This window comes from Marvinbryantia sp., from assembly GCF_047017445.1.
In the GTDB taxonomy this organism is placed as follows: Bacteria; Bacillota; Clostridia; order Lachnospirales; family Lachnospiraceae; genus Marvinbryantia.
In genome coordinates, this window is record NZ_JBKXTT010000002.1 from 172682 (window position 1) to 288024 (window position 115343).

The 115343-nt window shown below is 50.5% G+C and carries 90 protein-coding genes (2 of these 90 running past the window's edge); 13 read left to right on the plus strand and 77 right to left on the minus strand.

Annotated elements, in window-relative coordinates; all coding sequences use genetic code 11:
- From ACLU9Q_RS02795 to pgmB, 16 genes are all read right to left on the minus strand, one after another.
- Positions 1-748 carry the 5' portion of a carbohydrate ABC transporter permease gene (locus tag ACLU9Q_RS02795; RefSeq protein WP_296831643.1) on the minus strand. The gene continues 80 nt to the left of window position 1, outside the view, so the window shows 748 of its 828 coding nt (coding positions 1-748); the start codon lies at positions 746-748; its stop codon lies beyond the left edge, outside the window.
- A gap of 12 nt (positions 749-760) precedes the next feature.
- Positions 761-1348 (minus strand): carbohydrate ABC transporter permease, encoded by a 588-nt coding sequence (locus tag ACLU9Q_RS02800; protein WP_412624627.1) that lies wholly within the window; start codon positions 1346-1348, stop codon positions 761-763.
- A 434-nt stretch (positions 1349-1782) separates the two neighbouring features.
- Positions 1783-3141 (minus strand): ABC transporter substrate-binding protein, encoded by a 1359-nt coding sequence (locus ACLU9Q_RS02805; RefSeq protein ID WP_296831639.1) that lies wholly within the window; start codon positions 3139-3141, stop codon positions 1783-1785.
- Positions 3142-3401: 260 nt separating this feature from the next.
- Positions 3402-4397, minus strand: a complete 996-nt coding sequence (locus ACLU9Q_RS02810; protein WP_296831637.1) for a LacI family DNA-binding transcriptional regulator — start codon at positions 4395-4397, stop codon at positions 3402-3404.
- 193 nt (positions 4398-4590) lie between these two features.
- Positions 4591-6339 (minus strand): ABC transporter ATP-binding protein, encoded by a 1749-nt coding sequence (locus tag ACLU9Q_RS02815; RefSeq protein WP_296831635.1) that lies wholly within the window; start codon positions 6337-6339, stop codon positions 4591-4593.
- On the minus strand, positions 6332-8125 hold the full coding sequence (locus ACLU9Q_RS02820) for an ABC transporter ATP-binding protein (protein ID WP_296831633.1): 1794 nt from the start codon (positions 8123-8125) through the stop codon (positions 6332-6334). The genes ACLU9Q_RS02815 and ACLU9Q_RS02820 overlap by 8 nt, the downstream gene beginning before the upstream one ends.
- A gap of 106 nt (positions 8126-8231) precedes the next feature.
- Positions 8232-9182, minus strand: a complete 951-nt coding sequence (locus tag ACLU9Q_RS02825; RefSeq protein ID WP_296831632.1) for a helix-turn-helix domain-containing protein — start codon at positions 9180-9182, stop codon at positions 8232-8234.
- 19 nt (positions 9183-9201) lie between these two features.
- Positions 9202-10674: an ABC transporter ATP-binding protein gene (locus ACLU9Q_RS02830; RefSeq protein ID WP_296906027.1), complete on the minus strand. Its 1473-nt coding sequence runs from the start codon at positions 10672-10674 to the stop codon at positions 9202-9204.
- A 9-nt stretch (positions 10675-10683) separates the two neighbouring features.
- Positions 10684-11400: an energy-coupling factor transporter transmembrane component T gene (locus tag ACLU9Q_RS02835; protein ID WP_330592582.1), complete on the minus strand. Its 717-nt coding sequence runs from the start codon at positions 11398-11400 to the stop codon at positions 10684-10686.
- A gap of 11 nt (positions 11401-11411) precedes the next feature.
- Complete coding sequence (locus ACLU9Q_RS02840; RefSeq protein ID WP_412624628.1) at positions 11412-12020, minus strand: MptD family putative ECF transporter S component; 609 nt, start codon at positions 12018-12020, stop codon at positions 11412-11414.
- 146 nt (positions 12021-12166) lie between these two features.
- Positions 12167-13003 (minus strand): MBL fold metallo-hydrolase, encoded by an 837-nt coding sequence (locus ACLU9Q_RS02845; protein WP_331525158.1) that lies wholly within the window; start codon positions 13001-13003, stop codon positions 12167-12169.
- Positions 13004-13082: 79 nt separating this feature from the next.
- Positions 13083-13451, minus strand: coding sequence for a metal-dependent transcriptional regulator (locus ACLU9Q_RS02850; protein WP_302591938.1), 369 nt, complete (start codon positions 13449-13451; stop codon positions 13083-13085).
- On the minus strand, positions 13448-14140 hold the full coding sequence (locus ACLU9Q_RS02855; RefSeq protein WP_298513581.1) for a class I SAM-dependent methyltransferase: 693 nt from the start codon (positions 14138-14140) through the stop codon (positions 13448-13450). Before ACLU9Q_RS02855 ends, ACLU9Q_RS02850 begins: the two co-directional genes overlap by 4 nt.
- Positions 14141-14249: 109 nt before the next feature.
- Positions 14250-14507: a heavy-metal-associated domain-containing protein gene (locus tag ACLU9Q_RS02860; RefSeq protein WP_296831617.1), complete on the minus strand. Its 258-nt coding sequence runs from the start codon at positions 14505-14507 to the stop codon at positions 14250-14252.
- Positions 14508-14788: 281 nt separating this feature from the next.
- Positions 14789-17413, minus strand: a complete 2625-nt coding sequence (gene ppdK, locus ACLU9Q_RS02865; RefSeq protein WP_040783997.1) for a pyruvate, phosphate dikinase — start codon at positions 17411-17413, stop codon at positions 14789-14791.
- Between the two features lie 327 nt (positions 17414-17740).
- On the minus strand, positions 17741-18385 hold the full coding sequence (pgmB, locus tag ACLU9Q_RS02870; protein ID WP_412624629.1) for a beta-phosphoglucomutase: 645 nt from the start codon (positions 18383-18385) through the stop codon (positions 17741-17743).
- A 103-nt stretch (positions 18386-18488) separates the two neighbouring features.
- Here pgmB and ACLU9Q_RS02875 point away from each other — a divergent pair, with 103 nt between their 5' ends.
- Positions 18489-19508 carry a LacI family DNA-binding transcriptional regulator gene (locus tag ACLU9Q_RS02875; protein WP_412624630.1) on the plus strand — a complete coding sequence of 340 codons (1020 nt, stop codon included), beginning with the start codon at positions 18489-18491 and terminating at the stop codon, positions 19506-19508.
- Here ACLU9Q_RS02875 and ACLU9Q_RS02880 read toward each other — a convergent pair.
- The 14 genes from ACLU9Q_RS02880 to rbr all read right to left on the minus strand — a co-directional run bounded on the left by ACLU9Q_RS02880 (position 19471) and on the right by rbr (position 33856).
- Complete coding sequence (locus ACLU9Q_RS02880; RefSeq protein WP_412624631.1) at positions 19471-21663, minus strand: glycoside hydrolase family 65 protein; 2193 nt, start codon at positions 21661-21663, stop codon at positions 19471-19473. The two genes, ACLU9Q_RS02875 and ACLU9Q_RS02880, sit on opposite strands and share 38 nt — an antisense overlap.
- A 1-nt stretch (position 21664) precedes the next feature.
- Positions 21665-23980 carry a glycoside hydrolase family 65 protein gene (locus ACLU9Q_RS02885; RefSeq protein WP_412624632.1) on the minus strand — a complete coding sequence of 772 codons (2316 nt, stop codon included), beginning with the start codon at positions 23978-23980 and terminating at the stop codon, positions 21665-21667.
- A 28-nt stretch (positions 23981-24008) separates the two neighbouring features.
- Positions 24009-24887, minus strand: coding sequence for a carbohydrate ABC transporter permease (locus ACLU9Q_RS02890; RefSeq protein ID WP_296831607.1), 879 nt, complete (start codon positions 24885-24887; stop codon positions 24009-24011).
- A gap of 11 nt (positions 24888-24898) precedes the next feature.
- Positions 24899-25783 carry a carbohydrate ABC transporter permease gene (locus tag ACLU9Q_RS02895; RefSeq protein WP_296831605.1) on the minus strand — a complete coding sequence of 295 codons (885 nt, stop codon included), beginning with the start codon at positions 25781-25783 and terminating at the stop codon, positions 24899-24901.
- Positions 25784-25873: 90 nt separating this feature from the next.
- On the minus strand, positions 25874-27256 hold the full coding sequence (locus tag ACLU9Q_RS02900; RefSeq protein ID WP_296831603.1) for an ABC transporter substrate-binding protein: 1383 nt from the start codon (positions 27254-27256) through the stop codon (positions 25874-25876).
- 286 nt (positions 27257-27542) lie between these two features.
- On the minus strand, positions 27543-28772 hold the full coding sequence (locus ACLU9Q_RS02905) for an MFS transporter (RefSeq protein ID WP_302591935.1): 1230 nt from the start codon (positions 28770-28772) through the stop codon (positions 27543-27545).
- Between the two features lie 121 nt (positions 28773-28893).
- Positions 28894-30108 carry a tetratricopeptide repeat protein gene (locus tag ACLU9Q_RS02910; RefSeq protein WP_412624633.1) on the minus strand — a complete coding sequence of 405 codons (1215 nt, stop codon included), beginning with the start codon at positions 30106-30108 and terminating at the stop codon, positions 28894-28896.
- 85 nt (positions 30109-30193) lie between these two features.
- Entirely contained in the window at positions 30194-30886 is a 693-nt protein-coding gene (gene rplA / locus ACLU9Q_RS02915) for a 50S ribosomal protein L1 (protein ID WP_296831596.1), read from the minus strand.
- Between the two features lie 94 nt (positions 30887-30980).
- The gene (gene rplK, locus ACLU9Q_RS02920) at positions 30981-31406 is read right to left on the minus strand and encodes a 50S ribosomal protein L11 (protein ID WP_006862840.1); all 426 of its coding nucleotides are present in this window, start codon (positions 31404-31406) and stop codon (positions 30981-30983) included.
- 75 nt (positions 31407-31481) lie between these two features.
- A complete protein-coding gene (gene nusG / locus ACLU9Q_RS02925) occupies positions 31482-31997 on the minus strand; it encodes a transcription termination/antitermination protein NusG (RefSeq protein WP_412624634.1) in 516 nt (171 codons plus the stop codon).
- 15 nt (positions 31998-32012) lie between these two features.
- Positions 32013-32219 carry a preprotein translocase subunit SecE gene (gene secE, locus ACLU9Q_RS02930; RefSeq protein ID WP_296831591.1) on the minus strand — a complete coding sequence of 69 codons (207 nt, stop codon included), beginning with the start codon at positions 32217-32219 and terminating at the stop codon, positions 32013-32015.
- A gap of 30 nt (positions 32220-32249) precedes the next feature.
- On the minus strand, positions 32250-32399 hold the full coding sequence (rpmG, locus tag ACLU9Q_RS02935) for a 50S ribosomal protein L33 (protein ID WP_296831589.1): 150 nt from the start codon (positions 32397-32399) through the stop codon (positions 32250-32252).
- A gap of 164 nt (positions 32400-32563) precedes the next feature.
- Positions 32564-33295, minus strand: coding sequence for a tRNA threonylcarbamoyladenosine dehydratase (locus ACLU9Q_RS02940; protein WP_296831692.1), 732 nt, complete (start codon positions 33293-33295; stop codon positions 32564-32566).
- Positions 33296-33310: 15 nt separating this feature from the next.
- Positions 33311-33856 carry a rubrerythrin gene (gene rbr / locus ACLU9Q_RS02945; RefSeq protein WP_296831587.1) on the minus strand — a complete coding sequence of 182 codons (546 nt, stop codon included), beginning with the start codon at positions 33854-33856 and terminating at the stop codon, positions 33311-33313.
- A gap of 290 nt (positions 33857-34146) precedes the next feature.
- Between rbr and ACLU9Q_RS02950 the strand changes: the two genes are divergently transcribed.
- Positions 34147-35385 carry an IS110 family transposase gene (locus tag ACLU9Q_RS02950; protein WP_412624635.1) on the plus strand — a complete coding sequence of 413 codons (1239 nt, stop codon included), beginning with the start codon at positions 34147-34149 and terminating at the stop codon, positions 35383-35385.
- Positions 35375-35677: a hypothetical protein gene (locus tag ACLU9Q_RS02955; protein WP_296928017.1), complete on the plus strand. Its 303-nt coding sequence runs from the start codon at positions 35375-35377 to the stop codon at positions 35675-35677. Before ACLU9Q_RS02950 ends, ACLU9Q_RS02955 begins: the two co-directional genes overlap by 11 nt.
- Before the next feature lie 262 nt (positions 35678-35939).
- Here ACLU9Q_RS02955 and ACLU9Q_RS02960 read toward each other — a convergent pair whose 3' ends face one another.
- Complete coding sequence (locus ACLU9Q_RS02960; RefSeq protein WP_296835442.1) at positions 35940-37418, minus strand: putative ABC transporter permease; 1479 nt, start codon at positions 37416-37418, stop codon at positions 35940-35942.
- 133 nt (positions 37419-37551) lie between these two features.
- Entirely contained in the window at positions 37552-38382 is an 831-nt protein-coding gene (locus ACLU9Q_RS02965) for an AraC family transcriptional regulator (RefSeq protein ID WP_296835444.1), read from the minus strand.
- A gap of 266 nt (positions 38383-38648) precedes the next feature.
- On the opposite strand from ACLU9Q_RS02965, the gene ACLU9Q_RS02970 reads away from it, so the two are divergent.
- From ACLU9Q_RS02970 to ACLU9Q_RS02985, 4 genes are read left to right on the plus strand one after another with little or no spacing between them, the layout of a single operon-like run.
- Entirely contained in the window at positions 38649-41150 is a 2502-nt protein-coding gene (locus tag ACLU9Q_RS02970; RefSeq protein WP_296835445.1) for a TIM-barrel domain-containing protein, read from the plus strand.
- 14 nt (positions 41151-41164) lie between these two features.
- Positions 41165-42187: a TRAP transporter substrate-binding protein gene (locus tag ACLU9Q_RS02975; protein ID WP_296835447.1), complete on the plus strand. Its 1023-nt coding sequence runs from the start codon at positions 41165-41167 to the stop codon at positions 42185-42187.
- Positions 42188-42201: 14 nt separating this feature from the next.
- Positions 42202-42705 carry a TRAP transporter small permease gene (locus tag ACLU9Q_RS02980; protein WP_296835449.1) on the plus strand — a complete coding sequence of 168 codons (504 nt, stop codon included), beginning with the start codon at positions 42202-42204 and terminating at the stop codon, positions 42703-42705.
- Positions 42702-44003, plus strand: a complete 1302-nt coding sequence (locus ACLU9Q_RS02985; protein WP_296835451.1) for a TRAP transporter large permease — start codon at positions 42702-42704, stop codon at positions 44001-44003. The genes ACLU9Q_RS02980 and ACLU9Q_RS02985 overlap by 4 nt, the downstream gene beginning before the upstream one ends.
- Positions 44004-44135: 132 nt before the next feature.
- Here the strand turns inward: ACLU9Q_RS02985 and ACLU9Q_RS02990 are convergent, their stop codons facing one another.
- The 14 genes from ACLU9Q_RS02990 to ACLU9Q_RS03055 form a co-directional block, all read right to left on the minus strand.
- Positions 44136-45509, minus strand: a complete 1374-nt coding sequence (locus ACLU9Q_RS02990) for an MATE family efflux transporter (RefSeq protein WP_296835454.1) — start codon at positions 45507-45509, stop codon at positions 44136-44138.
- Positions 45510-45578: 69 nt separating this feature from the next.
- Positions 45579-46754, minus strand: coding sequence for a LacI family DNA-binding transcriptional regulator (locus ACLU9Q_RS02995; RefSeq protein WP_296835456.1), 1176 nt, complete (start codon positions 46752-46754; stop codon positions 45579-45581).
- Between the two features lie 20 nt (positions 46755-46774).
- Positions 46775-46918: a hypothetical protein gene (locus ACLU9Q_RS03000; protein WP_296835458.1), complete on the minus strand. Its 144-nt coding sequence runs from the start codon at positions 46916-46918 to the stop codon at positions 46775-46777.
- Positions 46919-47047: 129 nt separating this feature from the next.
- Entirely contained in the window at positions 47048-48235 is a 1188-nt protein-coding gene (locus ACLU9Q_RS03005) for a pseudouridine synthase (RefSeq protein ID WP_296835460.1), read from the minus strand.
- Between the two features lie 127 nt (positions 48236-48362).
- On the minus strand, positions 48363-49667 hold the full coding sequence (locus ACLU9Q_RS03010) for an O-acetylhomoserine aminocarboxypropyltransferase/cysteine synthase family protein (RefSeq protein ID WP_302592689.1): 1305 nt from the start codon (positions 49665-49667) through the stop codon (positions 48363-48365).
- A 163-nt stretch (positions 49668-49830) separates the two neighbouring features.
- Complete coding sequence (locus ACLU9Q_RS03015) at positions 49831-50805, minus strand: LysR family transcriptional regulator (protein WP_302592688.1); 975 nt, start codon at positions 50803-50805, stop codon at positions 49831-49833.
- A gap of 28 nt (positions 50806-50833) precedes the next feature.
- Positions 50834-52114: an ATP-binding protein gene (locus tag ACLU9Q_RS03020; RefSeq protein ID WP_302592687.1), complete on the minus strand. Its 1281-nt coding sequence runs from the start codon at positions 52112-52114 to the stop codon at positions 50834-50836.
- The gene (locus ACLU9Q_RS03025; protein WP_302592686.1) at positions 52111-52821 is read right to left on the minus strand and encodes a LytR/AlgR family response regulator transcription factor; all 711 of its coding nucleotides are present in this window, start codon (positions 52819-52821) and stop codon (positions 52111-52113) included. The genes ACLU9Q_RS03020 and ACLU9Q_RS03025 overlap by 4 nt, the downstream gene beginning before the upstream one ends.
- A gap of 2 nt (positions 52822-52823) precedes the next feature.
- Positions 52824-53414, minus strand: coding sequence for a GtrA family protein (locus ACLU9Q_RS03030; protein ID WP_302592685.1), 591 nt, complete (start codon positions 53412-53414; stop codon positions 52824-52826).
- Positions 53411-55861, minus strand: a complete 2451-nt coding sequence (locus tag ACLU9Q_RS03035) for a glycoside hydrolase family 2 TIM barrel-domain containing protein (protein WP_412624636.1) — start codon at positions 55859-55861, stop codon at positions 53411-53413. The genes ACLU9Q_RS03030 and ACLU9Q_RS03035 overlap by 4 nt, the downstream gene beginning before the upstream one ends.
- Positions 55858-56259, minus strand: coding sequence for a hypothetical protein (locus ACLU9Q_RS03040; protein ID WP_302592683.1), 402 nt, complete (start codon positions 56257-56259; stop codon positions 55858-55860). Before ACLU9Q_RS03040 ends, ACLU9Q_RS03035 begins: the two co-directional genes overlap by 4 nt.
- Positions 56259-59261 (minus strand): glycoside hydrolase family 3 protein, encoded by a 3003-nt coding sequence (locus ACLU9Q_RS03045; protein ID WP_302592682.1) that lies wholly within the window; start codon positions 59259-59261, stop codon positions 56259-56261. Before ACLU9Q_RS03045 ends, ACLU9Q_RS03040 begins: the two co-directional genes overlap by 1 nt.
- A gap of 318 nt (positions 59262-59579) precedes the next feature.
- Entirely contained in the window at positions 59580-60971 is a 1392-nt protein-coding gene (gene ltrA / locus ACLU9Q_RS03050; protein ID WP_412624637.1) for a group II intron reverse transcriptase/maturase, read from the minus strand.
- 493 nt (positions 60972-61464) lie between these two features.
- Positions 61465-62883 (minus strand): alanine/glycine:cation symporter family protein, encoded by a 1419-nt coding sequence (locus ACLU9Q_RS03055; RefSeq protein WP_412624638.1) that lies wholly within the window; start codon positions 62881-62883, stop codon positions 61465-61467.
- Between the two features lie 165 nt (positions 62884-63048).
- On the opposite strand from ACLU9Q_RS03055, the gene ACLU9Q_RS03060 reads away from it, so the two are divergent.
- Positions 63049-63651, plus strand: a complete 603-nt coding sequence (locus ACLU9Q_RS03060; protein WP_412624639.1) for a TetR/AcrR family transcriptional regulator — start codon at positions 63049-63051, stop codon at positions 63649-63651.
- Here ACLU9Q_RS03060 and ACLU9Q_RS03065 read toward each other — a convergent pair.
- The 21 genes from ACLU9Q_RS03065 to ACLU9Q_RS03165 all read right to left on the minus strand — a co-directional run bounded on the left by ACLU9Q_RS03065 (position 63648) and on the right by ACLU9Q_RS03165 (position 95244).
- Positions 63648-65195, minus strand: a complete 1548-nt coding sequence (locus ACLU9Q_RS03065) for an AMP-dependent synthetase/ligase (RefSeq protein ID WP_412624640.1) — start codon at positions 65193-65195, stop codon at positions 63648-63650. The genes ACLU9Q_RS03060 and ACLU9Q_RS03065 overlap by 4 nt on opposite strands.
- Positions 65196-65200: 5 nt before the next feature.
- Positions 65201-65437, minus strand: a complete 237-nt coding sequence (locus ACLU9Q_RS03070) for an acyl carrier protein (RefSeq protein WP_296831706.1) — start codon at positions 65435-65437, stop codon at positions 65201-65203.
- A gap of 85 nt (positions 65438-65522) precedes the next feature.
- A complete protein-coding gene (locus tag ACLU9Q_RS03075) occupies positions 65523-66908 on the minus strand; it encodes a condensation domain-containing protein (RefSeq protein ID WP_302592292.1) in 1386 nt (461 codons plus the stop codon).
- A 214-nt stretch (positions 66909-67122) separates the two neighbouring features.
- Positions 67123-68160, minus strand: coding sequence for an alpha/beta hydrolase (locus ACLU9Q_RS03080; protein ID WP_302592291.1), 1038 nt, complete (start codon positions 68158-68160; stop codon positions 67123-67125).
- Positions 68161-68277: 117 nt separating this feature from the next.
- Entirely contained in the window at positions 68278-70419 is a 2142-nt protein-coding gene (locus ACLU9Q_RS03085) for a glycoside hydrolase family 3 C-terminal domain-containing protein (RefSeq protein WP_302592289.1), read from the minus strand.
- A 48-nt stretch (positions 70420-70467) separates the two neighbouring features.
- Positions 70468-72801 (minus strand): alpha-xylosidase, encoded by a 2334-nt coding sequence (gene yicI, locus ACLU9Q_RS03090; protein ID WP_302592288.1) that lies wholly within the window; start codon positions 72799-72801, stop codon positions 70468-70470.
- Positions 72802-72970: 169 nt separating this feature from the next.
- Positions 72971-73939, minus strand: coding sequence for an Rpn family recombination-promoting nuclease/putative transposase (locus tag ACLU9Q_RS03095; protein WP_296831716.1), 969 nt, complete (start codon positions 73937-73939; stop codon positions 72971-72973).
- 284 nt (positions 73940-74223) lie between these two features.
- The gene (locus ACLU9Q_RS03100) at positions 74224-75864 is read right to left on the minus strand and encodes an extracellular solute-binding protein (RefSeq protein WP_296831718.1); all 1641 of its coding nucleotides are present in this window, start codon (positions 75862-75864) and stop codon (positions 74224-74226) included.
- A gap of 63 nt (positions 75865-75927) precedes the next feature.
- On the minus strand, positions 75928-76824 hold the full coding sequence (locus ACLU9Q_RS03105) for a carbohydrate ABC transporter permease (protein ID WP_296831720.1): 897 nt from the start codon (positions 76822-76824) through the stop codon (positions 75928-75930).
- A 15-nt stretch (positions 76825-76839) separates the two neighbouring features.
- Entirely contained in the window at positions 76840-77775 is a 936-nt protein-coding gene (locus ACLU9Q_RS03110) for an ABC transporter permease (RefSeq protein ID WP_296831723.1), read from the minus strand.
- A 213-nt stretch (positions 77776-77988) separates the two neighbouring features.
- On the minus strand, positions 77989-79527 hold the full coding sequence (locus ACLU9Q_RS03115) for a response regulator (protein ID WP_296831725.1): 1539 nt from the start codon (positions 79525-79527) through the stop codon (positions 77989-77991).
- Positions 79520-81322, minus strand: a complete 1803-nt coding sequence (locus tag ACLU9Q_RS03120; RefSeq protein ID WP_296831727.1) for a sensor histidine kinase — start codon at positions 81320-81322, stop codon at positions 79520-79522. Before ACLU9Q_RS03120 ends, ACLU9Q_RS03115 begins: the two co-directional genes overlap by 8 nt.
- 128 nt (positions 81323-81450) lie before the next feature.
- On the minus strand, positions 81451-82974 hold the full coding sequence (locus ACLU9Q_RS03125) for an alpha-L-fucosidase (protein ID WP_296831729.1): 1524 nt from the start codon (positions 82972-82974) through the stop codon (positions 81451-81453).
- 182 nt (positions 82975-83156) lie between these two features.
- A complete protein-coding gene (locus tag ACLU9Q_RS03130; protein WP_296831731.1) occupies positions 83157-84209 on the minus strand; it encodes a galactose ABC transporter substrate-binding protein in 1053 nt (350 codons plus the stop codon).
- 14 nt (positions 84210-84223) lie between these two features.
- Positions 84224-85192 carry a substrate-binding domain-containing protein gene (locus ACLU9Q_RS03135; protein ID WP_302226215.1) on the minus strand — a complete coding sequence of 323 codons (969 nt, stop codon included), beginning with the start codon at positions 85190-85192 and terminating at the stop codon, positions 84224-84226.
- Entirely contained in the window at positions 85182-87044 is a 1863-nt protein-coding gene (locus ACLU9Q_RS03140) for a sensor histidine kinase (protein ID WP_296907848.1), read from the minus strand. The genes ACLU9Q_RS03135 and ACLU9Q_RS03140 overlap by 11 nt, the downstream gene beginning before the upstream one ends.
- Positions 87041-88651, minus strand: coding sequence for a response regulator (locus ACLU9Q_RS03145; RefSeq protein WP_296831737.1), 1611 nt, complete (start codon positions 88649-88651; stop codon positions 87041-87043). The genes ACLU9Q_RS03140 and ACLU9Q_RS03145 overlap by 4 nt, the downstream gene beginning before the upstream one ends.
- Before the next feature lie 189 nt (positions 88652-88840).
- Positions 88841-90232, minus strand: coding sequence for a group II intron reverse transcriptase/maturase (ltrA, locus tag ACLU9Q_RS03150; RefSeq protein ID WP_412624637.1), 1392 nt, complete (start codon positions 90230-90232; stop codon positions 88841-88843).
- 490 nt (positions 90233-90722) lie between these two features.
- The gene (locus tag ACLU9Q_RS03155; protein WP_412624641.1) at positions 90723-92381 is read right to left on the minus strand and encodes an ABC transporter permease subunit; all 1659 of its coding nucleotides are present in this window, start codon (positions 92379-92381) and stop codon (positions 90723-90725) included.
- Between the two features lie 43 nt (positions 92382-92424).
- Positions 92425-93933 carry a sugar ABC transporter ATP-binding protein gene (locus ACLU9Q_RS03160; RefSeq protein ID WP_302592287.1) on the minus strand — a complete coding sequence of 503 codons (1509 nt, stop codon included), beginning with the start codon at positions 93931-93933 and terminating at the stop codon, positions 92425-92427.
- A gap of 102 nt (positions 93934-94035) precedes the next feature.
- Positions 94036-95244: a substrate-binding domain-containing protein gene (locus ACLU9Q_RS03165; RefSeq protein WP_412624675.1), complete on the minus strand. Its 1209-nt coding sequence runs from the start codon at positions 95242-95244 to the stop codon at positions 94036-94038.
- 286 nt (positions 95245-95530) lie between these two features.
- Between ACLU9Q_RS03165 and ACLU9Q_RS03170 the strand changes: the two genes are divergently transcribed.
- From ACLU9Q_RS03170 to ACLU9Q_RS03185, 4 genes are all read left to right on the plus strand, one after another.
- Entirely contained in the window at positions 95531-96220 is a 690-nt protein-coding gene (locus ACLU9Q_RS03170) for a response regulator transcription factor (RefSeq protein WP_302592285.1), read from the plus strand.
- Positions 96221-96373: 153 nt separating this feature from the next.
- On the plus strand, positions 96374-97300 hold the full coding sequence (locus ACLU9Q_RS03175; protein ID WP_302592284.1) for an ABC transporter ATP-binding protein: 927 nt from the start codon (positions 96374-96376) through the stop codon (positions 97298-97300).
- Positions 97294-98067, plus strand: coding sequence for an ABC transporter permease (locus tag ACLU9Q_RS03180; RefSeq protein WP_296831748.1), 774 nt, complete (start codon positions 97294-97296; stop codon positions 98065-98067). Before ACLU9Q_RS03175 ends, ACLU9Q_RS03180 begins: the two co-directional genes overlap by 7 nt.
- A gap of 40 nt (positions 98068-98107) precedes the next feature.
- The gene (locus tag ACLU9Q_RS03185; RefSeq protein ID WP_296907852.1) at positions 98108-99061 is read left to right on the plus strand and encodes an ATP-binding protein; all 954 of its coding nucleotides are present in this window, start codon (positions 98108-98110) and stop codon (positions 99059-99061) included.
- On the opposite strand, the gene ACLU9Q_RS03190 is transcribed toward ACLU9Q_RS03185, so the two are convergent.
- Complete coding sequence (locus ACLU9Q_RS03190) at positions 99012-100340, minus strand: DUF2974 domain-containing protein (RefSeq protein WP_296831753.1); 1329 nt, start codon at positions 100338-100340, stop codon at positions 99012-99014. The two genes, ACLU9Q_RS03185 and ACLU9Q_RS03190, sit on opposite strands and share 50 nt — an antisense overlap.
- A gap of 268 nt (positions 100341-100608) precedes the next feature.
- Here ACLU9Q_RS03190 and ACLU9Q_RS03195 point away from each other — a divergent pair, with 268 nt between their 5' ends.
- A complete protein-coding gene (locus tag ACLU9Q_RS03195; RefSeq protein ID WP_334295190.1) occupies positions 100609-101469 on the plus strand; it encodes a phosphoribosylaminoimidazolesuccinocarboxamide synthase in 861 nt (286 codons plus the stop codon).
- 236 nt (positions 101470-101705) lie between these two features.
- Here ACLU9Q_RS03195 and ACLU9Q_RS03200 read toward each other — a convergent pair whose 3' ends face one another.
- The 9 genes from ACLU9Q_RS03200 to ACLU9Q_RS03240 all read right to left on the minus strand — a co-directional run.
- Positions 101706-102359, minus strand: coding sequence for an HAD family hydrolase (locus ACLU9Q_RS03200; RefSeq protein WP_412624642.1), 654 nt, complete (start codon positions 102357-102359; stop codon positions 101706-101708).
- Between the two features lie 333 nt (positions 102360-102692).
- Positions 102693-104039: an AAA family ATPase gene (locus ACLU9Q_RS03205; protein WP_296831760.1), complete on the minus strand. Its 1347-nt coding sequence runs from the start codon at positions 104037-104039 to the stop codon at positions 102693-102695.
- Positions 104040-104185: 146 nt separating this feature from the next.
- The gene (locus tag ACLU9Q_RS03210) at positions 104186-106219 is read right to left on the minus strand and encodes a TIM-barrel domain-containing protein (protein WP_412624643.1); all 2034 of its coding nucleotides are present in this window, start codon (positions 106217-106219) and stop codon (positions 104186-104188) included.
- Positions 106220-106235: 16 nt separating this feature from the next.
- On the minus strand, positions 106236-107087 hold the full coding sequence (locus ACLU9Q_RS03215; protein WP_412624644.1) for a carbohydrate ABC transporter permease: 852 nt from the start codon (positions 107085-107087) through the stop codon (positions 106236-106238).
- Positions 107084-107977 carry a carbohydrate ABC transporter permease gene (locus ACLU9Q_RS03220; RefSeq protein ID WP_412624645.1) on the minus strand — a complete coding sequence of 298 codons (894 nt, stop codon included), beginning with the start codon at positions 107975-107977 and terminating at the stop codon, positions 107084-107086. Before ACLU9Q_RS03220 ends, ACLU9Q_RS03215 begins: the two co-directional genes overlap by 4 nt.
- Before the next feature lie 110 nt (positions 107978-108087).
- Positions 108088-109299 (minus strand): ABC transporter substrate-binding protein, encoded by a 1212-nt coding sequence (locus ACLU9Q_RS03225; RefSeq protein ID WP_412624646.1) that lies wholly within the window; start codon positions 109297-109299, stop codon positions 108088-108090.
- Positions 109300-109404: 105 nt separating this feature from the next.
- Entirely contained in the window at positions 109405-110928 is a 1524-nt protein-coding gene (locus tag ACLU9Q_RS03230) for a response regulator transcription factor (protein WP_412624647.1), read from the minus strand.
- Positions 110925-112838 carry a sensor histidine kinase gene (locus ACLU9Q_RS03235; RefSeq protein WP_412624648.1) on the minus strand — a complete coding sequence of 638 codons (1914 nt, stop codon included), beginning with the start codon at positions 112836-112838 and terminating at the stop codon, positions 110925-110927. The genes ACLU9Q_RS03230 and ACLU9Q_RS03235 overlap by 4 nt, the downstream gene beginning before the upstream one ends.
- A gap of 33 nt (positions 112839-112871) precedes the next feature.
- Positions 112872-115343, minus strand: the 3' portion of a protein-coding gene (locus ACLU9Q_RS03240) for an ATP-dependent RecD-like DNA helicase (protein WP_412624649.1). Its footprint extends 459 nt past the window's final position; only the last 2472 of its 2931 coding nucleotides appear in the window; the start codon falls outside the window, past its right edge; it ends in the stop codon at positions 112872-112874.

The following is a 115343-nucleotide window of genomic DNA, read 5'->3' on the forward strand; positions in this document are numbered from 1 at the left end:
CGATCAGGGTTGCCGCAGCCATCAGATAATTCCACTGAGCCGTATAGCTTCCGATAAATTCACGAAGCCCCAGCGCCAGCGTATAGTTAGCCTCCTTGTTAATATAAACCAGCGGATTCAGATAATCGTTCCACAGATAAAAGAATCCAAAAAGCCCTACCACTATTACCCCGGATTTTGCCAGGGGCAGATACACCAGGAAATATTCCTGCAGATATCCGGCTCCGTCAATTCTCGCAGACTCTCCCAGCTCTTTCGGCAGACTCTTGAAATACTGCCGCAAAAGAAAGATATCAAACACACCTCCACCCATAATATTTGGCACGATCAACGGCGCATAGCTGTGAGACAACCCCACATTGGACCAGCCGATGAAGGTGGGAATTAGAGTAACTGCCGGCGGCAGGATAATTCCGGTCAGCAGGATCATAAATACTGTGTCGCGGCCTACCCACTCCAGTCTCGCAAAGCTGTATGCACACATAGGCGCCACAAACACAATACCGATCATAGACAGGCCTACGATAATGATGGTGTTCGCATATTCCCGAAGCAGATGGATCCGCTCAAAGGGAACGATATAATTCTCCCACGCCAGCCTGCTGGGAATAAACTTCGGGACTACCGATAATACTTCCGTTGCCGGGCTCAATGAGGTTTTTACCATCCAGAAAATAGGAAAAATAAACACAAAAGCCAGAAGCGTCAGTAAAATGTACTCCACTGCCGTTACTTTCTCGTTTCTCATACATGTCCCTCCCTAATCTGAATAGTGAACCCATTTTTTTGAGCTTCCAAAAATAATGGCAACCACTGCAAAAATCACAATAAACAACAGCCAGGAAATGGCGCTTGCCTTTCCGAAGCGAAACGAACCAAATGCCTCTTTGTACAGATAATAAACTACAAAGTTCGACGCATTGCTTGGTCCTCCCTTTGTCATAATGTCCGCCTGGGTAAAAATCTGGAATCCCGAAATAATCGTATTGATCAGATTTACCAGAATCGTCGGCGTCAGCATAGGGATCGTTATTTTAAAGTGCGCCTGGAGTTTGGTTCCTCCATCCACCTTAAACGCTTCATAAAGCTCTCCCGGTATTTCCTGCAGACCTGCAAGATAGATCATCATGGTCATGCCGCTCCACCACATACTCATAACCGCCAGGGTAGGCAGTACCTGTGATGTACTGGTCAAAAACTTCTGCGCCGTTCCTCCCAGAGATTTGATGACCCAGTTTACCACGCCCATATCCGGGCTTAACAGCCATGCAAAGATGAAACACGACGCAATTACCGGAAAAACAGACGGAATATAAAATATCGTTCGAAACAGTGTTCGGAATTTCAATTTTTTTTACCATGGCCGATGCCAGTATATACGCCAGCACATTTGTAAAGATCACATATAAAATCACATAAATCACTGTGACTTTAAAAGAGTTATAGGTAAACGTATCCGCATTTGTCAGCAGATCCTGATAATTTTTTAACCCCACCCAGTGAGTCTCTCCAATGACCCGGTAGTCCGTGAAGCTGTAATAAAGGCTCATCAGCATCGGTCCGATCATGAAAATCAGATATTTCAGGATAATCGGGGCGGCAAACAGCATCCCCACGATCTGCTCTTTCTTTTTATATCTTCCGCGTTTTTTTATTTTCTTCGTAATAGCCATGACTCCCTTCTTTCTTTGCACGCTAATCATAAACAGAGTCTTTTGTCCGCGGCAGCGCGCATTTTACCCGCCGCCGCAGTACAAAGTTGCTTCTTAAACTCCCGACAGACTACTTAAAATAGTAGCCATCACAGTATGCATTGGCCGCCTCAGCAATTTCATTGATCGCTTCCTCTGCGGTTGCTTCGCCGTTGTAGGCCTTCTGAAGAGCCGGACCTACCAGATTGTTAATATCCGTAAAGTTCTTTACATTGAAGCTCGGAACCAAAACAGAATTTTCCAGGGTCGGTTTCAGAACTGCCGTCGTAAAGTTATCGGTATGCACTTCGTTGTCTGTCCAAAGTGCTACTTTTTCCTCATCTTCATAGTATTCCTTTAAAAGCGGCATCCAGCATCCCTTCGTGTACTGGGAAATTGCGCCTTCGGTGTTGCTCAGCCATTTAAAGAGCTGCCAGGTTGCATCCGGATCATTGTCTGTCTTATATGCCGTCAGCGCCATAAGACCGATGGTCGTGGGGTTTTCGCCTCTTCCGCTTGTGGGGAACGCTGCCATATCATACTGTCCCGGCTGTCCCTGCTCACAGAAAGTCAGCATAGACCATGCGCCATCCAGCATCATAGCAGTCTGCCCGGATAAAAGGGATACATCCATTGCCGGCATATTGGCAAACTGCAGCGGGCTCGGTGATACGTGATGTACATTAACCAGATCACTCATAAACTGCAGCGCTTCGATCGCTTCCGGAGAAGTCAGTCCGAAGGAACCATCCTCATTTATCCAGGAACCGCCGAAAGAATTCAAAACACCGTCAAACTGATAGTGCCAGGAGTCAAACATCAGACCATAGCGTGTGATGCTGGTCGGATCAAAATCCGCAGACTCCGCGGTATTGCCATTTGCATCTGTCGTCAGCTTCTTTGCCGCTTCGAGAACCTGATCCCAGGTCCAGGGATTTTCCGGATCTGCAGACGGGACTTCTACGCCAGCTTCCTCAAAAACACTCGGATTATAATACAAAATCAGCGGTTCACAGGAAAGAACGGTACCAAACGCTTTTCCTTCCTGATACTCCAGGAATGCATAATCTACATAATCTTCCTTCGTAACAGTCGGATCAGAGTCATTTTCCATCAACTCGTATAAATCCAGCAGAACGCCATCCTCTGCCCAGCCCGGGAGGTAGGACGGATCGATCCAGGAAATGTCGGGCGGATCGCCTGCTGCCAGCATCGTTGCAATCGCTGCATTATCTCCAGAATTAATGTGCTGCGCTTCCACCTTAATATTGGGATGCGCTGCTTCGAAGCCCGGAATTACTTCTTCCTCTATATTTTTCTTTTCCGTATCGGTTCCCCAGTAAACCAGTTTCAGTGTTGTTACTTCTCCGTCTTCCGCAAATGCGGTGGGCACCATTGACGATGCCATTGCTGCTGCCATCAGTACGCATACTAAACTTTTTTTCTTCATTCTTGTTCTCCTTTCATTTACATTTTCTCTTTGTAATACATTTCGAAACAGTTAATAGTTCTTGCTTAAATTATCCCCCGGCACCTCCTTTGATTTTTTATTTTAAAAGATTCCTGATTTAAAAAAATCTTTCAATTTCTTCCTTATTTTTCCTCTATTTCCATTTCGTGTGCGCTCACGGAAATGGTAAAATATAAATCGTGTGCGTACACGATAATATTAAAAAATAATCCCCCAAAATTTTGACAACAAAAACTTTTTCAGATAGATTCTCCCTGTATGATCCGGTATGCCAGAATACGGTTTACTCTTTTTTTATTCGGAGACTGCATCTGATCCAGCAGTTCTTCAAACAGGTTTTCTCCCAGCACATCCACATCATATTCCACCGAACAAAGTCTTGGAGAAATAAATTTCAGCATTTCTATATTATCATATCCCATAATGCCAAGCTGTCCCGGCACAGATATCCCATGCTTTTTGCAAATTTCCAGCACCTGTATCGCAAACATATCGTTGATACAAAGTACAGCTGTTTTATGAGGTCTGCATTCTTCTATAGATTTCAAAAGTTTCTCTTCGTTTACGCCTTCCAGAATAATCGGTTTATGCAGATCATACTTTTCCAGCCCCTGAATATACCCCTCCTGGCGTTCCTGAAGCGTATATACATTCATATGCTGCTGTTTTTTCTCTGTGATAGCCGCGTTGAGAAAGATAATTCTGCGGTACTCTTTCTTTATGATAAATTCCACCGCATGTTCCATCGCGTCTCTGGCATCAATGCCCACCAGCGAAAAATCGTCTGATATTTTATTGTAGATCGTTACTACCGGTATCTTCAGCTTTTTCAGATACTCTGCGTGTTTTTTCACTTCGCATACAGAAAAAAGGATAATACCGTCTACATGCCGTTCCTCCAGATACATTATTCCCTGTTTTTCCATTTCTGCATTGCCATGGGTCAGAATCAAATTGATGAAATATCCTTTTTCCTTCGCCGCTTTTTCAATAGCGTTGACCAGCTCTGCAAAATAATTGTTCTTTAAATCAAAGCATACGATCCCTATCGTATTGGTACGGCCCATTGCCAGGCTCTGGGCTATTTTATTTGGCTTATAATCTACCTCCTCTATCGTTTTTAAGATTTTCTGCTTTGTCTGCTCTTTAATGCCAGGACGATTATTGATCGCCCGGTCCACTGTACCCACAGACACCCCACACATTTCCGCGATTGTCTCTAATGTATACTTCATAATTCCCCACTTTTTACGTTTTCGTGTGCGCACACGTTTTATGTTTTAAGTATACCTGCCCTTATGGATTTTGTCAATCCTTTTTTCAACTAAAAAAAGCACCGCCGAAGCGATGCTCTTAAAACTAATTTCACTGCCAGGATAGTTAATGCCGCCTCCGTAATCTCTGGTAAGCCATTATGCAGGGATCCTCTTACTGTATCTGCCAGCCTTCTGTCTGCTCCCTGGCTCTTACGAAGTCAAGATATTTTCCTTCCTGCCCTATCAGCTCCCTATGCGTACCTTTCTGGACGATCTGTCCCTCATCCACCACCAGAATCTGGTCGGCATTTTCGATGGTCGCAAGCCTGTGGGCAATCGTAATCAGGGTTTTCCCCTTTGTCAGCTCAGAAATTGCCGCCTGAATCAAATGCTCATTTTCCGGATCAATGCTGGCCGTCGCCTCATCGAGTATGACGATCGGAGCGTTTTTCAAAATGGCACGGGCAATGGAAATGCGCTGTTTTTCTCCGCCGGAAAGCGTTCCTCCGCCCTCCCCGATGACAGTATCGTAACCATCCGGAAGCGCCATAATGAACTCATGGCAGCGTGCCTTTTCTGCCGCTTTGCGCATTTCCTCCTCTGTTGCTTCCGGCTTCCCGAAACATATATTGTTTCTTATGGTATCATGGAATAAATAAACGTTTTGGAATACCATGGAAATATTGGATAGCAGGCTATCACAGGTAAATTCACGTACATCGTGTCCGCCTACCGTAATCTTTCCGCCATTTACATCATAAAACCTTGCAAGCAAATTGCAGATCGTCGTCTTTCCGGAGCCGGAAGGGCCCACGATCGCAGCCGTACTTCCCTGCGGAATATGAAAAGAAACATCGGAAAGCACACTCCGTTTATCATAGCCGAAACTCACGTGGTCAAAGGTAATATCATATCTCTCCGGACAGATCTCCTTTGCATCCGTATCAATAAACTCCGCCTGCTTGATCGTATCCAGCTTATCCATCGCAGCTTCAATAAGCTGCATGGTATGGGCGCCGTTTTGTACCTGCTCCACCCGTGAAAACAAAGTAAAAGAAAAAATCGCCATCATCAGAAAAATCGGAAGCGTCATCTCCCCATGTATGCATAAGTACGCTGACATCAGCACAATTCCCACTGACGCAAGTTTGCAGGAAAGCTGATGCAGTCCATTGCACCATACATAATCAAGTTCTATTTTAATATTAATCCTGCGGTGTTCACGAAACGCATCCCTGATCCCCTGTACAGATACGCCCTCCTGTCCGTATGCCTTTACCACAGCAATGCCCCGGATAAATTCTATCACCGAAGTAATCAATGCATTCTGTGCCTTTTGATGTACGATAGAGTTTTTATGGCTGGACAGGCTCATCAGGTGCAGGAAAAATGCGGAAAGCGCCACGCCTGCCATTGCAATCAGCGCCGCCTGCCAGCAGAAAAGCAGCAGACACAGTATCATAGCTGCCACATGGACATACGCCCCGATAATCACATCGGTCATTTTCATGGCATACATCTCATATACAGAAAGATCTGTTGTAACTGCGCCGGCTATTTCCCCGGTATTGTTTTTGTCAAAAAAACCGAGGGAAACCCGTTTTAGAATATTTCCGATCTCAATTCTCTCCTGCGCCGTTTTTTCATAGGCAATACTTTCCTGATAAGTTGCACGCAGATAGGAAAACAGAAACCTGCCCGCAATGGAAACCACCATAAAAATCAATGCATAAAGCGCCATAACCGGCTTCATTTCTATTTCTCCCCGGCTGTCCTTTATCATCAGATCCAGAAAATATGCCGCTCCCATAACAGGCAATGCGGCAAACATGGTCTGCAAAAACGACCACAAAAATCCCATGTAGAGCCTTTTCTTATATTCTCCTGTCCACCTGATGATCCGCTTCACCGTCTTAAACATTGCGAATGTCCTCCCTTCCCGTTTGGTTCATATCACTATTTCCTGCTGACCAGCTCTTCGCACCGATATGCGCTTCCCACATCTGATGGTATAAATCACATTCCCGGAGCAGTTCATCATGTGTTCCGCACGCTTCCGGACGTCCGTTTTTCAATACAACGATGCAATCCGCATTCTTTATGGTAGAAAGCCTGTGTGCGATCACAAGAAGCGTTTTTCCCTTTGTCAGCCTTGCAATGGACTCCTGAAGCTGCGCCTCATTTTCCGGATCTGTAAATGCAGTGGCCTCGTCAAGTATGACGATCGGAGCATTTTTCAAAATAGCACGGGCGATGGCAATCCTCTGCCGTTCCCCTCCGGAAAGCTTTCCTCCCGCCTCCCCGGCAGGCGTATCCCATCCTTTCTCCAGTCTGCCGATAAATTCTTCACACCGGGCTGCTTTTGCCGCCGCAAACACTTCCTCATCAGAAGCATCCGGTTTTCCCAGACGAATATTCTCAAGCAGGGAGCAGTTAAACAGGAAATTATCCTGCGATACAAAACTCACGATACGGGCAAGCTGTGACAGCGGAATATTGCGAATGTTTGTTCCTCCTATCGTTATGTTCCCTCCCGTGACATCCCAGAATCTTGCGATCAGCTTTGCCACAGTGGATTTTCCGCCTCCCGACGGTCCCACCAGCGCAGTAAAGGTTCCCTGCGGCAGCTTCAGATCAACTCCGTGCAGAACATCGCCATCCTGTTCATTATAGGCAAAGTGCACCTGGTTTAAGGATATTTCGTAGTTTTTCAGAGAAACCTCTGTTTTTGCATCTGCAAGTTCCGGAATATCCAGCACTTCATTTACATCACGTATGGCATACTGGATAGACTTAAAGTCATTGACCGCATTGTTAAACCAGCTTACCGGTCCGATGATGCTCAATGATAGTATAATCGCTAACGTAATCTCTGCAGGGGTCATTTCTCCCGAAAGATACAGAAGAATACTCACCGGTAGTATGCCAAACAGTGTGGAGGGCAGAATGGCGGCACCCAGATTCATAAGCCCCCAGGTAGACCGAAACCAGTCCAGCGTAAAATTCTTAAAGCTCTCCACGGAATCTGCATACTTCTGATAAGAGCCGGTGGATTGGTTGAACGCCTTAATCACCTGGATACCTTCCGTGTATTCAATAATGACACTGTTCACATGGTTAGACGCTTTCATATATTCGTCATATTTGGAGCTGTAGTTTTTCATCATTATTCCGTATACCACAGCCCCGACCGGCACACATACCAAGGCAGCCAGCGCTATTTTTACGTTCATTACAAGCATATAGAGAAAAACGCAAACAGGAAGAAGAAGGTTGGAGATTCCTTCCGGGATCATATGTGCCAATGGCAGTTCGATGGTTTCCACCCGGTCCACGATGATGCTCTTCCATTCTCCCGCTGTTTTTGCAAGCGCACTTCCAAGCGGTATCCGCATCATTTTTTCCGACAGGGCAAGGCGGATATTCTCCAGAATATGATAAGCTGAAATGTGGGAGAACGATGTAGAGAGGGCATGGAAAATCTGTTTTGCCAGATACCCCGCCGCACTTAAGCCTATCCACGGCATGATTTTTGCCATCGCAGGCTCTCCCTCAAAGAAAATTAAAATAATACGGTAAACGCCTAAATAAGGCAAAAGACCTCCCGCAACGCTGCATATCGCAAACAGCACGGAAAAAATCATCTTCCACCGGCATTGTCCCGCAAAGGAAAACACCGTTTGAAAGGTTCCATTTTTATGTTCCATAGCATGACCTCCTGAAAAAATGAATGTGTCCCTGCCTCTCAGGGACACATCTATTTTACACGCAGGCAGCCTGCTTTGCCGCTCCGGTTAGTCTTATCTAATCCAATCAGTCGGAAGATTTTCTGTATTCGGTAGGCGTAACACCAAGCACGCTGCGGAAGGCAGACGCAAATTTTCCCGGATTACTGTAGCCAACCCTTTCTGCAACAGAAATCACGGAATCCTGCGTATTTTTCAGCATAACGGCTGCGGCATTCATGCGGTACTCCTTCATATATGCAGCTATAGAACATCCGTAAACCCCCTTAAAGCACTGCTTTAAGGAAGTCAAAGGGAAGGAAAACTGCTCCGATAATTCCTCAAGAGTATACCAATGCTCCAGATTCCCCGTCAGCAAAGCGGCAATATCCTTTACTTTATCCACTTGTGTTTTGTAGAAATATGGCCGTTCTTCTCCTCCTGCCGGTACATCCAGGGTCTCCAGAAACAGCAAAAGCTCCAAAACTTTTATCTTGAAATACGGCAGCCTTACGTGTTCCGGCAGATCATACAATTCCGAAAAGATATGGTTGATCTGCGCTCCCGCTCTCATAATAAAGTTATTGCCATCCGGAGAAAATTTGCTTCTCAGCTTTTTTATATCAACAGAAAACCCCTCCATCACATAAAGTAAGGAATCCTCTGCCTCCGCAATGTCAAAACCTATGGTCAGTCCATGATAATGATTCAGCGGAAAAAGAAATCTCGAAGAGTGCCGCTCTCTGGAATTTACCTGCATATCCCCGGATTCCACATAAATATACCGGTTTTTGTCCACACACCACTCAATCCGCCCCTCTCTGCAATGATCGATGCAGAACATTTCCGCATTCGGCTTAAAACCAGAATAGCACTCCTTCATATGAAAATCATTATAAATCAGACAACAGCCCCGAAAGACCTGATAAAATGTCATCAGCCCCTCACCGCTGTCATCCTTTACCCGAAAGACCGTACAGGTTTCATCTTCACAGATTTTCCTTACATTTCCCCCCATTTCCTGTTCTGTAAACTGCATCCGTTCCGCCTCCTCTCTGTCATTCCCTGTCATCCATCACAAAAAAATCTTTCATTTTTTGTATCCCGTTTTCATCAAGAGGGAAACAGGCCTGAACCTTCCCCTTTTCCAGATGCAGGATATAGTCACAGCACTCCATAATAAATTCCGGGTCATGGGTAACAATAAACACCGTTTTACCTTTCTCCGTTAATGCCCGGATGTTATCCGCAACCTGTTTCATATGCCAAAAATCAAGGCCGCTGGTAGGTTCATCGAATACAAGCAGCGGTCTGCCGGCCGCAAGGGCAGATGCGATTGCAACCCTCTGTTTCTGTCCCCCGGACAAGGACATCGGGTGCAGTTCCTTATATCCGTACAGATCAAGGTTCTTTAAAATTTCCCCGGCCTGCCCTTCATCCTCCTGTTCCATGGATAACAGCACTTCATCCAGAACGCTTTCTGTAAAAAGCTGATGGTTTACCTCCTGCATGACCTGATAGCAGACGGAAAGTCTCTTTTTTGCGCTATATCTGATCCCGTTTAGTTCAAGCACACTCCTGTCACCCTTAAGCAGTCCGCAGATACTTCTCATCAGGGTTGTTTTTCCCGCTCCGTTTTTACCGATCACAGCCGTTGCTTTGCCTGCAGGCAATTGAAGCTTCGGAATATCCAATACTGCTTTCGTGCTTTTATAGCTGTAATGCACATTTTCTAAAGTACAGTTTCTGCTCCCGCCCGGGTTTCCTTCTTTCGTCCGGGAAAGAAGCGCAAGGTCCGGAATGCGCAGTCCCCTTTCCGTATAAAAAGCAGCCGGCTGTTTAAAAAAATCCTCAGCCCTGTATTCTTCTGCTATCGTTCCGTTTTTCATGTAAAGGACTCTGTCCGCGATCCCCGCCATAAAATGCAGACGATGCTCTGCGATCACGATCGTTTTTTTCTGTTTTTTCCATTGCTTTATTACAGACTGCAGGCTCCTGATCCCCTCCATATCCAGGTTGGATGTGGGCTCATCCAGCACAATAATATCAGGACTCAGTGCACTGACGCTTCCGCAGGCAATTTTCTGTTTTTCTCCTCCGGAAAGCTCAAAAATGCTTCTGCCTGACAGTGGCTCAAGAGATAATTCCCTGACCGCCCGCCGGACACGCTCTCTCACCTCCTGCTCCGGCATTCCCAGGTTCTCACAGGCAAAAGCCAGCTCGCTGTCCGTGTCCACATTAAAGAACTGGCTGCGGGGATTTTGGAATACAGACCCCACCGCCCCTGCCATCTCATACAGCGGCGTATCCGAAACCGTATACTCCGAAACCGTAACCTTTCCTGACAGCTCTCCCTCATAATAATGCGGGATCAGTCCGTTGATCAGCCGTGTCAATGTGGTTTTTCCGCAGCCGGAACATCCACACAGCAGTACGGCTTCTCCCCTTGAAACAGTCAGAGTGACATCTTTCATTTCCCCGTCCGCCCGTTCTCCTGTATAGGAAAAGCAGACATTTTTCAGTTCTATCATATCCCTCTCCTATCCACAGACTTTGCTTAAAATCAAAGCAAAAAAACTTACTGCGCAAATCACAGCTGCCACGATGTCAAATTTTCCAAACCCGATCCGGCATATATTTGTGCGCCGCACCGGAGCGCCCAGACCTCTCGTCAGTGCCGCTGCCGACAGTTCCTCTCCTATTTTCACACAGGAAACCAAAAGAGGCACCATACGGTACTCCAGCATTTTCGCAGGTTTCCCGCCTCCAAAACGAATTCCGCGCATCCGCATCGCGTCACCGATCGCACTATATTCCTCCCCTACCGTAGGGAAAAAGCGAAACATGACCGACAGGGGAATCGCTATCTTCTGTGATATATGCATTCGCCCCATCGCTGCCATAAACTCACTGACCGTTGTTGTATTGACAAGATAAATCCCCATCGCGATCCCGGGCATAAACCGCGCAAAAACGCCGCAGCATGCAACCAGAATAAAGTTTAAAAAGCCCTGCACATTGGGAATCAAAAGCAATTCCCCCAGAAAAGCCGCCGTATAGATCAGTGTATACAGAAAGGCTGACTTCCATTTTCTTTCCAGCAGGAAGAGGATAAGCGGCATCGCTGTCAGCGCAGGTTTTACCACATTCATAATACCGCCGTTTCCTCCGCCGATCACAACAGATGTAATGGTCAAAATCAGCAGCAGCTTTGTTCTGGGATCTAAAACAGACTTTCTTTTCCTGCTTGATAACATAAATGCGCCCATTATGCGATACCAGCCCGGATAAAATGTTTTTTCAGCAGAGCCTTTCCAAGAAGCGCTCCTAAAACCCCTGAAATAAAGCACGCCGCCAGCAGAGGAAGCAGGCTCCAATCCGGTATGTAGCCCATGAGCGTATCCGCATATTCCTGTCCATAGCCGGAAACAAGCATAGAATAGTAATTATCCCTCGTCACCACAATCGGAATATAATTCCCAATAAGCCACATGGAAAAGACGCCATAACCCAAAATGCTTTTTTTCGCACTTTTATAATCTCCCGATCTCAAAATCAGATCAGCCAGAATACCTGCAACGGGGCCTGTAACAATTACCCAGACGCCCATTCCCATAAGCGCTACGACCAGAGCTATCAAAACAGACATGATCCATACCATGCCAAACTTTTTGACTTTTGTCAGGAACAGCATGAACGGGATTCCTCCTACCAGCGGAACAAGCACGGAAAGAAGCGGAATAAAGATGGGTATATACCCCAGCATTGCCACACCCATGCAAATGACAAACATAATGGCTGTAAAAATTCTGTCAAGCATAATGGCTGTAAAAATTCCAATCGTGATCAAATCTTTCGGCTGGATTTTTTGTTTCATAATCAGTCCTCCTTTTTGGTTAGCTTTTGCTAACTGCTCGTCAAAAATAAGCAGAGCCTGCACCCGCAAAACTCTGCATATTATGTTAGCATAGCAAGAAGTTCTTTTCTGCTCCAAAAAGTTAAATCAGCTCCGAACAGACATTTTTATTTTACAGGCAGCGCCTTTTCCAGCCTGACTGTCCGTGCTTTTTCCCTTGTATCGTCCGATTCATCATAAGCGTCATAGGGAGCTTTCGGGTCATGTGGCTTCTGCTTTCTGGATGCATTGCATACAAGATCTGTATGTGCAAACACAAAGTCCATATCGTCCGACCACCCCGTATGCCCGGTGATAACCATCGGATGCAGATTTCTTTTCTGCAGCAGTTCCTTCAGTGCGGCAAGCGATTTTACGGAAAGTCGGTTGTCCTCCGCCAGCGCATTCAGAAAACTGCGGCCGCCATCCGGCCCGAACCATATGGTATCCCCGGTAAAGAGATAGGCATCGTCTATCAGATAGACCATGTGTCCCCATGTGTGACCCGGCACCATGATGCATTCCACCCTGATCCCCCCGATATTAAACACCTGCCCGTCCTTTAACAGCACTTTATTGTTATCAATCTCCACATAAGGCAGCTTATACCATCCGCCGTAGACCTTTCGCCGCACCTCTTTCGTAAGGTAACGGTTCTCCACTTCCCCAATGTAAAGCGTGGCATCCCGGAACAACCCGTCGCTGTCCTGCTCCACCGCCCCGACATGGTCCGTATCCTGATGCGTGATTAAAATGTGCTGTATTTCTGCCGGCTCGACCCCGATCCACTCCATTTTCTCCCGCAGGCGCTCATAATTATAGCCCGCATCGATCATAATGGTAGTTCCATCCTTTGTGTAAAAGAAAATATTGGCGACAAATTCACGAATACATTTTACATGGCTGTCAATCGTTCCGGTGTTCAGCGGCTTGAAGATTTCCTTTCCGCGGAATTTGAATGCCATGACTTTTTCCTGTAATTTGGATGCTGATTTTGACATCTCTTTTCCTTATCCTTTCCTTCCTGATTTAATCTGCTGCCTTTTATATTTTCCCGGTATCTGCCAGCCGTTTGAGCGCCTCATAACTTTTCGGGCTGACAGCGTGTTCCATCTCGCAGGCATCCGCAGCCGCTGTCTTCTCATCCACGCCAAGCCCCGTAAGAAGCCGGCAAAAGGTATTGTGCCGCTCGTAAGTGTCCCTGGCGATCCGCTGCCCCTTTTCCGTCATATGGACTTTGTGTGTATCATCCATGAACACATACCCTTCTTTCGCCAGCGCTTTCAGCGCCACGGAAACGGTCGGCCGGGACACGCCAAGCTCCTCCGCAATATCCGAACCATGCACTGCTTTTCTTTGGGAAAGCATATAAATGGTTTTCAGGTAGTCCTCTACCGATTTTTTCTGTTTCAAAAAAGCACTCCTTTCCTGCACCGGAAAACCGCCATGCCCTCCACGGTCTTCACTTCCGCTTTCCGGTACATGGCCTTCAGCCGTTTTTCCAGACTGCGCGCCGTTTCATAGGGCGGCGTAAAGTACCCCTTGGGTGTATATATTTTTTCAATAAACCAATCGGTACGCTTATTTTCATCCTTTACATAAAAGCATCCGCAGAATATCCCGCCCGGCTTCAGGACGCGGAAAACCTCGCGGTAAGCCGCTCCCTTATCCGGGAAGGCATGGAAGCCGTTCAGGGACAACACAAGTTCAAAACTGCCGTCAGGGAAGGGCAGCTTCCCCACATCCCCCTGTATAAAACGGACATTCTTAAGCCCTCTCTTCTCTGCCTGCCGCTTTGCCCGTTCCATCATGTCCGGGGAGTAATCCAGGCAAGTGATGTCTGCACCCGGCAGCGCCTCGTACACCGGCATGGTCAGCACGCCCGTCCCTACCGGTACCTCCAGCATTCTGCCGCTAAAATCCTTCGGGATGCCTGACAAAGCCAGATCCAGATAGCGGGTGTTTTTCCTCTTATCCATATTCCATACCAATTTGCAGACTGCCTTTCCGGGCAGTGTGGAACAGGTAATCATCCCATCGTAGAATGTCGCTTCGCCTCCAAGGTCTTTATAAGCGTTCTTGATTGCTTCATGTCGATCCATTTCCTTATCCTCTCATTTCTTTATGCTGATCTGCAGCAGTTTCCGGCCTTCCATACCATTGTAAGGAACGGTATCAAGGATGTCCCGAAACACCTCCGTCTGCATTACGTCACCCCCTGAATGCAGAGAACAGCCCCTTTTTCTCATAAGGCTCACTGCTTACCGATACGACATCATACCCCGCATTTGCCACCACATTTTTCAGTTCCTGCTCCGGGATGTCTTTCTCCGCAAGGATGACCGTCTGCTTCTTCGTATGTGAACTTGTCACCTTTTTTACCTGGAATGCCTTCCTCACAGCCTCGTTGATATGCGTCTCGCACATCCCGCAGGCCATCCCTTCTATGCCAACCGTAATCTTTACCATAAAAACACCTTCCTTTCGCTGTTCTAATTTAGTTAGCAAAAGCTAACTTTTGGTTTTATCAATGCGGCCGCTTCCTGTTAGCAGCCGCTAACTTTTTTCAAGTATACCTCTTATATCCAGCTTTTGTCAATAGGGCAGTGTTATAGAACAAGCCCATTCAGCCTAAAATTTTTACCGGTCAAAAAAAGACCCCATACTGTGTTTCCACAGTACAAGGTCTATTTCCTGGGCAAATTTTTTAGCCTATATTGTTTTGCCGGTTGACAAATAGATTTAAACTCCTACTTATTTGCAATCGCTGCCTGTGCTGCTGCCAGTCTTGCGATCGGCACGCGGAACGGTGAGCAGGATACATAGTCCAGACCGATCTTGTGGCAGAATTCAACAGAGGACGGGTCGCCGCCATGCTCGCCGCAGATACCGATATGCAGGTTGGGGTTGACCGGCTTGCCGAGGTTGATTGCCATTTCCATCAGCTTGCCGACGCCATTCTGGTCGAGCTTTGTGAACGGGTCATTCTCAAAGATTTTTCTCTCGTAGTAAGCTTCAAGGAATTTGCCTGCGTCATCACGTGAGAAACCGAAGGTCATCTGCGTGAGGTCGTTTGTACCGAAGCAGAAGAAATCTGCGTCCTTCGCGATGGCATCCGCTGTCAGAGCCGCACGCGGAATCTCGATCATCGTACCGACAAGGTATTTCAGGTCGCTTCCTGCCGCCGCGATTTCTGCATCCGCAGTTTCCACAACGGTTTTCTTTGCAAATTTCAGCTCCTTGTCATCACCGATAAGCGGAATCATGATTTCCGGGCAGATATTCCAGTCCGGATGCGCTTTCTTCACATTGATAGCCGCGCGGATTACCGCTTTCGTCTGCATCTTGGCAATTTCCGGATACGTAACCGCCAGACGTACTCCGCGATGTCCCATCATCGGGTTAAACTCGTGGAGAGAATCAATGATCTGATGGATCTGCTCTACCGTCTTGCCCTGGCTGTCCGCCAGCTTCTGGATATCCTCGTCTGTCTGCGGAACAAACTCATGCAGAGGCGGATCCAGGAAACGGATGGTAACCGGGTTGCCCTCCATCGCCTCGTAAAGCTTTTCAAAATCGCTCTGCTGTACCGGAAGAAGCTTCTCCAGCGCCGCTTCTCTCTCTTCCGTGGTATCTGCGCAGATCATTTCACGGAAAGCGTCGATCCGATCGCCCTCAAAGAACATATGCTCTGTGCGGCAGAGACCGATGCCCTCTGCGCCAAGCTCTCTCGCCTTCTTTGCATCGCTCGGCGTATCCGCATTCGTTCTTACCTGCAGCTTTCTGTATTTATCCGCCCAGCCCATGATTCTGCCGAATTCACCGGCGATCGTTGCATCCACCGTCGGGATAACGCCGTCGTAAATATTTCCGGTGGAACCATCAATGGAGAGCCAGTCTCCCTCATGATATTCCTTGCCGGCAAGCGTAAACTTCTTATTTTCCTCATCCATTGCAATCTCGGAGCAGCCGGATACACAGCAGGTACCCATACCGCGGGCAACTACCGCCGCATGGCTTGTCATACCGCCGCGGACTGTCAGAATACCCTGCGCCGCTTTCATACCCTCGATATCCTCCGGCGAAGTCTCCAGACGCACCAGAACCACCTTCTTGCCCTTAGCGTGCCAGCTCTTTGCATCCTCCGCCGAGAATACGATCTGTCCGCAGGCTGCTCCCGGTGATGCCGCCAGCGCTCTTGCCGCCGGTGTCGCGCGCACGAGGGATGCTCTGTCAAACTGCGGATGAAGCAGCGTATCAAGGTTGCGCGGGTCAATCATCGCTACCGCCTCTTCCTCGGTTCTCATGCCCTCATCCACCAGGTCGCAGGCAATCTTCAGCGCCGCCTGCGCGGTTCTCTTACCATTTCTGGTCTGCAGCATATACAGCTTGCCGTGCTCAACGGTGAACTCCATATCCTGCATATCTCTGTAATGCTTCTCCAGAATACTGCAAACCTCTTTAAACTGCTGAAATGCCTCCGGGAACTTGTCCGCCATCTCGGAAATATGCATCGGGGTACGCACGCCGGCAACCACGTCCTCGCCCTGCGCATTCGTAAGGAACTCGCCGAACAGACCGTTCTCGCCGGTAGCCGGGTCACGCGTAAATGCAACGCCCGTACCGCAGTCGTCGCCCATGTTTCCGAAAGCCATCGACTGTACGTTTACCGCAGTTCCCCAGGAGTACGGGATATCATTGTCGCGGCGGTAAACATTGGCACGCGGGTTGTCCCAGGAACGGAATACCGCTTTGATAGCCTCCATAAGCTGCTCCTTCGGGTCGTCCGGGAAATCTTTTCCGATTTTTCCTTTATATTCCGCCTTGAACTGGTTTGCCAGCTCCTTCAGGTCGTCCGCCGACAGCTCAACGTCCTGCGTAACGCCTCTGTCCAGCTTCATTTTGTCAATCAGCTCTTCAAAATATTTCTTGCCGACCTCCATAACAACGTCGGAGAACATCTGGATAAATCTTCTGTAGCAGTCCCATGCCCAGCGCGGATTACCGGACTTTTCAGCAAGCACATTTACTACCGTCTCATTCAGTCCGAGATTCAGGATCGTGTCCATCATACCCGGCATGGATGCTCTTGCGCCGGAGCGAACAGATACCAGCAGCGGATTCTCGCTGTCGCCGAATTTCTTTCCGGTAATCTCTTCCATCTTTCCAATATACTCGTTGATCTGTGCCTGAATTTCGTCATTAATCGTCTGTCCGTCTTCATAGTACTGCGTACACGCTTCTGTCGTGATCGTGAATCCCTGCGGTACCGGAAGACCGAGGCCTGTCATCTCTGCCAGATTCGCACCTTTTCCCCCAAGAAGCTCGCGCATATTCGCGTTACCTTCGCTGAATAAGTAAACCCATTTTGCCATTATGTAGTTCCTCCTGTTTTGTATTTTGGCGGCGGTTCTCTCCAAAACAGCCGCACAGCTTCCGGCAGATGTGGCTCTCTGCCAGAGCTTCTTTTGCGCAATAAAACTGTATTCTTTACCTTGCGCGCAAAAAACACCGGGTAAATAACCGGTGTGACGCGATACCTCGTTATATCGCACACAATTATTGTAACATATCTGAAAATGTAGTCAAGGGAATCTGTATTAATTAAAAATTTAACGATATTAGCTTATCTGCCAGTGTGTTTTTCGTTCATACCCATTCCCTGTTTCAGAATAAAAGTGTGCTGTGCCATCACTCTTCGTTTACAGTATCTCATCCCAGTTCTCCACCGATGACAGATCCCTCGCCTCAAAGTCTCCGCCCAGCTGCCCAAACAGGGGACCCACTGCCAGGGTTTTCATTCCTCCGTTTCTTGCCGCCTGTATTCCGGCTGCCGAGTCTTCCACTACAAGACAATCCTCCGGCGCCAGTCCCAGCTTCTCTGCCGCCACCAGAAAAACCTCCGGGTCCGGCTTGGATCTGGTGATGTCCAGACCGCAGCTTATTTTATCCAGAAGCGGCATCAGTTCGATCCGTTCCAATATCTCCGGCGCATTTTTGCTGGCAGAGCCTACTGCCGTTAAGACTCCCCGCTCCCGCAGCATTTCCAGCGCTTCTTTCGCTCCCGGCAGCACATCCTCCAGAGACAGCGACTGCAGAGATTTTTTATAATAATCGTTCTTCTTTTCAGCCAGAGCCTTTTTTTCTTTATCCGTATATTCCTTCGTCCCCTTCTCCAGCACAATTTCCAGAGACGCCATCCGGCTGACGCCGCGCTGCCGCTCGTTGTCTTTTCTGCCAAAATCCATAATTCCCAGTTCATTCGCCAGACGCTTCCACGCCTGATAATGAAGCTCGTCCGTGGAAACCAGTACCCCGTCCAGATCAAAAATCACTCCTCTGATCATTTTTTTCTCCTCCTCTTGCAAAAAAAATTTTTCTATTATATATTAAAAAAAGCAGATTGTTCAACGTTAAACTTTACATAAAAACAGAAAGGAAATTTCCTTTATGGCTACCATTAAAGATATCGCCAGATACACCGGCGTAAGCTGCACTACTATTTCCAACGTCATTCATGGCCGGTCGAATCGTGTCTCCCAGGAAACGATTGAACGAGTAAATGACGCGATCCGTGTTCTTGGCTACACACCAAATATGTCCGCAAGGACTCTGGTCTCCAAATCCTCCAAAGTGATTGCCTTCATCAACCATGTCATCACGCGGGACGATACCAATATGATGGAGGACCCGTTCCACTCCTCCGCCATCGGCGTTATTGAAAGCGCACTTCGGGAAAACGGTTACTATCTGATGCTGCGCACGGTAAAGACCACCGACGAGCTCATCAGCTTTCTTCAGAACTGGAACGTGGACGGTCTTTTTCTCACCGGTATTTTCCACGATACCTTTTTTGATGCCCTTTCTGCATTCCATATTCCTATTGTCCTGATCGACAGCTACGTCCGTCAGCCCAACGTATACAACGTCGGACTGGAGGATTTCAAGGGCAGCTATCTCGCCGCCAGGTATCTCGCAGAAAAAGGCCATACGCGCATCGCCTATGCCAGCCCCTTTCTGAGGGACGGCGGCGTACTGCAGGAACGCTTTCTCGGATACAAGGCAGCGCTGACGGAAAGCGGTATTCCCTTCGATCCGACCATCCTCTTTGAATATGAAATGGACAGCGTTGCATCCTGCCACGCTGCCGCTGACGCGATTTCCGTCCACAGGGATATCACCGCGCTTGTCGCCTCTGCCGACCAGCTCGCCATTGGCATTATGAGCGGTCTGCACGCCCGCGGCATCCGGGTACCGGAAGACATTTCCATTATCGGCTTTGACGACATTGCCATGTGCCAGATGGTAACGCCGCCGCTCACCACGATACATCAGGATATGAAGCTGAAGGCACAGACCGCTGTAGAGTTTATGCTTCAGCTTCTCGACGGAGAAACGCCCCGGCAGTCCAATATTATTCTGCCCGTTCATCTTACAGAGCGTCAGAGTGTACGTTCCCTTCTTCCATAATGTTTGTTCCCTGCCTGCCGATTTCCACTGCATAGCGGATATTCCGGCAGCAGATATGGAATTTCATTCTGTTCCATCCTTCCGGGAGTACGGCTGCGGTTCTCACCGTACCGTCCTGGGCGGATACCCCGCCGAACCCTTCTATGGCCGTCATATAGGCGCCGCCGGCTGCAGCCGGATGCGTTCCGCCAATATATACCAGCCCTGCCCATTCCTTCCCGCCGTCCTTTAAGTCTGCACTTGCGGAATTCATGAAAAACGGGTATGCCTTCCGGGGCATATTGCATTTACATGCCAGCATTGCATACATACAGGAGCTTAACGACGAACCATGCTCGGTCCTCGGCTCATAGTACTCCCAGTTCTTTTTTAATATTTCCGGCTCATACTCCTCCGGAAACAGATTCAGCATTGTCACAACGTCCGCCTGCTTGATCACCTTTGTCTCTGCGGCAACGCCGTAGGCTCCGCCCCAATATTCCTTCTCATGAAGCAGCCTTCCCCGCACCTCGTCGATGGGAGCATCCTCCAGATGGCTGTAGCCGTCAAACTGCTCAATAATGCCATCCTTATCCGGCTTCGGCAAATAAATATGTGCGGCTGCATCCTCAAACCGGCGGACCAGTTCATCAACGGGGTATTCCTGCTCTATACGCGCTTTCCATTCCGGATCTTTCAGCAGCTCCGCCGCAGACTGGAATACGAATTTCGCCATCCGGTTTGTGTACGCATTATTGTTGACGCGCTCATGGTATTCGTCCGGTCCGATCACATCCCAAATTTCATAGCAGTCTCCCACTGCCCTTTTAAGCAGCAGACTGTAATAAAAGTTTGCACATTCTATCACGGTTTTCAGACCGCCCTCCTGCAGCAGCGATTGATCTCCCGTTATCTGTGTATAGCGCATGATACCGTACACCACCGCGGCGGAAATATGATACTGTTTGTCTTTGAAATACGTTCTCTGGGGCCGCCCGGTAAATACATCGGTCACGTTGTAATCAGAACATGCGTCAAAGCCGCCCTCCTGGCTCTCCCAGGCATAAAACGCTCCTTCATAGCCGTAAAAGGCCGCCTTCTCCATAGCGCCGCCCAGGGTATCCACCCGGTATTTCATCAGACTTCTGGCTACATCCGGGTCCGTAAACAGGAAGAAATCCAGCATGAACATTTCCGTATCCCAGAAAACAGCTCCCTTATACGTCTGCCCCGACAGTCCCCTTGCCGGGATCGACATGTTTGCGGCATGGGTCGGCGCGATGGACAGCAGATGGTAGATTGAATAATTCAGAGACTTCATCGCCTCCTCGTCTCCGTCTATCTCTACTTCGCTGACCGCCCACTTTTCCTCCCATTTCCGGCAATGCATCTCCTTCAGAGCGTCATACCCGGCCGCCTTTGCCTCCCGCAGCGTTCCGTGCGCCCTTTGCAGATCCCAGCCTCTGTCCTTTGAGGTAAATACGACAGCCGTCTTTTCTATGCAGTAGCTCCTGCCGATCTCTGTCACGAAAGTGATCCGGCGAAGAATTTCCTTTTCGCCTGTGACCAGATGCTGCTCACACGGAAAATCCGCCGCCACTGTTTCCAGGACATCCACCGTATCTCCTTTTTCATGGGTGACTCCCTGCATGCGGATGACGCCCTGCTCTTCGCAGCTTACCAGCGTGTCATAATGGGGTCCATGAATGTCCCAGACATCCCCGTCAATTCCCGTATAAAGCTCAATCTCCGCGTGAAAATCCGCCGTCACAGAATAGCGCATCGCGATGCGATGCACCTTATCCTTACAGGCGAAGCGTTCGCTCCTGACTGTCACAATGCCCCGGTCCGTCCGAAAGCTCGTCTCCCTGGAAAAAATCCCATGCCGGAAATCCAGCTCCATGCGATGCTTCAGAGGCTCCGTCTCCGGCAGCGCATATTTTTTCCCGTCCACCGCGATATACGTATACAGTACATTCGGGGCATTCAGAGGCTCACGCCAGCCGGAACCCACCTGGTCATAAATTCCCGCCAGGTTGATCGCCGGCATCTGCTCTTTTCGATATTCCTCCTGGGTTCCGCGAATCCCCAGGTAGCCGTTTCCGCAGAGCATGCGGTTGCCCATCCGGGATATCTGCTCTTCGCAAAATTTATTTTCCTGAATTACCCAGTTCATCTCATCCCTCCCCTGCTATTTTCCAGAAATCCGGGATTTCCACGTTCAGCGCCTCTTTTCCTGTCAGCGCCTTTTCCCCGTAGATCATCAGCTCCAGCTCTTTTCCATGCTCCGCCGAAAGATGTATCTGCTCCCTGTCCACACGGATATTCAAGATATCGCCTTTATAGTGGAGCTTGAAGGAATACTCCTCCCACTCCTTCGGGATCACCGGATTCAGCTTCAGAATCTCGCCGTCTGAGCGCAGGCCGCCGAAGCCGTATACAATATTCATCCAGGCAGCCGCAATGGACGTCGTGTGGATTCCCTCATCGCTGTTGCGGTTGTAATTGTCCAGATCCATTCTCGTCGCAAAGCGGAAAAAGTCATACGCCTCCTCCGCCTTTCCGAGCTGGGTCGCCAGAATGGAATGCACCGACGGCGAAAGGGAGCTCTCATGGATGCAGCGCGGCTCATAATATTCATAGTTGCGCTCCAGCTCCTCCTGCGTAAAGCTGCCGTTAAAGAGCAGCATCAGCATCAGAACATCCGGCTGCTTGATCATATCATTCCGGTAGATGCGGTCGTAGGACCAGTGATTATACAACGGGAAATCCGTCACCGGAATCGCGTCAATATCTATATGCGGCAGGTCAAAAAAGCCCTCATGCTGTTCATAGAGCATCCGGTCGGCATCGTAGGGTATGTACATCCGATCCGCCATCTGCTTCCAGGCAGCGCCCTCACTTTCCTGATATCCCGTCTTTTGGGCAGCGCTCCGGTAAGCCTCCGGCGCTTCCCTCTGCAGTCTTTCCAGACACTCCAGTGTGTAGCGGAAGGTAAACCTTCCCATATAATTTGTATAACAGTTGTGATTTACCATCATCTGAAATTCATCCGGTCCCATGACTCCGTAATAGCCAAACCTCAGACCGTCATTGGAATAGTCTCCTCTGGTAGCCAGCATTCTGCTGACCTCGATCAGAATTTCTATTCCCTGGGATGCCAGAAATTCCAGATCACCGGTCATCTTCTCATAGAACCAGATTCCGTAAGCTACTGCCGTGGAAGCCTGCAGCTGAAGGCTGGCGTGCTGCCACAGATTGCAGCATTCCTTCCCGCTGATCGTGGCGATGGGATAAAATGCTCCCTTACAGTCCAGCTCCTTTGCTCTCTTTTTCGCCTCATCCAGCGTCTGATAACGGAAATACAGAAGATTTCTGGCTCCCTCCAGATCATTGAACAGGAAGAAGGGCAGGCAGTACGTTTCTGTATCCCAGAATGCATTTCCGTTGTACGCCTCTCCTGTCAGTCCCTTGGCGCCGATGTTGCTTCCTCTGACAGCTCCGTGATACGTCTGGAAAAGCTGGAAGATGCAGAAGCGGATACCCTGCTGGTTCTCCGGGTCCCCTTTAATCTCTATATCACAGTGCTCCCAGATTTCGCTCCACCATTTTGTATTATCTGCCAGAATCTGTTCAAAGCTGATCTTTTGCAGCCGCTCTCTGCTTTCGGCGCACTGTCTGCGGTATTCCTGTTCTCCTGCGGCATTCCTGCACAGCAGGTTGCACACGGTGCGCTCCGCCCGGAAGGTCTTTCCCGGCTCCGCCTCTGCCTCAAACAAAAGCTGCACTTTCTTTTCCTCCTGGCATGTCCCGGTCTGCACAAGCCCTTCTCCGGTGATCCGGGCAGCAGAATTCACCCGCTGCGCCGTATGGATCGTCTCAAGCTCCAGACTCAAAAATCCATCATCCGTCACTGCTCCCAGGGCATTCCACAGATTTTCCTTTACGCTCTCATGGATCACGGACCCGTCAAGCCCCAGAGTCAGATATATCTTTCCCCGGAAATCCAGCGGCCGCAGTGTAATTCTCTGCGCCGCATATTCTACCTGCTTCATCGAAAGAACCCGCTCAAACGTCACCTCTATCTCTTTTCCGTCAGCCAGACACCATATAAACTGTCTTGTCAGAAGTCCCGTTTTCATGTTCAGCCATCTGCAAAAGGACCGCACCCTGCTCCTTCCCAGATCCAGGCGCTCCCCGTCGGCCTCCAGCCCTGTGTCCAGCCAGTTCACGGAATTTACCATAAATTCTGTCACATCCGTGATTCCGACATAGTGGGGACCTTCCTGCTTTTTCTGCTCATATATACCGTTAAAATAGCTGCCCGTAAGGCTTTCCCCGGAGTATCCTTCCTCCATATAGCCCCGGACTCCCATATATTCATTCGCCAGGGAAAAAATGGATTCCGCCACCCTGGAGTAAGCCGGGTCAAATCCTTCCTCAATAATCTGCCACGGATGCTCTTTAAAATAGATATCTGCTACTTTAGCCATATGTTATCCTCACCTTAATTAATGCATGTCATCCCTTTACTGCTCCCGCCGCCGCACCGTCGGTAATCTGTTTCTGGAAAATTATGAAAAGAATCGTTGGCGGAATGATCGAGAACATGACTGCCCGCAGCATGCTCACCGCATTTGTCGGCGTATCCTTAAAGCTGAACAGCTTTACCATAACCGTTTCTTTGCCGGAACCGTTCAGTACAAGATACGGAAGCAGGAAATCGGACCATGCCGCCGTCACCGCAAAGATAGCAACCACCATGATGATAGGCTTAGACAGCGGAAGAATCATTTTCTCAAATACCTGCAGCGCGCCGCAGCCGTCCAGACGCGCGGACTCCACCAGCTCTCTGGGAATCTCCTCGAAAAACTCTTTAAACAGAACGACCCAGAAGGCATTTGCACCGTAGGACAGCCACAGCGGAAGAAAGCTCCTGCTGAGGCCGAGCATATTGATGTTTCGGAACAGCGCCACAATACTGGCCGTGGACGGGATCAGAAGGCTCCACATAACGAGCGCCTGCACGATTTTATACCCTTTCGGTTTCAAGATTGCCAGCCCGTAAGCCAGCAGGCCGTTGAAAACAACTGCGCATACGACACTTCCCGCCACCAGGATTATGGAATTTACATAAAATTTGGAAAATTTAAGCTGGTTCCAGGTCTTTTTAACACCTTCAAAATCAAAATGCTGCGGAATAATCGTTACATTTCTCGTAAAATCCTTAATATCCTTAAAGGATGCCAGAAATACCCATACAACAGGAAACAGTGCGGCAATGACCATCACAATACACAGCAGCATAATAAGGATACTCAGCGCTCTCGATTTTGGAGAGTGCATATCATAGCCGCGGATCGCTCCGTCACGTTTATCAAAATATTTTCTAAAAAACATGCCCTCTCCTCCTAATATTCTTCTTTTTTCTTTGCAACCTTCATGTACAGCCCGCTCAATATAATCAATATGATGCAGATCATAACGGACAGAGCCGCCGCACCTGAAAAGTCACTGTCACGGAATGCGAACCGGTATACAAGCATCATCAGTGAAATACTTGCATTGTTCGGACCGCCATTCTTAAGCACCATCGGTTCATACAGAATCTGGAACACAGAAATCACCTGCATGATCAGAAGCGTCCTTGCCAGACCGTTGATGCTGGGGAGCGTAATATGCCGGATTCTCTGCCAGATGCTGGCGCCGTCGATAGTCGCCGCCTCGTACAGATCCGCACTGATCCCGCTGATGCTCGCCATATAGATCAGAGCGGTGGACCCCGCCGACTTCCAGGTCATTGTCACGACGATGAGCGGAATCGTCCATTTTGTATTATTCAGCCACACGAAGGGAGCAATTCCGATTTTTCCCAGCAGGATATTGAGCACGCCGGTGGGACCGGGAGTAAAGAAATAATTCCAGATCCAGATCGTGGCAAGCCCCGGAACGATATTCGGGAAATAAACGCCTACACGGAAGAAACTTTTTAAATGTACGGTCTCTGAGATCAGTACCGCCATGATGATAGGTATAAAAAAGCCGATCACCAGCGACCAAAACGTATAGGAAAATGTATTTACGAAGGCCGCCTTAAAATCCGGCACCTTCAGAACCCTGGCATAATTTGCCAGACCGACAAAGTCCACCGTCTGATAGCGGATCGTGCTGTAAAGGGACAGTCTGACGTTCTCCAGAAGCGGCTCCCAGATATAGAATGCAAAAAGTATCACAGACGGCAGCATAACGAGCCATGATATCAGATCTCTGCGCTTAAATTTTGTCTTTTTCTTCATTCTCTCATCCTCATATTTCTGTTTTTACAACAAATGGGGCTTCCGGTCATTGGAAACCCCATTTGGATCGAACTATTTCAGCAATCCGCTTTATTCTGCAACAACCGAATTGTCAAGGATAGCCTGGTAATTGTCATTTGCTGTCTGCATCAGTGCCGGGATATCTGCATCCGGATCAGTGATAACTGCCTGGAGAACCTTTGTCAGCTCGCCATACATATCCTGCGTCTGCCCCGGTTCCTCTGTACGAAGTCCGTCAGAAGATACCGCGTCAAAGTAAGACTGATACATAGCCGGATCTACATTTGCATTTTCTTCAATCGTCTTTGCCTCAGCATCGAGGAATTCCTGATTGATCCAGCACGGGAACTTCTGGATTACCGGGATGCCGGAATCCTTTCTCATCTGTGCGTCTGCTTCCAGACCTGCTACTACGTCGTCGGTAACGATCGGGGTCTTGCCCATGATCTCAAGGTAATCCAGAGCTGCGTCGATTTCTTCCGGCGTTGCATCCTTAGAGAACATGTACGGTGTGCCGCCTGACAGAGAGTACTGTCCACCAGGGCCTGCCGGGATTGCGCACATAGCCAGATCTTCCAGCGCCATTCCGTTTGCCTGTGTCGGCTGGTTTACTGCGTCGTTCGCTGCGATGTACATTGCCGCGCCGCCTGTAGCGAGCTGCGTAAATCCTGTACCCCAGTCCTCAGTAGTCGGATCTGCCGTCAGAACGCCTGCGTCTGCCAGTTCTTTTACATATTCCATAGCTGCGATCGCTTCATCAGAAGCAAGGTTCGCTGTGAATGTTCCGTCTTCATTCTCTGTAACAAGCGTTGCTCCGTATGCCCATGCGATATTGCTGAAGTGCCACCCGCCTGCATTGTCCTTTGCCAGGAGACACAGACCTGCGGAACCAGTCTTCTCGTTGATCGTCTTAGCTGTCTCAAGCAGTTCATCCCATGTCTCTGGGAACAGCGGAACGCCATTTTCATCCACCAGCCCGGCTTCCTCAAACAGCGCCCTGTTGCACATTACGCCAAGCGCATAGCCATCACGCGGAACACCGTATACACGGCCGTTCTCATCGGAAAGCAGCTCACGGATAGACGGATTCATTGCATCCAGCCATCCTCTCTCTTCGAGCTGGTCTGTGATATCTGCAACCGCTTCCTGTTTGATCAGCTTTTGCGGCTCTGTGAACCAGGATTCAAAGACAGTCGGTACAGTACCTGCTTCTACCATCGGCATAAAGGTATCCGTAGAATATTTGTAGTAAGCCGGTACATAGGTAACGTCCGGACGAACCTCTTTCATCTTCTCCAGAAAACCTTCGTGCATCGCGATCTCATCTGTCAGAGTATCCTCCGGCCAGATGCCCAGCGTAACCGTAATCTCCTCAGATGCTCCGGCTACCATGCCGGCCATCATCGCCGCTGCCAGTGTTGCTCCCAAAAATCCAACAAGCTTCCTCTTCATAACATTTTCCTTCCTTTCTTACTTTTTTGTTTTTGATTTCATGATTTACCTGTTCTTTTTTTCTTTGTTTCCATTTAACGTTAAATTTATCAAAGTATGTCGTTTCTGCTCTTTTTTGTTTTGTATTATTTGTACACTTTTCCTCCAATTTCTTTTTTAGTTTTATACGTTTATCGTTAAACTTATGCTATCATACTATTAAATAAATGTCAATATTGCTTTTTCGTTTTTTCGAAAAAAAATTATAGTTTGACCGGCGGACCGCAGACTGGCGGGTTTTATCCTGTTACCGGCTTACCGCCTCATATACCGGTCGGTTGTCCTTTGCCGGCAATATAATCAGAAAGAACACGCTCACCAGCGATGCCCCGCCGAGCAGCAGCGCTACCGCGCGGTACGGCAGAATTTCTCCGAGCGCACCGGCCAGAAATTGAAACAACACGCCGCCAATCGCAAACAGCGTATTAAAAAATGCATTCACCCGCGCCCGCATCTGCTCCGGCAAATAACTCATCACCGCAGTCTCGCGGACGGTCGCGCTGCTGATACCCAGACCGCCGCACAAAAAACGGCTCGCCAGCATCGCAGGATACGGCAGAAACAGCAGCACCATATCTATTATATTGTAAAAAATATAGACAAACTTTGTAAAAGCATAGCGCTTTTTCGCCGGAATCTCCTTCGTGTACTGAAAAAAGCCGCCAAGCACTCTGCCGATCATCTCCGCACTTTTCAGGAATCCCAGCATCGTTACCGTGAGCCAGGGCTGCGACTGATAATACACCTGTGTGATAATGCCAAGCCCCTCCGACGTCCCCTGCGTGATTGCCATATAGGTGTAAATATTCCGGATGCCCTTTTCTTCTTTTATGTATGTGAAGCCCTCCGCGATATCGCGGCGGTATTGGCGGAACGTGTAGGATTCCTCTGCCGCACTTTGCTTTTCCGTCACACGGCTTTCCACCATAATAGAAGCAACTGTGATACCGGCTACAATATAAAATATCACATCCATTTTCAGTGTCTCATACAGAAATGTGGCAAACGGCGCCGACACCACCAGGACGATCGGGTAGACCATCGCGCTCACCGCATAGCCCTTCTGCTTCTCCCCGGCCGGGATCAGATCGGGGTACCACGCCTGGTAAGCCAGCCGGTAAAAGACAGATATCGTTCCCGCAAGCAGCGTAAACGCAACATATACGCCAAAGGAAAAGCTGTTTTTGCTGATCCAGACTCCCATCACGACGTACAGCACCGCAAGCAGCGCGTCCATCCCGACAATCCACTTCTTTTTCCCGCCCTTGTCGATGAGCGGAGCTGCCAAAACCGGCAGCAGCACATCCGGCAGCATCCCGCAGACCATGATCACCGCTGACAGAAAGGCTGACTGCGTCTCGTCAAACACCAGCAGGCTGACAGGAAGATTCATCGCCTCCCCGCCGATCGCCGACAAGACCGTGGCAGCCGTAATGCATGAAAAATCTTTTGTCCAGAGCTTTGTTTTTTGTTTCATATTCCTCTCACCCTTCCGCGGACAAATCCGCCTCTTATGGGTAAAATTATATTGAAATAATAAACGCCTGTAAACACGATCATTTTGGGAAATTTATGTTCTGATTTGATACTTTAAGCAGCTATTTTACAATTCCAGAGGAAATCTCCTGCTCAAACTCCAGCGCCTGCCTGTATCTTCGCTGTCTTTTGCAGGCCTCCACGATCACTTCGCGATAAAAGTACAGATAGCCAAAATGAAGCTCCTCCTTAATCGCACGGATCAGCTTTTCCAGCAATTTCAGATACTCCGGGTTGTTGAGAAAGCCCTCCTCTGCCTCCATTTCGGCTTCCTCGTAAATCAGCCAGTCCACTGCCGACGTGGCAGTTTTCTTTAAAAGCAGATTTTTCATCTCCGCAAGAATTTTTTTGCCCTCGTCCTTTCGTCCCGTGCGCAGAAACACAATTGCTTTTTTGTGAAATATCGGTATCTGAAACTGGTGTCCGGTATCCTCCTGTTCCGCCATCTCCAGATACTCCAGCGCCGGATCATATTTCCGTAAGCTGATGTAAGTGGCGCCGATATTATAGTAAACGCCTGCAAGCTCCCTTTTCCACGCAGTATTCTGCAGCAGCCGGATACCGCGCTCAAAATACACCATCATCATTTCTTCCATGTTAAGGCAGGCGTAGGCGTTCCCATTCATAAAACAGAAGTCCGCGAGCTGGTAGGTATTCCCCTCCTCCACCGCTGCCGCCACAACACGCTGCTCCATCCGGTGAATTTCCGAATAATTGCCCTGCCGGAAATACGCCACGCAGAGCATAAGCATTGCATAAGAATTGTTCAGAACGTCGCACGCTTCCCTGGAGAGATGCACTGCACGCTCAGCATTTTTTTCCTCCTGCGCACAGAGAAGCTTATAATAAGCGAGCTGACGCGGCTCCATATGCTCCTTCAGCGCATCGAGGCGATCCATAATGTCCCTGGGCGCCGCCTGTTCGAAGGCGCAGATCAGCAGCCAGTCCACCGCATAACGGCTATACATTAGTGTGCGCTCCCGCTCCTGCAGTTTTTCATAAACGTCTCTGGTATCCAGATAGTATTGCTGACAGTAAAAATATTTTTCAATAAGCTTCCCAAGCTTTTCCAGCGCCGCCTGGTCTTTTTCATAAAAAATTCCCAGACGCGCAAATAACTCTGCCAGGATTTTTTCATCGGCGCAGACTGTCCCATGCTCGATCTTGCTTAAATAAGAGGGCACGCAGATGCCGCCGCAAACCTCCTTCTGTCCCTTGTCCTGCCGGAGACGTTCCAGCTTCAGCAGGATTCCTGCAAGTGTGTTTTTTTCTATCATAAACCCCCTCCGTATAGAAAAAATTTATTCCATAAGACAATAATCGCCGCACAGAAGCCTCTGTGCGGCGATATAAGATACAAGCCTATACAAATTTAGCAGTATTCAGTTTCACACCCGGTCCCATAGTTGAGGTGAGCGTAACGCTTCTCAAATACTGGCCCTTCAATGCTGCCGGTCTTGCTTTCAGAATTGCATCTATAAGCGTCTGGAAGTTGTCCGCCAACTGCTCCTCCGTAAAGGAAGCTTTTCCGATTGGCACATGTACGATATTTGTCTTATCCAATCTGTACTCAATCTTACCGGCTTTGATATCCTGGATAGCCTTTGTTACATCCATGGTAACTGTTCCGGCCTTCGGGTTCGGCATAAGTCCTTTCGGACCAAGTACACGGCCCAGACGTCCAACTACACCCATCATATCCGGGGTAGCTACTACAACGTCGAAATCCAGCCAGCCTTCGTTCTGAATCTTCGGAATCAGTTCCTCTGCTCCTACGTACTCAGCGCCTGCTGCCAGAGCCTCGTCAGCCTTTGCGTTCTTCGCGAACACAAGCACGCGGACCTTTTTACCTGTTCCGTGCGGAAGTACAACAGCGCCGCGGATCTGCTGATCTGCATGACGTCCGTCGCATCCGGTTCTGATATGAGCTTCGATTGTCTCATCAAATTTTGCTACTGCATTTTTCTTTACAACGCTGATCGCTTCTGCGGTGTCATAAAGAGTTGCGCGGTCATAATTCTTTGCCGCTTCGATATATCTTTTTCCTCTTTTCATATTACATAACCTCCTGGTGGTATTTGCGGGAATTTCCCTCCCACTGTGTTCAATCTACAAGAGTCGACACTCGTTTTCGCTAAGTGCGGGATGTCTACTCTTCAACCGTGATACCCATGCTTCTCGCGGTACCTGCGATCATACTCATAGCCGCTTCAATGCTTCCAGCGTTGAGATCCGGCATCTTTGTCTCAGCGATCTCGCGGATCTTGTCTTTGCTGATGGTCGCAACCTTTGTCTTGTTCGGAACACCGGAACCAGACTTGATATTGCAGGCCTTCTTCAGCAGAACTGCTGCAGGCGGAGTCTTTGTGATGAAGCTGAAGCTTCTATCTGCATAAACGGTGATAACTACCGGGATGATCACATCACCCTTGTCAGCCGTTCTTGCATTGAACTCCTTGGTAAACTGAACGATATTGACACCGTGCTGTCCAAGTGCCGGACCAACAGGCGGTGCTGGTGTTGCTTTGCCAGCCGGAATCTGTAATTTGATGTAACCTGTTACTTTCTTTGCCATAATAAGGCACCTCCTTGTGGTATTGTCGGGGGATTTCCCTCCCACTGTCTGACCGCCTGCGAATTGACGGCGACTTTACATTTTCTGAATCTCTGCGAAACTTATTTCCACCGGCGTTTCGCGGCCGAAAAGCTCAACATTGATGGTAACGATCTGCTTGCTCTCGTTGATCGACTGCACAACGCCGACCGTATCCTTCCAGATACCGCCGATGACGTTGACCGTATCGCCAACCTCGAAATCGACCACAACGCTTTGCTCCTGAATTCCCAAAGGTCTCATCTCTGCTTCAGTAAGCGGTACAGGCTTCGATCCCGGACCGACAAACCCGGTGACGCCCCTGGTGTTTCTGACAACATACCAGGTATCGTCGTTCATGACCATGTTGAGAAGCACGTAGCCCGGAAACATCTTCTTCTGAATTGTTTTCGAAACACCGTTTTTCACTTCCACAACATCCTCCAGAGGTACGCGTACCTCCAGGATCTGATCCTCCAGATGTCTGTTCTCAATGGTTTTTTCGATGTTCGCCTTTACCTTGTTCTCATAACCAGAGTAGGTATGAACTACATACCACTTTGCTTCTGACATATGCTCACCTTGTCCTTACTTAATCAAGAAATCAATACCGTACTGCATAATAACATCGAGCACCGCAATAATCGCTCCGAGTATCACAGAAACTACGATTACAACGCCTGTCTGCTTTGTGAGATCTTTCTTATCCGGCCAGACGATCTTGTGAAATTCGGATTTCAGACCGTCCCACCAGCTTTTCATTGGGCTTTTGTCTTTCTTGGCAACTTCTCCCATGCTGTTCTCCTCTCTCAGCCATGCGGCGTGCTATTTTGTTTCTTTATGCACCGTGTGTTTCTTGCAGAATCTGCAGTATTTACTGGTTTCCATTCTGTCAGGATGATTCTTTTTGTCTTTTGTCGTGTTGTAATTTCGCTGCTTACATTCCGTACATGCCAATGTGATCCTTGTGCGCACAACTTCCACCTCGCTCTCAAACTTTTTTGTGCTGCAGCCTTTTCGCTGCTGTTTTTTTAGGCATAAAAAAAAAGACCTGCTTCCATACGCCTGTTTATCTTACCACATACGTATGGAGCACGTCAAGTAAAAATTTTCACAACTGTTCAGCCATGCGCCGGATTTTATCGGATTAGATCCCGCACGACCTCCCCGGCAATGATCAGTCCCGCCACAGAAGGTACAAACGCCATACTTCCCGGTGTCTGGCGGCGTCTGCCGCCTGCCACGTCCTGTCCGCATATCTGTTCTGCTATATGAGGCGTCATCGGTGTCTCTTTGGAATATACGACTTTCAACTTATTGATCCCGCGTTTTTTTAATTCTCTGCGCATCACTTTTGCAAGCGGACAGACGGATGTCTCATAAATATCTGCGACCTCAAACGCGGACGCATCCATTTTGTTGCCCGCGCCCATGGAACTGATGATCGGGGTGCCGCTTTTCTGCGCCTGCTCTGCCAGCATCAGCTTGCCCGTGACCGTGTCGATCGCATCCACCACATAATCATATGAGGCAAAGTCAAACTGCAATGCCGTCTCCGGAAGATAAAAAATGCGATATACATTTACCACCGCCTGCGGATTGATGGACAACACGCGCGCCTTCGCCGCATCTACCTTGTACTGTCCGATGGTATCATATGTTGCAATGATCTGACGGTTCAGATTGCTCAGAACCACCTTGTCCGAGTCGATCAGATCCAGCGTGCCGACGCCGCTGCGCGCAAGCGCCTCCACCACATAGCCGCCCACGCCGCCCACGCCAAATATTGCAACTCTGGCGCGGGCAAGACGCTGCAGATTTTCTTTTCCTATCAGCAATTCTGTTCTGGAAAACTGATTTTCTTCTGTCATCACTCAATACGTCTCTTAATAATTTTCTGCTTTTACTTCAAAATAAGACTGCGGGTGTGCGCAGGTCGGACAGACCTCCGGTGCGGCGGTTCCAACAACAATATGTCCGCAATTGCGGCATTCCCACACTTTTACCTCACTCTTTGCAAATACCTCCGCCATCTCTATGTTGTGAAGCAGGGCGCGGTAACGCTCCTCATGATGCTGCTCGATCGCCGCAACAAGGCGGAATTTTGCCGCAAGCTCCGGAAATCCCTCCTGTTCCGCCGTCTCCGCAAAGCCCTTGTACATATCTGTCCACTCATAGTTTTCGCCCTCGGCAGCGCTGAGCAGATTTTCAGCGGTATTGCCAATGCCCTGCAGCTCCTTAAACCACATTTTTGCGTGTTCCTTTTCGTTTTCCGCGGTTTTCAGAAACAGTGCCGCAATCTGCTCATAGCCCTCTTTCTTCGCAACCGAAGCAAAATATGTATATTTGTTTCTTGCTTCGGATTCTCCGGAAAATGCTGCCTGCAGATTCTTTTCTGTCTGTGTACCCGCATAAGATTTGTTTTCTTTCATGTTCATTTCCCTCCTGCTACTACAATGTATTTATGGTTAATACCCCTTACAGCCAGTAAGGAATTACCCATCTTGTTGCTTAAGCTGTTAGAATGAGTAAGGCAATAGGTCTGGCCACCTTCTACTAGGACTTTACGTCCGTAATTTAGTCAGCCAACCAGCCCTCATTCGCAGCATTCGTTTTACGCAGGTTGAACCCACAGGCGTTCGTGTGATACCCAGTAGATTGAACAGGCAATGAGTAAATCTGGTATTGACCATTGCTGATTCATTGTAAAGGAGTATCCATTATGAACGCTGTTGGTATTGATGTTTCCAAAGGCAAGAGCACTGTTACCATCCGCAGGCCTGGCGACGTTGTCCTGATGCCTCCCCGCGACATTCCCCATACACAGTCCGCTATCAACGGACTGATCGGGCAGATAAAGGAGCTTGACGGGGAGACGAAGGTCTGCATGGAGCACACCGGAAGGTACTACGAGCCGGTCGCCATGTGGCTTTCTGACGCCGGTATCTTTGTTAGCGCCGTAAACCCCATTCTCATCAGGAACTTCGGGGATGATTCCCTGCGCACTCCAAAGACCGACAAAGCGGATTCCAAAAAAATCGCACGCTATACTCTTGACCGCTGGGCAAAACTGAAGCAATATGGAATCATGGATAAAACACGCAACCAATTAAAAACCATGAACCGACAGTTCGGCTTCTATATGGCACAGAAAACTGCCATGAAAAACAATCTTATTGCCCTGCTTGACCAGACTTATCCGGGTGCTAATGACTTCTTTGACAGCCCTGCGCGCAGCGATGGCAGCCAGAAATGGGTGGATTTTGTCCATACCTACTGGCATGTGGACTGTGTCCGCTCCAGGTCGCCGGAAGCCTTCAAAAAGCATTACCAGAACTGGTGCAAACGCAAAGGTTATAATTTCAGCGCACAGAAAGCGGAAAATATCTACCATGCCTCTTCTGACCTGATCGCCGTATTTCCAAAAGATGACAACACAAAAATGCTCATCTGGCAGGCTGTGGCAATGCTTAATACTGCTTCCCGGACAGTAGAATCCCTCCGTCTGGAAATGGATAAGGCTGCTTCCGCGCTGCCGGAATATCCGGTTGTTCTGGCTATGGATGGTGTCGGGCCTACCCTCGGTCCCCAGCTCATGTCTGAGATCGGGGATGTGACACGGTTTACACACCGCGGGGCTCTGACTGCTTTTGCCGGCGTTGACCCCGGAAAGGATGATTCCGGGCAGCGCATCCGTAAAAGTGTGCCTACCACAAAGAAAGGCTCGCCGTATCTGCGCAAAACCCTGTTCCAGATCATGGACGGGCTCATCAAACGTTCCCCTGCTGACGATCCCGTTTACGCCTTTATGGATAAAAAACGGGCGCAGGGCAAACCTTATTACGTCTACATGACCGCTGGTGCGAACAAATTTCTCCGTATTTATTACGGGCGGGTAAAGGAATATCTTGCCTCACTGCCCCAGACATCCGACACGGAGGCGGAGAAGGATGGAATATAAAACATATCCCTGCGAGGTAAATTTCAGATATCTCGTCCTCAAAGGCGTGCCTGTTGTGGCTGGTTTTTTCTCCGAGAAAGACGCGGCGGATTATGCCCTGTCCATTGGAGGAACCGTCATAAAAGCGAACGAAAATCCACGCAATGCCGGAAGGATACCGAAATTCTCTGACCGCGAGAAAGATGCTATCAGAGAATGTATCGCACAAGGAATTCCCATGCGTCGTATTGCCCGGGAATTCCGATGTTCTGTAGGCTATGTTCAAAAATTAAAATGTGAACATCCCTTATAGGTGGCACAATATATGGCTTCCTTTTTTCTTAAGCCAGCGTAAACCGGTGGCTTAACGTTTATGCCCTAATTTCAACCTGTATAAAATTTTCAAAGTTCATCAATTTCTGCTTGACTTTTTATTTGCAGACTATATTTACTTTTAAAGCTATAATCAGTATACAATTTTCACCCGTTTTTTTCAAGTATATCCGACTGCTCCTCTGCCGCCCGTGCTCAAACAGTTGCTGTTCATTCCGTTCGCAGTAACCTCAAACATTTTTTCATCCCTGCGCTGCTTTTTTCGTTTCGTTTGCGCCTTTGCTTTCCTCCAACGCCTGCTCTGTTTCGTTTGCTCCTTCGCTTTCCTCCAGCGCCTGCTCTGTTTCGTTTGCTCCTTTGCTTTCCTCCTGCGTCTGCTCTGTTTCGTTTGTTCCTTCGGTTTCCTCGATTCCCGACTCCGCCGGTTTTCCGCGCAGGTCCAGATCCTTTGCCTTCGGATAAATGCGGCGCATCACCTCATCGTCATACTTTTCATCCATAATCTGCTGCCACGGAGCCTCCGCCGGAACGCCCGCGCGCCGCTCCTGATAGCGTCCAAGAGCCAGCGACGATACAAAAATGTTGCATAACATAAATACGACCATAATCCAGGTGAGAACCTTCCCCACCCGGATCGGCATTTTTTCGATCAGACCGGAAATCTTTTCATAGACATACTTAAACCAGATAACGGCAGCGATTCCCCAGAAAAAACAATATAAAAGATTTATGCGGCCTGCCAGATTAAACGGCACATGGCTGTAGTCCCAGAAAATCGTCCCGAAGACCATTTCCGTGAAAACGCTGCAGAGATATTCAAACGCACCTCCCAGAACAGTTCCTGCAATGAACAGAAAACTGTCTGATTTCTTGCGGTGCTGATACAGGATGGCCGTGAAAAGTGCAAACCCCAATCCCCATACAATACTGAACGGTCCCCACACCACACTGCTGCGGCTCATCCACCTGCCGATCGTAATCCTGCAAAAAACCGTTTCCACCAGGTCGCCGATCAATCCTCCGACCATAAACAGCCAGAATAGCTTATAAAACCCGCATCCTTCCGCAAATACCCTGCTTTTTCCTTTTTTCTCCTGCAGCTCCGGCGACAGCGGATAAGCGCGCAGGATACGCCGCTCGACCACGCTGGAGATTTTCGCGCGCAGCCCGGCTGTAAATTTCGCGATGCGCTTGTTTGATTCGTTGTAGCGCTCCTGATCGTTCGCCTTCAGAAGCACGGACGTTGTTCCGAGAATATCAAGAACCAGAATTGCAAGAAGTATCCACATTAATGTGTGCATCAGAATCGGCACATTTGCATTATAAAACCGGTTCAGGACCGGATTCAGCCATTTTACGACAATCACGCCAAGAACGCCCCAGAACAATGAGTGATCCAGGCAGACGTATCCGTCAAAATTAAATTTCTTTTTGCTGTAATCCCACCAGCGTCCATGATAATATTTCTCCAGGAACTTACCTGCAAGCAGTTCTGTCACCGTCGCGTAAATGCAGCTTCCCACAAACAAAAAGAAAATATTATCCTTCAGCGATGTAAGACCCACCGTCAGAATGATAGCCGTAATGCCGTAAATCATACAGAGCGGTCCATTCAGGAAACCGCGGTTGACCACCTTTTTCTGCTTCAGCGTTACCAGTACCGTCTCCAATACCCACCCCAAAAACGCGTAGGTAAAAAACAGAAATAACAATCTCGTCATAGACATGGTTTCATCCTTTGTTCACATATAATAATGTGAACATTTTAACACAGTATATGTTTTACGTCTACAAAAGATTTCTTATTTTTGCCCACATGCTTTCGCCCATTCCCCCGGCCCCGCCGCATCCTGCCTATAAGCAAAGCATATTCTGGTGGTGCTTGCGATACCCGGACGGTGTGGTTCCCGTGATGGATTTAAATACCCGATTAAAATGAGTGAGGTTTGAAAAGCCTGTCTCCCGGCTGATTTCTGTTACCGTCTTGTCCGTCTCCATCAGCCTGCGCTGCGCATTCATTACCCGTGTGATATTCACATATTGTACAATCGTGCTGTTGGTGTAGCGCTTAAATTCCCGGCAGAGATAAAACGGACTGACATAAAACATCTGCGCAAGCTGCTCCAGTGTAATATCCTCCTGGTAATGCTTGTGGATATAGCTGACAATCTGCGTCGTGCGCCCCGTCTCTTTCAGCTGCTCCGGCTCCCGCCTGCGCGTGTGCATCAGCATGGTAAACAGAAACATATTCAGCAGCGTGCGCCGGTAGCTTTTATAAAAATCTGACGGATTCTCGTATTCCCGGATCAGCTCCTCCAGCATGTGATGCAGCTTCTGGCGTGTTACCGCATCCGGTCTGTACATCCCATTGTTTTGATCCAATGCCTCTAAAAGCTCTGAAGACGCCACCTCGCCGCTCTCAAAATACAACACAATGCGCTTAAAAGGCATCCCCTCATCCCCGTAGGAACGATGCAGCACATAGGGCGAAAACAAAATCAGCTCGCCCGGCTTCATCGTGTACATGTCATCCTGCAGCATATGATACCGCTCTCCATCCTCCAGGTAATAAATCTCATAATAATTATGATAATGCGATTTCATCATATTATCGTTCACGCCTGCGATCCGTTCCCCGGCAAGGCTTTCGCCCTGCGCCATCCGAATTCCCGCCTGGTCGATCATTTCGCTTCCTCCATACAGCTCTGCCTAAAATACATTCCACATAAACCATTTTTGACTATTTTATCATTTTTCATCATAAAGAGCAAGATATGTTTACTTTCGGTACAATCACTGCAATTTCTGTCTGGTTTTGTTCTCTTCATATTTATATGATATATATACAAACTCAATTGAAACACAGAACCGTAATCCCATCTGTGTCACAAATTGAAACAGTGAAGCAAAATATTGCTTCCCAACAAACAAAAAGAAGGAGGAAATGAGTAATGAAAATCTGTACCAGAGCATCGTCTGTAACTCAGCAGGAAAATTATTTTTCCATTCTTACAGACGGCGCAGAGCTGAGGCTGTGGTTTCTGACGGATTCCATCGTGCGTATCCGCGCGGGATTCGACGGAGACTTTGCGGAGGAATCCTACAGTCTTGTGCTGACCGCATGGGAGGACCGCATGGACGGTTTTCTCAAAAATTACCGCAGACGCATTGAGACGGCAGACGCTGCTCTCACAGACGGCGGGGATACCGCAGTCATCCAGGGAAAACTTTTAAAAGTAGTAGTGGAGAAAGATCCCTTCCGCATCTGCGTGTACGACGCAGAGGGGACCTGCCTGCATGCTGACATCGCAGACCTTGCTTACCAGGAGGACAGCAACCGCCGCCGCATCCACACCAGCGAGATTTCGCCCGATGACTGCTTCTATGGGTTCGGCGAAAAGAGCGGCGAGTTTAACAAGGCTCAGAAGTTCATGAACATGAGCCCGAAGGATGCCATGGGCTACAACCCGAAGGAGACGGATTCGCTGTACAAGCACATTCCGTTCTACATCAAATTAAACAGACGCACGAAGAAGGCTGTTGGATACTTCTATCACAACACCTGGGAATGCGACTTCGACATGGGGAAAGAGAAAAGCAACTACTGGAAAATGCACAGCCGCTACCGTGCGGATGGCGGCGACATCGATCTGTTTCTGATCACCGGTCCGACCGTGCGCGAGGTTGTGGAACGCTACACGGATCTGACCGGAAAATCCACCCTGCTCCCGCGCTATGCGCTCGGATACCTTGGCTCCTCCATGTATTATCCGGAGCTGGAGGCTGACTGCGACGACGCGATCGTAGAATTTATCGACACCACAAAAGAGGAACAGATTCCGGTAGACGGATTCCAGCTTTCCTCCGGCTACTGCACTGTGGAGACCAATGTCGGCGTAAAGCGCTGCGTATTTACCTGGAACAAAAAGCGCTTCAAAGACCCGAAGGATTTCTTCAAAAAAATGAAGGAGCGCGGCATCACCGTCACCCCGAACGTAAAACCGGGTATCCTGCTGCTTCACCCGATGCTGGAGGAAATGAAAGAAAAAGATATGTTTGTAAAAGCCAGCGACAGCGACGAACCGGGCGTGGGAACCTGGTGGGGCGGAAAGGGCGTATTTGTGGACTACACCAAAGCCTCCACCCGCGAGCACTGGAAAAAGCTGCTGAAGGAAAACGTCCTGGATTACGGCACCTGCTCCGTATGGAATGACAACTGCGAGTACGACAGCATGGTCGATAAAGACTGCCGCTGCGATTTCGAAGGCAAAGGCGGCACCATTGGGCAGCTGAAATCCGTCATGTCAAACATTATGTGCCATATCACGGACGAAGCCATCCATGAAACCTTCGAAAATACCCGTCCGTATATTGTATGCCGTTCCGGTCACTGCGGTATACAGCGTTACGCACAGACCTGGGCAGGCGACAATCTGACCTGCTGGGACGCGCTGAAATACAATATTGCCACCATCCTCGGCATGGGCTTAAGCGGCGTGGCAAGCCAGGGCTGCGACATCGGAGGCTTCTTTGGTCCGGCGCCGGAGGGTGAGCTGTTTATCCGCTGGATTCAGAACGGAATCTTCCAGCCGCGTTTCTCCATTCACTCCACCAACACCGACAATACGGTAACGGAGCCATGGATGTACAGCGACTTAAAAGACGATATCCGCCGCGCCATCGAATTTCGCTATCAGTTGAGTCCGTATCTGTACTCTCTGACAGAGCGCGCGCACGAGACCGGTCTTCCGATTATGGAGGCAATGTGCAGCGCTTTCCAGAATGACCCGAAATGCTACGATGAGGGCGTCGACTTTATGTTCGGTGACTCCCTGCTGGTGGCAAATGTCGTGGAAAAGGGTGCAAAGACGCGCAGCATCTATCTGCCTGAGGGTGACACCTTCTACGATTTCTATACAAGAGAAGCTTACGCAGGCGGACAGACCATTGAAATTCCGGTAACTATCAGCAGCATCCCGCTGTATGTAAGAAGCGGCGCGCTGATTCCGATTGCAACCAATCAGATGAACAATCTCGCCACACAGCAGGCGACCGGCATCCGGCTTCTGTGCGCGGCAGACAAAGACAATTCCTTCCAGTTATATGAGGACGATGGCGTTTCTATGGACTATGAGACAGGAAAATATCTGAAAACTGTCATTACCATGACGACCGGCGAGCGCACTTATCTTGATTTCAAACAGGAAGGCAGCTATGAAACAGCCGTTGAGACTATGGAAATCGACATGATTCACCGCGAGAAAGCCCCATACTGGGTAACCGTGGACGGCGAACTGCTTCCGCATTTCCTGCATAGACGGAAATTTGAGGAGGCGGCCTGCGGATGGTATTACAGCCAGCGTCTGAAATCGGTGCAGATCAAATATCCGAACCCGAAGAAAGATTATCAGGTTCTCGTTTCCTTTGAGCAGTTTGATTTAATTGGAATGTAAACAGGAGGTACACTATGAAAAAATTAGCAGCAATCGCAGCGGCATTTGCGCTGACAGCAGCCGCACTGACAGGATGTGCACAGAACGGCGCCGCAGACAGTGCAAGCGCAACAGCGGAAAATCCGCTGGTACTTACACTGGCGCATGGTCTGAGCGAAACGCACACCGTTCATATTGCAATGACGGAATTTGCCGAGCAGGTAGAGGAAAAAACGGACGGCAGAATCAAGGTTCAGATTTTCCCGAACGGACAGCTTGGCTCGGAAAATGAAAACATGGAGCAACTTATGGCAGGGGTGCTCGCGATGACGAAGGTTTCCGCTCCGGGACTTGCAACCTATAACGAATCCTACCACACCTTTGGCCTGCCCTATATTTTTGATGACACTGAGGATTTCTACCATATCATGGATTCCGACGAGATGCAGGATTTCTTTTTGTCCTCCGCGGACGACGGCTTCGTAACTCTGACATACTATACCTCCGGAGCCCGTTCCTTCTATACAAAGGACCGCGCGATCCGCACGCCGGCAGATTTAAAAGGTCTGAAAATCCGCGTGCAGGATATGAAATCCCAGACGGATATGCTCGAAGCGCTCGGAGGCATCCCGGTGGCAATGTCTTACGGCGATGTATACACATCCCTGCAGACCGGCATCATTGACGGTACCGAAAACAATGAAACGGCGCTGACAACCGGCAAGCACGGTGAGATCTGCAAGGTTTACTCCACGGATCAGCACGCAATGATCCCGGACGTAATGGTGATGAGCGCAAAGGTATGGGAAACCATCAGCCCGGAGGATCAGCAGATCATTCTGGAAGCGGCGCACGCTTCAACAGAGAGCCACAAGATTGCATGGGACGCAGCGATTGAGGAGGCGATCGAGGAAGCTTCCACCACCATGAATGTAGAATTTGTAAACGACGTAGATAAAGAAGCATTCCGTGAAGCGACAAGCGGTATGGTTGATGAATATTGTGCGCAGTATCCTGGGGTACAGAAACTGCTTGATATCATCAACTCGGTAAAATAAGAGGGAGGTTCAACATGAAAGAGACATTAACAGCCGTGAAAAAAATTCTGGCAAAGCTTCTGGCAGGCATGGCAACAATCCTGCTGTCCATCATGACGCTGCTGGTATTGTATCAGGTATTTACACGTTACATTTTAAATAGTCCGGCAGCCTTCACCGAGGAGCTGGTGCGCTACTCGCTGATCTGGACCGGATTTATCGGAGCTGCGTACGCTTTTCTCACCAGACAGCACATGTGTCTCGTGCTGGTGCGCGATAAGCTCAGCCCGTCCGCGAAGCGGGTTCTGATGACCGCGATCGACATTCTGATTCTTGTATTCGCCATTTTTGTTATTACGATCGGCGGCTTTAAGCTGGCAATGAGCGCGCAGAAGGTATACTCCGCTCTGCTTGGCATCCCAAGAAGCCTTGTATACGCAATGGCGCCCATCTCCGGTATTTTTATCATCATCGCGCAGATCATCAACATCTACGAGGATGTGACCGGAATTACTATCGAAGGAGGAAATGAGGAATGAATATTGTACTCACAACAGTTATCCTGTTCGCGGTATTCGGCCTGCTGCTGTTTTTAAGCTGCCCGATCTCCGTCAGCATTGTCATCGCTTCTATTGTAACAGCGATGTCGTCCCTCTCCTGGGATCAGATTACCTTTATCACCATGCAGAAAATGAACAGCGGCGTGGAAAGCTTTTCTCTGCTTGCTATCCCTCTGTTCATTCTGGCAGGCAACATTATGAACAACGGCGGTATCGCACGCCGTCTGGTAAACTTTGCAAAGCTGTTTGTAGGACGCATTCCCGGTTCGCTTGCGCAGGCAAACATCGTCGGCAACATGCTGTTCGGCGCGCTGTCCGGTTCCTCCGTTGCGGCAGCTTCCGCAATGGGCGGCTGCATCTATCCGATCCAGAAGGACGAGGGCTATGACCCGGCATTCGCAACTGCTGTAAATATCGCTTCGGCTCCGACCGGACTGCTGATCCCGCCGACCAGCGCGTTCATTGTATACTCCACCGTTGCGGGCGGCGTTTCCATCTCCACACTGTTTATGGCTGGCTACGTTCCCGGCATTCTGATGGGCGTCGGCTCAATGATTGTAGCATTCCTTTACGCAAAGAAACGCAACTACCCGACCACCGGGAAGGTTTCCAGACAGGAAGCGCTGAAAATCACCCTTGAGGCGCTGCCGAGCCTGCTTCTGATCGTCATTGTAATCGGCGGTATCGTAAGCGGTATTTTCACGGCAACGGAAGGCGCCGGCATCTGTGTGCTCTACTGCCTGATTCTTTCTATCTGCTACAAGAGCATTACCATGAAATCCTTTATGAAGATTCTGGTGAGCAGCGCCTGCACAAGCGGCATCATCCTGTTTCTGATTTCCGCCTCCTCCGCGATGTCCTTCGTTATGGCATATTCCGGAATCCCGGCGGCGATCAGTGCGGGCATCATGTCCATCTCCACCAATAAGATCGTCATCTTCCTTCTGATGAACGTGATCCTGATGATCGTTGGTATGTTTATGGACATCACCCCGGCAATTTTGATCTTCACTCCGATCTTCCTGCCGATCGCACAGAGTCTTGGCATGTCCGATATCCAGTTCGGCGTAATGCTCATTTTCAATATGTGTCTCGGCAACATCACTCCGCCGGTCGGCTCCGTGCTCTTCGTCGGCTGCGGCATCAGTAAGATCAGCATCGAGCAGGTCACAAAAACGCTGCTCCCGTACTTCGCCGTTCTATTCGTGCTGCTTCTTGCAGTCACCTATATTCCGGCGCTCTCGCTCGGTGTTCCGCAGCTGATGGGGCTGATCTGACATCTTATATCATGCATCATGCAACAGGGAATCCCACGATGGGATTCCCTGCTTCTTTATCGCACCAACTAGCATTATGCTGCCAAAGTAATCAATCTGCACGGCCAATTACATGATGCCTTTATAGCAGCTTCACAGACTTCTCATCCAGTTTTTCCTCCGGAAAATAAAAACAGAAATCAGAAACCGCACACATTCTTCCAGTGACAATATAAAATAAACCCATGCGATCGGCAGCTGCAGCGCAAACGCAGCTAAAAACCCAAGCGGAACGCCAAAAAGCCAGGTTCCAATAATATCGATATACATCACATATTTTGTTCTGCCGCCACTGCGCAGGATTCCGCCGCCAAGGATCATATTCTGCACTTTCACCGGAGAAATGACTGCAAACGCCAGAAGAATTTCTTTTGTGATGTTTTTAACCGTATCTTCTGCACGGTAAATCTGCACATAGCTCTCCCGCACAAGCACCAGTATCACAGATAATACGACAGAACCACAGAAGCCGTACAGCATCAGTTTCTTCGCTTCCCGGTAAGCGCGCCCATAATCACCCCTGCCAAGTGATTTTCCGATAATGATTCCCGCCGCCTGTGCCAGACCGTTCAGGGCGCCGATTACCAGCATCTGTACCGGTGAGGTCAGTGTCATTGCCGCGCACGCCTGCGTTCCGATATGCCCATAAATCGCCGCATAAACATTTTCGCCCAGGCTCCAGAAAAGCTCACAGCCGAGAATGGGCAGCAGAATGCCGAGATACTGGCGGCGTTCTTCTCTTTTCATTAATAAATTTAACTGCCCCAGCTTTTCTTTTTTTTCGGAAATTCCCATCTGTGTCTGTCTTTTCTGCCTGCGTAAACGACTCCAGAGCATTCCAAGCGTCAGCGCGCAGCCAATCACCTGTGCCGCCGCAGATGCAGCCGCCGCACCGTTTATTCCCAGCGCAGGAAAACCGGCTTTTCCAAAAATCAGTACATAGTTAAGCAGCGTATTTACCACCGCTGCGGCAATTCCCGCTATCAGCGGAAGTGCTGCCGCCTCCGCACAGCGCAGATATGTGGAGCATAGTGCCGTTACCGCCATCGGCAGGTAGGAAACTGCATAGATTCGCAGATAACCGCCCGCCGCATCACACGTTAATGAGTCTTGTGTATACAGTCCCATAATCTGATGAGGCCCAGCAATGCAGGCCCCGGTAAAAAGCAGCGCTAGGGCTCCTGTCACCGCCAGATTCACAAAAAAGCTTCTGTCTGCTTTTTGTTTATCCTGCTGTCCGATATACTGCGCAAGCATAATACCCGCTGCCGCTGCAACCGCCGAGACCAGTACCGAAAAAATAGACGCAAATTTTCCGGCAAGACCGATGCCTGCTACGCTGACACTTCCAAGCTGCCCTGTCATCACCTGGTCCACCACGCTGAACGAAGACTGCAGCAAAAACTGCAGCGTCACCGGCAGCGCAATTTTCCACACTGTCTTATAAAATTTCTCATTTTGTTCCATATGCATCCTCTCCGCTGAATTTTCTGCTTCGAGGCTATCATATTTCACATTGGAAAAATGCACAATAGGTTAATCGCGTAACCCATCACAAAATATCGGTGTAAAATTTGTTGATTTTGCTGTGCTTTGGCGTATTACCAGTGTCACAGGAAGCTTCAGTAACATTTCCTCATTCTTTCCCTCTCTCATCCTTTTAAGTGATGAAACTGCAAGCTTTGCCCTCTCTGCCCCATCCTGTCTGACAGTCGTCAGCGTTGGACAGACCATCTCACAGTACGGAACATCATCAAACCCTGCGATGGAAATCTCCTGCGGTATGCGCACATTATTTTGCTGCAAAAACTGCATCAGTTCAATCGCATAATAATCTGACGCTGCAAAAATTGCCGTGTATCCTCTCAATGTCTCTAAATGCTTTTGATAAAATGTAAGCCGTTCCTTTTTATTCATCGGAATCTCCAGGAAATCGGCGCTGCCGGATCTGTATGCAATGGCTGCCTCATCTCTGCAGGAGCTATATGCAATGGACGTCTCATCTCTGCAGGAACTATATGCAGTGGCTGTCTCATTTCTGCAGGAATTCTGCGTGACCTCTGCCCTTTCCGTCTGTTCACTCACAGCGTCCCGAAAACCGCAGTATCGCTCCCAATCCACACAGATATGATTATCGGAAATGCATAGCGTCTTTTGATGCCCGAGTTTTCGGAAATATGTCCCAATCTGATAACCGCCGTCGTAATTATCTATAATCAGATTACAGACACGTGCAGGTTCTTTAAAATAACCATCGTAGACTACAAAAGGAATGCGCATATTGTCACGCAGATTTTTATAATCCTGTTCACAAAATCCGATAATTACCAGTCCATCCATGTTCCACATGGAAGCATAACGGACAATTTCACCGCAATTTTTTGTAACCTTTACCATCATAAAATAACCTGCTTTTTCAATTTCCCGCGAAAGATGATTCAGAGACGACGCAATGAAATAATCCTCCAGCACATGCGACTCATACTTCTCATGATCATTGACCACAACGCCGATGATCCGGGAATTATTCTGCGCCAGCAAAATGTCCGCTATACCCGGCATATATTGCTTCTCCTCCAGAAGTCCCTGTACCCTGCGCACAGTTTCCGCGGATATTTTCTTTGTCTTCCCATGAATCACATTTGATACGGTCGCCGTACTGAGTCCAAGCTCCTCCGCAATATCCGCGATCCGCACACGCTGTTCTCCCACAGTTCTTCCTCCCTCACTTATTATTCACGCCGGATTCCTGCCGCTGCGTCATTTTCCTTCCATGTCCGGATTTTTGGGGCGCTGCGCCAGTCTCCTTCTTTCCCTGTCAGGGTTTTCCTCCGCTGCGCCAGTCTCCTTCTTTCCCTGCCCGTTTTTTCTGCCACTGCGTCATTCTCCTTCTCCTGCCCGGGTTTTCTTTCGCTGCGCCAGTCTCCTTCTTTCCCTTCCTGCTTTTTCTTCCGATGCGTTATTTTCCTTCTCCCTGCTGCCCGGTTCTTTCGTCACGCCGGATTTTACATATCAGCGGGCGGATACAGAAAGATTTTTCTCCCATTAAAGGGCTGCACAAGCTGCGCCTTCCATGCGCAAAGCTTTGCAGAAGTCTCTCCATCTTTCCCATGACCGTATACCGCATCACCTACAAGAGGATGACCGAGATACGCCATATGCACCCGGATCTGATGTGTCCGGCCAGTTTCCAGACGCAGGCGCACGAGAGACGTATTCTGCATCTTCTCGGATACCTGATTCCGGCACAAAATCCGCATCGCCTCATGAAAACAGGATTCCTCCTGCGAAATCACCCGATAATGTGTGACTGCCCGATATATTTTCCCGGATCCCGCAACGTCGTCAGCGTCCCCACATTGCGCAGGCACAGTGAAGCCGCCAGACATCTGATTTTGCGCAGTTTCTGCAGATCCGCCAAACGTCTGGCTTTGCGCAGTTTCCGCAGATCCGCCAGACGCCTGACTTTGCGCAGCTTCCGCAGATCCGCCAGACATCTGACTTTGCACAGTTTCCGCAGATCCGCCAGACGTCTGATTTTGCGCAGTTTCCGCAGATCCGCATCTTTCCTCTGCAGCAGCGCACATTTTATTTTTGTGCCCCGGCATTTTCCGAAGGGGCACGTCAATCGTCTGCTCCCGCTCATACGCCTCTTTAAGAAAGCTCCCCTCGCACAACGCAACATATTCTTTTTTAAACACACCGTTCTGTCTCTGATCCCACAGTCTTGCCGCGGCAATTTTGTTTTTGGCAAAAACAACGATCCCGCTGGTGTCCTTATCGAGACGACCGATGCTGCGTATCTGCACCTGCTCTCTCTTTTTCGCAAAATATGCCTGCAGATAATTCGCCAGCGAATCACAGTAATGTCCGTGCGCCGGATGCAGTACCATTCCGGCTTCCTTCCACACGCAGATCAGATCCTCGTCTTCATATAAAATGTGCAGCGGATACTCCCTTGAAACAAGATGTGACATATCATCCGCTCTGTCCCCAAGCTTCAGCTCCAACCGGTCATTTTCACGTAAAATTTGTGTGACGCGCACCCGTTCGCTGTTCACACAGATACCATCTTTGCGAAATTTCAGACTGCGGATCTGCGCCGCGGTAAAATGCATTCGATACTTTAAAAAATCTCCTGCCGTGCAGCCAGCATCGGCAGGAGTAATTTGTACTGCTATTGTTTTCTCCACGGCTATGCTCCTTTTTGTATACTACCAGAATCGTATCACAGGCGGAGCATTTTCGCAATCCAAAATATACGACATCTCGCACTGCCTCCAGGCAGCACTGTTTAACAGCACTTTTTCTTTCCTTTTGTTATTTCACCGCCTCAAAGGCTGCGTCCAGCGCGGCAATGAGATCCTCCACTTTTTCAATACCGATGGAGAGACGGACGGTGTTTGGCTTAATCCCCTGGTCGAGCAGCTCTTCCTCCGTGCACTGGCTATGCGTGGTGGTCGCCGGATGGATCACCAGTGATTTTACGTCCGCCACATTCGCCAGCAGGGAGAAGATCGCAAGGTGGTCGATAAAATCCTGCGCCGTCTTTGCATCGCCTTTGATTTCAAAGGTAAAGATGGAGCCGCCGCCGTTCGGAAGATATCTCTTATACAGTTCGTGACTCGGCTCGCTCGCAAGCGACGGATGATGCACTGCTTCCACCTGCGGATGCTTTGACAGATAATCCACAATTTTCAGCGCGTTGCTCACATGACGCTCCACACGCAGCGACAGCGTCTCAAGTCCCTGCAGAAAGAGGAATGCATGGAACGGCGAGAGAGTTGCGCCCGTATCGCGCAGAAGGACCGCGCGTATGTAGGTGACAAAAGCTGCCGGGCCTGCCGCATCTGTAAATGATACGCCATGATAGCTGGGATTCGCCTCGGAAATCCACGGATATTTTCCGGAAGCCTTCCAGTCAAAGCTGCCGCCGTCAATGATCACGCCGCCGATTGCCGTACCGTGTCCGCCGATAAATTTCGTCGCCGAATGCAGCACAATGTCCGCGCCGTACTCCAGCGGTCGGATGAGGTAAGGTGTTGCAAAGGTAGAATCCACCACCAGCGGAATGCTGTGCTTATGCGCCAGAGCTGCCAGCGCCTCCAGATCCACCAGATTCGAATTGGGATTTCCCAGCGTCTCGACAAAGATTGCTTTGGTGTTTTCCCGGATCGCCGCCTCAAACGAGCCTTCCTGCTCCGGGTCCGCAAAGGTTGTGGTAATACCGCTTGTCAGCGGAAGCGTGTGCGCAAGCAGATTGTAGGTTCCGCCGTAAATCGTCTTGGAGGCCACAATATGTTCTCCCGCCTTCGCCAGAGCCTGGAAGGTGTAGCTGATCGCCGCCGCGCCGGAGGCAACTGCAAGAGCCGCCGTGCCGCCCTCCAGAGATGCGATACGCCGCTCGAACACATCCTCCGTCGGATTCGTCAGTCTGCCGTAAATGTTGCCGGCGTCGCGGAGTCCGAAACGGTCCGCCGCGTGCTGTGAATTATGAAATACGTAAGAGGTCGATGCGTAAATCGGAACCGCTCTGGCGTCCGTCGCCGGATCCGCCTGCTCCTGTCCCACATGAAGCTGTCTTGTCTCAAATCCCCAGTTTTTAGAATCCTTTATATTTGCCATACTAGTTTCCTCCTGTCGTTTGATGAATTCATACTAACACAGTAGGAAATATCTGTCCAATACGCAAAAAAAATATCCTGCTATAAATTCAATCTATAGCAGGATAGCGTTCCATCCATAACCGCAAAATCAATATCTATCGGTAACATGCAAAAAATATCACTTACGATATTTGCAGATATTTTTTCAAAGACGACACATAACGCTCGCCCATCTCACTGAGCAGCATATTTTTTCGCGTGATGTATCCGATCTCCATCATACCTGCATGAGTTTGCTCCCCTCCGCTGCCTGCCCCTCCGCCGTCGGAGCGACCGGCATTCGTCTCCTGATCCTCTCCCGCAAACGGCACCGCAACAAAATCGCTGCCGTTCAGTTCCTCGCAGATAATGCCGGAGCAAAGCGTATACCCATTCAGCCCGACCATCAGATTCAGCATGGTGGCGCGGTCGTTCGCCTTGATCGTGCGGGCATATTCGCCGGTCGCGAGCAGCTCCTCTGCCAGATAAAAGCCTGCGCCGTCCCCCTGCTCAAAGGACAGGCAGGGATACGGCTCCAGCTGCGCAAGGCTGACAGATGGCTCCTTCGCCAGAGGATGCCGCCGCCAGAGATAGACATATGCCTGACAGTCGATCAGGTGATGAAACACAAGCTCTGCCTGCGTCAGCAGCTTTTTAAGCGCCTTTCTGTTGAAATCACTCAGATAGAGGACGCCGATCTCGCTGCGCAGCGTGCTGACATCACTGATTACTTCAGCGGTGCGCGTTTCCCGGATTGCAAATTCATACTGCAGCATATCAAATTCCTTCGCCATATCCACAAACGCCTTCACTGCAAAGGAGTAATGCTGTGCCGACACTCCGAATTTCTTTTTGCGCGTTCCATGCTCCCCGTACCGTTCCATCAGATCCTCATACTGACTGTAGAGCTGCTTCGCATGGAGCAGGAACTCCGCCCCGTCGTTCGTGAGCGTTACGCCCCTGCCGCTACGATTAAAAATCGTAATTCCAAGCTCCTTCTCCAGCTCCTTCACCGCGCTCGTGAGCGACGGCTGCGAAACATACAGAAGCTCCGCCGCCTTATTTAAAGAGCCGGTCTCCGAAATGGTAATCATATAGTGAAGCTGCATTAATGTCATCCTTTGTCCTCCTTTCACGTCAATTCCATCAGGCCCTCTGCTCCAGTGGGATCAGTATCTGCAGCGTGAATATCTGATCCTTTGCGTCCACCGTGATCGTTCCGCCGTATTTTTCCGCGATGTGGCGGATGCTCTTCATGCCGTAGCCGTGCTCCTGCCGATCGTGCTTTGTCGTCACCGGAAGTCCCTGCTCAAAGTGCAGGGACGTCTCATAATAATTCTGCACCTGAATCACCAGAATATTATTCTGTGTGATCATTTTTAAGGAAATCACACGCTTCTCCGGCTCGGAGATCGCTGTCACTGCTGTAATTGCGTTATCCAGCGCGTTTCCAAAAACTGCATAGATGTCCTCGATCCGCATAAACCCCAGGCAGGAGCCGTCCGCCATGCAGGTCCACTGGATATCATGGTTTTTGCAGTACAGCCCCTTATCCATCAAAATAACGTCAAGCGCCTTGTTTCCGGTATTTACTGCGGTATCGTAAATCATTATATCATGTTCCATCTCATTGAAATATGCTTCTTTATCTTCCTCGTTCGTCATCTGGCGCAGCGCCTGAAGCTGATGCTTTAAATCGTGACATTTCCGGTTGATACTGTCGATGATTTCCTGTTTGATCACATACTGTTCCTTCTGCATCATCCACGCGGTGTTGATGCCGTCCAGCTCCTGCTTCAGCATTATTTTTTCCCGCTGATTTATCTGCACCCAGAGCACGTAAAAGCAGCACAGCGCGTCGATGATGCGGTAGAAGATCCGGCTGCCTGCCTCCGCCCGGAAATATTCCAGACCGGAGGTTTCCAGCACGCTCAGGATCCATACAATGATAATAATGGTTGCAAGCGGAAACATCGCCTCCAGACTGACACGGCTTTCATCATTTTGGTTTATTTTTCTGACAAACAGATGGTAGAAAAGCAGGTAAACTGCCGCATATACGATCACCTGCACAAGATAACTGCCGCCTCCCAGTCCAAGATAAATCTCATTGATATCAAATGCAACATGCTGCATAGCACAGGCACAGATCGCGCAGTACGCCGCCTCCAGTGCGTTTACGTCCAGGCAGACGTACATCAGCAGCACGCACGCCAGAAGGAATGCCGCCCAGTACAGCACGATCCATATGGAAAAATTCCTGTTTTCCAGCATACTGTTCACCGCATAGGATACCAGCACAAATGCCCCGGAGCATAAAACCGCCCGGGGCACAAATTTCGCACGTTTTTTGTAAGGGACCATAAACAGGGCACACGCTGCAATGAGCTGTACGATATAGGAAATCTTTTCCCATTGCTCCATCATAACTCAATCCCTCCCATATAGTTTGCCAGCGCCTGCAGAAACTCGCGTTTCCGGGGCCGACTGATCTTCAGCCATTCGCCTGCGATCTGAATATCATCCCTGTTTACACAATCCACATATTTTAAATTCACAAGATAGCAATTGTTGCAGCGCTTAAAGGAAAGCCCCTCCAGCTTATCCTCCAGCTCCTTCATGGACGCCTTCTGTTTAAACACGCCCTGCGCGGTATGATAATAGAGATAGTGGCCATTCACCTCCGCATAATAAAGCTGGTCGGTGGATATCTTCTGGACGCCGCCCGCCGTCGGAAGCACTATGTTGCGTTTTTTGCGCTTCTTGATCAGATTGACCGCACCGCGCAGCTTCATGGAAAAGGAGTAATAGCTCACCGGTTTCACGATAAAATCCAGCGCGCGCACCTCATAGCCTTGGATCGCCATCTGCGCCATGTTTGTTATAAACAATATGATAACCTGTCCGTCCTTTCGGCGGATCTCCCGCGCAGTATCCATGCCGGTTTTTCCGCCCATATCAATGTCAAGGCAGATTAAGTCAAAGGAATGGTCATACTCCTCCAGCAGCGTTTCTCCGCTGGTAAAGGTGCTGACTGCGATCTCCTCGCAGACCTCCGCCTGCAGCTTTTTGAAAAACCCGCATAATGTATCCAGTTCTTTTTGCTCATCATCCGCAACCGCAACTTTTATCATAACTACTCCTGTTTTCCCGCTTCTCCCTCCGGGAAAATGATTTTGTATACAAAGAAATATATCACCATCGAGACTCCGCCGGTAATGAATGTCACCAGCAGATTGTAAACGCCCGGCGCAAAATACTGCTGGGCGATCGGCATCCACAGCCCATTGATCGCATTGCAGAACAGGGAGATCAGCACCCACGCGATAAAGTACCACATAATCTGCCAGGAGATTTTTCCGTGACTTTTAAATGTGATGTTCCTCTGCAGCGGAAAGTTAATGCACTGCGCCAGAAATGTGCCGATCTCATAGCTGAGAAAATAGCCGAGTCCGCCGCCGATCACCACCTCGCCCGCCGCATTGTGGGCGATGTCGTATCCCAATATGTTCCATTTATAGCTGTAACCGGCAATGTTTATCGGAATCTGCGGCCACATAAACTCTGTCCCTGCCAGCCCGATGCCGAACACATACGGCAGAAACGTAAACATCAGATACTGAAAGATCGTGACGCTCAGGCTGAACACGTAAAAATACACAAGCTGGTGGATCCATTTTGCCGCCTTCGGGTGGTTTTCGGAAAATGTCCGCCATTTTTCCTTCATACGCACACCCCGCAAACCTTAATTTCCGCGCTGCCCCTGGAATGCGCGCTCTTTGCATACACACGGACAGTTCCTTCTTTCTCCGGTCTGATTACCGCCAGCGCCTCGCCATAGTAGGTGTCTGTCACATTTCCGAGATAATTTTTCGTGTAATACGGGCAGGCACTGCCAATTCCAAGAAGCTTTCCACCTTCCACCTGCACAGTAATATCCTCGCGCACCATCGGCTTGAGCGTTCCTTCGCGGTCCGTAAACTGCAGGCGGACGTAACACAGATCCTCTCTGCCGACGCATTTCTGCTCCGGTTTTACCGTCAGAATCGTTTCCTTTCCGGCAGTTTTCAGCTCTTTTTCGGCAATCACATTTTCCTTTGCGTCATAAGCAACCGCGCGCACACTTCCGTCCTCATAAGCTGTTTCAAATACAACGCGGCAATCGCCCTGCGGCTTTTTGGTGCCCACGCATTTTCCGTTCACAAACAGCGAAACATGATCCGCCCGCGCATAAACCTCCACCTGCGTTTTCTTTCCCGCACAGCCGCGCCACGACCAGCTCTCAATCGCATTCGTCATTTTCCACGCTGACGGAGAATGTTTCTGACCTGCGTACGGTACCGGCACCACGCCGATACCGATTTTTTCCAGCTCAAACGCCACTCGTGTATAGGTCATCTCCGCAAGCTCTTTGCCCGTGAGATCGATCCTGCCCGAACCTGCCGCCACCCAGCCTTCACCGTGCGAGAAGTCCGGCGCATAATCCTTGTATTCCCAGCTTCCGATGCCGGCTTCGCCCAGATAGTCCATGCCGGACCACACAAAATCGCCGATAACGCGCGGATGCTTCTTTGCCGTCTCCCAGAAGGTGTATGCATCCGAACAGAAAGTCTCGCTTCCCACAATAATACGCTTTGGATACTTTTTGAGATCGTGCTCATATCGGCGGATCCCATAATTATAGCCCGCGACATCCATCGCCGCAAACGCGTCCCGCGTTTTTACGTCGCATGGATATAAGGTCGCTCCGAATTTCATGAAATCAGAGCCCATCAGACCGGCAAGGTTATTGAAAAATTCGCTGCCCACCGCTTTTTTCTTCGCGTTTTTCACTTCCTGCTCCGCCTTTTTATCGCTGTAAACGCCAAAGCCCATGGAGCTTAAAAAGTTGAAAAAGATATTGACGCCGCAAGTAACCGGGCGCGTGCCGTCCAGCTCATGCAGGCATTCTGTCAGATTGCCGCACAGCTTGATCCCGCGCTTCTGCGCTGTCTCAGACACCTCGTTTCCAGTCGAATACATCACCACGCTCGGATGATTGTAGTCCTTGTCCACGATCGCCTTTAAATCCTCCCGGTAATGCGTCTCCACCTCGGATGCGTAATCGTTCTTTGTCTTATGAATATACCACATATCGGTGTATTCGTCCATCATCAGCATCCCCAGCTCGTCGCAGGCGCGCAGCATAGCTTCCGAACAGGGATTGTGCGCCGAACGCACGGCATTGTAGCCACCCTCCTTCAAAAGCCGGATCTTGCGGTATTCCGCAAAATCGTAAGCACAGGCTCCCAGAATACCGTTGTCATGATGAATGCAGGCGCCGCGCAGGATCACACGTTTGCCGTTGAGTGTAAATCCATTTTGGACATCACATTTTACGATGCGGATCCCAAAACACTCCTCGCACACATCGTCTCCAAATGTCACGCGGCAGGTATAAAGCTCTGGCTGCTCCGTGCTCCAGCATTTTGCGCCCGGCAACTCCAGATCACATACGAAATTTCCATCCGTCATTCCCTGCGTCTCCCGGAGAACCTGCGCCTCCGCGTTCTCCCGGACGCCGTCCGGCCGCATGTCCACATCTTCTTCCCTGATTTCATTCTGCCGCGCGCCTGCTTTCAGAATTTCTACCTTCACGCTTCCGCTTCCGTTGGTCTGCACCTGCACGCGGATCTTCGGATTTTTATAATCCAGCGTTGTAATGCGGATTCCCTGCAGGCAGATGTGCTGCTTTGGCAGCGTATAAAGCCATACCGGACGGTAGATGCCCGTGCCCGAATACCAGCGGCTGTTTGGCTGGTCACTGTTGATTGCCGTCACCATCAGCACATTTTCCGCCCCATAACGAAGCTTTCCCGTCACATCCACGAAAAAACCTGTATAGCCGTAATCATGGTAACATACCTTTTTTCCATTTAAATATACCGTCGCCTTGCGGTAAACACCCTCAAAATAAAATACCGTCTCTTTTTCGCGCCATTCCTCCGGGGCAGTAAAGCTCTTTTCATACGTATAGTCCTTCGCGTCAATCCATCCGTTATTAACGCCGCCCGCACAGCCCTGGCGTCTTTCATCCAGCAGCATCGCATCGTGGGGAAGGGAAACGGCAAAAGCCGTCTCCTTCTTCCCTGTCTGATAACAAATCCAGTTTTCGTTAAATGCTTCTTTTCTCATACTTCCTTTTCGCGCCTCATAAAGCCTGCCAGAATGGGCAGAATCGCACTGACCGCCATCACGATCGCTATCGAAACAATGTTTCCTACCTGTGTAGCGTCACCGAACATATTGATTCCCTGGAAGGCGTCTACAAAAGAGCCGACCTGGTTCGTCAGATGACGGAACAGCGCATATGCATAGCATGCCGTCGAGAGAACCACCAGAAGATCCTCATCCTTCACAACCATAACAAGGTTCATCACGATTCCTGCCGCCAGCGCCAGAACGATCGTCGTGTCCATTGCATTGTGCGCCGGCGCCCATGTGCAGAAACGGATCAGAGAGATAACCGCCGCTGCCGCCGCAATCATGATCAGATAGAATCCAGCCGCCTTTTTTTGTATTATACTACTCATTATTCCTGCACCTCCACATTTATTTTTTCTTTTTTCCCAAGTCTTTTGCGCAGCAGCATCGCCAGGCAGAGAACATCCAGCACCGCAAATGCTGCGATCAGACCGTACATCAGCGGCTGCCACCACGGTGTTACGGACACCACCTTTGAATTTACGCTGTAGCCGTTCATAATGTTACTATTTGCAGCGACGTACAGATAATCATGTACCGATTTGCGGAGCAGTCCCAGCAGATTGCCATCATCGTTCGTCGTGATCGCCTGCACAAGCGCACGGGAACTGTCGCCTGCGAAATCCAGACAGAAATTGTCTGTTCCGGCCGCAACTGCCGGCACGAAATGTCCCTTATAAGTGCCGACCGCGCCTGCCACCGCGTCCGTTTCCTGCTGACCGACAAAGCCCCACTCGCCCTCCAGCACCTGTGTGCAGAGCGCTGTGCTGGAAGAGCACCATGTGAAGCCAAGACGGTTGAAGCCGTGCATGACAGCCTGTCCGCCTGCCACTGCCAGCGCACCCTCCACGCCGCGCAGCGCTCCTTCGCGAAATGCCTGCTCGTTAAAGAATACGGCGATACCCTCGCGGTTGTTTTCCTGGTCGTTGCCGATGCAGTGCTTTGCGCCCGCATGAACGCCTTTTGCCTCCATCGCCTCTACCTCCGGGATTTCACAGAGATAATTCATCACAGAGTCCTCGGAATAGTATTCAAAGTTTCTTCCGCCAAACGGCGTGCGGTGCAGGTTGATGCCCGGCATCCAGTCCTCCATCATGCCAAGATACAGGCACTCCTCCGCCATCAGCTCGCCGCGGTTCCTCATCAGGTCTTTGTTGAACGTTGACGCCAGCACGATTTCTGTCGGGAAACAGCAATCCTGCCTGCCGTCGCCGTAGGTTTCCGCGTTGAAGCTTCCGCCCACACCGTCCGGACCATCGCCTACCAGAATCGCCGGTTTTCCGACGGTAGTGATTTCCGCCGTTCCAAAGTTATCCGCAATTGACACTGCCAGCTCGTCAATCGTAAACTGGTTCAGATAGGTTTCCCACTGCGGATCATCATACTCCAGACCGATCATCGCCGCCAGCGGGATTCCCTGATTGTCGCCCTGCGTGAAATCGCTCACAGACGGAGCATCCTCCGGTTTTGTATAGTAATCGCCCGCCAGCGCGGTCATCATTTCCTCCGAAAGCGTGATCTGTGTCGCCGCGGTCGGCCAGGTCGCCGCCCAGTCATTTCTGGAAAGATAAGTCACCGTACCCTCCTGCCAGTAATTGATATCCGCGTCCGCAAACTGGTTTGTCACCTCTTCGCCCGTGTAGCGGGAATTGCGGTAGGTATCGGCGTCGAAGCTTTCCTCCCATGTGAATGTTTTCTCCGCTTCGCCTGCTGCCTCTGTACCGTCAGCGTCCACCATGCCCTCTGCGCCCTTTGCCGCCAGCACATTATTCAGTGCGTCATGTGCGTTCTCACCGATCGCGAGGTAGTAATCTCCCTCACTCATAATGTAACTCTTTGCATTAGTGTAGTCATAGCTTGCCAGCAGATATTTGTCACATTCGATAGTGAGCGTCTGGCTCTCGCCCGGCTGCAGCAGCTCCGTCTTTCCAAAATCCAGAAGCTGGATCGCCGATTTCTCCACCAGGTTTTCTTTTTCATAGTCGCCATACGGAGTCTGCGCGTAGATCTGAACAACGGATTTTCCGGCAGCGTCTCCCGTATTTTTCACGGTAACGGTGACAGTAATGGTGTCGCCTTCCATTGTCACATCATCCAGTGTCTGCTCAAACTCCGTGTAGGAAAGACCGTAGCCGAACGGATATGTTACCTCCGCCGCATAGTCCCATGCCTTGCCGTCAAAGGAGCCAACCGCGTCGCTGGCATTGCCCTGCCCGAGAACAGTATCCTCATAACGCGTCTCATAGTATTTATATCCAACATAAATGCCCTCCGCCTGGACGGTCGACCAGGAAATACCGGAATCCTCGTCCTCCAGAGCTGCCAACACCTCGTCCAGATTCGTCCAGTTCTGATTGTTAAAGCTGCCGTTTACAACAGACGGCGCTGAAAGCGAATTTGCCGCATAGGTATCGGTCAGATGACCGGACGGGTTTACGGTTCCGTTCAGGATACCGGCTACCGCCTCAAAGCCCCGCTGTCCCGGGAGTCCGATCCAGAGACAGGCGTCCACGCCATATTCCTCAAGCCACTCCAGCTCCATCGGGTTTCCGCTGTTGATCAGCACGATCGTTTTGGAGAATTTACCGGAATCCTTTATCATCTGCAGCAGGTCTTTTTCGTCCTGGTGCAGCGCAAGCGAGCTGATACCCTCATAGGAATCAGAAAGTTCCATTTCCATGCCCTCGCCTGCCTCGCGGGCAAACATCACGATTGCCACATCATTGTAATCGTCCTCCCAGGACGCCTGCAGTTCATCGGTATAGAAGGAGATCGTTTCCTCACCCATCGATTTCACACTGGTCGTCTGCGTCGCAAAGTCATAGCTGCCGGTGCCGCGCACGGTCTCGCTTGCCGTGTATGCATTGTACAGCGTGTCGTTAATCGCAAAGCCCGCATTGCTCAGCGCCGTATACAGATCGATATTGTGCTCTGTCTGGTAGCCCTTGGAGCCGGCCGACGCATTTTTATAAAGCGGCTGCGCCACGGCGTGACCAAACAGCGTCACTCTTGTTTCCTCTGCGGACAGCGGCAGCGCGTCATTCTCATTTCTCAGCAGGACAGCTCCTTCCGCTTCCTCCTGCACAGCCTCCGCATAAGTATCCTCGATCAGCTTCTGCAGATTTTCCGCATTCAGCTCCCCATAGCTGCTCTCAAAATATGTAGTATCCTCATTTGCATCGCCCTCATTGACAATCTTGCTTGTCTGAATGCCGAGCGCCTGATTGACGGTTCCTTCATACCCCATCATGCAGTCCATTCCCACCAGCGACAGCACCAGTGAAAAGCTGCACAGCGATGAAAGACCAGTCCATAATCTGGAATGTTTCATTTTCTCCTACCTCCGTAAATTTCCTGCTCCCGGGCGCTGCAGACGCCGAGAGAGTTTGAAACATGTCCGCGCAAACATTTGTTATCTCATATTCTATATTCTTTGAGCAAAAATGACAACAGATCGTTCCTATTCTGTGCTTTTGAGGTGCATATTTTGCAAAATATGCTGCCTCTTCTTTTTTTGTTCCGGTAAATCGTACATTTTGATGTTTTATTTTATTGTGAGGCGGGACTGACGTCTGCAATCGAGTAGGAGGGAGTGATTAGCTCCCGTCCTCTCACAGCACCGGACATACGGTTCACGTATCCGGCGCATTCAATAGTTGACGTGCACAGACTGATAGGCTGTGGCTAAATCATAAAAGCCACTGCTTATCAGTCTTTCTTTTGTCATTGCCATATTTACGGCTACTGTATGTGTTGTGAACCAATAGCCCCGGCGGCTGTTTCCCGCCTTCCTCGCCAAATCTTCTGGTACTCCCATCTTTATTAGGTTTCGCACCTTTGTTTTCGGCTTTTTCCATTGTTTCCATATACACATTCGTATCCTGTGATAGAGCCATCCATTGATGTCATCTATGTTGTTCTTCATGCTTGCTATTCCGTAATAGTTCAGCCAACCTCTTGCATACACTTTGATTTTCTCAAGGCTTGGTTTGATACTCTGTACCGACCTACGGGAAGATAGGTCTTTCAGTTTTGACTTAAACTTTTTCCATGACTTTGGATGAACTCGGACATAAATTCCACTTCCGTTCCTTCCCAATGCAAAGCCAAGGAACTTAAAATTTCGGATTGCAAACACGCTGACCATACGGCTTTTCTCTCGGTTTACTGTTAATTTCAGCTTTTCCTCAAGATATTTCGTACTACTTTCCAGCAACCGCTCTGATGCACGCTTACTCTTTGCGAGAAGCACGATATCATCTGCGTATCTGATGCACGGAACACCTCTCTTTATGAATTCTTGGTCGAACTCATTGAGGTAGATATTCGCAAGCAATGGCGACAGATTTCCGCCTTGCGGCGAGCCTTCTTCTGTTTCTATGACCACTCCGTTTTCCATTACACCGCTTTTCAGACAACGCTTAATCAGCTGCACTACACGTTCATCCTTTACATTCCGTCTCAGCAGATTTATGAGAATCTCGTGATTTAAGGTATCAAAATACTTTGACAAATCAAGGGCTACCGCAAATGTGTAGCCTTGTTCCGCATACTCCTTAATCTTTATGATTGCATCCTTTGCGCTCCTGTTCGGACGGTATCCAAAACTGTTTTCTGCAAACAATGGTTCATAGATTGGCACTAACTTCTGCGTTATTGCCTGTTGGATTGTTCGGTCTATCACTGTTGGTATGCCAAGCTTTCGCACACCACCGTCTGATTTTGGAATCTCAACCCTTCTCACTGGTGATGGAGTATATTTTCCTCTAAGTATTCGGTTAATTAACTCCTGTTGATGTTCCTTTAGATATGGCAGGGCTTCTTCGATGCTCATTCCATCAATGCCTGCCGCCCCTTTGTTTGCTTTCACTCTTTTGTACGCTCTGTTAAGATTATCTTTGTACAGAATCATTTCCAAGAGCTTCGGCTGTGCACTGTCTCTTTCTTTCCATATCCGCTTGAACGACCTTGACGCTTTCGCATACCCTTCATGTTCCGCACTATCTCTTTGCGAACAGCCACTGTTTGTGTTTTCTGTCATGGGCGGTCATTCCTCCTTTCCCGGTCATACTTAAGACTCCTACTGATTCGGTCCTTCGCCTCCCGGCTACTATGACCTCTGCTGACTTCTGTGTGTTCAGCAACACTTTTCAGTGTTGGTTACTCTTTTCGGAGCGTATCACACAGACCTCCCCGGGTACCACACGTTTCCTTCTCTCCATCCATCTGCCACATTTATCATGCATGATTCCGTGTAGTTATTGGGCTTCGACTTGCATAGCAGCCTTACCCTCATGCATAACCTCATATGTGATTTCTGTTCGTCAGACCAGAGATTTGCCCGTGGGTTAGTATGTTCCCCACATCCAGCTTCCTTCAGATTCCACCTCTCGATGGACACCCTTGCCTTCGGCTATATCCTTCCCACTACCGGGCGGATTCAGGACTTGCACCTGTTGGAAACGTGCGCCGCCAGGCGCACTATGAATAAGGCCGGGAACCTGTTTCCAGATTCCCAGCCTGTGTGACTATAGTTACTTACGCTGTTTCTCATAATCCTTCAGCGCGGCGACCGCCTCCCCGGACAGCGGCAGCAGCGCCACCATATTGAAAATGGTCATCAGCCCGATGCCGACATCTCCGAGATCCCACACGAAAGTGTAGGCGGCAAGCCCGCCGATAAAGAGCATCACCAGCGCAACGCATTTATAAGCGGTCTGCGAGAACCAGTTATCGCCGAACAGATACGCGACATTGGAACGCGCATAAAACAAAATGCCAATAAATGTGGAAAAGCTGAAAAGCAGCAATATAACGGCGATAAATACCACGCCGAAATCACCAAAGTGATAGCGCATCGCCTCCTGCAGAAGATCCATCCCCGCAAGCCCCGCAATTTTTTCCGCCGGAGCCAGCAACATGATCATCGCCGAGCAGGTGCAGATCACAATGGTGTCCACAAACACACCGAACGCCTGCAGAAGTCCCGCCTTTGCCGGATGCGTGACGTCCGCCGCTGCCGCCGCACAGGGCGCAGAGCCGGAGCCGGCTTCATTCGAGAAAAGCCCGCGCTTCACACCATTCATCAGCACCGCGCCGAAGCCGCCCGCCGCCACCTGGCGCAGCCCGAATGCCTCGGCAAAAATCCGCTCAAATACAGCCGGAAGCTCGCCGACATTTCTCACGATCACAAAAATCGTCATCAGAAAATAGCAGCCCGCCATCACCGGCACCATCACGTCAAGCACCTTCACGGTCGCATTTTTGCGCAGAACAACTACCGCCGCCACTGCCACCAGTACGATCGTGGTATAAAGCGGCGGAACGGAAAAAGCATTATCCACCGCCGAGGTGACGGAATTGCTGATCACCTGACTGATACCGCACCAGCAGATCAGCCCGGAAAGGGCAAACAATGCGGCAATAACGCTTTTGCGCGCCTTGTGCTTTCTTTTTCTCATCACAAAGGCATGGATATAATAAGCCGGACCACCGCGGTAGCCCCCGTAGAGCGGATCCTTCTGGCGGTAAAGCTGCGCAAGCGTCGCCTCCGCAAACGCCGTGGAGGAACCGAGCAGCGCCAGCACCCACATCCAGAACACCGCGCCCGCGCCGCCTGCCGAGATCGCCGCCACCACGCCCACCAGGTTTCCCATACCGACCCGGGTAGCGGTAGACACAATCAGCGCCTGCAGCCCGGAAATACTGTTTTTCTGCGTCTCCTGCTTCTTTTCCACGGCAATGTGCAGCATCTCCGGAAACATACGCACCAGCACAAACCGCGTTCTGATCGTAAAATAAACTCCCACAGGAACAAGAATCAGGATCAGCAGCGACAGCCCCACGCTGCCGCCGCCCGGAAGCGGGATCGTCACCAGATCGCCCCACAAAAATTCGTACGCTGCCAGTACAATGTTTATCAGACTTTGCCCAAATGCTTGCATCATTTCCATGTCAGGGTATTCTCCATATCTTTCGTTTTTTAACTATTAGTATAAACGAACGAACGTATTTTGTCATCCATATGCTTCAAAAAGATTCTATATTTTTCGTTCATTTCGCCGCCCGATCTGTGGTATAATATAGTTACCTGAAATCTATCCCCACAGGAGAGCCTTATGAATTACGAAATACCGGATACACGATTTGATGAAAAATCTGATGAGCGCTATTCCGTCGCTGACGAAGCGATCTACGACGCTTTCTTTTTGCTTTTAAAAGAAAAGGAGCTGGATAAGATCACGGTAGCAGATGTGATAAAACGAGCCGGAATTGTCCGCAGCACCTTTTACAATCACTACGAAAATATTCCAGCTCTGATTAACGCCATCGAGGACAAGACCATCCATGATATTTTTTCTCTCATGGAGACGTTTCACCCGAAGAATGACTATGATATGTGTAAATCTTTTTTTCTCACCATCTGCAATTACACAAAGACCAATCCGTTTCTGGCGAATCTTTTATGTAACCCGCAGGGGGACGGATTTTTTGAGAAAACCCTGACCATGCTTCATCAGTATGTGACAAATGTCACCCGCACCACCGCTCCGTCGCACAGCAGCAAAGAAGAATTTGCCTACATGATCGCCTGCGCGATCGGCAGTACCATCGGTGTGCTGCACAAATGGATCATGGAGGATTTCCGCAGCTCGCCGGAGACGATCGCGGATATCCTCACGCACGCCTTCGTGGGCGGGATGCTGCCGTTTATGTCTTAGCACGGCTCGTCAATCAGGACCTCCTGCCGCTTGATTTTTCTTGTCGCGCTCTTGATAAACGGATTTTTCCGCACAACCAGCCCGGTGATCTGGCGGTAGGTCGGCTGCGTCTTATTGTACTGATCTATAAATGCCTGCAGTTCCGCCTGGATCACCTGCGCATCCAGTCCCTTTGCTGCCGCCACATCCGGATCCGGGAAAATCCTTGCCGTAAGCCCGTTATTTTCGCCGGTTACAACCACTTCGCCTACCAGAGCGCCGAGTGCCAGCTTATTTTCAATTTCCTCCGGGGAAATATTTTCTCCGTTGGAGAGAATGATCAGATTCTTGACGCGCCCGTTAATATATAAGAAGCCGTCCTCGTCAAGATAGCCCTTGTCGCCCGTGTGGAGCCATCCATCCTTTAAAGTATCCGCCGTCTCCTGCGGCATCTGATAATAGCCCTTCATCACACTGCTTCCGCGCACCAGAATTTCTCCATTGTCAAACGCGATCTCGACATTCGGCAGCGGTCTGCCAACGGAGCCGTCTTTATGATCCTCCGGTGTATTGGAGCTGATGACCGGGGAACACTCCGACATGCCGTAGCCCTCCAGAACAGCCACGCCGTACTGGGCAAATTTCTCAATATAATACGGATCGAGATGCGCGCCGCCGGTGAAAATCGTGTGCAGCCTTCCGCCAAATACGGCATTTGCGACCATCTGCTTCGGAATGGAGGCGTCCGCTGCGGCAAGCCTTTTGTAAATCGTCTCCACCATCAGCGGAACCATCAGCATGACCTCCGGCTGGAATACACCCATATTTTTCACCATATGCAGGAGAGAATCGTTGATGCATACGGTGGTGCCAAGCGAAAATCCCTTCAGCCAGTCCATCACCAGACAGAACGCGTGATGGATCGGGAGCACGCTCAGCAGCACGCTGCCAGGTTTCGCGGTATACTGCACCGCCTTCACATTCTCCGCCAGATTTTTCTGCGTCAGCATGACGCCCTTACTCTTTCCGGTCGTTCCGGAGGTGAAAATAATCGTCGCGATTCCCTCCGGATCCGGTCTGTCGGCGTCCGCCGCACTGTCCGCGCCAACTGCTTTTAAATCCGCCAGACTAGAGATTTCCGCACTGTCAGTCTGCGATGCCGCCGCATCCTCCAGCATCCAGATTTTCTGAAGCTTCGGACATTTTTCCCGGATCTGCTCCAGAAGTCCCTTCTGCTTCGGACTCAGAAACAAGCCCGCCGCGTCGGAACGGTTAAGAAGATCGATCAGATCCTCGCCCGGAAGATTTACATCCAGCGGCACGGCAACCGTGCTTCCGGTGATAATTCCCAGGTAGCTCTCCACCCACTCCGCGGAGCTGCTTCCGATCAGCGCAATATGCTTTCCAGAAAAGCCTTCCGCGAGCAGTCCCTTTCTCACCGCCATCACATTTTCCAGCAGTCCGCGGTAATTTATCTCCTGTATCTCCTTCTTTTTTAACCATTTTATCGCCGGAATCTCCGCATAATTTCTTCCGCTCTCTTCCAGAATATCACGAATCAGCATCTCTTTTATTCCTCCTGTAATCTTTCCAGCAGAGCAAGCGCCTCTGCAACCGTCAGAACCTGTGCAACCTCTTCCTCCTCCAGCTCCACGTCGAAGGTATCCTCCAGCTCGCCGAGGAAGGACATAAAATCAAGGGAACTGAATCCCAGATCCTCGCGGAACCTCATATCGTCTGTCATGTCCTCCGGTTTTACGCTGCAATACTGTGCGGCGATCGTTTTAAACTGCATTTCCTGTGTCATAGTTTCTTCCTCCATATACTAAAAATCAATATTTTCCAAATATCTTTCTGCATTTTCTGTCCGTTTCCTGCAGCCGCGTTATCCTTTACACCTGCTCCATGATCTCCCCGATGCTCATGTCCGGCTCGGCGATTCCCTTGAACAGAATGCGCATCATATAATAATACAGAAGCTCCATATCATGCTCCTCAAGCTGCGCTGTCTGATAATGATAAGAGAAGTTCATACCGCCGTTCGCAGTGTGTGACACGGTCAGATACATCTTCTTCGTCGCCGCGCCGTTTGCGAACCATTTTGCATGCTGCCCGATCCCGGCAAGATGCGGGTTATCCACCTGCACCGGCATCGGCTGGTACGTAAGGTAACAGCTTTCATACGTTGTATTTTCCGGTGTGTGATATCTTCTGCGCATTTCCTCCTCGATCAGCGCCGGATCGTAATTGCTGTGCATATAAATGCGGTTCTGCACATTCTGGATCTCATATGCCGCTGACAGGAAATCCGTCTCCGGGCTGATCACCGTCCGGCACGGGAACATAATCGTGCGGCTGCCGCCCGATGTCCATTCATCGTGCGTGGAACGTCTGGAGATAAAGTTTTCAATCGTGATGTCCTCCTGCCCGTTATTCACCTTCGAAAGATACGTGCGGATACCAAGCAATAAGAGATTTGTCATGGAAAGCTGATGGTTCATACAAAAATCAATCAGATTCTTCGTCGGCTCCGGCTCTAGCTGATAGTCCTTCACCTCCACGAACAGATTTTTCAATTCAATATCCGCCGCCCGCAGCATCGGGTTTTTATGCTTTTTTCTTGCTGCCTCCAGAACGGAAGGTCCCTGGATATCAGAATACAGCGGCTCTCCCAGCGTATTAAGCTGATCGTCCCAGAATTTTTTGTCTTTTGCAAACCGCTTCTCGTTGTTTGCTCTCTTTAAGTCCTTCTCCAGCACGGTTTCAAAATCTGCCAGATCCTGCGGATACGCCGCGCCGAATCGGTAATGTGTGTAAAGCTGCATCAAATCATTGATCATCACAACCAGACCACAGGAATCGATCAGCCGGTGATCCATATGGATGAAAAATCCGTTGTACCCCTCCGGTAGGCGCAGCATCGTCACATCGCAAAGCGGAATATCGTCGCCGTCGAAGGTTTCGTAAGCCCACTGCTGCATCAGTGCATCCGCCTGCTGCATACTCATTCCGGAGAGATCCTTCAGCGGGATATCTCTTGTATCCTGTTCCACAAGATACTGCTTCACCTCGCCCTTCTCATCCGGCTTTGTAAAACGGATGCGCATACACCCGTAACGCTCTATCTCTAACTGTATACATTTTTTCAGAAGTCCAAAATCCAGCGGCGACTGCAGGGACGCTACCACGCTCACACCTGACACCTGCTGCGTCTGGTATTTCTGAATCCAGTTGTGATGCATCTTCTGCGCTGCTGTTAATGGATAATATTCTCTCATGTGTTACCTCCTGTTTTTTTCTTCGACAGAGAACTTAACACATTTTATTTTTAATTTCTACCCCCTCGGGGATTTAACAAACATTTTACATAAAATTGACCGAGACGTTTTTCCTGACGCCAAACATGCAGGACAACTAAAAAACAGCCAGTATTACCTGGCCGTCCTTTACGATATGCTTTACAGATATTTCCTTACTTTCTTCCTTTTTACTTTAAGCCGGCGTCTCGTCATATTTCTGAAAAAACTCCAGCAATTTGCTCCTGTATAACTCCGGCGCCTCATAAGCGCTGCACAGGTGGCGCGCCTCCGGCACCAGCACAAGCTCCTTTGGCGCGCTGCACAGAGAGTAATTGTGCATGGTGTTTTCCGGCATTACATAGGTATCCTTCATGCCGTGGAAAAACAGCACCGGACGCTCATTTTTCTTCAATGCCTCCGTGGTATCCGCCTCCTTCATGGAAAAGCCCGCAAAAATCCGGCAGAAAAGCTCAAGCCTGAACAACAGGAGTCCTATCCATTTCAGATGGAACCAGTTTGCCGCCATGTCCTGCATCTGTCTCTTCATGGAGCTGAATCCGCAGTCCGCGATCAGTCCCTTTACCTCGCGCGGCAGCGGATGTCCCGACGCCATCAGGATCGACGAAGCTCCCATAGATTCCCCGTACAGATAGATTGGGAGCTTGTTTTTGTTGCGCTTCGCAAGGTACCACGTCCAGTCCTGAACATCCTGCTGCTCCTTTGCGCCGAAGGTGATATATTCTCCCTCGCTCTCCCCGCAGCACCGCTGGTTGATGAGCAGCAGACTGCAGTGGTGCTCATGGAGAAACTGTGCAGTGTATGCAAAATCCCCATAACCGCTGCCCTTATATCCATGGCTCAGAAGGACAATGCGCTCTGCATTTTCGGCAGGCAGATAGCTGGCATGAAGCCGCAGTCCATCCCGGCTGCGGAGATAACAGTCCTGCAGCGGCTGCGCCTTAAACCACGCCACGCCCTCCTCATATTCCTTTTCAAACTTGTGCCGTGGATGGTTGATCTTTGCATGGGAGAGCGAAAACCACTGCTTCTTTATCTGCTTCCGATTTTTTTTGCAGCGAACCGTCATGTCAAAAAAAGACCATCCGAGCGCCATAAAGCCTGCGGCTGCTGCCGCCGCGATCGTTAAAACTTCAAATTCTTTCTTTTTCACTGGAGCAATCGGGAAAACCACTCCATCTTTATCTTTTCCCGTTCGTTTTCTACTATCCATATTTCCCTCCTGACACCTTCTATTATAATGTTTATTTTTATCTTTTCAACAAATTCTGCAAAAGAAAATCCCCACAGCTTTTCCATAAAAACTGCAGGGATAAATATAATACTTTCATTATAAACAGCCAACGCAGTATACGCAGCGCTCTTGTGCATCTGTGTTTTCGACGCTTCGTATCCCGGCGGAAGATTCCGTTGTCGCCGTGTATTCCGTTCCGGCATCATTACACATTTCCACGGTAATCTCCACGCGTTTTTCTTCGCCCGGCTCCAGATAGATTTTTTCAAATCCGGCAAGCTCCTTTATGACCGGCGCGTCGTCCGCCAGGTCGCGGCGGTAGACCTGCACGGTTTCTTTGCCCGCAACTGCCCCGGTATTTTTCACATAACAGGTCAGAATGCCGGTTTCCGGATCAATGTCAGCGTCACGGTACTCGAACGAGGTGTAGGACAGCCCGTATCCGAACGAGAACTGCGGCTCGATCCGGTATTTATCATTGTAGCGGTAGCCCACATATCTGCCCTCGCGGTACGCCACCGTATCCGTGCCCGGAAATTCGCCGAGCGCGTGCGCAGAGCAGTCGGTGTGCGTTTTATAGAAAGTCTCCGGCAGCTTTCCGGAAGGATTCGTCTCACCAAGGAGCACCTCCGCCAGCGCATTGCCGCCCTCCATTCCGGCGTACCAGTGCCAGACAACGGCTGACGCCCGGTCGACCCACTGTCCCATCTCCACCGGACTTCCGCCCATCATCACAATTACCATATCGGGCTTCACATCTAAAAGCTCAAGAATCAGCTCATCCTGCTCATACGGCAGTTTCATATCTCTGCGGTCATTGCCCTCACTGTCGTGGTCATGGTTAAGACCGCCCACATAGATAACAGTGTCATACTGCCCTGCAAGGCGCACAGCCTCCCCGCGCAGCGCGGCGCGCTTTTCCTTCATTTCCCGTGCAGTCTGCGCATTATCCGCCGCACGATCGTCCCCGGCCGCTGTCTGTCCGCCGCCGTTCTCCAGGCTCGTCTCCTGCCAGCTGGTATCGCTCTCCGCCGCTTTGTCACGGCAGTAGCCCGGCGTATAGTCCACCTGCACATTTCCGCCCAGGTGCGTTTTCAGTCCCATCAGCGGCGTAATCTCATAAAGCGCCTTAATCTCCGCGCTTCCGCCGCCATTTGAATGTACACAGGATGCATTCTCGCCAATCAATAGCACCTTTTTCAGTGCGTCCTTTGCAAGCGGCAGCCTGCCGTTCTCATTTTTCAGAAGCACCACCGATTCGCGCGCCGCCTCCAGCATTTTTGCGCGGTGTTCCGGTATATTATAGGTACCACTCTTTCGCGGCTCGTCCCCGATCATGTGCAGGCGCAGCATCAGCATCAGAATGTGCAGCACCTTCTCATCGACTGTGCTCTCCGGGATTTCGCCCGCCAGAATCTTTTTCTTCAACGGCTCCGCCATAAAATAATCGTCAAAGTCCGGCGTCACAGACATTTCGATATCTAGCTGCGAATGAGCCGCCTTCTCCGTGTCGTGCACGCCGCCCCAGTCAGAAATGACCACGCCGTCAAATCCCCACTCCTCGCGCAGTATCCTGCGCAGCAGGAAATCACTCTGGCAGCAGTGTTCGCCGTAAAGCCGATTGTAGGCGCCCATCACGGCGTACGCGCCTCCCTTTTTCACCGCATCGTAGAATGCCGGAAGATAAAGCTCGCGAAGCACCTGCTCGTCGATCTCCACCTCCACCCAGAGGCGCTGCGTTTCCTGGTTGTTCACCGCAAAGTGCTTCACGCATGCCGCCACATCCCACGCCTGCACGCCCCGGATGTACGCCGACGCCAGCTCCTTCGTCAGATAGGGATCCTCGCTGAAATACTCAAAATTTCTTCCGCAGAGCGGACTTCTCTTTAAATTCACGCCCGGGGCAAGGATCACATCCTTCCCCCTTCCGCGCGCCTCTGCGCCGAGCACACTGCCCATCTCGTGCGCAATTTCGCGGTTCCATGTCGCCGCGATCGCGCTATTGCAGGGAAGATAGGTCACATAATCATCGCTGTTTCCGACCGGCTTCCACGCATCCGGCGCAAATTCCTGCCGCACGCCCATCGGTCCGTCCGACATTACCAGCGGCGGAATTCCAAGCCGCTCCACACCCGCCGTCTGAAAAAGCTGTGCGCCGTGGATCATGCCGATCTTTTCCTCCAATGTAAGCTTTTCTAAAATTTCCCCGGCTTTCTGCCGTATTTCTTTATCTGTCATAGCTTCGCCCAAAATATTCCTTTCTCTGTAATACTGTTTTCCGGCGCTTTAAAGCTCACATAAGATTTCTGCCGTTGGCTCTGCCACCGTCACTACAGAATCATTTCCGCATATGGTAAGCTCTGCACCTTCTACACTCTTTAAGATACAGTTCACAAAACGGATCCGGCAGCCGTATGCACTGTCCACCCTGCAGCGGATTCCCTGCTCTGTGCGGTCGATTGCGAGAGACGTCGCTTTTTCGGCATCCTGGTAAACGGTTGTATCTACATGTTCCCCAGGCTCGTAAACCTGGAAGGTGAGCTGCTCCTTATAGGAATCCGTCGTGCGCTTTATCTCTTTGCAGACCGGCAGAATGGTATTCTCACGCACCCACAGCGGAATGGAGAGATAGCCGTGCTTTTCGTTTCTCCATACAGCACCGTCTGATTTTTCTCCTGTGAAAAAGTTCGTCCACTTTCCTGCCGGAAGATAGTAGGACGCCTCACTGCGGTCGTTGAAAATCGGCGCCACCAGCAGTTTTTCGCCGAGCATATACTGCCTGTCGAGGTACTGGCAGGCCGGATCGCGCTCAAATTCCAGCACCATACTGCGCATCACCGGAACGCCTGTCCGGGACGTCTCTGCAGCGCTGCTGTACAGGTACGGCAGCAGTTCCATTTTCAGCTTTGTGAAGAAGCGCACAACGTCCACCGCTTCCTCATCGTAAAGCCACGGCACGCGGTAGGAACCGCTTCCGTGCAGACGGCTGTGGGAGGAAAGCAGCCCGAATGCAGACCAGCGTTTATACACATCCGCCGTAGAGGTCTGCTCAAAACCACCAATATCGTGGCTCCAGTAGCCGAAGCCAGACATCGTCAGCGACAGACCGCCGCGCAGACTCTCCGCCATCGCCTCGTAGGTAGACCAGCAGTCGCCGCCCCAGTGAACCGGGAATTTCTGTCCGCCGACCGTCGCTGAGCGCGCAAACAGCACCGCGTCCTGTTTTCCTTTTTTGCGCTCCAGCAGCTCATAAACGGTTTTATTATATAAGTAGGTATAGAAGTTGTGCATCTTCACCGCGTCGGAGCCGTCATAATATGCGATATTTTCCGTCGGGATGCGCTCGCCGAAATCCGTCTTGAAGCAATCCACGCCCATGTCGAGCAGCGCTTCCAGCTTATCCTGGAACCACCGGCAGGCATCCGGATTTGTGAAATCCACCAGCGCCATGCCCGGCTGCCACATATCCCACTGCCAGACGTCGCCGTTTGTGCGCTTCACCAGATAACCCTTTTCCATGCCCTCCGCGAACAGACAGGATTCTTGCGCGATGTACGGATTGATCCACACGCAGATTTTCAGCCCCTTCGCTTTGATGCGCGCCAGCATTCCCGCCGGGTCCGGGAACACGCGGCTGTCCCACACAAAATCGCTCCAGTGAAATTCCTTCATCCAGAAGCAGTCGAAATGGAACACCTGCAGCGGAATACCGCGCTGCTCCATGCCGTCGATAAAGCTCATAACGGTCTCTTCATCGTAATTCGTCGTAAAGGAGGTGGACAGCCACAGTCCGAAGGTCCACTGCGCCGGGAGCGCCGGTTTTCCGGTCAGATCTGTGTAGCGCATCAGCACCTCCTTCATGGAAGGTCCGTTGATCACGAAATACTCCAGGCTCTCGCCGGGCACGGAAAACTCCACCTTCGATACCTGCTCCGTCCCCACCTCAAAGGACACCTTCTCCGGATGATTGACAAAGACGCCGTAGCCGCGGTTTGTCAGATAAAACGGAATGTTTTTGTAGGACTGCTCCGTGCTGGTGCCGCCGTCCTCGTTCCAGATATCAACGCTCTGTCCGTTTTTCGTAAATGCTGTGAAGCGCTCGCCGAGTCCGTAGACCAGCTCTCCCACGGAAAGTCCAAGCTGCTGGCGCATGTAAGCGTCATCGCTTCCCTTGTCATATGCCATGCCCTTCCAGTTTGTTTTCATATACGCAAGATCACGGTTTGCGCCCCTGGAAAGCAGCTCGCCGTCTCTTTCGTAGGTCATCGTGAACGGCAGCTTCGTGACAACCAGCGCCAGGCTTCCGCTGGCAATACGGATCTCGCTTTCCGTCTCCTCCACCTTAAGCGGTACGTTTTCGCCGCAATTCAGCTCAAACTCCGGTCCCTTTTTACACACGCCCAGATAGTGGCTCGTTTTCACGCGCAGAACCTCCGGCGCCGGAGACGTAACCTCGATTGTCAGATTGATTCCTCCCAGAGTGTCGCCGCGCTTCTCAATCCGCATGGTCGGGCACACAAGCGTTACCATTTTCTCATCTTTCTTTACAAAATAAACCTCCTGCGGGGAGAAGCATTCGCAGCCTTCCTTCTGCAGCCAGCATCCGTTTCCGAATTTCATATTGTCATACCTCCGTCTGTATCATTTTCATAATACTTTTATCATACCATAAACAGAGATTCCACACTAAAAATTTAAGATAAACTACAGGATTAATCTGACTTTCCAGCATCCGCCGGATATTCCGGAAGCAGAAACGGCAGCAGACATCTCACCAAAAGATCCCCTTTCACCAGTACTTTGCCATATACCTGTCTGCCATTTCTTCTGTAATCCGGCATTTATCCATAACTCTCTTTTTCGTTTCATTTCTGGGTATCTTAAGTTCGCGGCAGGTTTCTATCACCGCACGGATACCCGTATCCATGCCCTGCCTTATTCCCTGCTTTATTCCACGCTTCATGCCCTGCTTTTTTCCTTCTTCCACTCCCGATTTGTAGTGGTCAGTAAATGCCTTGCACATTGTGATTTTCTCCCCTTTCTTTTTTAATTCCCTGTAATAGTCCAGATGGTCCGTCAGGGCAAAGATTACCCGGTTGGTATCCTCCGGTAGTTTTTCGTATATTGTCCGGTTATCCTCCAGGTAGCGTTCCATTTCCTTCTCATCGTTCTGCCGCCTCAGGATCTCTAAAATCTCCCGCCAGCCACCCCGAAAGCAGGCGGTATCGACGTTTTCCGGCGTCACCACCACGATTGGATACGACTGTATATATTCCCTGAGCTCTCTGAATTCCCGCGGAACGCTTATCATCTCCGCAAGGTCTGAAGGAGCCCTCCAGGGTGTGGTGCCATAATAAAAAACCAGCGTGATTACCAGGCAGAGCTTCTCATCTTTATGAAGCTTCTGGTTTTTCTTTGTGCGTCTCTGCACATCATACTCCAGGGCATCCTCCAGCATTACGCGCAACGGCATCCCGTAATCCACGGTTGTCTGGTTCTGTATTGCAACGATGATGTATCCCGCATTCTTATCTGTTCCTGCCTTCCCGGTGATATCACGGAAGCGCTGTACGGTTTTCACAACCGCGTTCTCATCATCCTCTTCCATGTCCTTTACCAGTACCAGCTCTGTCGGCACCGTGACAAGCTGCCCTCTTTTCAGCAGCGGTCTGCCCTGTGCGAGCGCCCCGTTTACAAAATCGCAGAAATGCCTGCTGTCCCTCTGGTACTCCTTTAAAATAATATCTTTTTCCGCCAATTTCCATCCTCCTGTTTTTTATAGTATTTTTCTGAAATGTGCAGCCGAACGGCTTTGAATTGTAATCCAGAAACTACAGATTAGCACGCTTTCGTTAAAAACACTATATCACAGGAAGCAGCAGAAGTCAATATTATTTTCTTGTTGCATATAAATTATAATATGAGATTTCAAATTGTGCAAGTCATTTTTATAAATCATATGATATGTAAACCAGCGGCTATTACTGTGCCAGCGGCGTAAAAAGGAGGAATCCATTTCGGATTCCCCCGCTGCTTTAAAAATTACTCTACCAGCGATACTCTCTCTTTTACGATCTCCGTGAGCATTGCTTCTGCGTCTGCCATGCCAACGCCCTCAAGCTCCGCCAGCATTTCGTCGTAGTTTGCGTCGAACTGGTCTTCGCTTCCGATGATGCAGCTGATCAGAGAGGACCATGCGATCTCATCGAGCTGGTCGCCGATTTCGTCGAACTCCGCCGGTTTTGCGTATGCCCATACCGGAGAATACTTCGGTATCTCAAACTCATCCGCCTGCGGGAATACATCCAGCAGAAGATCCACGCCCCATGCCTCGCAGCCAGCCTTCTGCGCATCGTTGTACTCAGCGATCACAGCGTCTCTGCTTACGGTTGTGTAGGTGCTGCCGGTTTCGTCGAGCACGCCGGCACCGTAAACCGGGAACGGATATGCGTGGAAGCCAACGCCGGTTTTCTTTGCATAATCCTTATCGGAATTTGCGTATTCCACTTCTTCCGGCGTACGATAGCGCACCCCGTTCTCATCTACGAGATAGTTTTCTCCTTCGATACCCCAGTTGACCAGTACCTGTCCTTCATCGGAGCAAAGGAAATCAAGGAATTTGATTGCTGCTACCGGATCTTCGCATGCGGTCGTGATGCCGACGCCCTGTCCGGTGGTAAGACCCTGATACATCAGTGTCGGGCACTTTGTATCTGCGTCCATTGTCAGTGGAAGCGGAGCATAGGTCTTGCCAAGTTTGCCGTCCGCGATCAGCACCTTCTCGCCATCCTGGTAATCCCAGTCTGTATCAAGCAGTGCAAGTACGCGTCCGGAAGCGATCTTTGCAATATAGTCCTCATGTGTCTGCGTTGCAAATTCCGGATCAAGAATACCCTCATTGTACATTCTGTTCAGCCATCTGAAGTATTCCCTCTCTTTTTCGGAACGGAATTTATATGTTGCATTGTACTCGTCATCGATCAGCCACTGTCCGTTGTCCGGCGCGCCGTCTGCGATATAGCCTGCCGGATTTCCAAGCGTGATCATCCAGTGCCAGTCGGAGGTGGACAGGGAAATTCCAATGGTATCCATGCCGTCGTCCGTCTGCGGATGCGCCTCAATGTAGCTCTTCAGCATCGCCTCAAACTCATCCAGCGTCTCCGGGATCTTATAGTCATTCTCAGCGAGCACATCCCACTGCAGCTGCGCGGTACCCGCGCTCTTGAATACGGTTCCGCCGATCGCATAGGAGGAAAGCTGATAGATGGACGGATCGTCTACAGAATATTTCAGCTTGTCAAACTCTTCGCCGTACATCTTCTTGATGTTCGGACCATACTCTTCAATCAGATCGGTAAGGTCAATCAGCGCGCCCGCGTCGATCAGGCTCTGTGCGTCGCCCTTTGCATAGATCATATCCGGGAAGTTCTGTTCTGCGATCATCAGTGCGATCTTCTGGTCGTCGGAGCTTACCGGGTAATCCGTTTTCAGCTTCACGCCGGTTGCCGCCGTGATCGCCTCCGCCACCGGATCTGTCCACGGATCCTCCTGTCCGTCCGCATTGTAGAATGTCAGTTCAATGACATCTCCGCCTTCCGCCATCGCCGGGATGGAAAAGCTGCATGCTGCGGTCGCTGCTGCCAGTACAAGTGCGCCTGCACGTCTCAATGTTTTGTTTCTCATAGTTATTCTCCTTTCTACTATAAAGCCCCGTCACCGCGGGCTTTTTGACTTATTAATATCGCATCAGTCTTTTACCGCGCCGACGGTCATGCCGCCTACGAAGTATTTCTGCAGGAACGGATATACGATCAGGATCGGAACGGTTGCCACGATTGTGATCGCCATACGAACCGACAGCGGGGACACCGCGCTGGTCATCTGGTTTGCCGCATGCGGATCGATCTTGATCGTCGCCTGCTCCATAATCTCGTACAGCACATACTGCAAAGTCGGCAGCTCTCTCGCATACAGATAAGTGTCCATGAAGGAGTTCCACTGTCCGACCGCCACGAACAGCGCCACCGTTGCAAGCACCGGTTTGCAGAGCGGAAGAATAATCTTTGCCCAGATAACAAAGTCGTTCGCGCCGTCTATCTTCGCCGCCTCCTGCAGCGCCATCGGCAGACCGTAAATGAAGGAACGCGTCAGGATAATATTGTATACCCAGACAAGTCCCGGTATAATGTATACGGCAAAGCTGTTGCCCATCTTTAAAGTTCTCATCAGCAGCAGGTATTCTGGAACCATGCCGCCGCTCACATACATCGTGATAACAAAGATTACGGTGAACGGTTTTACAAAGTAAAAATCCGTTCTGCTGAGCACGTAGCTGATCATTGCCGTGCAGATCACGCCTGCCGCCGTACCGATTAAGGTTCTCGCAATCGACATCATGAACGGGCTCATCAGATTATTTTCCGTGAATATGTAAATGTAGTTGCTTAAAGTAAACTTACGCGGGATGATGAAGTTTACATTTCTCATCGTATCCATCGGGTCGTTGAAGGAAATCGCAAGCACATTTAAAAACGGGTACAGTGTAATAAATATCACAAACAGAAAGAACACCAGCAGCACGTAGTCAAATGCACCTGCGCGCTTTGCAGTAATCATTTCTGCCTCTTTTTTCTTTCTTGCCATTTTGCGCTCCCCCTTCTATATCAGCTTGCTCTCGCCGAGCATACCGGCTATTTTATTTGCGATCAGCAGTAGGATAACACCGACTACAGACTGGAACATACCGATCGCAGTACCAAGACCGTAATTGTTTGCGCCGATGCCGCGGACATATGCGAACCAGGAAAGAACCATCGCATGATCCTGCACGATACCGTTTGACAGAAGCATCTGACGCTCCATTCCAACGTTCAGCGCGCTTCCGACGCTCATGATCAGCAGTACGATAACGGTCGGCTTGATACCCGGCAGGGTGATGTGCCACATTCTCTGGAAACGGTTTGCGCCGTCCACCTCCGCCGCCTCGTAAAGCCCTTTGTCGATACCTGCCATCGCGGAAAGATAAACGATCGCATCCCATCCAACCTCTTTCCAGACATTGATGAGACATACAACTACCCAGAACATGGGGGAATTCGTTGACATCAGATGCAGCTTCGTATTGAGCAGCGTATCGATCGCACCGCCGTCATTCAGCAGCATCTTTGCAATGCTGGCGATGATAACCCAGGATACAAAATGCGGAAGATACGAAATCGTCTGTGTCACTTTTTTGAATCTGCTAAAGCAGATTTCGTTCAGCAGCAATGCAAATACGATCGCCGCGAAGGTGCCAAGCGCGATGCCGATGATACTGATCGCGATGGTGTTGATCATTGTCTGTGGAAACAGACGGTCGGTAAACGCCTTGATGAAGTTGTCAAAGCCTACAAATTTCCGCTCCCATATCGGAAGTGCGAAGGAATTTGGCTTTACCTCCTGGAATGCCATCGTCCAGCCCCAAAGTGGTACGTACTTGAAGATGATCAGCCAGATCAGAAACGGAACAGACATCAATAGCAGATAGCGCTGTTTCCACATCAGAGCAAGACTGAATTTTTGTTTCGCCACACGTTCTTTTTTCTTTTTACTCATAGTGTCGCTCCCTCCTTTTCTAAAGATATTATAAAAATTTGCTGAAATTTTTAATACCCTGAAATTATTTACAATTTTACCCGAATTTTTCTTGTTTTTACTCAAAAAGGTAAAACTGAGGGGGTTTTTTTCTGCATATTGTCTAAAAGAAAAGTACCGAAGAAGCGTTGCCGTGTCATTTTGCTCACATCTTTTCCGGTACTGTCCGTTGTTTTATACAGTTTCTGTATCAGGCGCTTCGACCTGTTTTTTGTATTCTCTTGGACTGATGCCCACATATTTTTTAAATTTTAAGTAGAAATAGTCGATGTTGGAGTAGCCCACGCGCTCCGATATCTGGTATACCTTCAGATCCGTCTCGGCAAGCAGACGCTTGGCATTTGTGATGCGTATGGTATCCAGAATATTGTTAAAGCTGTCGCCCATTTCCTTGCGGAAAATCTTGCCAAGATAGCTGCTATTATAGTGGAACATTTTGGAGAATGCCTCCAGCCGCAGATCCTTGTCGTAATTACGCTCCATATAATAGTACATGCGCTTAATAACATTATCGGAACCTGCGCAGCCCACTTTAATACACAACTCCTGCAGCGCGCCGCAGTAGCCCTCCATCAGATCATCCAGCTTTTCCACGCCGTTAATTTTTTCCATCAGATCCGATGGTCCCAGCTTCTGCACCTCGTATTTTTTCTCTGCCCAGTTACGTATCTGCATGAGGTTATACATTACCTGTATCTTGATATCCATCTCCTTCATCATGCCCTTGAGACAGTATTGCCGGAACCGCTTCACACACCTGGCGATGCCGTCCATATCGCCCACCTCGATCAGCATGCAGAAATAATCGACGGACGGATTTTCCGCAATGTGACCCTGGTTCTCGATCGTGTCCATCGACATCACGCTGCAGCCTCCGAACAGAAATTCATGCTCCAGCAGATATTTTGCGAACTCATAGGAATGGGTGAGATCATACCAGTTGCTCACGTTATGCCCGACCGCGATTACCAGCTCATGCCCGAATCTTTTTCCGATGCGGGCGTTTTTCTGTGCCAGAAGATTCGCCCACGTCCGGTAGTCCATGTCCTTCTGGATGGCCACCACGCAGTTGTCCATCAGCACCCGGTCCGCACACAGATCGCGGCTGCCAAGCAGCTCCTCCACCTTTTCCGTGAAAATGCGGTTTTCATTTCCCGGCATCAGATCCTTATCGGAAATGACTGCCGCGCAGAACACCGGACCGGAATAATCCATCTGGTACCGCTTCATCTGCTCCTCCATTTTTTCGCGGCTCTCCAGGCGGAGAAGAATCCGGCGCAGAAGCTCTTCCCTTGCAATTTCCTCGTTGCTGCTGTGCCAGGCAAGCTCGCCCTCCTTTTTGCAGATATCCCGATAAAGCTTGCGCATGATATCGGTCAGCTCGTCCTCATCGATCGGCTTTAGCAGATATTCCTTCACCCCAAGCTGGATCGCGGATTTTGCAAATTCAAACTCCGAGTAGCCGGTGAGGATGACAAAATAACCATTATAGTTTTTCTCCCGCGCAGCGCGGATCAGATCGATGCCGGAAAGCCCCGGCATTTTGATATCGACCAGCGCAACGTCCGGCTCATACTGCAGCAGCTTCTCCAGACCGTCGCGCCCGTCCCTGCCCTCCGCGCAGATACAAAAGCCCTCTTTCTCCCAGTCGATCAAATCGCGGATGCCCATTCTCACGATTTCCTCATCATCGATAATCATTACTTTATACATGATTTTTCTCCTCCCCTGGCAGCAAAATGATCACGGTGGTACCGCCGCCCGGCGTACTGTCTATCTGTATACCGTATTCATCGCCGTACCGCAGGCGGATACGCCGGTGCACATTGCCTACGCCAATGTGCTTATTCGTCTGCGTCTCACGATTCATGCTCTCGCGCAGCTTCTTCAAAGTCTCTTGGTCCATGCCGACGCCATCGTCCCGGATCGTGATGCACACATTTTTATCCTGGCGGATAACCGTAATGTCGATATGTCCGATACCCTCCTTGATCTCCAGACCGTGGATAATGGAATTTTCCACGATCGGCTGCATCAGCAGCGGAAATACATGGTACTCCTCCAGATCCTTTTCGATGTATATCTGATACTGTATGCGCTCTCCGAAACGGTATTTCTGAATTTCCAGATAGCACTCGATCAGATCGGTTTCCATCTGCAGGGTAACGTCCTGGCTGCCCGCCTGGATATTCTTGCGCAGAATTTTGGCAAGCATCTTTACAAGGCGCTCGATATCGTACTGTCCGTTCACCCTCGCTTTCATGCGGATTGTCTCCAGCGTATTATAGAGGAAATGCGGATTGATCTGGCTGGCAAGCATTTTGTATTCTGCATCCTTCTGTTCCGTTTTCAGCTTCTCTGCGCGCAGCCGCTCGCGGTAAACCTCCGAGAGCAGCCTGCGGATCTCAGAAATCATCGTGCCCAGGTAATCATAAAGCTCGCTGATTTCGTCGCTGCCGCCCAGAGTGCTGACCAGATCAAACTCGCCCGCCGCAGCGCGCTGCATCTGCTCGTGGAACTGCCCCACGCGCTTTCCAAACGACCAGGAAAAGCCGATGATCATCATCACAGACAGTCCGGCGCCCATCATAAAGATAATGATACTGCCGCGATTCTGCTTGTCTACTTCCTCAAGAATTTCGTCCAGAGAGCGCAGGCTGACAATCTGAATGCAGTCCCCCGATTCCGGGATCTCAATGCCTGCACATGTAAGCACATATTTTTCCCTTCCGACTGTGATATCAGACTGGTGCGTCTCACCGTCCGGCTCCGGCAACAGCTCGCAAATGTCCGCAAAATCGACCGTGTTTGCCGTCCTTTTTGCCACCATCGTCTCGCCGTTGAGCACCAGCATCACATCGCTGCCGCCCGTTCCGAGAATTTCCGTCAGATATCCCGGACGGATATACACTACCAGCACGCCGACCTCCTCACCCTTTTTTGTCCGTATCAGACGCGTGAGCGTAAGGCTCTCATACCCCTCCGTATCCATTCTCAGATATTGCCAGATCGCGCCGCCCTTTTTATTTTTCGCCGCCTGGTACCACTCCTGCTCCCGGATTTCGTCGTCCACCTTCACAAAATGAGAATTTCCCCGCAGGGTATCGTTCTCCATATATACGCTGATCCACGAGATGCGATTGTTGTAATAATTTCCATACTGCGTAAAAGCGGTATAATCGCGGAAATCATTTACCATCTCCTGGTAATCTGTGTATTCCTTCGCCGCAATATTTTCCAGCTTTTCATCGAAGAAAAAATATTTTGACACCATAGAAACCGTGGACAAAAGCTCCTGCGTCTGCTGGCGTACCATCTCCATCTCCGTGACCTCGGCGGTTTTCGCCTGATCCGTCAAAGTGCGCTTCGAGCCGCTGATCAGATACACTCCGATGCAGAGGGAAGGCAGCGCTCCGCCCAGCAGATACAGAAGCACCATACGGTAGCGCAGCTTCATTCCGAGAATTTTCCCAATGATCTTCTGAAATCCGGCTTTTATCTTCTCCATGCTTCCTCCCACACGTTCTTTTCCTCATCCCTGCAAATCCGTCTTCCCCGCATACAGCACCGCAGATCCTTTTTTCTCCGCACGTGGCACCGCAGCCCCATTTTCCCGCACATAGCTCCGCCAGCCCTCTACTTCATCTTCACACGCAGTACTGCCGGGAGCGTCTGCTGCCGCAGCGGTATTTTTACGTGCAGCCCGTCGCCATCTGTATGCCAGGATATATTTTCCCGCTCCCCCAGCAGCGATACATGCTTGATCAGCCCGTGAAATTCCGGCAGATTCTGATCCCTTGCATCGCGCAGGGAACGCACCGTAAGGCAGCCGGACTGTGGATATCGCATTACAAATACATACACGCTGTCGCCGCGCGCCGTGAAACGAAAATCCTGCTCCGTATACCGCAGGGGCTTCATGTCGGCAAACTGCCCCTCCGCCGCCTGCGTCGGTCCCTCCGCGCTCACGCGCCACACACGGCTATGATAAACTGCCTCGCCGTTCACCTTCAGCCAGGCGCCAATCCCGCGCAGAATTTTCTGGTCCGTCTCCGGGATACTGCCGTCCCCGCGCGGTCCGATATTCAGCAGCATATTTCCGTTTTTGCTGACCGCCTCGATCAGAAGGCGCAGAATTTCCTCCGCCGTCCGGTATTCCAGCGTATCCGTGTAACACCAAGAATTGCGGGCAATAGAGGTGTCCGTCTGCCACAAATACGGCTTCGGTTCGCGAAACGTCCCTCGCTCTACCTCCGGGATGCCGCTTCCGAACATCATCGCGTCGTGCTTGTAGCAGATCGCCGTCGGCATTCCCCAGGCTTTTCCTCTATTATAATAATAGGCAGCCACCCTTTTCAGGTACGGCTTAAACGCTTCGTGCTGAATCCACCAGTCGAAATACAGAAGCTCCGGCTGATAATGATCGATCAGCTCGCAGGTGCGCAAAAGCCAGTCCTGCAGAAATTCTTCGTCCGGATACGGCTGACTTTGGAGGCTCTGATTGTCCGGCTCCTCCATCGCCGGCCAGTAAAAATCGCCGCGCCGAAGCGGTTCTTTTACATCGCTTGGAAATTCCTTTCCGTGTCCCATAAAAAACCAGTGCTCCGCCCGGTGCGAGGACGTGCAGAAGTGAAGTCCCTGCGCCTTTACGGCTTCCTTCAGCTCGCCGAGGATATCGCGGCGCGGTCCCATCTCATACGCATTCCAGCAGGAAATACGGCTTTTGTACATCTGAAAGCCGTCGTGGTGCTCCGCCACCGGAAATACGTAGCGCGCGCCGGACGCTTTGATAAGCTCCGCCCACTCGTCCGGGCAGAATTTTTCCGCCCGAAACAACGGAATGAAATCCTTGTAGCCAAATACGGTATGATCGCCGTATGTCCGCCGATGATACTCCCACTCCTCCTTATTCCGAATATACATATTGCGGGAATACCACTCATTATTGTGTGCCGGAATGCTGTAAAGCCCCCAGTGAATAAAAATCCCGAACTTCTCCCGTCCGAACCATGCAGGCATCTCCATTCCTGCAAGCGACTCCCAGTCGTCGCGGTAGGGTCCCTCCCCAATCACACGCGTGATCCGCTCAAGCTCCTGCTGCATAACCGCTCCCTCATTTTCTTTCTGTGATAACCGGCGCACCGGCCTTTCTCCTTTCATTGTATCATTTTCCATAAAAAATACAAACAACGGCATTCCCCTAATAATTTGACATCTTTATCCCTCTTTTTTCGACATTCTCCCGCCGGACTCTGCAAAATTCCGTAAAACCACACAAATGCAGCAAAATCCCCCAAAACAGCTGATATGCCGCTTTGGGGGATACCTCCATGCATAGCCATTCAATCGCCCGTCTCAGCCTCCCGCTCCTGAAAATCGGCTGCATTTTCTTTTGTGATCTTCGCGTAGGGCAGATAGATATAATGCTCGTTCTCAAAAGCAATCTCATCCATACCCTCGCCGGTGATGAGGGCGGCGGTCAGCTTTACCATTGCCTGCGCCTGTCCCTCCTTATCGTTATATACGGTTCCCGCCACTTTACCGTCCAGAACCGCCTCCAGTCCCACGTCCGTTCCGTCGATTCCGAAGAATACCGGTATTTTCTCCTCTGCGATGTTCAGCGATTCATAGGCGTCGATCGCGCCAAGAATCATGTCGTCGTTGTTGGCAAGCACCAGCTCAATCTCATTCGGGTATTGCCCGATCATCTGCGTCATGCGGTTCTGCGCCTGGGCGCGGCTCCAGTTGGCGATACCGTAGCTGAGCTTTTCCAGGCGGATATCATTTTTCTTTAACGTGTCCACCGCGTTCTCTGTGCGGATGATCGCATCCTGGTGTCCCGGCTCACCCTCCAGCACAACATACTGAATCTTCCCGTCGCCGTTGCGGTCGACATCCTCATTTTCCTTTATATATTCCGCCGCCAGTTCGCCCTGCATAATGCCGGACTGTTCCGCATAGGCGCCCACATAATACAGTCCGCTCCACTGCGACATATCCTCCGCTACCGGCTCCCGGTTAAAAAAGATAATCGGCACATCGCGATCCCTTGCAAGGTCGATGATCTCTGACGGATCTGTCCTGTCTACCAGGTTCACACAAAGCACATTGCACCCGGCATCCAAAAGCTCCTTAATCTGGTCGTTTTGTGTCCGCTGCAGACCGGCGGCGTCCAGCACGGTCACGGTGACGGAAAGCCCTTCCTCCCGGTACTGTCCAATCTGTTCCCGGTAGCAGTCGATCAGCGAGCTGATAAACGTATCGCTTTTGTCATAGCAGGCAACGCCGACCTGGATCTGTTTTCCCTCGTCCGCCTTTGACGCGCTGCAGCCGCACAGCAGAAGCGCCGCCGCTCCCGCTGCGATTCCTGCCAGATAAACGTTCTTCCTTCTCATATGCTCTTCCCCTTTTACTGGCTCATCGTATAAAGAAGCTCCTGGTTTTCCCCGGAAAACAGCGTTTCCCGGTAAAGCACCGTGTAGGAAATGACCGCATTTTTCATCCTGTAAAACCGGTTGTCAAGCCTGCGCGCCACCTCCGTGAGGCTCTGGTACCCGACGTTAAATTCATCCGGCACCACCAGACGCTCCACATTTCCCATATCAAGATAGTAAACCGCCTCTGTGGAATGTCCGATCCCGTAAACACGCGCGCCGTGAAGATTTCCTGCCGCCGCCTCTTTACCGGCAGCCACCAGACTGCTGTCATCCAGACAGATCACAAAATCAACCGCCGTCTGCTCCGCCAGAATATCTTTTGCATCCTCCTGCGAAGCTGCGCCTGCAGTCCAGTCGATGACGCCGCCCGTTCCCTCGATTGCCTGCGTAAAACCATCCGCCCGCTCTTTAAGCTCCTGCGAACCGTCTGTCCCCGCAAAAATCCCGATCGTTTTTCCGTCAAGCCTTTCACCAAAGTCCGCCAGCAGTTCTTCCGCCAGAGCCTCACCCATCGCCTCGTTATCCGGTCCCGTCGCCGAAATCTGCGCTTCGTCGTCCCCGTAGGACGGACAGCCTGTCAGCATCACTGGCACCTTCGTCCCGATGGTTTCCAGAAGCTCCTCCATATCGCCCGAAGCCGGCTGCAGGATCACCGCGTCCGCGCCGTTCACGATCTCGCGCTTCAGCATCGTTTCCTCCCCGGCCGCGTCAGGCTGCTCCTCGGCGCTGACGATCAGCACCTCAACGCCCATATCCTCCGCAGCCGCGCGCAATCCGTATTTAAACGCCGCCCACCGGCCTGCGTCCGGTTCCCGCAAAATCACCGCGATCCGTTCCGGCTGCCTGCCGCCGCGTTCACGCAGCATCGCGGCAGCTACCAGAATCAACATAAACGCCAGAACGCTTTCTATCAGAATAAACATTTTTCTGCTATTCTTCATCACTGTCTTCCCTGCTTATCTTACTTATCGTTTCCTCCCGGTCGAGGGCATTGCCGTTCTCCAGGAGCCTTCTGTTTTCCTCTGTAAACTGGATCGCCGGCAGGCGGATGGAGACGGTCGTCCCCTCGTCCGGCTCGCTTTCAATGGAAAGCCCATACGCCCTGCCAAATAAAAGCTGAATCCTCTGATTGACGTTTACAAGTCCAACGCCGGAGCCGTGCTTATGCACCCGGTTGCTGTCCGTCAGCAAAAGCGCTGCCTCCTCCGCCGGAATCCCGATGCCGTTATCCTTCACGGCAAGCAGCACATCCTCTCCCTCCATCCTTCCGATGACGGTAATTTCGCCGTCGTCCATGCCGCTCACGCCGTAATTGATCGCATTTTCCAGAATCGGCTGCAGGATCAGCTTAACAGCGCAGTATTCCTCCACTGCCGGATCAACCTCCATCCGGAAGGTATAGGAATCCTTGCAGCGCACCTTCTGGATGTTCATGTAGGCCTGCGCGTGCTGCAGCTCATCGTGCACGCGGATAACCGTGTAGCCGCGCGCCAGGCTGAGGCGGAAAAACCGTGCAAGCTGCGTGACCATATACGCCGCCTCATCGTTTTGCTCACCCTCGATCATCCAGGTGATAGAGTCAAGCGCATTATAGAGAAAATGTGGATTGATCTGGCTCTGCAGCGCATCCAGCTCGCTTTTTCTGCGCTCGTTCTGCTCCCAGACGATCGTCTTCATCAGGTCCTCGATCCGCTCATACGATTTTTGTATGGAATATCCAAGATGACGGATTTCCTGGGAGCCGCCGATATAAATTTCCGGCTTTTCCCCCGCCTCATACTCCAGGACCGACGTGTTCAGCTTCAGGATCGGGCGCGAGATACGCACGGATACGATGCGGTTAAGCACCACCAGCATCATCGCCATCAGAATCAGCATCATCACGAGGAAATAGCGAAGGTTGATCATTCCGTAGGCAAACATCGCATCCGGCAGCACGCCGACCAGCTTCCAGCCGGTGTAGCTGACGGTGCTGACGATCACCCTGCGGTTCTCACCGTCGAACACCTCGTCGTAGACGCCGTCCTTGTAAGCCGCGGCAATCAGGTTGTTTTCCCGCCCGATGCCGTCGCCGAGCTGCACCTGCCGCGGATGATAGATCAGCTCTCCGCTGCTGTCACAGAGATAGTAGTACTGCCCGCTGTTTTCGTCATTGATCTTTTTCATCAGCCGGGAAATTCCGGAAAAGTCCATATCTACCAGCAAAACGCCCTGCCCGGAATCGCCGCCGTTTGTCAGCTCCACCATGCGGCTTAAAGAGATCACCCAGTAGTAGCGCGGCGTGGCGTCATGAAAAAGATTCTGAATATGCGGCGTGGAAAAATGCATATTTTCCATCTCGTCCATCGCCCGCACGAACCAGTCCTGGTGCGTGACGTCCGGGTCCTCCTTCTGGGAGGCCACCGGCTCCGCCGCGATCAGACTTCCATAATAATTGTAAAGGGCAATACTGCGCAGGCTTTCCTTGTTTGCCTCATATAAAAGATTGAGACTTCTCTGGATATCCTGGTTGTCGCTGGAAATATCGTATTCCTTGATCGCATTGTAGTATGCCGCGTCAGAAACCTGCCGCATGGAAATCAGGTAATCCTCCAGGCTCTCGCTTGTCTGCTCCATCAGCATCTGCGTGCTCCGGATGACCTCGTCGCGATAAACGGCGGAAAACCGCGCCTCCAGCACCAGACCGAGAATCAGCATCAGCGAGATGGATATCACCGAGAAGGTAATCATGATGGTCGACTGGATACCACTGTGGGTTATTTTTTCCAGATATCCGAAATACTTGTTTTTCACTCTTTTATATGCTCCGTTCTGTATTTGGAAGGCGACACGCCAAAGCGCCGCTTAAACACATAGCTGAAATAATTGGAATCCGTGTATCCGACATTTTGGGCGATCACATAACTCTTTTCGTTCGTCTCGATCAGCATCCGGGAAGCCTGTTCCATCCGATAATCCGTAAGATAGGCGGTGAAGGATTTCCCGGTCTCCCGCTTGAAGGTCGTGGAAAAGTAGGAGTTCGACACGCCAAGCAGCTCGCAGATGAAATCCAGCGAGAGCGTCTCGTCCGCATAATTATTCCGCACATATTCCTCCGCCTTGCGGATATAGGATTTCGTCGAGCTGCTCCGGGCGCGGATCAGCTCCTCGCGGAACGCAAGCCCGGTGTCCGTCAGCCATTTTTGTATCGTGTCCGGCTCCATCTCCAGCAGGCGGTTGTAAAGCTTTTTCACATCTACTGAAAACTCTTTTGCGTCAATATCATTGTTTGCCAGAAAACGGTACAGCGCGCTCACCAGCTCCATGATATGGATATGATACTGCTGCAGAGAATTTGCCGTCGAAGCAATGCGTTTTAAATATTTCTCCGCCGTCTCCTGCACCTCTTCTTCTGAGCCAAGCCGGATCGCCCGGAAAAAATTCGACAGCTCCGACTCCGCCTCCGTATCTATCTTACCCATTTCCTGCGGCACAATCTCACGGATATTGATCGCGCGCGCCGCCCCGTAGATCCCGCGGTAAGAAACCGCCTCCCGCGCGCCGCTGTAGGACTGCGCAAGCTCCAGGATAGACGTGCATGCTCTGCCGACTCCGATGGTAACTACCGCATCAAGGATCCGGCGGACATACCGGCAGAACCGGTCACACTCATCCGTCAGCTCGGAGACGTCATTTTCACTTTCAAGCTGTGCGATCAGCACCATATTTCCAAGGTAGAAAAAGCTTTTCGCCTGCCATTTCTGCGCCAGGCGTTCCTTCACCTGCTGCTGGACGGACGCTGTTAAAAGCAGTGGATTCATCTCCTCCGGCACTTGACTGGTCGAGGTGTGGATCACAAGGCAGCAATAACAGGCGCCCGAAAAGGAAATCTGGTAATCCGAAAGATATTTCGGCAGCTCCTCCTCCCGGATTCTTCCTTCGATAAGGGTGGAGTAAAAGTTTGTCTGCAGAAGTGGAAGCGACTCTGCGTAATACTTCTGCAGCGTCTCCACATTGCGCTTCTCACTGATCTCCTGATCCAGCTTTTCCTTCACTCGCGTAAAGACGCGCGTCAGTTCCGACGCGTTGACTGGCTTCAGGACATACTCCTCCACCTCCAGATGAATCGCCTCCTGCGCGTACTCAAATTCGTCAAACCCGGTAAACAGAAGGATTTTCGTGGAGGGAAATTCCGCCTTGATCCTGCCCGCCAGCTCCATCCCGTCCATGTACGGCATCCGGATATCCGTCATGACGACATCCGGCTGAAATTCCTCCACCATCTCCAGCGCCTTCACCCCGTTGTTGGCGGAGCCGATGACCGAAAAGCCCATGCTCTCCCAGTCGATTTTCTTCATAATAATCTGTGTGACCTCTTCCTCGTCGTCCACGAGGAGAACGGTATAAGTGTTTGATTCCATGAATTTTTCTCCTGCCTATTTTCTAAAGCTTTGACGAATGCTGTCCATAATCCTTCGTAACATCTACTACAGTATATCAGAAAAGCAATGGGACGTCCACTGAACGTTTGCGCCGCAATCGAGTAGGAGGGAGTGATTAGCTCCCGTCCTCTCACAGCACCGGACATACGGTTCACGTATCCGGCGCATTCAATAGTTGACGTGCACAGACTGATAGGCTGTGGCTAAATCATAAAAGCCACTGCTTATCAGTCTTTCTTTTGTCATTGCCATATTTACGGCTACTGTATGTGTTGTGAACCAATAGCCCCGGCGGCTGTTTCCCGCCTTCCTCGCCAAATCTTCTGGTACTCCCATCTTTATTAGGTTTCGCACCTTTGTTTTCGGCTTTTTCCATTGTTTCCATATACACATTCGTATCCTGTGATAGAGCCATCCATTGATGTCATCTATGTTGTTCTTCATGCTTGCTATTCCGTAATAGTTCAGCCAACCTCTTGCATACACTTTGATTTTCTCAAGGCTTGGTTTGATACTCTGTACCGACCTACGGGAAGATAGGTCTTTCAGTTTTGACTTAAACTTTTTCCATGACTTTGGATGAACTCGGACATAAATTCCACTTCCGTTCCTTCCCAATGCAAAGCCAAGGAACTTAAAATTTCGGATTGCAAACACGCTGACCATACGGCTTTTCTCTCGGTTTACTGTTAATTTCAGCTTTTCCTCAAGATATTTCGTACTACTTTCCAGCAACCGCTCTGATGCACGCTTACTCTTTGCGAGAAGCACGATATCATCTGCGTATCTGATGCACGGAACACCTCTCTTTATGAATTCTTGGTCGAACTCATTGAGGTAGATATTCGCAAGCAATGGCGACAGATTTCCGCCTTGCGGCGAGCCTTCTTCTGTTTCTATGACCACTCCGTTTTCCATTACACCGCTTTTCAGACAACGCTTAATCAGCTGCACTACACGTTCATCCTTTACATTCCGTCTCAGCAGATTTATGAGAATCTCGTGATTTAAGGTATCAAAATACTTTGACAAATCAAGGGCTACCGCAAATGTGTAGCCTTGTTCCGCATACTCCTTAATCTTTATGATTGCATCCTTTGCGCTCCTGTTCGGACGGTATCCAAAACTGTTTTCTGCAAACAATGGTTCATAGATTGGCACTAACTTCTGCGTTATTGCCTGTTGGATTGTTCGGTCTATCACTGTTGGTATGCCAAGCTTTCGCACACCACCGTCTGATTTTGGAATCTCAACCCTTCTCACTGGTGATGGAGTATATTTTCCTCTAAGTATTCGGTTAATTAACTCCTGTTGATGTTCCTTTAGATATGGCAGGGCTTCTTCGATGCTCATTCCATCAATGCCTGCCGCCCCTTTGTTTGCTTTCACTCTTTTGTACGCTCTGTTAAGATTATCTTTGTACAGAATCATTTCCAAGAGCTTCGGCTGTGCACTGTCTCTTTCTTTCCATATCCGCTTGAACGACCTTGACGCTTTCGCATACCCTTCATGTTCCGCACTATCTCTTTGCGAACAGCCACTGTTTGTGTTTTCTGTCATGGGCGGTCATTCCTCCTTTCCCGGTCATACTTAAGACTCCTACTGATTCGGTCCTTCGCCTCCCGGCTACTATGACCTCTGCTGACTTCTGTGTGTTCAGCAACACTTTTCAGTGTTGGTTACTCTTTTCGGAGCGTATCACACAGACCTCCCCGGGTACCACACGTTTCCTTCTCTCCATCCATCTGCCACATTTATCATGCATGATTCCGTGTAGTTATTGGGCTTCGACTTGCATAGCAGCCTTACCCTCATGCATAACCTCATATGTGATTTCTGTTCGTCAGACCAGAGATTTGCCCGTGGGTTAGTATGTTCCCCACATCCAGCTTCCTTCAGATTCCACCTCTCGATGGACACCCTTGCCTTCGGCTATATCCTTCCCACTACCGGGCGGATTCAGGACTTGCACCTGTTGGAAACGTGCGCCGCCAGGCGCACTATGTGAAAAAAGAGCCGGACAAATCCGACTCTTTTACACCGTTTTCTCTTATTTCTTCTGCACGTATTTCAGACAGTCGAGCGTTACCGCTACCAGAATGATGATACCGGAGAACACGAACTGCAGGTTTGTGTCGATGCCGAGGATCGTGAGGGAGTAGGTGAGCGCCGTAAAAATAAATACGCCGACTACTACGCCCGAAATCTTACCGATACCACCGGTGAAGGATACGCCGCCTACTACGCAGGCTGCGATCGCATCCATTTCCCAGCCCTGCCCGTAAGCCGCGGAACCGGAACCGAACATTCTCGCGCACTCCAGCCATGCGCCGAAGCCGTAGAGGATACCTGCCATGATGAACGCGCCAACTGTTACCTTAAATACAGAAATACCGGAAACTGCCGCCGCCTCTGCGTTTCCGCCGACTGCGTACAGATTTTTGCCGAACGTCGTCTTGTTCCAGATGAACCATACGATGATAACCGCTGCCACCGCCCAGAGGATGATGGTCGGGAAACCGTTAATCTTCGGGATGATCATGTTCGGGATCGCGGATTCGATCGCACCGAAGGACACGCCCTTTGTCGCATATGTAACAAGTCCGAAGATTACCAGCATGTTCGCCATCGTGGAGATAAACGGATGCATTTTAAACTTCGCCGTGAAGAAGCCGGCAATCGTTGTGAAGAACGTACACAGAACCACACAGGCGAGCAGTCCGAGGATAACTCTTCCGGCTACCGGGATTCCGGTAAAGTCAAACACATGTCCGAAAACGGAACCGGTGTTGACGCCCTGGTGCATTATGATGGTGGCTGTCGTCATACCCATACCAACCATACGTCCGATAGAAAGGTCGGTACCTGCCAGGAGGATCAGTCCGGCAACACCGAGCGCCAGGAACATACGCGGCGATGCCTGCTGCAGGATGTTCAGCACGTTGTTGTAGGTAAGCAGCGGTGTGTGCTTGATGATCGGGGTGATGATACACAGCGCGATAAAGATGATCAAAATCGCAATATACAGACCGTTCTGCAGCAGGAATGTCCTGCGGTTGAAGGTGTATTTGTAGTTTTCCCATTTCTGTGCCTGCGTCTCCGCGAAGCTGAATTTCGACATGCGCAGAAGGTCGATCAGATGGTACTTGTAGCTGTAAGCCGCATGTCTGCGGTCCTTGATCTCCTGCAGATCCTTATCCAGGCTCATCTTTGCGTCAAACAGACGGTTTTTCTGAACGTACTTCTCGTCCTTGATTTCCTGGCGGTTGGACAGCTTCGCGACTGTCGCCTGATGCTCCGCTTTTAATTTTGCCACCTTTTCTTCGTAGGCAGTCTTGGCAAGCGCCTTCTCCTGCTCGCAGCTCTCCTTGACCGGCTGATAATATTCTCTGTCAAAATGCGCTTTCAGATAATTTTCTGCATCAGCGATCAGCTTTGCGATCTCGTCCTTGTTTGCCGCCTCCACGGATTTCGCTTTTTCCAGCTCGCCGCGCAGCTTTGCGATCGCAGATTCTTTATCCGATGCCGCCATTGTGCGATCCCGCTTGATCGCGTCAATGCTGTTCTGAAGAGAGATGACCTTGTCCGTGCCGTCTGCTCTGAGCGCGTCTATCTTTTTCTGTATCTTACCGACATACTCGTCAATAGGCGCAAGCAGCTTTTTCTCCTGCTCCGCCGTCAGAATCTTTCCATTTGCCATATTTCTCATTCTCCCTTATTATAGGTATTTGTAACTGTGGGGTGCCTGACAGTTACAGGTATTTCGCGCTAAGGCGCAGCAGCTCTTCCTGGTTTGTCTCCTTTGTATTGACAATGCCGGAAAGATGTCCGTTCGACATAACGCCGATGCGGTTTGTGATTCCCAGGATCTCCGGCATCTCCGAGGAAACCACGATGATCGTTTTCCCCTCCTTTGCCATCTTGATGATCAGCTCGTATATCTCATACTTCGCGCCTACGTCGATGCCGCGGGTAGGCTCGTCCATCATGAACACCTTCGGGCTGCGCTCCAGCCATTTTCCGAAAATGACCTTCTGCTGGTTTCCGCCGGAAAGACTGGTGATCATATCGTCCGGCCCCATGCACTTTGTATGCATGATCTTGATTTCCTTTGCGGTCGCCTTTACCATCTTTGGATCAGAAAGTGCGATACCGGATTTGTACTGCTCCAGGTTTGCGATCGTGGTGTTGAACGTCAGGTCCTCCTTGAGGAAAAGCCCGTTCGCCTTTCTCTCCTCAGTGATCATCGCAAAGCCATGATCCATCGCTTCCTTGGCGTTCGCAAAGTTCATAAGCTGCCCGTTGAAGTACACGCGCCCCGCCGCTCTGGTGCGGACACCGAAGATCGTCTCAAGCAGTTCGGTACGTCCGGCGCCCACCAACCCGTACAGTCCGAAGATCTCACCCTCGCGCACATCGAAGGAAATATCCTGCAGATGCGGCTCGTACTTGGTGGAGAGGTTCTGAATGGAAAGCACCACGCCCTTCGGCTTGTTGTCCACCGGCGGGAAGCGGTTTTCCAAGGAACGTCCGACCATCGCCGCGATCAGCTCGTTCATATTGGTGTCCTTCGTTTCCTTCGTCATAACAAGATTACCGTCGCGGAGCACGGAAATCTCATCGCAGATTTCAAAAATCTCATCCATCTTATGAGAAATATAGACCAGCGCGATGCCCTGCTCCTTCAGCATCCGCATCATCTCGAACAGTTTGTTTACCTCCTGCACCGTCAGGGAGGAGGTCGGCTCGTCGAGAACGATCACCTTTGCATTGTAGGAAATAGCTTTGGCGATCTCACACATCTGCCGCTGCGATACGGACATGTTGCGCATCGGCTGTGTGAGGTTTACCGTCATCCCAAGCTTACGGAAAAGCTCGGAGGCTTCTTTTTTCATTCTGCCTTCATCAACGATCCCCATCGAATTGACCGGGTAACGGCCGAGAAACAGGTTGTCGATCACGTTGCGCTCCAGGCACTGATTCAGCTCCTGGTGCACCATCGCAATGCCGTTTTCCAGCGCATCCTTCGGTCCGGAGAAGCTTACTTCCTTTCCATCCAGGATAATGGTGCCCTCATCCTTCTGATAGGTACCGAAAAGGCATTTCATCATCGTCGACTTACCCGCGCCGTTCTCGCCCATCAGCCCCATGACCGTGCCGCGCTTCACATCCAGGTTGATGTGATCAAGCACACGGTTTCTGCCGAAGGACTTGCTCATGCCGCGTATTGATAAGACATTTACATCTTTCTTATCTGCCATCTTCTTACTCCTATATTGTTTTTATAATGTTTCTGGCATTATCAAAAGGAATAGGGAGAATTTCTTCTCCCTAATAACCCTTGCATCTTTATCCAATCTATCTTACTGACTAAGCAGAGATGTGTAGGAAGCTGCGTTGTCTGTCTTAACCATGTTGATCGCGAATGCATCATACTGGCTCGGGTTTCCGAGACGGTTTGTGATGTTGGACTCTGTCTGTCCGTCGCCGCCGATGTACTCAACATTCAGGTTCAGAATGTCGTCGTATTTCTGAAGGAGCGGCTGGTAGGTAGCGCTCAGGAAGTTATCTGCTGCGTTGTAGATGTTCAGCCATACAGACTTCGTTGCGTGCGCTGCCTCGTCAAGCTGGTTGGATACCGGAACGTAGGTAACGGTCGCATCCAGGAAATCCTGATAGTTGTCAGCGGTAACCGCTACGTTCAATGCGTAGTAGGAGCGCTGCTCTTCATTGTATACATATACATCATCTGTCAGAACGTTGCCTGCATCATCTGCTGTGCCGATACCGGTGTCGATATCAACGCCGTCCAGTGCGTTTCTCAGAACACGAAGTGTCAGATAAGCCTGTACGTCTGCATGCTGGCTGATGGTTCCGCCGTAGCCTTCTCCAATAGCTGCAACTGCGTCGCTGTTTGCGTCATAACCGAAGGTCGGTACGCCCTGATCCTTGGACCATGCGTTGAACATTGCCATGCCCATGCCGTCGTTGTTGGAAACAACTACATCGATCTGATCGCCGAAGGAAGCGGACCATGTGCCGATCGCGTTTCCTGCGGTAGCTGCATCCCATGTAGCACCTGCAGAGTTCTTCATTTCCTGGGAAGCCAGCTCACGTACCACATAGGTCGTGCCGTTGATTTCCAGTGTGCCGTCCTGTACTGCTGTAGCAGAACCGTCGGTGTTTGTTCCAACCGGATCGCTGTTTGCATCGCCGTCTTTATCAACTGCTGTGCCAAGAGCCTTACGAACGCCTCTTGTACGTGCAATGGAGTCATTATGTCCGATATCGCCGATCGCCAGAACATAGCCGATCACGCCGTCGCCGTTGCGATCGATCGTGTCTGCATGTGCCTCGATATATTCCTTAACCATGGTTCCCTGCAGCTCTGCACCCTGGTTTGCGTCGAAACCTACATAATAGGTGTTCTCATTGAAGCTGAGCGCTGCCATATCAAGCTCGCCTGTGGAGCTGTTGGACGGCTGACGGTTGAACCATACGAGCGGTTTCTCGCTGTTAGCCACCTCTCCCTCTGCGAATGCTGTCATGGAAAGACCCATAACCGCTGCCATCGTCAGTGCAAAAATTCTCTTTTTCATACTTAAAACTCTCCCTTCTGACCGGACTCTTGTCCGTGCCGTTTGTTGATATCGTCATTATACACGAGCCTCTTCTCAAAAAAACATAGAATATTATTCTTTTCACATTGAAATTTTTATGATTTCTTCGTGAAAATACACAATATATCAAAAGCATTGACAACCTTTCTGCACACATATAAAATGACAGAAAAGCCCTGCGCAATGGAAGCTTTGCAGACGGGCGCCTATTTTTTGAAACAGGAGGCTTACAAAAGTAATGGCAAAAATTTTGATCGCAGAGGACGATGCGGATATCAGCAGCCTGATCCGCAGAATATGTGAAAATGGCGGACTGCAGGCGGCGCAGGCATTTTCCGGCACGGAAGCTGCCCTGCGGCTTAAGCTGGAGACCTTTGATATGATGATCCTTGATCTGATGCTGCCGGGCATGACCGGCGAGGAACTTCTTGAAAAGGTGAGGATGGAAAAACGTCTGGAGATTCCGGTGCTGGTACTCTCTGCAAAAGCGGCGCTTACCGATAAAGTGCAGCTCCTAAACGGCGGCGCGGATGATTATATGACAAAGCCCTTCGAACCGGAGGAGCTGCTGGCGCGTATCAACGCCTGCCTGCGAAGAGCCGGTCGCACAGTCTCCGGGCAGACGAACTCCGACAGTCTTTCCTATAAAAAGCTCTGCATCCATCCCGCGTCGCGCAGGGCAACGGTAAATGACCGCGAGCTTATCCTCACGCCGCACGAATATGAAATTCTGTTCCTTCTTGTGCAGTCCCCGGAGAAGGTATTTTCCCGCGAAGCGCTCTACGAGCAAGTCTGGCAGGGCGGTTACTACGGCGAGGACAACACGGTCAATGTCCATGTGAGCAATCTGCGAAAAAAGCTTGCTGCACTGGATGCAGACAACGAGTATATCAAAACAGTCTGGGGCATCGGCTTTAAAATGGTATAGCAATCTTTATGATTTCTTTAAACTTTCTTGAGGACTTATTTAAAGTACGGATTCTATAATACAGTCATAAAGAAAGCCGCCGGTCAAAACCGCTTCACGAAAAAGCTCCGTGTCTGCATGTATGATCCGGCGCGGAAAGGAAAAAGAAAAATCATGGAAGCTTATGCTGCAAGAACCCAGAATCTCACAAAGAATTACCGTGATTTCTGTGCGCTGGATAAAGTGAATATCTCAGTAAAACGAGGGGAAATCTACGGCCTGGTCGGCGACAACGGCGCCGGCAAAACCACCTTCTTAAAACTTTTGTCAGGACAGATCTTTCCAAGCGGCGGGGAACTGTCCCTGTTTGGAAAGCACACGCAGGAGGAGCTGAAAAATGCGCGCTCCCGCATCGGCGTGCTGATCGAGGAGGCAGGCTTTTATCCTGCACTCACCGTGGAACAGAATCTGGAATATTACCGGCTGCTAAAGGGCATTCCCGGAAAGCAATCGGTGGCGGAGGCCCTGGAAATGACCGGACTTGCCGAATTTCGAAAGAAATCCTGCCGGGAGCTGTCCTTTGGCATGAAGCAGCGCCTCGGGCTTGCGATCGCCCTGCTCGGCGTTCCCGAATTTCTGCTGCTCGACGAGCCGATCAACGGGCTTGACCCGAGCGGGATCCTGGAAATGCGCAATCTTCTTTTGAAGCTGAACCAGGAGAAAAATATCACGATCCTGCTGTCCAGTCATATTTTAAGCGAGCTGGAGCAGATCGCCACTGTCTACGGATTTCTGCAGAAGGGGCATCTGCTGGAGGAAATTTCTGCGGAGGCGCTCTATAAAAAATGTGCCGATTATGTGGAGATCCAGGTAACCGACGCGCAGACCTACGCGGTTCTTTTAGAGCAGAAGCTTCATCACACGCAGTACCAGATCCTGCCGGAGGGCAAAATACACATATTGCAGGCGGATCGCCCGACAGAAGTTTACAGTGCCCTGGCAAGCGACGCACAACTCGCGGTACTTAGTCTCTCCCGTTATCACCAGTCACTGGAGGAATACTATATGAACCTGAAAAACGGAGGTGCAGAAATATGTTAAATTATATGAGAAGTGAAATCTACCGCATCATACGCAGCCGTTCATTTTATATTTGCGCCGGAATCCTCTGCGGAATCGTACTGCTTCTGCACATCGCCCTTATGATCGGCGGCGCGATCGAACCGGATTTTAAGTATAACACCGTGCGCTTTTCTTTAAATAACTTTGTGGCACAGCCGTTTATTATGGTAATTCTCGGCGCAGTCATCGCAGGCACGCTCTTTAATGAGGACAGGAAATCCGGCGTCCTGAAAACGACTGTTGCCTACGGTATTTCCAGGGAGACCATCCTGATCGGCAAATGCATTGTCAGCCTGCTGACCGCCGTGCTCCTGCTGCTCGTAGTTCTTGTATTTTATGTTGCATGTGCCTTTCTCACCCTGCGGGAGCCGGAGTGGCTGCCGGTACAGCAGATGCTGCTTGCTATTGCCGCTTCCCTGCCCAGCGCCATCGCCTCTCTGATTTTCGGGAACGCGATCTTTATGCTCTGCCGCAGGGAAATAACCGCCATTCTCTGGTGGGCTCTGCTGTTCTACGGAATTCCGATGGCATTCTTCTTTATCGGGCTGAAATTTGAACTTTTTGAGCGGATCTCCGAGTGGATGCCATACATCTTCCTGCGCATGGGCGTTGGGGTGTCTATGAACACCTACAATAGTATCTGGGATACCGCGGGCGGTATGCTGCACTGCATCGCCGCCGGAGCGATCGGCTCCGTCATCTTTCTTATCTGGGGCACGCTGCGGCTGCGCCGTCTGGAAGTGTAAGACGGGCGAACACATCATATTTTACTTTGGGAGGAACGCTATGCAGACAATTTTACTTATTTTATGCATCCTCGCAGCGGTGTATTTCGCATACCGTTTCTTCCTGCTGCGAAAATCCATCCGCAAGACCTCATCTGCGCTGCGTGAGATCACCGGTGAGCTTTCAGAAAACCGTATCGTGAAGCTGCCCGTACAGGACGCCTGTCTGGAGGAGCTGTTGGAGGCGATCAATGAAAATCTGACCGCCATCCGCCGGGAGCACATCGTTTACGAAAAAAATGAGCGGCTGCTGAAGGAACAGATCGAGAACATCAGCCATGACCTACGCACGCCGCTGACGGCAATTCTCGGCTATCTGAAGCTGATAGACAAGGAACACTTTGACGAGACGGACGCCGAATACCTGGCGATCGCTATCCGCAGATCAGAAACCCTGCAGGCGCTGATCACCCAGTTTTACGAGCTTTCGCGCGTCACCTCGCACGATTTTTCCATAAAAAAAGAACCCGTGGATGCTGCACGGATCCTTCGTGAAATATGCCTTGCGTATTATGCGCAGCTCGAGGCTCAGCAGCTTGCAACGGATTTTTCGCTCCCGGAGCATGAGATCCGGCTGCTCGGCGACGCTGACGCGCTGAAACGCATTTTTGCCAATCTGCTGCAGAACGCCCTGCGCTATGCGCACAGTCATATCCGGGTGCATGTACAGAAAAACAATGCATCCGGCACGATCTCTTTTTTCTTTGAAAATGACATCCTGCCGGAACAGATACCTGCCGATCCCGGCCGGCTCTTCGACCGCTTCTACATGCAGGAACAGTCGCGCAGCCGCGGCGGAACCGGGCTTGGACTCACCATCAGCAAAACGCTTGCGGAGCACATGGGCGGCAGCATCGAAGCCGCCTGCCGCACGCAGGACAGCGAAACAACCTTTGCCGTGCGGGTCACATTTCCGTGTCCTTATCCTGCGGCTGCTTCATCTCTTTATTCGTAAGCCAGGGCAGCCTGATTTCCACGCCCGGAATCCGCGGCTGCCTTGTCTCCGGCTTCTGACCTCCCGGCAGATCTGCACCCGCATTCTGTTTTCCCGGCAGCTTTCCTTCTCCATTCTGTTTTCCCGACAGCTTTCCTTCTGCATTCTGAAGCCCCGGCCGTTTTATCTCCGCATTCTGAAGCCGCGCTGCTTTCAGCATTTCTGTGAAATTATTTCTTGCGCTAAGCGCCGCCAGCTTTTTAAGGGCGCTGAATACGATCTCCTGCGTTTCGGCATCCAACTGCGACAATTTTTCAAACGCCGCCGGGATCGTTGTCTTCCAGTTTGAACCAAATTCGGAAACCGTATCGATTCCGTTCACGCTGATGACCTCAAAAAGCGCGTCAACAAATCGTTCCCGTTCTTCCCGCGAAAGCTGACGGATCCACTCGTTGAGCGCGGCGTCACGCTGCTTTGCCCCCGGCGTCAGATCGCCCAGCATACAAAACTGCCCGTCCTCCACGATCCAGGAAAACGGATCGTGCTGCCACAGGCTCACGCTGCTGCTCTTAACCACCAGGAAATCCTCCTGATTCTCCAGCAGCATTCCCACCAGGGAGGATTGCGGTATCGTCTTTTCCACCTTCGGAAGCGTGCGCTGAAATTCCGCGCTTTCCAGCACGCATTCCTGAAAGCCGGGACCGTCGTGCGAATACACCTTCTGAATACGTCCCTGTATTTCGGGCGCACACTTTGCCGCCGCATAGACCGACAGATTTCCGCCCTTGGAATGACCGCCTATCAGAAGCGCCCCCTGTGTGTGCGCGGCTGCCTCGTCGAGATATTTCGCCGCAGCCTCCTGTGAGGGCACCGGGCACTGAAACGCCATGTTGAAGTCCTCCTTCCAGCCGACGATCGTGGCGTCCGTTCCCCGGAATGCAACATAAGAAAGCCCCGGTCTGATTTTAAATGTGACGGCAGAAAACTGTTTCTCCCGCTCCCTGTCAAGCTGCTCTGCATAGCCGCAGACCGTAATGCCGCGAAACCGCGGGCTTGCCGCAAGCGCAAACAAAAGCTGACGGTTGCCCTCCGGATTCCACAGATCCGCAAACATTTCCGGGAAGCATTCCGCGCGCAGCAGCTCCCGGATGCCGATTCCGTTCCAGGTGCGGATCCCCGTCATCGACTCCGGAAACTGCATGTACGAAACCCATGCAAGGATCAGGCTGTCCACGGAATTAAACGGCCGCACTTCGAAATCATCCAGCATCGTTTCTGCGTAAGTGATCATATTATTCATCGTTCTGGCACACTCCTCTCTGATTCTGCTTTCTGATCAAAACCTGCAGTCCGATCCCAACTGTCCTTGTCATGCTGACTCCTTTCCGGCAAACATATGCAACCCCTTTTGGTTACATTATACCTGCAATGCCCGAAAACAACAACGACTTCCTCTGTCAAATCCGCAAAAAATAATATTTGGGTATATCAAAATAAAATAAACTATGCTATAGTGTATCTGTAAATACATAAACAACAAATAGGAGTGGATACAAATGAGCGCAGAAATGAAACCGATTAAAGAAGGAAAGGTCCGCGAAATTTACGACAACGGTGACAGCCTTATCATGGTTGCCACAGACCGTATAAGCTGCTTCGATGTGATTCTGAACAACACCGTAACGAAAAAGGGCACCGTGCTTACGCAGATGTCGAAATTCTGGTTCAATATGACCGAGGACATCCTTCCGAATCACATGATCTCCACAGATGTGAAGGATATGCCGGAATTTTTCCAGCAGCCTCGTTTTGACGGCAACAGTATGATGTGCAGAAAGCTTACCATGCTTCCGATCGAGTGCATCGTGCGCGGTTACATCACCGGCAGCGGCTGGGCAAGCTACAAGGAAAACGGCACGGTATGCGGCATTAAGCTGCCGGAGGGCTTAAAGGAATCCGACAAGCTGCCGGAGCCGATCTACACCCCGTCCACCAAGGCGGAAATCGGCGACCACGACGAAAATATCTCCTACGAGCAGAGCATCGCTCATCTGGAAAAATATTTCCCGGGCAAGGGAGAGGAATACGCCGCAAAGCTCCGCGACTGCACGATCGCACTCTATAAAAAATGTGCGGATTATGCACTCAGCCGCGGCATCATCATCGCAGATACAAAGTTCGAATTCGGTCTGGACGAAAACGGCAATCTGGTGATCGGTGACGAAATGCTCACACCGGACAGCTCCCGTTTCTGGCCGGCAGAGGGCTACGAGCCGGGACACGGTCAGCCGTCCTTCGATAAGCAGTTCGCCCGCGACTGGCTGAAAGCAAATCCGGGCAACGACTGGACGCTGCCGGAGGATATCGTGGAAAAAACGATTGGAAAATACCTGCAGGCTTACGAGCTGCTTACAGGCGAGAAGCTGTAAAGTACCTCTGCAGATTCGGGGTATGTAAAATTTGCTTTCTCATGGGAGAATTTAAGAAATTCCCATGAATTCAAAAATGCCGCGGCGCTCTTTGCTCATTGCGAAGATAGCAGCGGCATTTTTATCATATAACAGCAACACCATGCAAAAACTCCACCTGTACGGTTAAACTCCCCGGAGAACTTCGGCAAATGGTCTGTTGAATTGAAGTTGTACGGGCAGAACGGCGGCTTGGTCTACGCCCCCAGAATCTGTTCTTCCAGCTCCTCTGCGGAATCCACAATCAGCTCCGCTCCCTGCGCAATAAGAAAATCCCGCTCCCGGAAGCCCCAGCTCACGATGATGCAGTCCATACCGGCATTTTTCGCCGTATGGATGTCCACCTCCGAATCGCCGATGTATACAGCATCCTGCCGGTCAATCTGCAGTCTTTTCAAAACCTCGTTCACAGAGTCCGGCGCCGGTTTCTTCCTCACGCCTTCCTTTTCGCCGATCGCGCAGTCCATCAGCCCGGCAAAGTATTGCTGATTCAGCTCCTGCACGGCAAAATCTCCCTTATTGGAGACAACCGCTGTCCGGCAGCCGCTCTTCCGCAAATCCTGCAGCAATTCCGTGATACCGTCATAGGGCTTTGTCCTGTCCGCGCAGTGTATTTTGTAATGCTCCTTAAAACGCTCCAGTATCTTCGTTTTCTTCTCTTCCGGGCAGTCTGGCGGAACCGCCAGCTCAATCAGTCTCTGCATCCCATTGCCCAGGAAACGCCGCACGTCCTCCCGTTTCCGCGCAGGGCAGCCCGCTTCCGTCAGCGCAAAATTCAGACTGCTCTCCAGATCCTCCAGTGTGTCCAGAATCGTTCCATCCATATCAAAAATCGCAAGCTTATAACTCATGATGCCATACTTCCTTTTCTCAATGATGGTAACAGTTCAGCTAAACTGCCCTGTCACCTGTCTCAGATATTCTCTTCAATAAATCCCGTTTTTTGCAGCAATCGCCCTTTCCATCGTATTTGATATTTTCTGTACTCTGAGGATCGAATTTCCTGCGTTTTACACTTGTTTGCCACAATCCGGTACTGCACTGTATAAGGTGAAAGCTCTCGCCGCAGCATATCTTCCGTTACTTCCAACTGCCGGACCGCTTTTACTAAATCAGAGCCTTATTTCCCTGGTCTCTTGACACAATCTGAGCGGCATTCCTGCTACATAATGACCCAAATCCCTTTAAAGGCATGATTTCACCACATCTTCCTCATCTTTATCCTGCAAATTCAAAAGCTTTTCAAATTCTTCATTAATTACTTTTGAAATTTCATCAATTCTTTCGTTCTGAATCATATGAATTTCCTCATCCATACAATTCTCGACCGTTCCATCTTTTACGAACCAGGAATTAAAGTGACCATAATCAATCCACAACGTCTCCGGAATCACTTTATTTGCCTCTTTTGAATATTTTTTCGGTATCGTGTATGCATACAACAGATTATTCAGTGCTCCAAGTACATACGGACTGTGCGTTGTCAGCAAAACAGAATGACCGAGGTTACTCATCAGAGCAATTAACTCTGTAATGTATTTCTGCGATTCCGGAAACAGATGCGATTCCGGCTCCTCTATAATAAACAGCATATGATCCTGTCTGACCAAATAATAAAACAGCAAATTAAGAATCCACACACACTCCTGCTGACCAGAAGAAGAGAAATTTATTTTCACATATTTCCCGTTGTCCAAAACAATCTGCTCTTCTCCATCGCTGTAACGATACGTACCCCTTAACACTTTTTTTATCAGATTTAATGCCTGCTCTGTTTTTTTCTTTGAAACAGAAGTTTTTCCCATCCGATAAATCGCCAGTCCCTGCAGCCCTTCCGAAAACTCTGGCTTTATACGCAGAATCCGTTCCAGATAATCTTTGGTACAAATATCCAGAGAACGTTTCTGCATATCGTCCATAGTGGCATAAATATAACTAAGCTGCTGGGACAGCAAAGTAATCATGCTGCGCCCGGCCGGAATATATACCACCGGACAGTTATCGTCAAAAATATTATACAAATCAGCTCTAAACTGCTTAAGCTCTTCATCCGGTATCCCCAACAACGTGGTAGATAAACAATGATTTTTTTCTTCCAGAAAATTTATCAGCTCTTTGCTGAATGTAATCCATATATAATTGGGTGCCCCATACTTTTCATCATTTTTGAGTGAAACCCTGATAATGCAGGTTTGGGTAAAATGATACTCAATATACATTTCACCTGCCATTCCCCAGGAGGAACCAAATGTTCTCATAAACTTTTCACGCAGATAATTTTCCAGATCCTTCTTTAATTCATTTCCATACTTCTGCTGAAATTCATTCTTCAGACCGTTCACCGGAACATTTTTTAAAGCCTGCGTCTTCGCAAGTTCTGCGATATCTTCTTTTATTGTCCTGAAATAGTAAATCACCTTTGCTATAGTACTCTTTCCAGAAGCCTGGAACCCTGTTAAGGTCATAAACCGGGAACATTCCAGTTCACAATGCCCTATCGGTCCAAGTTTATTTATAATCAGCTTATGCACTGTCATTCCCTCCTTTTTGGTACTATCTGGTTGCCTTGTTCTATTCTATCATGATGTTTCCTGTTTCACAATCAAAAAATACAGCCGCATGTCAGTCTGATTTTCATGACATGCGGCTGCCCGGTTTCTTTATATCACGTAATACCTTACTCCTTCTTTACAAATACCGGCATATCCTCCAGCGTTACCTGCACGGTAATCCAGTCTCCGCCCGGATATTCCTGTCCGTTCCAGGCGTCCTTCCAGATAACGCCGCTGCCGGGTAAGTAGACCCTGCGCGTTTTTGCGCCCGCCTCCAGAACCGGCGCCGCCAGCACCCGGCTGCCGTAGAGGTATTCATCCTCCGCCTCCCAGGCAGTTTTGTCCTCCGGAAATTCATAAAACAGCGTCCGCATGACCGGCGTGCCCTTTTCATGCGCCTCTTTCATCAGTTCGCGCGTATAATCGCGCATCTGTTCACGGATGTTTAAATATTTCACACAGATATTGTATACAGTGTCACCGTAGCACCATACCTCATTCGGAGCGCCGGAGAGACAGGTCGCTCCGCCCGTCGTACCAAGCTGCGGCTGCCGCGGCTCGCGATCGCCGTGCAGGCGCATGACCGGACAGAAAGCTCCCCACTGGAACCAGCGCACAAACAGCTCCCGGAACGCCGGGTCGGACGGATCTCCACCGTGAAAACCGCCGATATCCGTCGTCCACCACGGAATCCCGGCAAGCCCCATGTTCAGCCCCGCCGCAAGCTGGTTTCTCATACTCTCGAAGCTGGAAGCGATATCGCCGGACCACACAAGCGCCCCGTATTTCTGGCTGCCCGCCCAGGCGCAGCGCAGCAGATTGACAATATTTTTCTGCCCTTCCGCTTCCATGCCCTCATAAAAGGTGCGGGCGTAGTCCAGCGGATAAAGATTGCCGACCTCCAGGTCGGTTCCCAGATAATAACGGTAATTGTCAAAATCATACGCGGAATACTCCGGCTCCGCCTCGTCCAGCCAGAACACGCGGATGCCCTTTTCATAATAATTTTTCTTCGCCTTCTCCCAGACATACTCCCGCGCGCCCGGATTCGTTGCATCATAATAAAGTGTGGCGCCCTGGAAATACTGTCCGGTGCGGAAGCCCCGCTCCGTCCGGATAAGATAGCCCTTCTCCAGCATTTCCTCAAAGTTTTCGCACTCTCTGTCCACGGTCGGCCAGATAGAAACCATCAGCTCGATCCCCATCTCCTTCAGCTCGCGCACCATCGCATCGGGGTCCGGCCAGTAAACCGGATCAAACTTCCACTCTCCCTGCTTCGGCCAGTGAAAGAAATCGATCACGATCAGATCAATCGGCAGATTCCGGCGCTTATATTCACGTGCCACCTCCAGAAGCTCCTCCTGCGTCTGATAGCGCAGCTTGCACTGCCAGAAGCCCAGCCCGTATTCCGGCATCATCGGAACCGTTCCGGTAACGGACGCATATGCCTCCTCGATCTCCTTCGGCGTATCGCCCGCCGTCACCCAGTAATCGAGCGCCTTCGTGGCATACGCCTCAAAGCTCATAATATTTCTGCCAAACACCGCACGCCCGATGGAGGGATTGTTCCACAGAAGTCCGTATCCGCGCGAGGAAATCAGAAACGGAACGCTCGCCTGCGAATTGCGATGCGCCAGCTCCAGGTCCATTCCCTTCAGATCCAGGTACGGCTGCTGATACTGCCCCATTCCATAAATCTTCTCATGCGGGTCTTTCGATTCAAAGCGCATTGTCAGACGGTAGTCCCCGGCAATGTTCGGCCGGAATTCGCGCGCCTCCACCTCGATGGCGCTGCATTTTGCATCCCGGACATCCCGGCGGTTCCGCCAGTATTCCTCCAGAAGAATCTCTCCCTTCTGGTTATAAATCATGATTTTCCCAAGCTTTGAGATCGTGGCTGAGATTTTGCCGTTCACAATCTCTGCGCCCGCGTCCGTCTCCCGGATGCTGTATTCTGTATCCTTCTTGCCGCTTTCCTGTGCCGGGGCAGTGTCCGCGCACTGCTGCCCATCTGCCGGCTTCTGCAGCGCCCAGTCATTTTCCGGCATACAGTTGTTTTTGGTCGCGCGGATGCGCAGAGAATTCTGTCCCCACGGCTCTATCCAGAGTTCCTCCGCGTCATAGTGAAATTTCAGTTTTCCATCTTCGATTTTTAGCATATGTTGTTCCCCCTCGTTATCCTTTTACAGCTCCGCTTGTCATTCCGCTGATAATATATTTTTGCATGAAAATAAAAATAATTGCAACAGGAATTATCGTAACAATCGCAAAAGCTGTCAAATAACTCCATTTTGTGCCATACTGTCCCATGAAATTAAAAATTCCGGCTGTAATCGGACGCTTCTGCTGGTCGAGGATAAACGTCATCCCGTATGCCAGGTCTCCCCACGCATAAAGGAAAGAGAAGATCGCGCAGACCATCACGCCCGGCTTTGCAATCGGAACCAGGACGCGGATAAACGCCGAAAACCGGTTACAGCCATCAATGCGCGCCGCTTCCTCCAGATCCCCCGGTATGGAAGCAAAGTAATTCTTCAGAATCAGCACTGAAAACGGTATCCCTATGGTAGCGTCCGCCAGCATTGCCGCCCACGGCGTGTTGTACATATGCATGTTGCGGAACATAATAAACATCGGCGTCAGAAGCACGGCAACCGGCAGCATCTGCGTCACCAGAAAGCCGAGCAGAACCACCTTTTTCCCCTTAAAGCGGAATTTTGCGATTCCGTAGGAAGCTGGCACTGACAGCACCACAGAAATCAGCATCGCGCCGACTGAAATCAGAAAGCTGTTTGCAAAAGACTGGAACATATTAAAGTCTCCTGTCTCTACCTGCGCCGCATAGGATTTCAGATTCAGCACCTGCGGCCAGATGGTCGGCGGAATCTGAAAGATTTCTTTTTCCGTTTTCAGTGATGTCACAAAAATCCAGTAGACCGGAAACAGCAGGATACACATAATTATCAGTGACACAATGCACAACAGTACATTTTTTACACCGGAGATTTTTCTTTCCTCGTCCATCATTCTTCCTCCTTCGTTGCTTTCAGATAAAAGCTTCCCGCAATCAGCAGGATGACCAGAAGCACATTCGCCACCGCCGAGCCTTTGCTGTATTTAAACATTTCAAATGACAGCTTATAGGAATAGGTGGAAAGCATATGGGTGGAATTCACCGGTCCACCGCTTGTCATGACATACACAAGGTCAAACACCTTGAACGTATAAATAAAGCCGAGAATCAGCACCGATTCGATGGTCGGGCGCAGAAGCGGCAGCGTAATTTTAAAGAATGTCTGCCCCTTGCCCGCTCCGTCGATAGAGGCGCTCTCGTACAGCTCCTTCGGGATCGTCGTCAATCCGGTAGAAATCAGAATCATATTAAACGGAATCCCAATCCAGACATTTGCGCAGATAAGCGCAAACATCGCCGTTCCCGGCGTGGTAAGCCACTCGATATTTTCTTTAATCAGTCCCAGACTGGACAAAATATAGTTTAAAATTCCCACATCCGTTCCAAAAATAAACTTAAACATCAGCGCCGTCACAGTAATCGGAATCATCCACGGCATCATCAGAAGCCCGCGCACCGGCTTTGCAAATTTAAAGTTCTGATTGAAGAACAGCGCAAGGGCAAACCCGATAAGAAACTGGATCACCAGGCAGGACACGGTAAACACCAGCGTATTTACAAGGGACGTCCGGAATACCCTGTCCTTAAATATATCAATATAATTTGCCAGCCCCGCAAATGGTTTGTCCGGCGCCGTCAGCGTGCGCATGGTAACATCCTGGAAGCTCAGAACAATATTCTGCAAAATCGGATAGCCGACAAAATACAGCATATATGCAAACGCGGGAAATACATAAAGCCAGCCGGCATTATCATACCGGAAAAACTGTTTTATCCTCTTCATCTCACACAATTTCCTTTCTTTTGAGCGCAAAATACGGAGTACACGGATTTCGCCGCATACTCCGTATCCTTATTTCACCTGTTCCTATGAAATTCCTTCACCGGTTTCCATTACTGTGCAAGTACACCGTCAATCGTAGCCTGCGCTTCTGCCGCCGCGTCCGCCGGCTCCGCGGAGCCTGTCATCACCTCGTTGAATGCCAGGGAGATTGCGTCGGATACCTCCGGCCATTCCGGAAGCGGTCCTCTCGCCTGCGCATATTCAAGCTGGTCTACAAATTTCTTATAAACAGCGTCCTCCTCTGAAGAAAACTGCTCCGCCGCAATTTCCTTGTCCGCGGAAATATAACCCATCTGCGTCATCATAAAGGTAACCTGTTCCTTCTGTGTCGCATACGCAAGGAAATCAAGCGCTCCCTCTTCATTGCCGCCTGCAACTACCGCATAGTTTTCGCCGCCGATTACCGATGCAAATTCCGCATCCTTCGGAATCAGGGTAACATCCCAGTTCAGGTCCGGCGCCTCCGCTCTCATCGTCGGAATCTGCCACGGTCCGTTCACCATCATCGCCACGTTTCCGGAAATAAACTGGTTCATCACATCGCCCTGCGTCCAGTTGATGCACTCCTTGCTCATCACGCCGGAATCCACCAGGTCCTTTACAAAGGTGAGCGCCCGGATGCCCGCCTCGGAATTTACCTCATAAGAGGTTGCCCCGGTCGACCACAGCCACGGTGTAAAGTTAAAGGTTCCCTCCTCATTCTGGAGACTGCAGAACGCAAGTCCGGTGACGCCGTCCGAGGTCAGTTTTTCAGCCGCCTCCTTCAGCTCATCCCAGGTCTGCGGAACCTCCGTGATGCCCGCCGCATCAAACATATCCTTGTTATAGTACAGAGACAGACAGTTGCATCCGAACGGAACACCATACAGCACATCATCCAGCGTCGCGGAAGCCACCGGTCCCTCATAGTAGGTGCTCACGTCAAATTTGCCGGTGATATCCGCAAAGATCCCCATAGAAGCATAGGACGCATGGTCCGGAGAATCCAGAATTACCAGATCCGGCAGCTCGCTTGCCGATGCTCCGATAGAAAGCTGCTTTTTAAAATCCGCGAAGGGAACATATTTTGCCGTCACCGCGTAAGCGTCCTGGCTGCTGTTGTATGTTCCGATCATTTCGTCCAGCGCCCGCTGATGTCCCTCCGTCTCCCAGTAATACCAGAGCGTGATGTCCTCCGCCGCGCCTGCCGTAACCGCGCCCGCCAGCATTGCTGCCGCCATTGCCGTGCCAAGTACCATCGCTGCTGCTTTTCTTAATTTCATACCTGTTTTCCTCCTTTTCGGTATCTGTTTTTGATAATCCAAGAATACACGCTTTTTTTGCTCTGCAACACGCAAGAAAACTTAAAAAGGTAGAAAAATCTAAGGTTACTTATGTGTTTTCCGGTAATCTGCCGGAAGCTGTCCGGTCGTCTCCTTAAATACCCGGCTGAAGTATTTTGCATCGGAATAGCCCACCTTTTCCGCTATTTCGTAAAGCTTCAGACTGGTGCCGATAAGCAGCTCCTTCGCCTTTGTTATGCGGAAGTTCCGTATATAGGCGCTGAAATTCACGCCCACCTCCTGGTGGAATCTGGTTCCCAGATATTCCGGCGTGATGTTCAGCTTTGCTGCAATTTCTTCCAGGGTAATCCCGCTCTGGTAGAATTCCTGAATCAGGCTCTGCGCCCGCTTTACCGTCAGATGCATCACCTCTTCGCCGTCATCCGCAAGCTGGTCCAGCAGAAATTCTCCGACAGCCTCCAGCTCGCCCGCCGTCTTCGCGCCCATAATCTGTTCCAGAAGCTTCTGCTGCTCCAGCTTTTCGTATTCCAGCATCCCGACTTCCTTGCCGGTATTCATAAGCGCCCAGAAAAATCTTACGTAGCACTCCTTGATTTCTCTGGGAGAATATACCTTTCCCCCGCTGAAATACCCGTAAAACGCAAGCATACTGTCTTTTACTTTTTCCTTCTGTCCGGCGCACACGGCAAGGCGCATCTGATTTTCCATAAGCAGCGGATAAATGCAGGGGCTGGTCTGCAGCTTCGTGATTTTCGGATAGCAAATCATCACATCGTCCCCAAGGGAGATGTTCCATTCCATATGCGCCATCAGAGTTGCGATGCCGCCTTTGAGCTCCCCCAGCGCAAGATCGCAGATAAATCCGACCGCTCCCCGCAGCTTCCGGCTACGGCTTTGCAAAAGCCAGTACTGCACCCACCGCTCCAGCTCTCCGGAGCTTTCATCACGGTAAATAAGAATCACAAGCGCCGCGTCCCGGTCCAGCCCGACACAAAAGTATCCGGTGCCCTTCCGCTGCGCAAGCAGCTGCTCCAGCTCTTTTCTCGCCGCGTCCCCGGTCTTCTCATAGCTTTTTCCCAGATACACACAGATTCCCTGATAACGTGTCCCGCACCTTACCCCAAAATGCTCCTGAAGTCTCTCCTCCATCGCTTCATCCGCGTCCAGCGTTCCGGAAAGAATCCCGCCAAAAATCTGCTCCGCGCTTCCAAACACATCCCTGGAGAGCTCTTTTTCCTGCCTCATTTCCTCCTCTATGCGGTGAAGCGCCTCCGTAATATCGCCCAGGACGACAGGCTTCAGCAGATACTCCTTCACGCCCATGCGCATCGCCTGCCTTGCGTACTCAAATTCTGAATACGCGCTCAGCACGATCACCTTTGCCCGGAAGCCTTCCTCCTGCAGCTTCGTAAGCATTTCCAGACCGTCCATCACCGGCATCCTGATGTCGGTGATAATCAGCTCCGGCATCACCCTCCGTATCAGCGCAAGTCCTTCCTCCCCGTTTTCGGCTTCTCCCGCAATCTCGTATTTTGTATCCAGTTTTTTCAAAAGCCGGGACAGACCTTCCCGTATGCGGATTTCATCTTCTATAATTACAATTCTCATCTTTCCGTGTCCTCCCCGGCTTCCTGCAGCGGTATCCAGATATGGATTTTCGTCCACTCCTGCTCCCTGCTCTCTATCCGCACCTCTCCCTCTTCACCGTAATACATGTGAATCCGGTTGATTGCGTTTTCCATGCCGATATGATTTTTGTCTCTGCTCTGCGGAAAAATCCCCTGGTTCATCCGGCCGACCGTCTCCGCGTCCATGCCCTTTCCGTTATCATAAATCTCCGCAAACAGCCGCCTCTCCCGGCGTTCCATACTGACCGTAAGCACATGGATCCGGCTTACACCCTCAAAGCCGTGCAGGATCGCGTTTTCCACAAACGGCTGCAGAAGCAGCTTATGGATTTTTTCTTCCATGACCTCCGGCTCCACATGGATATCGCACTGAAAGGTATTTTTCAGCCTTGTCTGCTGGAGGAACAGATACTTTTTCAGCCATTCCACTTCCTCCCGCACCGTGACAGTCCCGTTGCTGTTGTCGATTCCGTAGCGGAGGATATGTGCAAGCGCACTGATAGAATTGCTGATTTCAAATTCTTCACGGTCGATTGCCATCCAGTTAATGGTATCCAGTGTATTGTACAGAAAATGCGGATTTAGCTGCGCCTCCAGCGCCGCAATCTCTGCCTGCCGCTGCTTTTCTCCGGCGGCGCGCTCGTTTTCCAGGGAAGCCGCCAGCCGCTCCAGCATGTGGTTAAATTCCTGCGCTATGATTTCCACCTCTCCCGGCATATTTTTCTCCAGCTCCACGCGCGCGGACAGGTCGCCCCTGCCGGCGCGTTTCATCACCGGCACCATGTTCTGCAGGGAGCCGCTCAGACGCCGCGTAAGGATCATGATAACCACCACCAAAGTCCCCAGGGAAATCCCCAGGACAACCAGCGTGATCTGCTGCTGCACGTTCAGACGGCGAACGACTTCCTCCTGACTGGACACATGCACAATATCACACTGGAATTGTTCATCGTATACAAAATCTACCGTTCTATGTCCGCCGCCGGATAGCTCCTGCGTGCGCACATATTCCTCGTAGGCTTTTCTGCGCGTTTCCTCGTCCTCGGACCACTCAATCACCGGCTTTGCAAGAAGCTCCTTCTGCGGATGGGACACCATCCTCCCGTCTCTGTTCACCATAAAATTGAAGCTCCCCTCCGGGCTGTCCTGCGCGCTGCACACCGAGCCAAGCAGTTCTTCGTCAATGCTGACAACAACAATGCCAAGTTGCTTCTTCACATCGCGATAGTCAATAATGCGATGTCCGATATGAAACAGATAATGCTCCTCTGCCCCAAAGGTAACTGCCTTCTGCGTGGGGATCACATGCGTATCGTTATCCCCGGAAATGCTGTCGTACAGCTCCTCCCGTGTCATGTCAAAGGTCGAGAGCCAGGAATTTCTGGTGCTGGAGCCTGTCAGAAGGTCATAAAAAACAAGCGTTCCGTTTTCCGTCAGCACAGAAATGCATTTGATATATTCCTTTGTGTAAAACAAACCGTGCAGCGTTCTGCGAAGCTGGTTTTTACTCACGGAGACATCTTCCTCACGGTTAATTTTATCGATTAAATCCACAATGTCATCATCCGTATATACCTGGAACAGAATGTCCTCATACGATTCCAGCCAGACGTCCAGGCTGCTGCGTGTCTGCTGCAGATTATCGCGCGTCAGCTCCCGCACGTTATCCCGCACAATGCTGGAGGTATTGAAATAAGAAAAAATGTTAATCATCACAATCGGAAGAATGGAAGTGATGAAAAACGCCTGTATCAGACGTACTTTCAGACTCCGCTTCTGCCCCTTCACCGTAAATCCCGCCATCGTCCAATCCTCTCCCGCCTTTTTCCCATTCAGATTTTCGCGTCCGTTTTTCTTCCAGGAACATCTTCCATCTGCCCGGTCATTCATCCCTTCCCGTATCCGCCGTACCGCAGAGCCGCGTCACTGTTCACTCTGTTCGCAGCAACAGAGCCGCTCTTTCAGCAGGGTGTTGCGTTTTGTCACCGTAACATTGCGCACCGCATACGCCAGCGCCTTTTTCGTCCCGACGAGCACAAGGATTTTCTTTGCCCGCGTGATACCCGTATAAATCAGATTCCGCTGCAGCATCACAAAATGATTCATGAGAACCGGCATCACGACGATCGGATACTCCGAGCCCTGCGCCTTATGAATCGTCGTGGCGTAGGCATGAACCAGCTCATCCAGTTCCGCCGCGTCATATTCCACAGCGCGCCCGTCAAAGCTTACTTTCAATGTACGGCCTCCGATATCCACCGATTCAATGATGCCGATGTCCCCGTTAAATACTTCCTTGTCGTAATTATTTCTTATCTGCATGACCTTATCATTCGGGCGAAAGATAAAACCGCTCCTGCGCAGCCCGTCCCCCTGCGGGTTTAAAGCCTCCTGCAGCGCCAGGTTAAGGTTCGTCGCACCCACAACGCCCTTCTGCATGGGCGTAAGCACCTGGATTTGATTAACCGGCGTGTGATAAAAGCGCGATAATTTGTGCTGCACGAGATTTACAATTTCAAGCACAGCATCCTCCGGTTCTTCCCTAGCAATAAAGAAGAAATCTGTGTCGCGCCCGTTTGAGAGATCCGGCAGCTTTCCCTCGTTGATTTTATGCGCGTTCATGACAATGCGGCTGGTCTGCGCCTGCCGGAATATCCGCGTCAGACGGATGACCGGAAAGCAGCCGGAATCCATGATATCGCGGAGCACGTTGCCCGCTCCGACCGACGGGAGCTGGTCGATATCGCCCACCAAAATCACACGCATCCCGGCGGGAACCGCCTTTAAAAGCGCATTCATCAGGATAGTGTCAATCATGGAGCACTCATCCACGATCAATACGTCGCCTTCCAGCGGATGCTCCTCATTTTTCTGGTAGCCCTCCGGCGGCTTGTACTCCAGAAGCCGGTGAATCGTTTTCGCCTCCATGCCGGTCGTCTCTTCCAGCCGTTTCGCCGCTCTTCCGGTGGGCGCCGCCAGAAGAATTTTCAGCCCGAACGCGCGGTATGTCGCCAGAATGCCCTGCACGGTGGTTGTCTTTCCGGTTCCGGGACCGCCGGTCAGAATCATCACCTTCGACACTGCCGCCTGCCGTATTGCGTCCGCCTGGATTTCATCATACTGCATATGTACCTTTTTCTCAATATGTGACACGTCGATGGAGAGATCGGGGTTGCCGCTCTGCTCCCGCGCCTGCATAAGCTGCGTCCATAACCGATCCTGCGCCGGAGTCTCGCGCAGCCTCTTCAATTTTGCCACCGTGCCAACCTCCGCATAGTAAAACGGCGGCAGATAGATTGCTTCGAATGTGCTGTTTTCTTCACAGTCAGCTCTCCGCCATTCCATCCCCTCCGGACACATCTGCACAGATGCTCCCGGTTCTGTCTGTATAATCTTCTCCCGGATGACGTCCTTATCCGCGATCATCTGATCCAGCGTCATGACAATACTGCTCTCCTCTGCTTCCAGAAGCTGCACGGCTTTCTGTATCAACTGGTTCTTCCGGGCATACACATGCCCCTCATCCGCCAGATTGCTCAATGTGTACAGAATCCCGCTGCGCAGGCGCACAAAGGATTCCTTTGAAAAGCCCAGCTTTTCGGCAATGCTGTCCGCCGTCTTGAAGCCGATCCCCCAGATATCATCCGCCAGACGAAACGGATTTTCCTTTACCTTCCCGATGCTCTCATTCCCGTACTGCCGGTAGATTTTGGCAGCAAATGAGGTGTTCACGCCGTGATCCTGCAAAAACAGCATGACATTTTTAATCTCTTTCTGCCGCTCCCAGCTCTCCTTGATCTGAAGGATGCGTTTTTCCCCGATTCCCTCCACCTCTCGCAGACGCCCGATTTCGTTTTCAATCACCTCAATGGTATCTGTCCCGAATTTCCGGACAATCCGCTGCGCGAACCGGGGACCGACGCCCTTGATCAGACCGGAGCCTAAATATTTTTCAATCCCATAGACGGTCGCGGGCAGCGTCTCCTCCCACGTCTCCGCCGCAAACTGGCGCCCGTAGCGGCTGTCCACCTTCCAGTTGCCGTCGATCAGCAGTACCGAGCCGACATTCACATCCAGAAGACTTCCAACCACCGTCACCAGGTCGCTGTTGTTTTTGACAGCACACTTCAAAACCGTGTAGCCGTTTTCCGGGTTCTGATAAGTAATGCGTTCCACCACGCAGCGAAGCTTTACCGTGTGATGCTTGCCGCCAGCCTGTCCCGCCTGCGCTCCGGCTTTACGCTGACGGTCATCCGTCTGCAGACCATTTCCCTGTCCGGCTCGCTGCTTTCGCACCTCTGAGACTCTTCTCGCTTCCTCCGCCAGCCGTTCATACACCTTCTGGTTCATGCGGCAGTCGTTCAGCGCGCGATGCGCGCCCTCCGCGGAGAACCC

Excerpts from the sequence above, each read along its gene's own strand:
- ACLU9Q_RS02805 (WP_296831639.1), bottom strand. The coding sequence starts at position 3,141 with ATGAAGAAAAAAAGTTTAGTATGCGTACTGATGGCAGCAGCAATGGCA.
- ACLU9Q_RS02810 (WP_296831637.1), bottom strand. The coding sequence starts at position 4,397 with ATGAAGTATACATTAGAGACAATCGCGGAAATGTGTGGGGTGTCTGTG.
- ACLU9Q_RS02815 (WP_296831635.1), bottom strand. The coding sequence starts at position 6,339 with ATGTTTAAGACGGTGAAGCGGATCATCAGGTGGACAGGAGAATATAAG.
- ACLU9Q_RS02820 (WP_296831633.1), bottom strand. The coding sequence starts at position 8,125 with ATGGAACATAAAAATGGAACCTTTCAAACGGTGTTTTCCTTTGCGGGA.
- ACLU9Q_RS02825 (WP_296831632.1), bottom strand. The coding sequence starts at position 9,182 with ATGCAGTTTACAGAACAGGAAATGGGGGGAAATGTAAGGAAAATCTGT.
- ACLU9Q_RS02830 (WP_296906027.1), bottom strand. The coding sequence starts at position 10,674 with ATGATAGAACTGAAAAATGTCTGCTTTTCCTATACAGGAGAACGGGCG.
- ACLU9Q_RS02835 (WP_330592582.1), bottom strand. The coding sequence starts at position 11,400 with ATGTTATCAAGCAGGAAAAGAAAGTCTGTTTTAGATCCCAGAACAAAG.
- ACLU9Q_RS02840 (WP_412624628.1), bottom strand. The coding sequence starts at position 12,020 with ATGAAACAAAAAATCCAGCCGAAAGATTTGATCACGATTGGAATTTTT.
- ACLU9Q_RS02845 (WP_331525158.1), bottom strand. The coding sequence starts at position 13,003 with ATGGCATTCAAATTCCGCGGAAAGGAAATCTTCAAGCCGCTGAACACC.
- ACLU9Q_RS02855 (WP_298513581.1), bottom strand. The coding sequence starts at position 14,140 with ATGGATCGACATGAAGCAATCAAGAACGCTTATAAAGACCTTGGAGGC.
- ACLU9Q_RS02860 (WP_296831617.1), bottom strand. The coding sequence starts at position 14,507 with ATGGTAAAGATTACGGTTGGCATAGAAGGGATGGCCTGCGGGATGTGC.
- ppdK (WP_040783997.1), bottom strand. The coding sequence starts at position 17,413 with ATGGCAAAATGGGTTTACTTATTCAGCGAAGGTAACGCGAATATGCGC.
- pgmB (WP_412624629.1), bottom strand. The coding sequence starts at position 18,385 with ATGATCAGAGGAGTGATTTTTGATCTGGACGGGGTACTGGTTTCCACG.
- ACLU9Q_RS02875 (WP_412624630.1), top strand. The coding sequence starts at position 18,489 with ATGGCTACCATTAAAGATATCGCCAGATACACCGGCGTAAGCTGCACT.
- ACLU9Q_RS02880 (WP_412624631.1), bottom strand. The coding sequence starts at position 21,663 with ATGAACTGGGTAATTCAGGAAAATAAATTTTGCGAAGAGCAGATATCC.
- ACLU9Q_RS02885 (WP_412624632.1), bottom strand. The coding sequence starts at position 23,980 with ATGGCTAAAGTAGCAGATATCTATTTTAAAGAGCATCCGTGGCAGATT.
- ACLU9Q_RS02890 (WP_296831607.1), bottom strand. The coding sequence starts at position 24,887 with ATGTTTTTTAGAAAATATTTTGATAAACGTGACGGAGCGATCCGCGGC.
- ACLU9Q_RS02895 (WP_296831605.1), bottom strand. The coding sequence starts at position 25,783 with ATGAAGAAAAAGACAAAATTTAAGCGCAGAGATCTGATATCATGGCTC.
- ACLU9Q_RS02900 (WP_296831603.1), bottom strand. The coding sequence starts at position 27,256 with ATGAAGAGGAAGCTTGTTGGATTTTTGGGAGCAACACTGGCAGCGGCG.
- ACLU9Q_RS02905 (WP_302591935.1), bottom strand. The coding sequence starts at position 28,772 with ATGAAACAAAAAACAAAGCTCTGGACAAAAGATTTTTCATGCATTACG.
- ACLU9Q_RS02910 (WP_412624633.1), bottom strand. The coding sequence starts at position 30,108 with ATGATAGAAAAAAACACACTTGCAGGAATCCTGCTGAAGCTGGAACGT.
- rplA (WP_296831596.1), bottom strand. The coding sequence starts at position 30,886 with ATGAAAAGAGGAAAAAGATATATCGAAGCGGCAAAGAATTATGACCGC.
- rplK (WP_006862840.1), bottom strand. The coding sequence starts at position 31,406 with ATGGCAAAGAAAGTAACAGGTTACATCAAATTACAGATTCCGGCTGGC.
- nusG (WP_412624634.1), bottom strand. The coding sequence starts at position 31,997 with ATGTCAGAAGCAAAGTGGTATGTAGTTCATACCTACTCTGGTTATGAG.
- secE (WP_296831591.1), bottom strand. The coding sequence starts at position 32,219 with ATGGGAGAAGTTGCCAAGAAAGACAAAAGCCCAATGAAAAGCTGGTGG.
- ACLU9Q_RS02940 (WP_296831692.1), bottom strand. The coding sequence starts at position 33,295 with ATGACAGAAGAAAATCAGTTTTCCAGAACAGAATTGCTGATAGGAAAA.
- rbr (WP_296831587.1), bottom strand. The coding sequence starts at position 33,856 with ATGAAAGAAAACAAATCTTATGCGGGTACACAGACAGAAAAGAATCTG.
- ACLU9Q_RS02950 (WP_412624635.1), top strand. The coding sequence starts at position 34,147 with ATGAACGCTGTTGGTATTGATGTTTCCAAAGGCAAGAGCACTGTTACC.
- ACLU9Q_RS02955 (WP_296928017.1), top strand. The coding sequence starts at position 35,375 with ATGGAATATAAAACATATCCCTGCGAGGTAAATTTCAGATATCTCGTC.
- ACLU9Q_RS02960 (WP_296835442.1), bottom strand. The coding sequence starts at position 37,418 with ATGACGAGATTGTTATTTCTGTTTTTTACCTACGCGTTTTTGGGGTGG.
- ACLU9Q_RS02965 (WP_296835444.1), bottom strand. The coding sequence starts at position 38,382 with ATGATCGACCAGGCGGGAATTCGGATGGCGCAGGGCGAAAGCCTTGCC.
- ACLU9Q_RS02970 (WP_296835445.1), top strand. The coding sequence starts at position 38,649 with ATGAAAATCTGTACCAGAGCATCGTCTGTAACTCAGCAGGAAAATTAT.
- ACLU9Q_RS02975 (WP_296835447.1), top strand. The coding sequence starts at position 41,165 with ATGAAAAAATTAGCAGCAATCGCAGCGGCATTTGCGCTGACAGCAGCC.
- ACLU9Q_RS02980 (WP_296835449.1), top strand. The coding sequence starts at position 42,202 with ATGAAAGAGACATTAACAGCCGTGAAAAAAATTCTGGCAAAGCTTCTG.
- ACLU9Q_RS02985 (WP_296835451.1), top strand. The coding sequence starts at position 42,702 with ATGAATATTGTACTCACAACAGTTATCCTGTTCGCGGTATTCGGCCTG.
- ACLU9Q_RS02990 (WP_296835454.1), bottom strand. The coding sequence starts at position 45,509 with ATGGAACAAAATGAGAAATTTTATAAGACAGTGTGGAAAATTGCGCTG.
- ACLU9Q_RS03010 (WP_302592689.1), bottom strand. The coding sequence starts at position 49,667 with ATGGCAAATATAAAGGATTCTAAAAACTGGGGATTTGAGACAAGACAG.
- ACLU9Q_RS03015 (WP_302592688.1), bottom strand. The coding sequence starts at position 50,805 with ATGACATTAATGCAGCTTCACTATATGATTACCATTTCGGAGACCGGC.
- ACLU9Q_RS03020 (WP_302592687.1), bottom strand. The coding sequence starts at position 52,114 with ATGATGGAGCAATGGGAAAAGATTTCCTATATCGTACAGCTCATTGCA.
- ACLU9Q_RS03025 (WP_302592686.1), bottom strand. The coding sequence starts at position 52,821 with ATGATAAAAGTTGCGGTTGCGGATGATGAGCAAAAAGAACTGGATACA.
- ACLU9Q_RS03030 (WP_302592685.1), bottom strand. The coding sequence starts at position 53,414 with ATGAAGGAAAAATGGCGGACATTTTCCGAAAACCACCCGAAGGCGGCA.
- ACLU9Q_RS03035 (WP_412624636.1), bottom strand. The coding sequence starts at position 55,861 with ATGAGAAAAGAAGCATTTAACGAAAACTGGATTTGTTATCAGACAGGG.
- ACLU9Q_RS03040 (WP_302592683.1), bottom strand. The coding sequence starts at position 56,259 with ATGAGTAGTATAATACAAAAAAAGGCGGCTGGATTCTATCTGATCATG.
- ACLU9Q_RS03045 (WP_302592682.1), bottom strand. The coding sequence starts at position 59,261 with ATGAAACATTCCAGATTATGGACTGGTCTTTCATCGCTGTGCAGCTTT.
- ltrA (WP_412624637.1), bottom strand. The coding sequence starts at position 60,971 with ATGACAGAAAACACAAACAGTGGCTGTTCGCAAAGAGATAGTGCGGAA.
- ACLU9Q_RS03055 (WP_412624638.1), bottom strand. The coding sequence starts at position 62,883 with ATGGAAATGATGCAAGCATTTGGGCAAAGTCTGATAAACATTGTACTG.
- ACLU9Q_RS03060 (WP_412624639.1), top strand. The coding sequence starts at position 63,049 with ATGAATTACGAAATACCGGATACACGATTTGATGAAAAATCTGATGAG.
- ACLU9Q_RS03065 (WP_412624640.1), bottom strand. The coding sequence starts at position 65,195 with ATGCTGATTCGTGATATTCTGGAAGAGAGCGGAAGAAATTATGCGGAG.
- ACLU9Q_RS03070 (WP_296831706.1), bottom strand. The coding sequence starts at position 65,437 with ATGACACAGGAAATGCAGTTTAAAACGATCGCCGCACAGTATTGCAGC.
- ACLU9Q_RS03075 (WP_302592292.1), bottom strand. The coding sequence starts at position 66,908 with ATGAGAGAATATTATCCATTAACAGCAGCGCAGAAGATGCATCACAAC.
- ACLU9Q_RS03080 (WP_302592291.1), bottom strand. The coding sequence starts at position 68,160 with ATGGATAGTAGAAAACGAACGGGAAAAGATAAAGATGGAGTGGTTTTC.
- ACLU9Q_RS03085 (WP_302592289.1), bottom strand. The coding sequence starts at position 70,419 with ATGACAGATAAAGAAATACGGCAGAAAGCCGGGGAAATTTTAGAAAAG.
- yicI (WP_302592288.1), bottom strand. The coding sequence starts at position 72,801 with ATGAAATTCGGAAACGGATGCTGGCTGCAGAAGGAAGGCTGCGAATGC.
- ACLU9Q_RS03100 (WP_296831718.1), bottom strand. The coding sequence starts at position 75,864 with ATGAGAAACAAAACATTGAGACGTGCAGGCGCACTTGTACTGGCAGCA.
- ACLU9Q_RS03105 (WP_296831720.1), bottom strand. The coding sequence starts at position 76,824 with ATGGCAAGAAAGAAAAAAGAGGCAGAAATGATTACTGCAAAGCGCGCA.
- ACLU9Q_RS03110 (WP_296831723.1), bottom strand. The coding sequence starts at position 77,775 with ATGAGTAAAAAGAAAAAAGAACGTGTGGCGAAACAAAAATTCAGTCTT.
- ACLU9Q_RS03115 (WP_296831725.1), bottom strand. The coding sequence starts at position 79,527 with ATGTATAAAGTAATGATTATCGATGATGAGGAAATCGTGAGAATGGGC.
- ACLU9Q_RS03120 (WP_296831727.1), bottom strand. The coding sequence starts at position 81,322 with ATGGAGAAGATAAAAGCCGGATTTCAGAAGATCATTGGGAAAATTCTC.
- ACLU9Q_RS03125 (WP_296831729.1), bottom strand. The coding sequence starts at position 82,974 with ATGAAAGGAGAAAGGCCGGTGCGCCGGTTATCACAGAAAGAAAATGAG.
- ACLU9Q_RS03130 (WP_296831731.1), bottom strand. The coding sequence starts at position 84,209 with ATGAGAAGGAAGAACGTTTATCTGGCAGGAATCGCAGCGGGAGCGGCG.
- ACLU9Q_RS03135 (WP_302226215.1), bottom strand. The coding sequence starts at position 85,192 with ATGAAGAATAGCAGAAAAATGTTTATTCTGATAGAAAGCGTTCTGGCG.
- ACLU9Q_RS03145 (WP_296831737.1), bottom strand. The coding sequence starts at position 88,651 with ATGGAATCAAACACTTATACCGTTCTCCTCGTGGACGACGAGGAAGAG.
- ltrA (WP_412624637.1), bottom strand. The coding sequence starts at position 90,232 with ATGACAGAAAACACAAACAGTGGCTGTTCGCAAAGAGATAGTGCGGAA.
- ACLU9Q_RS03155 (WP_412624641.1), bottom strand. The coding sequence starts at position 92,381 with ATGAGAAATATGGCAAATGGAAAGATTCTGACGGCGGAGCAGGAGAAA.
- ACLU9Q_RS03160 (WP_302592287.1), bottom strand. The coding sequence starts at position 93,933 with ATGGCAGATAAGAAAGATGTAAATGTCTTATCAATACGCGGCATGAGC.
- ACLU9Q_RS03165 (WP_412624675.1), bottom strand. The coding sequence starts at position 95,244 with ATGGCAGCGGTTATGGGTCTTTCCATGACAGCATTCGCAGAGGGAGAG.
- ACLU9Q_RS03170 (WP_302592285.1), top strand. The coding sequence starts at position 95,531 with ATGGCAAAAATTTTGATCGCAGAGGACGATGCGGATATCAGCAGCCTG.
- ACLU9Q_RS03175 (WP_302592284.1), top strand. The coding sequence starts at position 96,374 with ATGGAAGCTTATGCTGCAAGAACCCAGAATCTCACAAAGAATTACCGT.
- ACLU9Q_RS03180 (WP_296831748.1), top strand. The coding sequence starts at position 97,294 with ATGTTAAATTATATGAGAAGTGAAATCTACCGCATCATACGCAGCCGT.
- ACLU9Q_RS03185 (WP_296907852.1), top strand. The coding sequence starts at position 98,108 with ATGCAGACAATTTTACTTATTTTATGCATCCTCGCAGCGGTGTATTTC.
- ACLU9Q_RS03190 (WP_296831753.1), bottom strand. The coding sequence starts at position 100,340 with ATGAATAATATGATCACTTACGCAGAAACGATGCTGGATGATTTCGAA.
- ACLU9Q_RS03195 (WP_334295190.1), top strand. The coding sequence starts at position 100,609 with ATGAAACCGATTAAAGAAGGAAAGGTCCGCGAAATTTACGACAACGGT.
- ACLU9Q_RS03200 (WP_412624642.1), bottom strand. The coding sequence starts at position 102,359 with ATGAGTTATAAGCTTGCGATTTTTGATATGGATGGAACGATTCTGGAC.
- ACLU9Q_RS03210 (WP_412624643.1), bottom strand. The coding sequence starts at position 106,219 with ATGCTAAAAATCGAAGATGGAAAACTGAAATTTCACTATGACGCGGAG.
- ACLU9Q_RS03215 (WP_412624644.1), bottom strand. The coding sequence starts at position 107,087 with ATGATGGACGAGGAAAGAAAAATCTCCGGTGTAAAAAATGTACTGTTG.
- ACLU9Q_RS03220 (WP_412624645.1), bottom strand. The coding sequence starts at position 107,977 with ATGAAGAGGATAAAACAGTTTTTCCGGTATGATAATGCCGGCTGGCTT.
- ACLU9Q_RS03225 (WP_412624646.1), bottom strand. The coding sequence starts at position 109,299 with ATGAAATTAAGAAAAGCAGCAGCGATGGTACTTGGCACGGCAATGGCG.
- ACLU9Q_RS03230 (WP_412624647.1), bottom strand. The coding sequence starts at position 110,928 with ATGAGAATTGTAATTATAGAAGATGAAATCCGCATACGGGAAGGTCTG.
- ACLU9Q_RS03235 (WP_412624648.1), bottom strand. The coding sequence starts at position 112,838 with ATGAATGACCGGGCAGATGGAAGATGTTCCTGGAAGAAAAACGGACGC.